At 36.8% G+C, this 115,343-nt stretch carries 109 protein-coding genes, 2 tRNA genes and 1 pseudogene (1 of these 112 running past the window's edge); 55 read left to right on the forward strand and 57 right to left on the reverse strand.

All coding sequences use genetic code 11. From position 1 onward, the window contains the following. The first annotated feature begins 304 nt into the window (after positions 1 to 304). From CLU97_RS05680 to CLU97_RS05715, 8 genes are all read left to right on the forward strand, one after another. Complete coding sequence (locus tag CLU97_RS05680) at positions 305 to 499, forward strand: hypothetical protein (protein ID WP_147436452.1); 195 nt, start codon at positions 305 to 307, stop codon at positions 497 to 499. A gap of 51 nt (positions 500 to 550) precedes the next feature. Further along, a complete protein-coding gene (locus CLU97_RS05685) occupies positions 551 to 1,231 on the forward strand; it encodes a hypothetical protein (protein WP_121487064.1) in 681 nt (226 codons plus the stop codon). Between the two features lie 8 nt (positions 1,232 to 1,239). After that, complete coding sequence (locus CLU97_RS05690; RefSeq protein ID WP_121487065.1) at positions 1,240 to 8,964, forward strand: PA14 domain-containing protein; 7,725 nt, start codon at positions 1,240 to 1,242, stop codon at positions 8,962 to 8,964. A gap of 143 nt (positions 8,965 to 9,107) precedes the next feature. Next, positions 9,108 to 9,317 carry a hypothetical protein gene (locus tag CLU97_RS05695; RefSeq protein ID WP_121487066.1) on the forward strand — a complete coding sequence of 70 codons (210 nt, stop codon included), beginning with the start codon at positions 9,108 to 9,110 and terminating at the stop codon, positions 9,315 to 9,317. An 11-nt stretch (positions 9,318 to 9,328) separates the two neighbouring features. Next, complete coding sequence (locus CLU97_RS05700; RefSeq protein WP_183084525.1) at positions 9,329 to 9,766, forward strand: transposase; 438 nt, start codon at positions 9,329 to 9,331, stop codon at positions 9,764 to 9,766. A gap of 12 nt (positions 9,767 to 9,778) precedes the next feature. After that, entirely contained in the window at positions 9,779 to 10,114 is a 336-nt protein-coding gene (locus CLU97_RS05705; protein WP_121487067.1) for a helix-turn-helix domain-containing protein, read from the forward strand. Positions 10,115 to 10,559: 445 nt separating this feature from the next. Next, positions 10,560 to 10,883 carry a hypothetical protein gene (locus CLU97_RS05710; protein ID WP_121487068.1) on the forward strand — a complete coding sequence of 108 codons (324 nt, stop codon included), beginning with the start codon at positions 10,560 to 10,562 and terminating at the stop codon, positions 10,881 to 10,883. Between the two features lie 74 nt (positions 10,884 to 10,957). Further along, the gene (locus CLU97_RS05715; RefSeq protein WP_121487069.1) at positions 10,958 to 11,467 is read left to right on the forward strand and encodes a hypothetical protein; all 510 of its coding nucleotides are present in this window, start codon (positions 10,958 to 10,960) and stop codon (positions 11,465 to 11,467) included. Positions 11,468 to 11,535: 68 nt separating this feature from the next. On the opposite strand, the gene CLU97_RS05720 is transcribed toward CLU97_RS05715, so the two are convergent. Together CLU97_RS05720 and CLU97_RS05725 are read right to left on the reverse strand one after the other, a co-directional pair. After that, positions 11,536 to 11,615 (reverse strand) — tRNA-Leu (locus tag CLU97_RS05720). 93 nt (positions 11,616 to 11,708) lie between these two features. Further along, positions 11,709 to 12,476, reverse strand: a complete 768-nt coding sequence (locus tag CLU97_RS05725; protein ID WP_121489664.1) for an MBL fold metallo-hydrolase — start codon at positions 12,474 to 12,476, stop codon at positions 11,709 to 11,711. Between the two features lie 54 nt (positions 12,477 to 12,530). Between CLU97_RS05725 and CLU97_RS05730 the strand changes: the two genes are divergently transcribed. Together CLU97_RS05730 and CLU97_RS05735 are read left to right on the forward strand one after the other, a co-directional pair. Beyond that, positions 12,531 to 13,958: a TonB-dependent receptor gene (locus CLU97_RS05730; protein WP_121487070.1), complete on the forward strand. Its 1,428-nt coding sequence runs from the start codon at positions 12,531 to 12,533 to the stop codon at positions 13,956 to 13,958. A gap of 13 nt (positions 13,959 to 13,971) precedes the next feature. Beyond that, a pseudogene (locus CLU97_RS05735) lies at positions 13,972 to 14,420 on the forward strand (GAF domain-containing protein). Positions 14,421 to 14,474: 54 nt separating this feature from the next. Here the strand turns inward: CLU97_RS05735 and CLU97_RS05740 are convergent. The 8 genes from CLU97_RS05740 to CLU97_RS05755 form a co-directional block, all read right to left on the reverse strand. Next, on the reverse strand, positions 14,475 to 14,942 hold the full coding sequence (locus CLU97_RS05740) for a cupin domain-containing protein (protein ID WP_121487071.1): 468 nt from the start codon (positions 14,940 to 14,942) through the stop codon (positions 14,475 to 14,477). A gap of 52 nt (positions 14,943 to 14,994) precedes the next feature. Further along, positions 14,995 to 15,735, reverse strand: coding sequence for an ABC transporter substrate-binding protein (locus tag CLU97_RS05745; protein ID WP_121487072.1), 741 nt, complete (start codon positions 15,733 to 15,735; stop codon positions 14,995 to 14,997). Between the two features lie 26 nt (positions 15,736 to 15,761). Beyond that, the gene (gene mgtE, locus CLU97_RS05750; RefSeq protein ID WP_105702908.1) at positions 15,762 to 17,084 is read right to left on the reverse strand and encodes a magnesium transporter; all 1,323 of its coding nucleotides are present in this window, start codon (positions 17,082 to 17,084) and stop codon (positions 15,762 to 15,764) included. Between the two features lie 164 nt (positions 17,085 to 17,248). Continuing rightward, positions 17,249 to 17,410: a hypothetical protein gene (locus CLU97_RS23570; protein WP_183084526.1), complete on the reverse strand. Its 162-nt coding sequence runs from the start codon at positions 17,408 to 17,410 to the stop codon at positions 17,249 to 17,251. Between the two features lie 17 nt (positions 17,411 to 17,427). Then, on the reverse strand, positions 17,428 to 17,577 hold the full coding sequence (locus CLU97_RS23575; RefSeq protein WP_157885751.1) for a bacteriocin-like protein: 150 nt from the start codon (positions 17,575 to 17,577) through the stop codon (positions 17,428 to 17,430). 139 nt (positions 17,578 to 17,716) lie between these two features. Beyond that, positions 17,717 to 17,863 (reverse strand): bacteriocin-like protein, encoded by a 147-nt coding sequence (locus tag CLU97_RS24345; RefSeq protein WP_156106370.1) that lies wholly within the window; start codon positions 17,861 to 17,863, stop codon positions 17,717 to 17,719. Between the two features lie 30 nt (positions 17,864 to 17,893). Continuing rightward, positions 17,894 to 18,034 (reverse strand): bacteriocin-like protein, encoded by a 141-nt coding sequence (locus CLU97_RS23580; RefSeq protein ID WP_165790523.1) that lies wholly within the window; start codon positions 18,032 to 18,034, stop codon positions 17,894 to 17,896. A gap of 323 nt (positions 18,035 to 18,357) precedes the next feature. Continuing rightward, on the reverse strand, positions 18,358 to 18,906 hold the full coding sequence (locus CLU97_RS05755; protein ID WP_121487073.1) for a pyruvate decarboxylase: 549 nt from the start codon (positions 18,904 to 18,906) through the stop codon (positions 18,358 to 18,360). 173 nt (positions 18,907 to 19,079) lie between these two features. Here CLU97_RS05755 and rpsO point away from each other — a divergent pair, with 173 nt between their 5' ends. Beyond that, positions 19,080 to 19,349, forward strand: a complete 270-nt coding sequence (gene rpsO / locus CLU97_RS05760; protein ID WP_034692246.1) for a 30S ribosomal protein S15 — start codon at positions 19,080 to 19,082, stop codon at positions 19,347 to 19,349. Positions 19,350 to 19,454: 105 nt separating this feature from the next. Here the strand turns inward: rpsO and CLU97_RS05765 are convergent, their stop codons facing one another. The 3 genes from CLU97_RS05765 to CLU97_RS23975 form a co-directional block, all read right to left on the reverse strand. Next, entirely contained in the window at positions 19,455 to 19,814 is a 360-nt protein-coding gene (locus CLU97_RS05765) for a DUF4260 domain-containing protein (RefSeq protein WP_121487074.1), read from the reverse strand. A gap of 120 nt (positions 19,815 to 19,934) precedes the next feature. Beyond that, positions 19,935 to 21,089 (reverse strand): MFS transporter, encoded by a 1,155-nt coding sequence (locus tag CLU97_RS05770; protein WP_228437842.1) that lies wholly within the window; start codon positions 21,087 to 21,089, stop codon positions 19,935 to 19,937. Continuing rightward, the gene (locus tag CLU97_RS23975; protein ID WP_228437542.1) at positions 20,987 to 21,355 is read right to left on the reverse strand and encodes a hypothetical protein; all 369 of its coding nucleotides are present in this window, start codon (positions 21,353 to 21,355) and stop codon (positions 20,987 to 20,989) included. The genes CLU97_RS05770 and CLU97_RS23975 overlap by 103 nt, the downstream gene beginning before the upstream one ends. 443 nt (positions 21,356 to 21,798) lie before the next feature. On the opposite strand from CLU97_RS23975, the gene CLU97_RS05775 reads away from it, so the two are divergent. After that, the gene (locus tag CLU97_RS05775) at positions 21,799 to 24,057 is read left to right on the forward strand and encodes a polyribonucleotide nucleotidyltransferase (RefSeq protein WP_121487075.1); all 2,259 of its coding nucleotides are present in this window, start codon (positions 21,799 to 21,801) and stop codon (positions 24,055 to 24,057) included. A 140-nt stretch (positions 24,058 to 24,197) separates the two neighbouring features. On the opposite strand, the gene CLU97_RS05780 is transcribed toward CLU97_RS05775, so the two are convergent. From CLU97_RS05780 to CLU97_RS05805, 6 genes are all read right to left on the reverse strand, one after another. After that, positions 24,198 to 26,615, reverse strand: a complete 2,418-nt coding sequence (locus CLU97_RS05780) for a TonB-dependent receptor (RefSeq protein WP_121487076.1) — start codon at positions 26,613 to 26,615, stop codon at positions 24,198 to 24,200. 6 nt (positions 26,616 to 26,621) lie between these two features. Then, on the reverse strand, positions 26,622 to 27,062 hold the full coding sequence (locus tag CLU97_RS05785; RefSeq protein ID WP_121487077.1) for a MarR family winged helix-turn-helix transcriptional regulator: 441 nt from the start codon (positions 27,060 to 27,062) through the stop codon (positions 26,622 to 26,624). A 120-nt stretch (positions 27,063 to 27,182) separates the two neighbouring features. After that, a complete protein-coding gene (locus CLU97_RS05790) occupies positions 27,183 to 30,401 on the reverse strand; it encodes an ABC transporter permease/M1 family aminopeptidase (protein WP_121487078.1) in 3,219 nt (1,072 codons plus the stop codon). A gap of 2 nt (positions 30,402 to 30,403) precedes the next feature. Beyond that, positions 30,404 to 31,276 (reverse strand): ABC transporter ATP-binding protein, encoded by an 873-nt coding sequence (locus CLU97_RS05795; RefSeq protein ID WP_121487079.1) that lies wholly within the window; start codon positions 31,274 to 31,276, stop codon positions 30,404 to 30,406. A 190-nt stretch (positions 31,277 to 31,466) separates the two neighbouring features. After that, positions 31,467 to 31,670, reverse strand: a complete 204-nt coding sequence (locus tag CLU97_RS05800; RefSeq protein WP_002980904.1) for a helix-turn-helix domain-containing protein — start codon at positions 31,668 to 31,670, stop codon at positions 31,467 to 31,469. 1 nt (position 31,671) lies between these two features. Beyond that, a complete protein-coding gene (locus tag CLU97_RS05805) occupies positions 31,672 to 32,187 on the reverse strand; it encodes a DUF2975 domain-containing protein (RefSeq protein ID WP_121487080.1) in 516 nt (171 codons plus the stop codon). Positions 32,188 to 32,528: 341 nt separating this feature from the next. Here CLU97_RS05805 and CLU97_RS05810 point away from each other — a divergent pair, with 341 nt between their 5' ends. Further along, positions 32,529 to 32,870, forward strand: a complete 342-nt coding sequence (locus tag CLU97_RS05810; protein ID WP_121487081.1) for a TfoX/Sxy family protein — start codon at positions 32,529 to 32,531, stop codon at positions 32,868 to 32,870. 125 nt (positions 32,871 to 32,995) lie between these two features. Here the strand turns inward: CLU97_RS05810 and CLU97_RS05815 are convergent, their stop codons facing one another. From CLU97_RS05815 to CLU97_RS05835, 5 genes are all read right to left on the reverse strand, one after another. Further along, the gene (locus tag CLU97_RS05815; RefSeq protein WP_121487082.1) at positions 32,996 to 34,069 is read right to left on the reverse strand and encodes a DNA polymerase beta superfamily protein; all 1,074 of its coding nucleotides are present in this window, start codon (positions 34,067 to 34,069) and stop codon (positions 32,996 to 32,998) included. Between the two features lie 65 nt (positions 34,070 to 34,134). Further along, positions 34,135 to 34,896, reverse strand: coding sequence for a tRNA(His) guanylyltransferase Thg1 family protein (locus tag CLU97_RS05820; protein WP_121487083.1), 762 nt, complete (start codon positions 34,894 to 34,896; stop codon positions 34,135 to 34,137). After that, on the reverse strand, positions 34,886 to 35,320 hold the full coding sequence (locus tag CLU97_RS05825) for an AAA family ATPase (protein WP_121487084.1): 435 nt from the start codon (positions 35,318 to 35,320) through the stop codon (positions 34,886 to 34,888). Before CLU97_RS05825 ends, CLU97_RS05820 begins: the two co-directional genes overlap by 11 nt. Before the next feature lie 4 nt (positions 35,321 to 35,324). Continuing rightward, a complete protein-coding gene (locus CLU97_RS05830) occupies positions 35,325 to 36,056 on the reverse strand; it encodes an ATP-grasp domain-containing protein (RefSeq protein ID WP_121487085.1) in 732 nt (243 codons plus the stop codon). A gap of 45 nt (positions 36,057 to 36,101) precedes the next feature. Continuing rightward, the gene (locus CLU97_RS05835) at positions 36,102 to 36,848 is read right to left on the reverse strand and encodes a DNA polymerase beta superfamily protein (protein ID WP_121487086.1); all 747 of its coding nucleotides are present in this window, start codon (positions 36,846 to 36,848) and stop codon (positions 36,102 to 36,104) included. Positions 36,849 to 37,165: 317 nt separating this feature from the next. On the opposite strand from CLU97_RS05835, the gene cobT reads away from it, so the two are divergent. Beyond that, the gene (gene cobT, locus CLU97_RS05840; protein WP_121487087.1) at positions 37,166 to 38,170 is read left to right on the forward strand and encodes a nicotinate-nucleotide--dimethylbenzimidazole phosphoribosyltransferase; all 1,005 of its coding nucleotides are present in this window, start codon (positions 37,166 to 37,168) and stop codon (positions 38,168 to 38,170) included. A 58-nt stretch (positions 38,171 to 38,228) separates the two neighbouring features. On the opposite strand, the gene CLU97_RS05845 is transcribed toward cobT, so the two are convergent. After that, entirely contained in the window at positions 38,229 to 39,245 is a 1,017-nt protein-coding gene (locus CLU97_RS05845) for a hypothetical protein (RefSeq protein WP_121487088.1), read from the reverse strand. Positions 39,246 to 39,424: 179 nt separating this feature from the next. Between CLU97_RS05845 and CLU97_RS05850 the strand changes: the two genes are divergently transcribed. Beyond that, the gene (locus tag CLU97_RS05850) at positions 39,425 to 40,207 is read left to right on the forward strand and encodes an adenosylcobinamide-GDP ribazoletransferase (RefSeq protein WP_121487089.1); all 783 of its coding nucleotides are present in this window, start codon (positions 39,425 to 39,427) and stop codon (positions 40,205 to 40,207) included. Next, entirely contained in the window at positions 40,192 to 40,746 is a 555-nt protein-coding gene (locus tag CLU97_RS05855; protein ID WP_121487090.1) for a histidine phosphatase family protein, read from the forward strand. Before CLU97_RS05850 ends, CLU97_RS05855 begins: the two co-directional genes overlap by 16 nt. 58 nt (positions 40,747 to 40,804) lie before the next feature. On the opposite strand, the gene CLU97_RS05860 is transcribed toward CLU97_RS05855, so the two are convergent. The 4 genes from CLU97_RS05860 to CLU97_RS24350 all read right to left on the reverse strand — a co-directional run bounded on the left by CLU97_RS05860 (position 40,805) and on the right by CLU97_RS24350 (position 45,200). Further along, positions 40,805 to 42,010 carry a hypothetical protein gene (locus tag CLU97_RS05860; protein ID WP_121487091.1) on the reverse strand — a complete coding sequence of 402 codons (1,206 nt, stop codon included), beginning with the start codon at positions 42,008 to 42,010 and terminating at the stop codon, positions 40,805 to 40,807. Positions 42,011 to 42,161: 151 nt separating this feature from the next. Beyond that, positions 42,162 to 43,916, reverse strand: a complete 1,755-nt coding sequence (locus tag CLU97_RS05865) for a hypothetical protein (protein WP_121487092.1) — start codon at positions 43,914 to 43,916, stop codon at positions 42,162 to 42,164. Positions 43,917 to 44,158: 242 nt separating this feature from the next. Next, positions 44,159 to 44,267, reverse strand: a tRNA-OTHER gene (locus tag CLU97_RS23585). A gap of 132 nt (positions 44,268 to 44,399) precedes the next feature. Further along, positions 44,400 to 45,200 (reverse strand): RtcB family protein, encoded by an 801-nt coding sequence (locus CLU97_RS24350; protein ID WP_410493418.1) that lies wholly within the window; start codon positions 45,198 to 45,200, stop codon positions 44,400 to 44,402. Between the two features lie 740 nt (positions 45,201 to 45,940). Here CLU97_RS24350 and CLU97_RS05875 point away from each other — a divergent pair. From CLU97_RS05875 to CLU97_RS23590, 3 genes are all read left to right on the forward strand, one after another. Further along, on the forward strand, positions 45,941 to 46,276 hold the full coding sequence (locus CLU97_RS05875) for a HopJ type III effector protein (protein WP_121487094.1): 336 nt from the start codon (positions 45,941 to 45,943) through the stop codon (positions 46,274 to 46,276). Positions 46,277 to 46,330: 54 nt separating this feature from the next. Then, complete coding sequence (locus tag CLU97_RS05880) at positions 46,331 to 47,350, forward strand: helix-turn-helix transcriptional regulator (RefSeq protein WP_121487095.1); 1,020 nt, start codon at positions 46,331 to 46,333, stop codon at positions 47,348 to 47,350. Between the two features lie 106 nt (positions 47,351 to 47,456). Continuing rightward, the gene (locus tag CLU97_RS23590) at positions 47,457 to 47,594 is read left to right on the forward strand and encodes a hypothetical protein (protein WP_164723343.1); all 138 of its coding nucleotides are present in this window, start codon (positions 47,457 to 47,459) and stop codon (positions 47,592 to 47,594) included. Between the two features lie 188 nt (positions 47,595 to 47,782). On the opposite strand, the gene CLU97_RS05885 is transcribed toward CLU97_RS23590, so the two are convergent. After that, entirely contained in the window at positions 47,783 to 48,967 is a 1,185-nt protein-coding gene (locus CLU97_RS05885) for a DUF1501 domain-containing protein (protein ID WP_121487096.1), read from the reverse strand. A 194-nt stretch (positions 48,968 to 49,161) separates the two neighbouring features. Beyond that, positions 49,162 to 50,544 (reverse strand): DUF1800 family protein, encoded by a 1,383-nt coding sequence (locus CLU97_RS05890; RefSeq protein ID WP_121487097.1) that lies wholly within the window; start codon positions 50,542 to 50,544, stop codon positions 49,162 to 49,164. A 365-nt stretch (positions 50,545 to 50,909) separates the two neighbouring features. Between CLU97_RS05890 and CLU97_RS05895 the strand changes: the two genes are divergently transcribed. The 6 genes from CLU97_RS05895 (at position 50,910) to CLU97_RS05920 (ending at position 56,270) form a co-directional block, all read left to right on the forward strand. Further along, positions 50,910 to 51,473 (forward strand): hypothetical protein, encoded by a 564-nt coding sequence (locus CLU97_RS05895; RefSeq protein ID WP_121487098.1) that lies wholly within the window; start codon positions 50,910 to 50,912, stop codon positions 51,471 to 51,473. A gap of 116 nt (positions 51,474 to 51,589) precedes the next feature. Further along, entirely contained in the window at positions 51,590 to 52,639 is a 1,050-nt protein-coding gene (locus CLU97_RS05900; RefSeq protein ID WP_121489665.1) for a glucokinase, read from the forward strand. Between the two features lie 143 nt (positions 52,640 to 52,782). Beyond that, positions 52,783 to 53,349 carry a YceI family protein gene (locus CLU97_RS05905; RefSeq protein WP_121487099.1) on the forward strand — a complete coding sequence of 189 codons (567 nt, stop codon included), beginning with the start codon at positions 52,783 to 52,785 and terminating at the stop codon, positions 53,347 to 53,349. Between the two features lie 78 nt (positions 53,350 to 53,427). Further along, complete coding sequence (locus tag CLU97_RS05910; protein ID WP_121487100.1) at positions 53,428 to 54,054, forward strand: YceI family protein; 627 nt, start codon at positions 53,428 to 53,430, stop codon at positions 54,052 to 54,054. Between the two features lie 122 nt (positions 54,055 to 54,176). Then, complete coding sequence (locus CLU97_RS05915; RefSeq protein ID WP_121487101.1) at positions 54,177 to 54,824, forward strand: alpha/beta hydrolase; 648 nt, start codon at positions 54,177 to 54,179, stop codon at positions 54,822 to 54,824. Between the two features lie 102 nt (positions 54,825 to 54,926). Continuing rightward, positions 54,927 to 56,270, forward strand: a complete 1,344-nt coding sequence (locus tag CLU97_RS05920) for an ammonium transporter (RefSeq protein ID WP_121487102.1) — start codon at positions 54,927 to 54,929, stop codon at positions 56,268 to 56,270. Positions 56,271 to 56,317: 47 nt separating this feature from the next. Here the strand turns inward: CLU97_RS05920 and CLU97_RS05925 are convergent, their stop codons facing one another. Continuing rightward, a complete protein-coding gene (locus CLU97_RS05925) occupies positions 56,318 to 56,941 on the reverse strand; it encodes an FMN-dependent NADH-azoreductase (protein WP_121487103.1) in 624 nt (207 codons plus the stop codon). Positions 56,942 to 57,000: 59 nt separating this feature from the next. Beyond that, entirely contained in the window at positions 57,001 to 57,579 is a 579-nt protein-coding gene (locus CLU97_RS05930) for a Crp/Fnr family transcriptional regulator (protein WP_121487104.1), read from the reverse strand. Positions 57,580 to 57,761: 182 nt separating this feature from the next. Here CLU97_RS05930 and CLU97_RS05935 point away from each other — a divergent pair, with 182 nt between their 5' ends. Then, positions 57,762 to 59,180, forward strand: a complete 1,419-nt coding sequence (locus CLU97_RS05935; RefSeq protein WP_121487105.1) for an L-serine ammonia-lyase — start codon at positions 57,762 to 57,764, stop codon at positions 59,178 to 59,180. Between the two features lie 109 nt (positions 59,181 to 59,289). Here the strand turns inward: CLU97_RS05935 and CLU97_RS05940 are convergent, their stop codons facing one another. The 4 genes from CLU97_RS05940 to dnaG all read right to left on the reverse strand — a co-directional run bounded on the left by CLU97_RS05940 (position 59,290) and on the right by dnaG (position 63,644). Beyond that, positions 59,290 to 60,132: a prephenate dehydrogenase gene (locus CLU97_RS05940; RefSeq protein ID WP_121487106.1), complete on the reverse strand. Its 843-nt coding sequence runs from the start codon at positions 60,130 to 60,132 to the stop codon at positions 59,290 to 59,292. Between the two features lie 263 nt (positions 60,133 to 60,395). Continuing rightward, positions 60,396 to 60,776, reverse strand: coding sequence for a YciI family protein (locus tag CLU97_RS05945; RefSeq protein WP_121487107.1), 381 nt, complete (start codon positions 60,774 to 60,776; stop codon positions 60,396 to 60,398). An 82-nt stretch (positions 60,777 to 60,858) separates the two neighbouring features. After that, positions 60,859 to 61,545 carry an ATP-dependent Clp endopeptidase proteolytic subunit ClpP gene (clpP, locus tag CLU97_RS05950; RefSeq protein WP_027373257.1) on the reverse strand — a complete coding sequence of 229 codons (687 nt, stop codon included), beginning with the start codon at positions 61,543 to 61,545 and terminating at the stop codon, positions 60,859 to 60,861. Between the two features lie 113 nt (positions 61,546 to 61,658). Then, positions 61,659 to 63,644, reverse strand: a complete 1,986-nt coding sequence (gene dnaG, locus CLU97_RS05955; protein WP_121487108.1) for a DNA primase — start codon at positions 63,642 to 63,644, stop codon at positions 61,659 to 61,661. Positions 63,645 to 63,756: 112 nt separating this feature from the next. Between dnaG and CLU97_RS05960 the strand changes: the two genes are divergently transcribed. From CLU97_RS05960 to CLU97_RS06005, 11 genes are all read left to right on the forward strand, one after another. Continuing rightward, positions 63,757 to 64,326, forward strand: a complete 570-nt coding sequence (locus CLU97_RS05960; protein WP_147436453.1) for a hypothetical protein — start codon at positions 63,757 to 63,759, stop codon at positions 64,324 to 64,326. A gap of 1 nt (position 64,327) precedes the next feature. Further along, entirely contained in the window at positions 64,328 to 64,735 is a 408-nt protein-coding gene (gene tsaE / locus CLU97_RS05965) for a tRNA (adenosine(37)-N6)-threonylcarbamoyltransferase complex ATPase subunit type 1 TsaE (protein WP_121487110.1), read from the forward strand. A gap of 68 nt (positions 64,736 to 64,803) precedes the next feature. Beyond that, positions 64,804 to 65,994, forward strand: a complete 1,191-nt coding sequence (locus CLU97_RS05970; RefSeq protein WP_105702451.1) for an alanine dehydrogenase — start codon at positions 64,804 to 64,806, stop codon at positions 65,992 to 65,994. Continuing rightward, positions 65,994 to 66,365 (forward strand): hypothetical protein, encoded by a 372-nt coding sequence (locus CLU97_RS05975; protein ID WP_121487111.1) that lies wholly within the window; start codon positions 65,994 to 65,996, stop codon positions 66,363 to 66,365. The genes CLU97_RS05970 and CLU97_RS05975 overlap by 1 nt, the downstream gene beginning before the upstream one ends. 16 nt (positions 66,366 to 66,381) lie before the next feature. After that, positions 66,382 to 67,155, forward strand: a complete 774-nt coding sequence (locus CLU97_RS05980; protein WP_121487112.1) for a histidine kinase — start codon at positions 66,382 to 66,384, stop codon at positions 67,153 to 67,155. Beyond that, positions 67,130 to 67,840 carry a LytR/AlgR family response regulator transcription factor gene (locus CLU97_RS05985; protein WP_121487113.1) on the forward strand — a complete coding sequence of 237 codons (711 nt, stop codon included), beginning with the start codon at positions 67,130 to 67,132 and terminating at the stop codon, positions 67,838 to 67,840. The genes CLU97_RS05980 and CLU97_RS05985 overlap by 26 nt, the downstream gene beginning before the upstream one ends. A 110-nt stretch (positions 67,841 to 67,950) precedes the next feature. Further along, a complete protein-coding gene (locus CLU97_RS05990) occupies positions 67,951 to 68,340 on the forward strand; it encodes a hypothetical protein (protein ID WP_121487114.1) in 390 nt (129 codons plus the stop codon). A 96-nt stretch (positions 68,341 to 68,436) separates the two neighbouring features. Beyond that, the gene (locus CLU97_RS05995) at positions 68,437 to 70,716 is read left to right on the forward strand and encodes a cation:proton antiporter (protein ID WP_228437544.1); all 2,280 of its coding nucleotides are present in this window, start codon (positions 68,437 to 68,439) and stop codon (positions 70,714 to 70,716) included. 116 nt (positions 70,717 to 70,832) lie between these two features. Next, on the forward strand, positions 70,833 to 70,976 hold the full coding sequence (locus tag CLU97_RS23595; protein ID WP_183084645.1) for a hypothetical protein: 144 nt from the start codon (positions 70,833 to 70,835) through the stop codon (positions 70,974 to 70,976). Positions 70,977 to 71,025: 49 nt separating this feature from the next. Next, complete coding sequence (locus CLU97_RS06000; RefSeq protein WP_317125975.1) at positions 71,026 to 71,550, forward strand: hypothetical protein; 525 nt, start codon at positions 71,026 to 71,028, stop codon at positions 71,548 to 71,550. A 179-nt stretch (positions 71,551 to 71,729) separates the two neighbouring features. Then, positions 71,730 to 72,998 carry an esterase-like activity of phytase family protein gene (locus tag CLU97_RS06005; RefSeq protein WP_121487116.1) on the forward strand — a complete coding sequence of 423 codons (1,269 nt, stop codon included), beginning with the start codon at positions 71,730 to 71,732 and terminating at the stop codon, positions 72,996 to 72,998. A gap of 72 nt (positions 72,999 to 73,070) precedes the next feature. Here CLU97_RS06005 and tpiA read toward each other — a convergent pair whose 3' ends face one another. The 4 genes from tpiA to CLU97_RS06025 form a co-directional block, all read right to left on the reverse strand. Further along, positions 73,071 to 73,829, reverse strand: a complete 759-nt coding sequence (tpiA, locus tag CLU97_RS06010) for a triose-phosphate isomerase (RefSeq protein WP_121487117.1) — start codon at positions 73,827 to 73,829, stop codon at positions 73,071 to 73,073. A 40-nt stretch (positions 73,830 to 73,869) separates the two neighbouring features. Further along, complete coding sequence (locus CLU97_RS06015) at positions 73,870 to 74,217, reverse strand: TerB family tellurite resistance protein (RefSeq protein ID WP_034692300.1); 348 nt, start codon at positions 74,215 to 74,217, stop codon at positions 73,870 to 73,872. A 119-nt stretch (positions 74,218 to 74,336) separates the two neighbouring features. Next, positions 74,337 to 75,446, reverse strand: coding sequence for a BT_3928 family protein (locus CLU97_RS06020; protein WP_121487118.1), 1,110 nt, complete (start codon positions 75,444 to 75,446; stop codon positions 74,337 to 74,339). Between the two features lies 1 nt (position 75,447). Next, on the reverse strand, positions 75,448 to 76,014 hold the full coding sequence (locus CLU97_RS06025) for a DUF1599 domain-containing protein (RefSeq protein WP_121487119.1): 567 nt from the start codon (positions 76,012 to 76,014) through the stop codon (positions 75,448 to 75,450). A gap of 397 nt (positions 76,015 to 76,411) precedes the next feature. Between CLU97_RS06025 and folP the strand changes: the two genes are divergently transcribed. From folP to ilvA, 7 genes are all read left to right on the forward strand, one after another. Further along, positions 76,412 to 77,182, forward strand: a complete 771-nt coding sequence (gene folP / locus CLU97_RS06030) for a dihydropteroate synthase (RefSeq protein WP_121487120.1) — start codon at positions 76,412 to 76,414, stop codon at positions 77,180 to 77,182. Between the two features lie 367 nt (positions 77,183 to 77,549). Then, on the forward strand, positions 77,550 to 78,422 hold the full coding sequence (gene ilvE / locus CLU97_RS06035; protein ID WP_121487121.1) for a branched-chain-amino-acid transaminase: 873 nt from the start codon (positions 77,550 to 77,552) through the stop codon (positions 78,420 to 78,422). Positions 78,423 to 78,602: 180 nt separating this feature from the next. Next, positions 78,603 to 80,285, forward strand: coding sequence for a dihydroxy-acid dehydratase (gene ilvD, locus CLU97_RS06040; RefSeq protein ID WP_121487122.1), 1,683 nt, complete (start codon positions 78,603 to 78,605; stop codon positions 80,283 to 80,285). Between the two features lie 5 nt (positions 80,286 to 80,290). Then, positions 80,291 to 82,015: a biosynthetic-type acetolactate synthase large subunit gene (ilvB, locus tag CLU97_RS06045; RefSeq protein WP_121487123.1), complete on the forward strand. Its 1,725-nt coding sequence runs from the start codon at positions 80,291 to 80,293 to the stop codon at positions 82,013 to 82,015. Positions 82,016 to 82,026: 11 nt separating this feature from the next. After that, on the forward strand, positions 82,027 to 82,308 hold the full coding sequence (locus CLU97_RS06050) for an ACT domain-containing protein (protein ID WP_121487124.1): 282 nt from the start codon (positions 82,027 to 82,029) through the stop codon (positions 82,306 to 82,308). Between the two features lie 53 nt (positions 82,309 to 82,361). After that, complete coding sequence (ilvC, locus tag CLU97_RS06055) at positions 82,362 to 83,408, forward strand: ketol-acid reductoisomerase (RefSeq protein WP_121487125.1); 1,047 nt, start codon at positions 82,362 to 82,364, stop codon at positions 83,406 to 83,408. Between the two features lie 11 nt (positions 83,409 to 83,419). Beyond that, positions 83,420 to 84,682 (forward strand): threonine ammonia-lyase, encoded by a 1,263-nt coding sequence (gene ilvA, locus CLU97_RS06060; RefSeq protein WP_121487126.1) that lies wholly within the window; start codon positions 83,420 to 83,422, stop codon positions 84,680 to 84,682. A gap of 682 nt (positions 84,683 to 85,364) precedes the next feature. Here the strand turns inward: ilvA and CLU97_RS06065 are convergent. The 6 genes from CLU97_RS06065 to alaS form a co-directional block, all read right to left on the reverse strand. Further along, entirely contained in the window at positions 85,365 to 86,834 is a 1,470-nt protein-coding gene (locus CLU97_RS06065; RefSeq protein WP_121487127.1) for a M20/M25/M40 family metallo-hydrolase, read from the reverse strand. Between the two features lie 8 nt (positions 86,835 to 86,842). Continuing rightward, positions 86,843 to 87,079: a hypothetical protein gene (locus tag CLU97_RS06070; protein WP_121487128.1), complete on the reverse strand. Its 237-nt coding sequence runs from the start codon at positions 87,077 to 87,079 to the stop codon at positions 86,843 to 86,845. 70 nt (positions 87,080 to 87,149) lie between these two features. After that, positions 87,150 to 89,477 (reverse strand): hypothetical protein, encoded by a 2,328-nt coding sequence (locus tag CLU97_RS06075; RefSeq protein ID WP_228437546.1) that lies wholly within the window; start codon positions 89,475 to 89,477, stop codon positions 87,150 to 87,152. A gap of 291 nt (positions 89,478 to 89,768) precedes the next feature. Then, positions 89,769 to 91,583 (reverse strand): cytochrome-c peroxidase, encoded by a 1,815-nt coding sequence (locus CLU97_RS06080; protein WP_121487130.1) that lies wholly within the window; start codon positions 91,581 to 91,583, stop codon positions 89,769 to 89,771. A gap of 64 nt (positions 91,584 to 91,647) precedes the next feature. After that, entirely contained in the window at positions 91,648 to 93,126 is a 1,479-nt protein-coding gene (locus CLU97_RS06085) for an alkaline phosphatase PhoX (protein WP_121487131.1), read from the reverse strand. A gap of 753 nt (positions 93,127 to 93,879) precedes the next feature. Continuing rightward, complete coding sequence (gene alaS / locus CLU97_RS06090) at positions 93,880 to 96,483, reverse strand: alanine--tRNA ligase (protein WP_121487132.1); 2,604 nt, start codon at positions 96,481 to 96,483, stop codon at positions 93,880 to 93,882. Between the two features lie 254 nt (positions 96,484 to 96,737). Here alaS and CLU97_RS06095 point away from each other — a divergent pair, with 254 nt between their 5' ends. From CLU97_RS06095 to msrB, 4 genes are all read left to right on the forward strand, one after another. Beyond that, on the forward strand, positions 96,738 to 97,292 hold the full coding sequence (locus CLU97_RS06095) for a sigma-70 family RNA polymerase sigma factor (protein ID WP_121487133.1): 555 nt from the start codon (positions 96,738 to 96,740) through the stop codon (positions 97,290 to 97,292). A 5-nt stretch (positions 97,293 to 97,297) separates the two neighbouring features. Further along, the gene (locus tag CLU97_RS06100) at positions 97,298 to 97,567 is read left to right on the forward strand and encodes a hypothetical protein (protein ID WP_121487134.1); all 270 of its coding nucleotides are present in this window, start codon (positions 97,298 to 97,300) and stop codon (positions 97,565 to 97,567) included. A gap of 80 nt (positions 97,568 to 97,647) precedes the next feature. Beyond that, complete coding sequence (locus tag CLU97_RS06105; protein ID WP_121487135.1) at positions 97,648 to 98,091, forward strand: DUF417 family protein; 444 nt, start codon at positions 97,648 to 97,650, stop codon at positions 98,089 to 98,091. 17 nt (positions 98,092 to 98,108) lie between these two features. Then, positions 98,109 to 99,206 (forward strand): peptide-methionine (R)-S-oxide reductase MsrB, encoded by a 1,098-nt coding sequence (gene msrB / locus CLU97_RS06110; RefSeq protein ID WP_121489667.1) that lies wholly within the window; start codon positions 98,109 to 98,111, stop codon positions 99,204 to 99,206. 72 nt (positions 99,207 to 99,278) lie between these two features. On the opposite strand, the gene CLU97_RS06115 is transcribed toward msrB, so the two are convergent. Then, positions 99,279 to 100,124: an ABC transporter permease gene (locus CLU97_RS06115; protein ID WP_121487136.1), complete on the reverse strand. Its 846-nt coding sequence runs from the start codon at positions 100,122 to 100,124 to the stop codon at positions 99,279 to 99,281. A gap of 2 nt (positions 100,125 to 100,126) precedes the next feature. Further along, the gene (locus CLU97_RS06120; RefSeq protein WP_121487137.1) at positions 100,127 to 101,029 is read right to left on the reverse strand and encodes an ABC transporter ATP-binding protein; all 903 of its coding nucleotides are present in this window, start codon (positions 101,027 to 101,029) and stop codon (positions 100,127 to 100,129) included. A 116-nt stretch (positions 101,030 to 101,145) separates the two neighbouring features. Between CLU97_RS06120 and CLU97_RS06125 the strand changes: the two genes are divergently transcribed. The 4 genes from CLU97_RS06125 to CLU97_RS06140 are packed head-to-tail and all read left to right on the forward strand — an operon-like array spanning position 101,146 to position 105,021. Next, the gene (locus CLU97_RS06125) at positions 101,146 to 102,498 is read left to right on the forward strand and encodes an ATP-binding protein (RefSeq protein WP_121487138.1); all 1,353 of its coding nucleotides are present in this window, start codon (positions 101,146 to 101,148) and stop codon (positions 102,496 to 102,498) included. A gap of 56 nt (positions 102,499 to 102,554) precedes the next feature. Further along, complete coding sequence (locus CLU97_RS06130; RefSeq protein ID WP_121487139.1) at positions 102,555 to 103,661, forward strand: NAD(P)/FAD-dependent oxidoreductase; 1,107 nt, start codon at positions 102,555 to 102,557, stop codon at positions 103,659 to 103,661. Between the two features lie 12 nt (positions 103,662 to 103,673). Continuing rightward, entirely contained in the window at positions 103,674 to 104,711 is a 1,038-nt protein-coding gene (locus CLU97_RS06135) for a tetratricopeptide repeat protein (RefSeq protein ID WP_147436454.1), read from the forward strand. Between the two features lie 7 nt (positions 104,712 to 104,718). After that, positions 104,719 to 105,021 carry a hypothetical protein gene (locus CLU97_RS06140; RefSeq protein ID WP_121487141.1) on the forward strand — a complete coding sequence of 101 codons (303 nt, stop codon included), beginning with the start codon at positions 104,719 to 104,721 and terminating at the stop codon, positions 105,019 to 105,021. On the opposite strand, the gene CLU97_RS06145 is transcribed toward CLU97_RS06140, so the two are convergent. Next, positions 105,018 to 105,290 carry a hypothetical protein gene (locus CLU97_RS06145; RefSeq protein WP_121487142.1) on the reverse strand — a complete coding sequence of 91 codons (273 nt, stop codon included), beginning with the start codon at positions 105,288 to 105,290 and terminating at the stop codon, positions 105,018 to 105,020. The genes CLU97_RS06140 and CLU97_RS06145 overlap by 4 nt on opposite strands. Before the next feature lie 159 nt (positions 105,291 to 105,449). On the opposite strand from CLU97_RS06145, the gene prfB reads away from it, so the two are divergent. Then, positions 105,450 to 106,562: a peptide chain release factor 2 gene (gene prfB, locus CLU97_RS06150; protein WP_121487143.1), complete on the forward strand. Its 1,113-nt coding sequence runs from the start codon at positions 105,450 to 105,452 to the stop codon at positions 106,560 to 106,562. 84 nt (positions 106,563 to 106,646) lie between these two features. Then, complete coding sequence (locus tag CLU97_RS06155) at positions 106,647 to 107,345, forward strand: DedA family protein (RefSeq protein ID WP_121487144.1); 699 nt, start codon at positions 106,647 to 106,649, stop codon at positions 107,343 to 107,345. A gap of 410 nt (positions 107,346 to 107,755) precedes the next feature. Here the strand turns inward: CLU97_RS06155 and CLU97_RS06160 are convergent, their stop codons facing one another. From CLU97_RS06160 to CLU97_RS06170, 3 genes are read right to left on the reverse strand one after another with little or no spacing between them, the layout of a single operon-like run. Continuing rightward, positions 107,756 to 108,625, reverse strand: a complete 870-nt coding sequence (locus CLU97_RS06160; RefSeq protein ID WP_121487145.1) for an alpha/beta hydrolase — start codon at positions 108,623 to 108,625, stop codon at positions 107,756 to 107,758. A gap of 52 nt (positions 108,626 to 108,677) precedes the next feature. Further along, positions 108,678 to 110,066: a serine hydrolase domain-containing protein gene (locus CLU97_RS06165; protein ID WP_121487146.1), complete on the reverse strand. Its 1,389-nt coding sequence runs from the start codon at positions 110,064 to 110,066 to the stop codon at positions 108,678 to 108,680. Positions 110,067 to 110,123: 57 nt separating this feature from the next. Continuing rightward, on the reverse strand, positions 110,124 to 110,606 hold the full coding sequence (locus tag CLU97_RS06170; protein ID WP_121487147.1) for a tetratricopeptide repeat protein: 483 nt from the start codon (positions 110,604 to 110,606) through the stop codon (positions 110,124 to 110,126). Between the two features lie 155 nt (positions 110,607 to 110,761). Between CLU97_RS06170 and CLU97_RS06175 the strand changes: the two genes are divergently transcribed. Next, a complete protein-coding gene (locus CLU97_RS06175; RefSeq protein WP_121487148.1) occupies positions 110,762 to 111,646 on the forward strand; it encodes a DUF808 family protein in 885 nt (294 codons plus the stop codon). Between the two features lie 160 nt (positions 111,647 to 111,806). Here CLU97_RS06175 and dnaJ read toward each other — a convergent pair whose 3' ends face one another. The 4 genes from dnaJ to CLU97_RS06195 all read right to left on the reverse strand — a co-directional run. Beyond that, the gene (dnaJ, locus tag CLU97_RS06180; RefSeq protein ID WP_121487149.1) at positions 111,807 to 112,925 is read right to left on the reverse strand and encodes a molecular chaperone DnaJ; all 1,119 of its coding nucleotides are present in this window, start codon (positions 112,923 to 112,925) and stop codon (positions 111,807 to 111,809) included. Between the two features lie 101 nt (positions 112,926 to 113,026). Then, complete coding sequence (locus CLU97_RS06185) at positions 113,027 to 113,566, reverse strand: nucleotide exchange factor GrpE (RefSeq protein ID WP_410493419.1); 540 nt, start codon at positions 113,564 to 113,566, stop codon at positions 113,027 to 113,029. Positions 113,567 to 113,843: 277 nt separating this feature from the next. Continuing rightward, on the reverse strand, positions 113,844 to 115,175 hold the full coding sequence (locus CLU97_RS06190; RefSeq protein WP_121487151.1) for an Nramp family divalent metal transporter: 1,332 nt from the start codon (positions 115,173 to 115,175) through the stop codon (positions 113,844 to 113,846). A gap of 113 nt (positions 115,176 to 115,288) precedes the next feature. Further along, positions 115,289 to 115,343, reverse strand: the 3' portion of a protein-coding gene (locus CLU97_RS06195; RefSeq protein WP_121487152.1) for an OmpA family protein. It continues 1,277 nt past the right edge of the window; only the last 55 of its 1,332 coding nucleotides appear in the window; its start codon lies off the right edge, out of view — the gene reads right to left on this strand; its stop codon occupies positions 115,289 to 115,291.

The following is a 115,343-nucleotide window of genomic DNA, read 5'->3' on the forward strand; positions in this document are numbered from 1 at the left end:
ACAAAATAGTTCCTTTAAATGTCATGCAACAGCTGTGAATAATTTTATCGGTATCAAATCATTTAGAAAAGGAGATATAATTTCCCAAAAGAAATGTACTATTTCTAAAAAAACGTGGAATAAGGCTCAAAAAATCAATGAACGATAATTTAGCTGAATAAAATTTATATCATTGATTTTCAAATGTTTAATCTATAATGGTACACAGATGGTATCCCCTTTTTTTGTAGTCTAAAAGTGATTTATTGTTCATTTGTGGTGTTTTCGAATCCTGAGTAAAGGTTTAGAAAATACAAGCACACTGATGAAAAAAACTGAAAGAAAAATAACTGTTAAGGGAGAAGCAGGTATACCGAAAAATGAAAATAAAGATATATCTGCTGTTTTTACAGATCCTTCTTTCTCTCCTTTTTTAAGGCAGAGGGCTCTTAACAGTAAAGCATACAGATTGATTTTTCTTATGCTTAAAAGTATATCTATTATACGGCCTCCACCCTGAGTTTTTTCTAACCTTACTTTAACACATATAACAATTTAAATTTAAAATACAATGAATAAAAAATTATACCTTCCACTCTTCACACTTGCATTTGGTGTGTCTGTATATGGACAAGTTGGTATCAATACTTCAAATCCTAAAGCAACTCTTGACGTAGTAGGAGATGCTGCCAATGTTTCAAAACTGGATGGAGTTATTGCACCAAGATTAACAGGAGATCAGCTCACTGCAAAAAACTATACCACAGCACAGACTGGGGCTATTGTATATATTACTGCCGCCTCTGCTTCACCTGCAGGACAAACCGTTAACGTTACCGCTCCCGGATATTATTATTTTGATGGAAGCCTATGGAAAGGCGTTGGTGGCGGAGCAAGCACATTGACTGCTGATAATATCACGACAAAGATTGACAGTAATACCATAAAAGGCCTCTTTTTTTATATGCCAAGTATTGCTTTAGATCTTACCCAGACTTCAGGGGTAGTCAATTTATATGCAAGATACACAGCTCAGTTCGGTTTGGCTGATACAACTACTTCAGCAAAAAATCCTGCAGCTCCTGCATCTATACCCGTTTTAGCCTCCAATCAGCTCAATTATTACATCACCTATTATGATAAAACGGTGCTGTCTAATGTTCAGGTTTCCGATACAGGACAGCTGACTTATGATGTGATAGGTTCGGCAACAGATGCTACCTATGTCAATATTGTATTTGTTCAGAAATAATAAAAGACATGAAATATAAATTAAAATATATATACAGTTTGTTCATCATTCTGATAGGAGTGACGGCAAACCTGTTTTATGCCCAGTATCCGGGAGGTGTTTCTTCCGGGACAACGCGGGGATACAAAGTAGATTATTATAATGGTACTTTTTCTGCAGAAACACAGTTTGGAGCAGGTACTGCTAATGCAGTTCCGGGAAATATGGGATATACCAACAAAATAAGCGGTACGGAATTCAATAATATAGATGCAGATTATTATGGAATGGAGTATACCGGAACCCTCGAAATTACAACATCCGGTAACTATACATTTCAAATAGCAGCTGATGACAGAGCTTGGTTATTCATTGATAATAGTTTGGTACTATCAGCTCAAAACGGTACTACTTCTGCCAATGTTGTCAATCTTACTGCAGGTGATCATACGATCAGGTTTAAGTATTATGAATTAGGAGGTGCTAATTCAGCCAGTTTGCAATTGACGGCTGTACCGGCAGGAGCAATAGGATTTACTTTGCCGGCAGATGTTGACGGCCGTTTTGTACGGACAGACAACAGTAAACTAACAGCTTGGTATAAAGCATCTGATCTTGCTGTTACCGCTAACTATGGTGGAGCTGGAGTGGATAAGATAAATGCCTGGCTTAATAAAGCACCTGATTATGCAGGCAATGGTGATATGACTTACATTTCGAGCAGCAATGGTAGCTCAAGTACGTCAGTGAATACCCAAATTAACTTTAACCCCGGTGTGCCTTTTGATGGCGATGATTTTTTTGGTGTTAGTGCCAGTCAAAAAGGTTTAAGTTACAGGGGGGCTACAAAAAGTATATTTACCGTAGCCAATTATACATCTGGGACAGGACAGACTGCCTGGTTATTTTTGCATACAAATACCACTACCACCGGACAAACCCCTATTGCTAATAGTTATTTTGGAACTTATAAGACTTCTAATGGTACACAGACAGCTATTCAAGGGTCTGGTGCAGCAACAACAAGTGCATGGACAGCTTATGAACCTAAATTATTGACAGGTTCATTAGGACAGGTTTTGGGTGCTGCGGCACCAAGCAATACCAACCCATTATTTGCAAGTGCCAACGGTATGAACGGTACCTCTGTGAACGCACTTTCAAACGTAGTTTCCAATGCTAGCTACAACCTAAGATTTGGAACAACGACTGATCCTGGTGCCGGTGCCATAAGTACTGCAAGAATTCCGGAAGCAATCTATTATCCGTTCAAGCTTTCTACAACACAAGAGCAACAGGTTAATAGCTATTTAGCCATTAAATATGGGATAACCCTGGCACACGACTATTTAAATACTTTGGGTACGCCTATATATAACGTTACTACAACTACACCCAGCAATAATGGGTTATATATAAACCGTGTATTTGGGATCGGTAGAGAGCTGGTAGCAGAAGGTCTGAACCAAAAACAAAGCCAGAGCCAGATGACCTCTACAACAGGCTATGATTTTTTAGTGGTATCAAAAGATACAAGTATTACCACCACCAATGTGCTGAACAATGGCGTACTTGCAGACGGTAATTATTTGTTGATGGGTGATAATAATGGTGCCTTAACTGTCAACGCTGCACCTGCAACAACGCCTACAGCTTTGGCAAGCTCTTGTGTAGTGAATGCGCTTAACCGGATGTGGAAAGTACAGAACACTGGAGCCGTTACTAATGTTACGCTCCAGGCAGGCAGTGCAACTTCGGGTTCTTTCTTGTTTCCTGCCAGTGCCGCCAATGTATCGATATGGATAGATGCCACTGGTACGGGCAACTTTACCAACGCAACTGTGGTGTCTGCATCATCGGTTACGACAGACGGAATAGCTACTTTTAAAGGTGTGAATCTTCCCAATGGCAGTGTATTTACTTTCGGATGGAGCCTGACAAGCCCCGGTGGTGTAAGCACAGGATTAACATTGTGGACCAAAGCAGATGATAGCAACCTGGCAGTTGGTAATGTGGGCATCTGGGCAGATTTTAGTCCGAACAAGAATAATCTGTCCCGTGCTGCAGGGAGTGGTATGACCAAGGTAGATAATAAGTTCAATTATAACCCTTCCGTTTATTTTGGCGGTGGCGATGATTACTATACCAGTTCCATCAACTCACTGGGGATGAATGGCATTAACAAATATGCCGAATTCTATGTATTGACCGGAAAAGGCGGATTTACTTCAGGAGCTCAGTATGATAATATCATTACTTTAGGCGGCAATACCCACCGCTGGGAAAATAGTGTTGTAGGTTTATCCGGTGGTTCGTACGGTGTTTATGGTACTGGTACAGCCAGCAGCGCTACAGGTTCAGGAGTGGTACCTACCATGAATAATCTGGGTTTATACACTCACTCGGCAGATGGTACCAATGCCATTTTAAGAACAAACGGTGTAATAAGAGGCACCACGGCAACCTCTGCCAATCTTTCCTTATCAGGTAATTTCAGAATCGGTACCGATGTGGATGGAGGTGACAGTAACTGGAACAACTTTTACGTCCCGGAACTGATCGTTTACAATACAAACTTATCGGCAACGCAAATTACACAGATCAATTCATATTTGGGAATCAAATATAGCATTCCGTTAGCAGATGGTACATCAACAGACTATCTCGCCAGCGATGGGATCACAAAACCATGGATAGCCGATGCGAACTATAAATATGGAGTATTCGGTATTGGCAGGGATGACTGCTCCGGTTTGAACCAGCGTCAATCCAAAGCGTATGTGGATGGTACGGATAATGTGGCTTTTGGCCTTACAACACTTGCCACGACCAATGCTGCCAACACGGGTAGCTTTGCAGCCAATAAGCAATTTATTATGATTGCCAATGACAATGGGGTGTTCTCAGCTACAACAGCAAATGTTCCACCCACTTACGCAAGCTGTAATGCAGCACGATATGTCCGCAGCTGGAAGGTAAAGAATACAGGGGCGGTAACCAATATGTTGCAAGTAACTGTTGGTGATACGACCAATAAGATCCCGGCCAACTGGAACAAAGTAGCCCTGGCTGTTGATACAGATGGTGACGGCAATTTTGCCACTGGTACCACTGCATTTTTCTATGCAACCAATATCTTGGGTGGTGTTGCCACGTTTGATAATGTGGTTCTTAATGATGGAGTGGTGTTCACAGTAGTATCTACCATAGGATATCCTGGTGGAGTGAGCAAGCCTACCGGAACCAGCATAGCTGCTACCATAGCAGGTGTAGATTACATGAACGGACTGGCTTACAAAATGTACAGAACCAATGGTACAAGCAACAGAAACCTCGGTACAATCCCATTTACCGACGGAGCCAACGGAGATATTTTAAGCAGTACGGGGTATCTTAATAACACAGCAAGCTTTAGTGCTTTTGCCGCTGCCAAGGGAGGAGCTAGTGATTTAACTAATTTTGGAGTTGAGCTTACCGGTAAGTTAAATATAACAAATACACTAAGCACTTATCGTTTCCAATTGACAGGGGATGACCAGGCTTATTTTGAAATAAAAAATAGCAGCGGGACGCTTATGTCTGTTCCTTTGACTATTACTGCAAATGCAACGACTGCAAGTGCTACTGATATTTCATTACCTGCAGGCTTGTACGATATCATTGTAAGAGGAGCTAATAATGGCGGTGCTGCCAACTTTGACCTGAAATGGAGTACCAACTCAGGCGGGGCATATACTGCGATTCCGGATAATATGTTTTTAATCCCGGCTGCTGCGGTAGGGCTTTCTGCCTGGTACCAATCAGATGACAATGCACTTGCTGTGAATGCAGATGGTGCTAATCTGAATACTCTTGCCTGGAACGATCTCAGCGGAAACGGAAATACAGTAATCGGAAATGGAGATCCTACTTATTATTATACAACCTCTAACAATACCGGTATAGGGGGTATCCGAAACTACAACCCGTCTATCTATTTTACAAAAGACTGGTTTTATCGCAGCGGTTATCTGAATGGATTTGCTTATGGCAGAACGGCGAAATCCATATTTGCAACAGGATCCAATAACAACAATACCACTAATGGAGAAACGATGTATTCAGCCTTTGGGCGGGATAACGGGACTGGTACGAATTTCGGAATAACAAGATTGAGTGGAGGTAATTTGCAGTTGTTTACAGCCAGTAATAACCTGAATGAAGGTACGGCTTTTTATAATTCGGCTAATTACACCACCGATATTATTTCGGGCCAGCTGAGCAGTGCAGGTCTAGGTAAAATTTATGCCAATGGAGCAAGCAGGCTCTCAGCTACACTGCCAACACCGGCATTTAACACGCAATTTAATGATAATGACCAACTGCAGGTAGGTAGCGGGCCGGACTATAGTGGTCGCAATTATGCAGGCAATCTTAATGAGATTGTGTATTATCCTTGGGAACTATCGGCCCTGGAGCGTCAAAAAGTCAACAGCTACCTGGCCATCAAATGGGGGATTACTTTAGATCAAACCACGCCAACCAATTATATCGCTAGTGACGGAAGTACCGTTTGGAATGCTTCACTCAACGCAGATTTCAATCTGGATATCACAGGTATTGGCAGAGATGATTGTGGCAACTTGAATCAGAAGCAGAGTACCAGTACAGATGGCGGAGATATTATCTCCATAGGAAGAGGCTCAATTGCTGCCAACAACCTGGTCAATACCAATACGTTTACCAACAATTTGAACTTTATGATGTTTGGTCATAATGCCAATGTTTTTACTACTAACACGAATACAATGCCTGCAACCCTTGCCGGATGTTATGTGAAAGTGGACAGAGAATGGTTGGTGCAAAGCACAGGTACACCGGGCTCAGTAAACGTAGAAGTAGGGAAGAACGGATTACTTAGTATCAATGCTGCCAATTATAAGCCGGTGTTACTGATTACTGATATTCAGGGGAACTATACCAATGCTGCAATAGTAAATGTAACCCGTGTATACCAAGGTAAAGCCTATTTCGATAATGTTACACAGCTGACCAATGGTAAATATTTTACTCTGGCTTACATCAATGCAGCGCCGGGAGGTGTTACGACCAATATGACAACTTGGTTTAATGTGGATTATGACTTATTCACAGATGCAGCACAAACACAATATGTGGCTGCAGACGGAGACCCTGTAGCAAGTATCAACAATATGAAGTTTGGGGCTGCATTCAGTTCGGTAAACCAGGTCAATGCAAGCTACAATCCATTATACAAACCAGGTACGTTTAATTACAATACAGGCGTATTGTTTGATGGTATCAATGACGTGCTGGCTTCTACTTCCAACATCAATAGTTCGGATTATCGCTCTACTACTGCAATGACGAGTGTGTTCAGCGGAAAGGTAGCATCATCTACCGGACAGGTATTCTGGTTCCACGATAATAATGGAGCCGGGACGGTTAAAACTTCTCTGGAACGTACCAAAGCTTACTGGTCTAACAGTACTGCGAATATACTCCCAAGAAATCCGGCACTTACAGTACCGGAGATCTATAGCTTTGCGAATTCTACATCAGGGTCGTGGAGATTGTACAGCAACTTAAATACAGTAGGTACAGGTACTTCGAATAATACAGATGTTCAGAATGTAAGTGGTCGTTTCAGAATAGGAAATGATAATTTAAGCGGAGCTGGAAGCCCGGCTAATTTCTACCTGGGTGAGTTTGTGATCTACAGCGATGACAAAGGCGCAGCTACCAGCCTGGATATGCGCAAGATCCATTCTTATATGGCCACCAAATATGGTTTTACATTAGATAAAACAGCAATGGGTACTCAGTATATTGCCAGCAATGGTACGCCAACTTACACGGATGGAAATTACTGGAACCGCATTACTGGTATCGGCCGGGACGATTGTAGTGCGCTGGAGCAAAAGCAATCCTTCAGCCAGGAAGCTGTAGGGGCAATGGTGAAGATCTCCAATGATGCGGTGAATGGTATGGCAGCAACCAATGCTACCAATACGGCTTCTTTTACAGCAGATAAAAGTTTCCTTCTGTTTGGTGATAATAACAAATCCCTTACCTGGAATGGTACCAACAGTATCGTATACTCCGGCACCAGTCTGATGAGGCTGAACAGGGTATGGCGCGTAAAAGAGACAGGTACGATAAGTACGGTTTATCTGCAGGTACCTGGAAACACCAGTACGGCAGCAGTTACGGATAAACTTCCTGTACCTAGGAACTCAGTGACCGATCCTATCTATATGGTAGTAGCCAATTCGGCATCCGGAGGATCTTTCAACAATCCTGTGGTTGTGCCTATGATTCCTAACGGTACAGACTGGACGGTGACCTATGATTTCACAGATGGTGATTATTACACATTTGCCACAGTGGCAACGTGTCTGGCACCCGGAGGTAATTCAGATGGATTAACCTCTTGGTATCGTGCAGATAATAAAAGCAATGGCACTATAGCTGTAACCAACGGTACCATGGTAGATGAAACGGGCAATTACCTGCTCACCCGTAATGGTACAGGTACAGCAACCGTGAATGCCGGTACACCTGCAAGCAACTATAATAAAACACTTGCATTGGCTTCAGGAGCTTTCCTGCAAACAGGCAGCACTTTAAGTGAAACAGCTATAACAGCCAACAATGCAGGTACACTTTATGGAGTGGCATTGGGTATCAATAGTACCGGGTTATTCGGGCTTTCCCGCTCAAACTATGACCTAGCAGGTGTTTTTGGTGTTGCAAGCTTTGGTAACTTAGGCGTTCCAAATACCGGAACCCCCGTTGCGAACGCTCCAAACTTCTGGAGCACTGTTCAGAACAATGGAATAACCTATGGAAGCGTTAATGGTACAACAGCTACCGGTACTGCCAATAATGTAACACTATTAGCTAATAGTACGAACAGTCTGCGTGTAGGCGCCTATTATGCTACCACGACACTGACACCGGGTAACAATACCTTCATGGAAGCATTCAGTTATAACCGTGCGTTATCAACTGCCGAGCAGCAGGTATTGAATAGCTATCTGGCAATTAAAAACGGCCAGACACTGCCACACAACTATTACAGTCCTGCTTACGATGGTACTAATGCATTAGCTACAACCATTTATGATATTACCGCACCTTACAGTAACAGGATATTCGGAGTAGGGAATGATATATCGGGCTGTCTTGCTCAAAATCAGTCCACTTCGTCCTTAACAGGCGGTATGCTGAAAATAAGCATAGAAGGGGCTATCGCAGCTGAGAACAGCGGGCTACAATCCAGTTGGCTGCAAGATAGAAGCTATATTGTGATGGGTGATGACAATGGACTATTGACCTGGTCAACAGCCAATAAGCCAAGTACCTTAGCAGGTAATACCTGTGTGAACAGGATAGCTAGACAATGGAAAGTAACAGCTACGGGTAATAATCCGGACGTGTTTATTACTGTTGCGGGAGATTATAATGGCAATACTAATCCTGGTGCGGCTACGTCAAAGCTCCCATCATTGTTTTCAGGTAACAGTGTATATATGATCATTAGTGACAAAGCTGACTTTACAGACCCAACTGCTGTACAGACAGAGGTTGTGATGACGTACAATACAACTTCCAAAGAATGGGAAGCAGCAGGAAATACTTTTGTTGCAGGTACTACAAGATACATCACATTTATCCAAAGACCTGCAGTGTGCGGTAAACAATATATTATTACCAATCGTGCAACAAGTACACAGCAACTCAAACACTAATATATTGTATAAGATTCTAATTTTAGTTTAAGAGAGTATCCTTTTTGGGGCTATCATGAAAAATAGCCCCGAAATGATACTTGTAATGTAAAAGACACTAAAAGAGGAATCGTATAAAAATTGACGGTTAAAAATATACTTCAATGATAGAACCTTGTAATCTGATAGGAAAGACAAGAGAAGAAATTTTAGACTTGCTGAAAAACAGAGAGTTTAATAATCGTTATTCAGACGAATGGATTGTGTGTCTTGGTAGAAATTATATGGGAAGAAAAAGACTTTTATATCTGTTTTTTGAAAATAATATAATTAAAGGATACTGTATCGTAACTAAAAACTTGTGGAACAAATAAAAAAGCAAAATATGATTGATTTTAAAGATATACATATAGGAAATCTCATTGAAATCAAATGGAAAGAAAAAGAAATTGCTATAGAAAGGACCTGTAATTTTTTCAAATGCTCAGAAGAGGAAGTAGGCAAGATGTTTCTTCATGCTTCTATGGATACTGAAGCATTATTAAAATGGAGTAAGCTTCTGGAATATGACTTTTTCAGAATATACAGTGGGCATCTTATTTTATATTCCCCAGCTACATCTTCAAACTGCAATACTCTTAAAGAAAAAAAGCCATCACTTATACCAGAATTCAGAAAAAATATTTATAACAAAGAAATAATAGATTTTATTCTGGAACTCATTGTACATGATAAAAAAACGAAACAGCAGGTCATTGATGAATATAATATTCCTAAAACAACTCTTTACAAATGGCTCAGTAAATATAAAAACAAACAATAATTCTAAAAAATTATGAAAAATACACCTAATTATTCCAAAATTTATAAAGATCTTATCTTGACCAAATATCCCGAAAAGTGGAATGCTTGTGAGAAATTCCTCACCAAAGATCCTCTTTCTGTATTGGATGTAATCAAAATTAACAATATTCTTTTCAGTAATAAATCCAATAAAGAAGTATTAGATTTTAACCAGAGGCATAAATCTTATACCCGGACTACCGTATTTGAGATCCTGGATTTTCAGAAAAAAAACAAACTTAATAATACTCAGCTGGCAGAACATTTTAAAATGAGCAGGAATACAATTACAAAATGGAGAAAAATATTCTTTGCAGAAGAATGTTAAATATTGATCAGTGATAATATTCTCAATTCTCATAGCGAATATCCGTATGTTTAAAAACAACATGCGGTTGATTTCCATAACCCATTGAGGCAAGCTAAAGAAAAAGGATATAGAGAGAGGAAAAGTTCAAGATTTCAAAATATCCTCAATTCTTTTGTTGAAAAAAACTGATTTAAATAAAAAAAATTAGCCACCCTTTTAACCATATCAAAAGTAAAAACCTACGAAAATAAATCTTTGTTCATATAAATTGATATTTTATGGTTAGCTGGCTTTTCGATCAAATATAATTAATTCTTTTTTGTCAAATATTTTTTCAGAAAATTTCCACATGTAAACACTAGCTTAATTTTTTATATTTAATAAATTCAAACAATAAATGAAAGTACATTATTTAACAAGTAATAGTGAAAATAAGCTTAACTAAATTTTGAAGAAAACAGAAATGAAAAAAATTATCAGTCTTAAAGATTATGGAAATACTGGCAAGGATGCATTGGATATACAAAATAAAATAAGAGAGAACCTAGGAAAGACAATTTTTAGTTTCCAAGAATTCCAAACTTTACAGTTTCAAGCTCTAAGGCAAATCTCTGATGTGAGAAGATCTGTTAAAAATCAGCCCGATTCCATTAATAGGGCTATTCATAAAGTAATGTTGCACTTTGACTTTCCAAAAACAGTTGTTAAAAAGCTTAATGTACAAAATCAATTTGAAGACATAAAGCCTAAAAGAGAGGAAACTAAAGAGAAATTAAAGATTATTTAGTTCCAATTGAAAAAATAGTTGGGACAACTCATGTGAGTTATATAGGAAAAAGATGGTTAGATCTACTATACAACATGAAACGTTTTAGTGATTATTATAATGTAAATAATTTTTTAAGTTTTACTGAAACAGAAAATTTTACTAGAAGTGGAATTTACTATATAAGATATGGAGATCTTTATTTTACTGGTGGAGGTAATCATAGAACTTGTCAAGCAAAATTCAGTAATTTAACATATATAAAAACAGATTTAATTGAATATATTTTTGATGTAAAGATGTTTGATATATTTAATTTCCTTATTGAAGAGAATTTAATGCCAATAATAAAAGAAGGTGGGCATGGTAGATACTATCGGTTTAGTTCTTGGAAAATTTATATGAATTCAAAAGAATATTATTTTCAATCTTTTGAGGCTATTGAGAAGTTTGTAAAATATTATAAAGATTATTCTCCAAGTTTTTTAAATAATATTGTAGCTAAATTGTCAAAACAAGAAATTCTTTTTTTGTACAATGAGCAAAAGGATTATGCTCATCTTAAAAGTACTATTATACTACATAAATTAAATAATAGAAAATAATAGTCCCCCTTTTGATCCCCTAAAAATCAAAAACCTCTGAAAATCAAAAAGATTTCAGAGGTTTTTTGTACCCAGGACCGGGATCGAACCGGTACTCCTAAGAACTGGTGTTTGAGACCAGCGCGTCTACCAATTCCGCCACCTGGGCTTGATGTTGAATCCAAACGTGATGTCTGTTTCAAATTGGTGTGCAAATATAGGAACTTTTTTCAATGTTCAAAAACTTTTTGAAGAAAAAATTTTAAAAATTAAGTTCCAAACCATCGTAGGCAAGGTGTATTCCGGCCGGAAGCTGCTTATCTTCAATATCATGCAATCCTAAATGATGACTGATGTGTGTTAGAAATAATTGCTTAGGTTTTAGCTCTTCAAACAGCTTAATAACATCCGGAAGAATAAAATGGGCAGGATGGGGATCAAATTTCCTGATACAGTTTAAGATCAGGACATCCAGATCTTTCAGTTTTTCCTTTTCCGTTTCAGAAATAAATCCGGCATCCGTAATGTAGGCCAGCTTTTTAAATTTATACCCGAAAACAGTAATTTTATAGTGAATCACTTCCACAGGAGTGATTTCGGTATCCAGTACTTGGAAAGGTTTATTTTCAATTTCGTGAAGTTCAAAAGCGGGTGCACCAGGATATCTTACATCTGCAAAGGCGTAAGGAAATCTGTTTTTTATTTCTTGAGCAACCCTTGAATAGCAGTACAACGGAACATCTTTTCCACTTTTAAAAATCAGTGGGCGCATATCATCCAGCCCGATCACATGGTCATTATGCTCATGGGTAATCAGCGCAATGTCTACGTTATGTTCTTGGTTGGTAAGCATTTGCTGCCTGAAATCCGGACCGCAGTCGATCAGTATTTTTTTATTTTCCTCCGTAGTTACCATCACGGAAGAGCGTAAACGTTTGTCTTTGGGGTTTTCGGAAGTACACACTTCACATGTACAGCCTATAACGGGTACACCTTGAGAAGTACCAGTTCCTAAAAATTTCAACTTCATTTTGTTTTGAGGTTGGTTTAATTTTGGTAAATTTACAAAAAATTTCATGTCCTAATGTATCAGAAACTAACTCCTAAACAAAAAGCATTAACAATTAATCTAGATCCTACTATTTATGGTACTTTCGCAGAAATTGGAGCAGGGCAGGAGACTGTTCGCCACTTTTTTAGAGCAGGGGGAGCTTCCGGTACGATTGCTAAGGCGATGTCTGCTTATGACAAAGATTTTAGTGATGCCATCTACGGAAAGGAAGTAAAAAACAGGTACGTTACCCAAAACAGGCTTCGCAAAATGCTTCGATATGAAGTAGCTTTGATTGAAGAGAGAATTTCAAGAGATAATAATCCTGATAGAAAATTCTTTTCTTATGCCAATACGGTAACTACCATCAATTTTGATAAGACTGTAAGAGGCCACGGTTGGGTAGGGATTCGTTTTCAAACTAAAGAAAATGAAGATTACAATGAGATTGTAATTCACGTAAAATTCAAAGAAAATGATGCTACTCTTCAGCAGGAAACCTTAGGAAATCTGGGAGTAAACCTTATTTTCGGAGCCTTCCATTATTTTGACAATCCAAGAACTTTAGTAGAATCTCTTTACGATGATATTGCAAAAGATAATCTGGAAATTGACATGATTGACTTTAGCGGACCAGCTTTTGCCTATGTTGATAACAGACTGATGTCTCTTCAATTGGTAAAAAACGGAATGACTGATGCCGTGATCTTCAATTCTGAAGGAAACAACATGCTTCCGGCTGATGTATTGTACAAGAAAAATATTTTCGCGGTAAGAGGAAGTTTCAGGCCGGTAACAAAAGTGAACATTGATATGCTTAAAAATGGTATGGATATGTTCTTCAAAGATGCTACCTGTACCCATGAAGAAACAGAGGTTCTTATCGAAATCACCATTTCCAATCTGAGAGCAGACGGAGATATTGATGAAAGAGATTTCCTTGATAGAGTAGACATTCTCGGAAAACTGGGATACACTGTTATTATTTCAAATTTCTCCGAATATTACAGACTGATAGATTATTTCGCGTCTTACACAAGTGGAGACATTGGTGTAGCGATGGGAGTAAATAATATGCTGATGGTATTTGATGAGAAATATTATCAAAACCTGTCAGGAGGAATTCTGGAAGCATTCGGGAAGTTTTTCAGAAACGGAATGAGAGTATATCTGTATCCTTATAAAGATCCTGAAACACATCAATTACTGGATTCTTCAAACCTGAAAGTAGAAGAAAATCTGAAAGAATTATACAAATATTTCAAACACAACAACCGTATTGTAGATATTACCAACTATAATCCGGAGTTCCTGGAAATCTACTCAAGAGAAATTTTGAGAAAAATTGCAGGGTGTACAAAAGGCTGGGAAACTCAGGTGCCTGAAGGCGTAGCAGAAATGATCAAAGAGCGTGGAATGTTCGGATATAAAGAAGAACTTTCCCTAAAACAATTCTCTTAAAAAATAAAATACAATGTCAGAATTAAAGAAAAGACTTTCCTCAATTCTTGAAAGTCCTAAACATAATACAGAAGAAAAACTTGAAAAAGTTTGCCACCTGCTGGATCAGGAAATTCCTTACTTCAACTGGACGGGTTTCTATTTCAAAAACGGAGACAAGGATGAGTTGATTTTAGGGCCTTACGTAGGAGCGCCGACAGATCATACCATTATTCCTTACGGAAAAGGAATCTGCGGTCAGGTAGCGGTTTCTAATGAAACATTTGTAGTTCCTGATGTACATGAAGAAAGCAACTATTTAAGCTGTTCTATCGATACAAAAGCAGAAATTGTAGTTCCGATTTTAAAGACGGAAAAAATATCGGTCAGATTGATATTGATTCTCATACCATTGATCCTTTCACAAAAGAAGACCGCGAATTATTAGAATGGCTTTGTAACGAAGTTTCTAAGGTTTTGTAATTGAAACTTAATACAATTAAAATATCAACTCCGGCTGAGACAGCCGGAGTCTTTTTATGGATTATTAGTGGTAATCACAAACATAATTAAAGGTTCATCACCTGTATTTTCAACAGAATGATATCCAATAGAACTTATAGCGGTAATATCTCCTTTTTGAATCGTTTTCTTACGTATGGGTCCATCTGTTCCGGTTCTTTCACGATATTCTCCCATTCCATGCACCACAACGTACAGTTCCTCTTCGTTTCTCAAATTATGCGTGTGAAACCCGGATTCATCCCCTTTATTCAGTAAAACCATATAGGCCGCCAGACGATTATTCGCCAGTTCTTCCTGATCAAACATCTGTATCATATATACCGTTCCGTTTCCACCATACATATGTTCACGTTTTTCCAGTCGTGCAATGGTTCTTTCCTCTTTTTCAAAAGCCATTACATACAGATTGATATGCATTGAAACTTCCTGTATAACGTGATCGAATTCTTCTCCTTCAGATAATATAACTGTACCAGACATGTGAATTGAATATTTAAAGTTTAATGTTTAGGGTTTAAAGTTTTGTTGAAAACTAGTTTTGCTGCATCGAATGAATTTCTGTAAGAAGTTCTTTAAAATAATGCTCACATTTCGCAATATGAGTTCCATACCAGGAAAATGCCTCTCCATCAACGATCATAATCTTTTTATCAGGATAGAAAGCCTGCAGTTCCTCAATATGCTTTTCTTTAAACGGAAACGGTTCAGAAGAAAGCATAATAACATCAGCATCCGCCAGATCTTCTTGGGTAATCTGAGGATATCGGGTTTTATCCTTAAAAATATTTTCGAAACCAATTTCAGATAAAATCCTGTGAATAAAGGTATCAGAACCAATAGTCATATAAGGATTATTCCAGATGAGATAAGCGGCTTTAACAGGAATATTCAACTTAGCCTGATTCAGAATGTCATAAATTTTAACATTGAATAGCTGAGCTCTGTCTTCCTTTCCCAAAAGTTTTCCGAGATTTTTAAGCAGATAATAATTATCTTCAATCGTGTCAATATTGGTTACCATTACTTTATAATCATCCATTAAGGCTTCTACCTGTTCTTTTACATTCTCTTCCTTATTGGCAAGAATAAGATCCGGCTGTAATGCTTTGATTTTCTCAATATTGATATTTTTGGTTCCTCCAATTACGAGCACATTTTTTATTTTATCCTGAGGGTGAATGCAAAATTTTGTTCTCCCTACAACTTCATTTTCAGTAAGTCCAAGGTCAAATAAAGCCTCAGTAATAGAGGGTACAAGTGAAACGATTTTCATATTGGCATGTTAGATGATGCCTAAAATTACAAAAGTTTTCCGGTTAAGAAAAGTCCGGCTACGGTAAAATAGATAATAAGTCCCGTTACATCTACCAAAGTTGCTACAAATGGAGCAGAAGAAGTAGCAGGATCAAGATTAAGTTTCTTTAAAACAAACGGAATCATAGAACCGGATAATGTTCCCCACAGTACAATGGCAATCAAAGAAACAGAAACACTCAGTCCTACGTAAACCCAATACTGGCCATAATCAAAAAGACCTATCTGCTGCCAAAGCATGATTCTGATAAACCCGATAACTCCCAAAATTGCCCCAAGACATAGTCCTGAGATAATTTCTTTTTTCATAACGTACCACCAGTCCTTCAGACTAATTTCCTGAAGTGCCATCGCACGGATAATCAAAGTGGCAGCCTGAGATCCGGAATTTCCTCCACTGGAAATAATTAGTGGAACAAATAAGGCAAGAACAACCGCTTTTTCAATTTCTTTATCAAAATATCCCATTGCGGAAGCCGTCAGCATTTCAGAAACAAATAAAATGATCAGCCAGGTCGCCCTTTTTTTGATCATTTCTGTCCATGAAGTCTGGATGTAGGGAAGGTCTAATGCTTCCAATCCCCCAAACTTTTGAATATCTTCCGTATTTTGTTGTTCTATCTGGTCAAGAATGTCATCTATCGTCACGATACCTACCAGGACACCCGCTTCCGTAATAATTGGAAGAGCGCCACGGTCATACTTCTCAAAATACGTCACCGCATCTTCTTTGGAAGTAGTGGTAGTAATAGCCACGAAATGATTGTCTGTAATATCAGAAACAAGTGTATCTTCCTCTTCTAAGAGTAAAGTTCCGATAGCAAGGTCATCAATCAGACGGTTTCTTTCATCCACTACATACAGGTAGTTCATGGTTTCCACTCTTTTTCCTACCTTTTTAATCTGCTGAAGACATCTTTTTACCGTCCATTCCTTACGGATCTGAATATAATAAGGAGTCATCAGACGGGCAATAGAGTCTGAATTGTATCCAAGAAGCTTTAAAGCAATTCTCCTTTCCTGTGGATTCAGGTGGTTGATGGAATACTTGATAAGCTCATCCGGAAAGTCTTCAAACAGAGCCGTTCTGTCATCTGGAGTCATGGCGTTCAGAATCTCAGAAACTTCATCGCTTCCGATACTTCTGATGGTATCCTCTTGAAAGTCAGGATCAAGATGTGAAAAAACTTCTGCTTTGTACTCTTTCGGAACCTTCAGGAATGCGAGAAGCCTCTCATCAGCATGAAGTTCGCTGAGAGTTTCGGCAATATCGGCAGGGTTGAAGATAAGTTCGTCTCTAGAATTCAAAACGTGAAATTTTTTGGATATGCAAAAATAATTCAAATTTTTAAGACTGGCCAATAAAGTGGCAAAATTAAGGATTAATTAAAGTTTAGTGCTTAAGTATAAGTACAAAAAAACACCCGCCGAAACGGATGTTCAAAAAATTAAATTTTAAATTCCAATATTCTTTACATTGGTTCGCATTCTGAGGTAGGAATGTAGGTACAAACAGCATTTGTACAGCAATAGTAAGGGCCGCAATCTGAATTGTCGCCACACTTTTTTATTCCGCTTCCTTTAATGTTTTTTTGCTCCAGCCTGTTGAGTTTCTTAAGATGTAAATTTTTCATGATCATCAATTTTAAGATTAAGGTTCTATCATACAATCGTGATCCAGGCATTCTCCGTTACAGCAATATCCTACGGAGCAAGGTCTTGTTATGCTGCATCTGAAAGGGCCGATGCCGCCATTGATTTGTTTGGCAGATTCTCTGCTGAGTTTTTTCAGGTTTTTCATATAGTTTTGGATTTAATGTTTGACTAAAATAATAAATATTTCTATGTTATTTATTTATTGGTAAAATTTTTTTTATTGAAAATCAATAATTTATTAAATAAAAACACCTACTGATGCAGGTGTCTGTAATGATCATATATTATTCCAGGGGACATGGATTAACAACACAGATGTTGTGGCAGCATGATCCGCCCGGACATTCGTAATGTTCTGTACATCTTTTGAAGGGCCCGCTGCCCTTGATTTCCTTTTGTACTTGTCTGCTCAATTTTTTTAGATTTTTCATGAGATTTGATTTTTGTAATTAGTTTTATTTTTATTCAATACAAATGAAAGGTGAACAGGTTCCAAAACAGCACCATCCAACGGAACATGGTCTTGTTTCACTGCATCTTTCAATAGATCCGCCATTGATCTGCTTTGCTTTTTCTCTGCTGAGTTTCTTTAAATTTTTCATGTGATTCAGGTTTTAATGTTGAACTAAAATAGTAAAAAATATTTAATAATTCCTTATTTGGTGAAAATATTTAATTGTAAATCAATTATTTATGGTGTTGTTTACGTAAAAAGCACCTATTTATAATGTAAACAGGTGCTTTTTATATCTTGAAAACTTTTATTAAGTTATGAATGATGAATGATGAATGATGAATGATGAATGATGAATTTATCAGATAGCGGCATGAAAAAAATTCACAATTGACTTGCGAAGCAAAATTGACCATTGACAATCAAAGGTCGTATATTCCAACCTTAAACCTTAAACCTTAAACCTTAAACTCACAGCTCTGCCTCTGTTGGCTTCAGCTTTCTCAGTTTTTTAATGATTCCCTTGATCGCTCCTTCTGTTCCTATTTTAACGGAATTGGTCGTAGAGCCCAGCAAACGCATATTTTTTCGGTAAGTGTCGTGGTCTGTTTCGGTGACAAGGTTTCCGTCAGCTCCAAAAAGTTTCATACTCACAACCACCTGATTGGAGAAAACGTATTTTCCGAATCCTACTTTGAAATATCTCACTTTGGAAACAATGGCAAAATCTGCATCATTGTTGAGGCAGTAATCTACAATAGTCTGTTTGTCTATACTGTCAAAGGGAACCTGAACTTCGGCACGGAGCATTTTATTTTTTCTGCCGCTGAAGTTGTCAGTAACGGCATCAAAGAAAGCGTTGTTGGTTGGGTCTTTTATTTCGTCAATATCAGGCTCTACCTCGGGATTGAAATAGAGAACTTTTTTTATTTTATCATCAGCATTCTTCTGGGCTTTTACCGAAGTAAGTCCGATGAATAAAAAAGTAGTAACCGCTGTAAAGAATATAATTTTTTTCATTTGTAATTCGTATGCAAAATTACTGCCTTTTCGTTGGATTGCATATAATTTATTAAGAAATTTTTAACATTTTTTTCTATCAAATTTGATATATGAAATCAATAATGTTTGCAGAATCAAAAAATAGTCGTAATTTTGCACCCGTTACATAATAATCATTAAACAATATTGGAATGTACTTAACAACAGACAAAAAGCAGGAAATTTTCGCAAAACACGGAAAATCTGCACAAGACACAGGGAGTGCTGAAGGACAAATCGCTCTTTTCACTTTCAGAATCAATCACTTATCTCAACACCTAAAGGCTAACCGTCACGATTTCAACACAGAGAGATCTCTAGTGAAATTGGTAGGTAAGAGAAAAAGTTTATTAGATTACCTTAAAAACAAAGATATCGCAAGATATAGAGCAATTATTGCTGAACTAGGTTTAAGAAAATAATCTATAGAGATTTTCAAAATAAAAAGCAACTTCGAAAGAGGTTGCTTTTTTATTTTATAACTGATAGATAATATACCAGGAATACAATATTTTCATTGCCATCCATTATTCTGCCTTCTTCCCAATCTTTCCCAAATGTGTATTCTGAAAACTATCCGGATACTTCAATCCATATCCCAGAACCCTGTCAAAAGCAGAATGGGAAAATAAAATAGCTCCAATCATCTGTAAATAAGGGAGAGATAAAGCGGTTCCCACAAAATAAACAATAATGGCTACTCCGAAATGATGGAAGAGATTGTAAAAGAATGCTCCTGCTTTACTATTCACAGTATAACCCAACATGGAGATGTCCGGTGCAAAGAAAAGTCCGGCAAACCACCACCAGGAATATCCCGTTTGTGCAAAAGCATATGCTCCTAACAATAAAAATGCTGCATATTCAAGCTTTAACTGTATTTTCATTATAACGATGTTTATTAATAAGTTCTCTTTTTCAAAGAAAAGTTACATTGTAAGATCCTAAAAAGAAAGCGGAATACCTTTGAGATATTCCGCCTTATACATTTTGATTCGATTTTGATTTTAATGTCCTGACTTAGCTTCTGTAGTTTCTACATGACCCAGATATTTGGTGCAGTAAGCTCCAAAGATCAGAATAACCAGATAACAGAATACAGGAATAATAAACGAATGCTGTACTCCGAACTGATCCGCAAGATATCCCTGGAAAATAGGAACAATAGCTCCTCCCAGAATAGCCATTACCACTAAAGAAGATCCCTGGCTGGTATATTTTCCAAGTCCTGAAATAGCCAGTGTATAAATATTGGAGAACATAATAGAGTTGAAAATTCCGATTCCTAAAATGCTGTACATCGCCATTTCTCCATGATTCACCATAGCAGAAATTAATAATACAACATTGATTGCTGCAAAGATGGATAATGTTCTTGCCGGAGCCGCTTTACCAACGAAAAACGCAATGAAGTTAAGTATGATAAACACAATAAAAAAGCTGATCTGACTGAAAGTAAGATTGACAATGCTGAAAATCACAAGGAAAACTGCTGCAGCTGCTCCCAGCATATAAAGTGCTTTTTTACTCTGGCTTAAAGACTGGTTTAGAGAGATAGCACCAAGAAAGCGGCCAATCATTGCACCTCCCCAATACAGGGAAAGGTAATTTTTACTGATGATCTCATTAAAGCCCATAATCTGTGGCTGCTCAAGGAAACTGATGATAAAGCTTCCTACGGCAACTTCTCCACCTACATAGCAAAACATAGCAAATACCCCAAATTTCAGGTGGCTGAATTCAAGTGCTCCCCATCCTTTTATCACTTCTTCTTCACTCATCTGGAATGAAGGAAGCTTCACTCTGGAAATTAATAAAGCAACCAATAAAAGGATACCCGCAAAAATAAGGTAAGGAATTCTTGTTGCTACCGCACTGAATGATCCGTCCGGAGAAGAGAAAAATTCAAAAATAAGGTGCCCCCCAAGTACCGGAGCAATTGTTGTTCCGAATGCATTGAATGCCTGGGTCATATTCAGTCGGCTGGATGCAGAATCTTCACTTCCCAACAATGAAACATAGGCGTTAGCTGTAATCTGTAATACCGTAAATCCCAGTCCTAAAATAAATAAAGCGCCCAGAAACAGAGGGTAATATGAAAACGTAGCTGCCGGATAAAACAGAACGCAGCCAAAAGCTGCCAGAAAGATTCCGAACAGAATTCCTTTTTATAGCCTAATTTATTAATGGGATCTCCTTTCGTGATAGAGATCAGAAAATAAATAAGTGATCCGATGAAGTAAGCCCCGAAGAAACAGAACTGTACCAGCATGGATTCGAAAAAGGTAAGATTGAAAAGTTGTTTCAGATAGGGAATCAGGATGTCATTCATACAGGTGATGAATCCCCACATAAAAAACAGCAGGGTAATGGTAATCAACGGTACCGTATAATTCCTGCTTTGAGGTTGTACTTCTTTATTAATCATAAACATTTATTTATCTGTATAAGGATCATTCCTTAACTTTTTTCAGCCTACAGCATTGTAATTGGTGAAGTAGGGCAAATATAGGGATCAGCCTATTGGTTTGCAATTTTTTTACTAATTTTTAGCATGAAACAGATACTTATTTTCAGTTTAAAGTATTATTTTCATTTTTTGAGACAATAATACAAAAACAACAGGATTTTACAATACATTATCCTCAAAAAAAGACTTTTTTATTTTCATAAATGATGAAGAAGTTCAGATTTAAGGATATAAATTTTCAATCCTTCACCGATTGATAGCCAATTTTTTGTATTTTGATAACCTATTTAAGCAATCGAAAAATTTAATATTTCATTATTATATAGTACCTTTGCAAACGAAAATTTAAAGAGTTTAAATATTAATTCATACTCAATACGGAGTATTAAGAAGACAAATTTATGAGTATACCTCAAGCGTTTACAGAAATGATTACTCTTGCAGATGGCAGAGAAATCACTATTGAAACAGGGAAGTTGGCTAAGCAGGCTGACGGATCTGTGGTAGTAAAAATGGGCGGAACAATGCTTTTAGCAACTGTTGTAGCCAATAAAGAAGCAAATCCTGGTGTAGATTTTTTACCATTAACAGTTGATTATAGAGAAAAATTCTATGCAGGTGGAAGAATTCCTGGAAACTTCTTCCGTAGAGAAGCAAGACCTTCTGATCAGGAAATTCTAACGATGCGTTTGGTGGACAGAGTTTTACGTCCGCTTTTCCCAGAAGATTTCCATGCTGAAGTTCAGGTGATGATTTCATTAATTTCTTATGACGGAAAAACAATTCCTGATGATTTAGCTGGTTTGGCAGCTTCTGCAGCCATTGCTATTACTGATATCCCTTTCAACGGACCAATGTCTGAAGTAAGAGTTGTAAGATTTGACGGAGTACTTTCTATCAACCCAAGCTACGAAGAATTGAAAAATTCTGAGTTAGACATCATGGTGGGAGCTACTAAAGACTCCATCGTAATGGTAGAAGGAGAAATGAAAGAAATTTCTGAGCAGGAAATGTTAGAAGCTATTAATTTTGGTCATGCTGAAATTAAAAAGCAAATTGAAGCTCAAGAAAGATTAGCAGAAAAAGTAGGAAAAGCTTTTCCTAAGAGAGAATATTCTCACGAAACTCATGACGAAGAAATTCGTGAAAAAGTTTGGAAAGAAACTTACGATAAAGTATATGAAGTAGCAAGAACTCCATCTGGAAAAGAGGAGAGAGGTGAGAAATTCAAAGCGGTTCGTGAAGAATTTTTAGCTCAATATGCTGAAAACGAAGAAGAACTGGAAAGAGTAACTCCTTTCGTAAAAGTATATTATCATGATGTAGAGAAAGAAGCAATGCGTCAGATGATCCTTGAAGACAATATCCGTCTTGATGGCCGTGATCCTCAAACGATCCGTCCAATCTGGTCAGAAATTGATTACCTTCCGGGAGCTCACGGTTCTGCAGTCTTTACAAGAGGTGAAACTCAGTCTTTAACAGCCGTAACTTTAGGTTCTGTAAAGGATGCCAACATGGTAGACAGCGTAATCACGCAGCATGATGAGAAATTCTTCTTACATTATAACTTCCCTCCATTCTCTACAGGTGAAGCAAGACCTTTAAGAGGAACTTCAAGAAGAGAAGTAGGACACGGTAACCTTGCTCAGAGAGCATTACAGGCCGTTATTCCTGAAGAAAATCCATATACCATCAGAATTGTTTCTGACATCCTTGAATCAAACGGATCGTCTTCAATGGCAACAGTTTGTGCAGGAACACTGGCATTAATGGATGCTGGAGTACAGATTACAAAACCTGTTTCCGGTATTGCAATGGGATTGATTACAGATGCAAAATCAGGTAAATTTACCGTACTTTCTGATATCTTAGGAGATGAAGATCACCTTGGGGATATGGACTTTAAAGTAACAGGTACTGCAGATGGTATTACAGCTTGTCAGATGGATATTAAAATCCAGGGACTTTCTATGGATATCATGGAGAAAGCTTTGATGCAGGCTAGAGACGGAAGATTACACATCTTAAATAAAATCACTGAAACAATCTCTGAACCAAGAGCAGATGTGAAGCCTCACGCTCCGAAAATGGTGGTTATGGAGATTCCAAAAGACTTCATTGGTGCTGTAATCGGGCCTGGAGGAAAAATTATCCAGCAGATGCAGAAAGATACGGATACCGTTATTGCTATTGAAGAATTAGGTGAGATCGGACGTATTGAGATTGCAGGAACAGACAGAGAGAAAATCAATGCTGCTGTTGCAAGAATTAACGAAATTACTTTCGTACCGGTGATTGGTGAAGTATACAAAGGTAAAGTAGTGAAAGTAATGGACTTTGGTGCATTCGTAGCGATTGCTAAAGGAACAGAAGGACTTCTTCATATTTCTGAAATTGAATGGGCTCGTCTAGACAAAGTTCCTTATGCAGAAGGTGATGAAGTAGAAGTGAAGTTCATGGGTTACGATGACCGTAAGAAAATGAAACTTTCCCGTAAAGTTCTTTTACCAAGACCTCCAAGACCAGAAGGACAAGGTAGACCAGAAGGTCAGAGAAGACCGGAAGGACAAGGAAGACCTGAGGGACAAAGAAGACCTGAAGGACAAAAACCACAAGGTGAAAGACCAGTGGAAAACGAAACTCCTTCTAACGAAGCTTAATAAGATTCATTCTTAAACATAAAAAATCCCTCAATTTCGAGGGATTTTTGCTTTTATGTCATTGCGAAATGTTTCGCTTTGAAGCAATCTCACTTTTGGAAATTATAAGATTGTTTCACCTTCGGCTCGTAATGACGTTATTACGTTCCAATCCTCTGTTTCAGATCTTCAGCACCTCCCGTTTTTCTGGGCTGCCCATTTTTGGAAGAACCAAAATTGTAAGTATAAGAAACCGTAGCGACACGCGTATCTCTTTTCACCGCAAAGTTTTCTATATAATCATTATAGACCGTCTGTCCTTTGATATTACTGGTAAAAAATACATCGGTGAATGCCAGTTTTAAAACACTGTTATTTTTAAACTTCTTCTGTGCCCCGATATTCAGATACCAGTTCGGGCTCATATTCAGATAAGCATACACTTCTCTGGCTTTGTAATTTCCGGTAAGTTCAGCAGTGAAACCATTTCCTAACTTAAAGGAATTGATGCTGTTAATACTGAATGTAAAATTCCCTTTATTATTGATCTGTGTTCCTGAAACATTTCCAGTGTAAGAACCATAGTAGAAATTGGCACTGTTGTTCATATCCCACCATTTCGTCACTTTTATCGGAGCAATCAGGTTTAATCCGAAATAAGAAGCAGAACTTAGGTTTTCTATGGTTTGTACCGTTACTACCTGTCCGTTTTCTGTAACAGGCTTTAAGATGTCTGTAATGTTGTCAGAGGTCTTGCTGTAGCTTAACGTGGCGAAATACTTATTGCTGAGACTGTAGGTCAGTTCATAATTCATTGTGATTTGTGGATTCAGGTCAGGGTTTCCGGCCCTGAATGTTGTAGGATCAAGATAGAATTTAAAAGGATTCAGCTGGTTATAACTTGGCCTTGTGATCCTTCTGCTGAAATTGATTTCAAGATTACTTTTATCTGTCAGATCATAACTCAAAACAGCGCTTGGGAACAGCTGGGTATAATTTCTTTTGTTGATCTGATTGGTGGTGATCTGGGTTCCTTTTACATTGGTGTTTTCAAGTCTTAAACCACCTGTAGCTTTGAATTTTTCCCATTTTTTAGAGACATTTCCATACACCGCATTGATGTTTTCTTCATAAATGAAATGATTGGTTTTACTAAGATCCGGAATAAGAATCCCAGAACTTGCATTGAAGAATTTCAGATCATTGTCAGTTTTTACAAAACTTGTTTTCACTCCGCTTTCCAGTTTCCAGTCGTTGCTGAAGTTTTTCGTCAGATCAGATTTTAAAGAATAAATATTCAGCTTTCCGTCCATATCTCCTTTAATAATGTCCAGATTGTCTGTACCGGTGGCAATTTCATGCGTTCTTGTATCAAAGCTCTGCAAAGATGTGTTGGCGTAATTGATGTAGTCAAAATCCGTAGAAATATCAGAGCCCAGAGAATCAATTGTGTATTTATGATTCAGGTTGAATGAAAGATTCGTCCATCGGTCATTCGATCTGTTGACTGTCGTAAATGAGCTTTCAGGAAGATAGCTGCTGCCGAGCGTTACATTGGAATTATCTCCGTTCACATTGAATTTGTTGGAAACCAGTCCTACAGAAAAGCCAAGCACATTCTTGTCGTTCAGATAATAATCCATTCCTGCTTTGGCCACATGGCTGTTAAATTTAAATCTCAGATAATTGTCCTGTACATATGCTTTTTTGAAATTATTGTCTTCATAAAAGTTTCTGTCCAGTACCAGACCATTGTAAGCTTCCCTGTACGCAAAGCTGTAATTTCCGAAGATATTGATCTTTTTATTTCTATGATTGATGCTGAAACTGTTGTTGTTTTTTACATACTTACCTGTACCTAAAGATGTAGAAATGCTTCCGTTAGTTCCTTTTCTCTGATCTTTTTTTAGCTTAATATTAATAATTGCAGATCCTGCTGCATCATATTTAGAAGAAGGATTGGTGATGAATTCTATCTTATCAATAGTAGAAGAGGGGATTCCTTTCAGGTAATTGGCAAGATCACTTCCGGTCATGGGTGTGTTTTTACCATCGATCTGGATCAGAAGATTTCCTTTTCCGCGAAGGCTGATATTATCGTTGTTGTCAATATTCACTCCCGGAGCTTTTTCCAGAACTTCAAAAGCAGAATTTCCGGTGCTGGCAATACTGTTCTCAACATTCATAATCATTTTTCCATCCTGCCTTTCAATCAGAGGTTTGGTTTTCGTAATGGTAACTCCTTCAATAGATTTTACATTGAGATCAATGGGATTAAGGACCTTATTTTCGGTTAATGAAATATTGTCCGAATGATACACTTCAGTACCATTTTTATTAATCTTTAGCTGATAAGTTCCTTCTTTTAAATCATTAAAATTAAACTTACCATTACTATCAGCAATTTCTGTTTTGATCAATTTCTGTTCAGCATTAAAGAGGTTGATCTCCATCTGCTCTGCTTTGCCGGATTGTATATTTCCCGACAAAGACAAACTTTGTACAGTCTGCTGAGCCGAAAATCTACTGTTAAACAGGATCAGCACCCAGACGAATAAGAGTAAAAATATTCTGGTCATAGCGTTTTACTTTTTAGGATTAAGACAGTTTTCTGAAATTTTCAGTAAAGCTGAATACATTATTTTCATTTCTTCATCACTGATTCCCTTTAAAGCTATTTTACGGTTCTTTTCTACTATATTCTGAACCTCTTTAATCACTTTTACCCCCGAATCTGTCACTTCCAGATGGGTTTTTCTTCGGTCTTCAGGATGAACATGTCTTGTGATATATTCGGATTTTACCATTAAATCAATAATTCTGGTCACAGAAGCATTGTCTTTAAAAACAAGATCACCAATCTCATTCTGGGTAATTCCCGGGTTTTCCAAAATCGCTTTGATGATGAGCCACTGATCAATGGTGATCGTAAAACCATGGGCTTTCAGCTGGCGCTGGGCATAGTTTCTGTAGGCTCGGATTGCTTTATCTATGTTGTAGAATATAATTGAATTTAATTTTTCCATATTTTCAGATTTAAAGTGATGTATCAATTATTGATATATCAATTAATTGGTAAGTCATCATTTTGTTTTGTTACAGTTCCTGAAAAATATTTTCAAAAAAAAGTAAAAGAGGCCTGCGAATTATTTCTGTTTTGTCTTTGCAGAGTCGTTTTTTGACCCTGAAGTAAAAGTTATATTATTTGTGGTTTTAAATAATCTGTCGATTTGTTTTCTGGAATCCGGAGCAACATTATAAAACTCATTGATCAGATCTAATGAACCAGGTTTCTTCGGATACTGATTGTGAGTAAGGAGATTTTTCAATGCTTTGTTTACTCTGTCTTCACCTATCAGGTTACTCAATTTTACCATTGCTGCAGCCCCTTTAGAATAAGAAATATGGGGAACATCTCCCGTAGCTTTATAGATGGGTACATTTTCAGATAATCCTTTTTCATTGTCGTAAATCTGTTGATGCACTTGTACTCTTTCCATCATTTTATCCTTGCCGTGCATTTTTTTGTAAAGCATCATTTCGGTGTACATTGCCAGTGTTTCGGTAAGCATTACAAAACCTTCTCTGTCATCAGGATTAATCTGACTGTTGCCCCACCAAAGATGGGAAAGCTCGTGACCTGCAAGTTCATTGATGACATCCTGTTTTTTATCTGCCTGAATATTGGCATGAAAAACCATGTCTTCCGGCATAAATATAGCAGACGGATAGGCTGTAGCCGCAAAACCTTTTGTAAAGGAAGAAATCTCCGCAAAGTTGATGGTTTTAAAAGGATATTTTCCAAAATTCTGCTGACAGTAATCTAAAGCAAGTTTGGCATTTTCAAGAAGATGATTGACATTTTCAAAGTGCTTTTGTTGATAAAAGATATTGACGATAATTCCTTTATAATTCACAGTTTCTAACTCATATTGTGCTGATGAAACGGCAAACCTGAAAGGAATTTGATCTGCTTTATACTCGAAATAATTGCGGCCGGATGTGGTCCATTTTTTTATTAAATCTCCGGTTCCGATAGCTGTCTGGTTCTTTTCAGTGGAAATAATCATACTCAAATTGATAAAATCTTTTTTTGAAACTTCAGGAGCTTCAGGTTTCTTCAGCTCAGTGAGTTTTCCAAGTTTGAATTGATTACGCTGTTTTTCATCCTGAATTTCATCATCCTTTTGATAGCCAATCGTAGGATAATATCTGCTGATTCTCATAAAAGAACCGTTGTCTATAACAGTATTGAAAGACTGATGACCGTTTACCGCAAACCATTGATAGGATAGCGTAAAATCAAGGGAAGCTGTTTTTCCCGGCAGAAGAGGCTTTTGTAATGAAACTACCGTGACTTTTTCATGAATTTTTGAGGTTTCAGTACCAGATGTTATCACAGCAGATTCCAGTTTTAAATCCTCATTAAAATTGATCAGAATCTTACTAATTGGCTGATCGGTTTGATTTTTAAGCTTATATTTTCCAACAATCTGATACGCATTTTCCGAAGGATAGAGCTTAATTTCTGTGGTAATATCAGAGATATCAGGCTGTGTAAGAGTTTTATACTTACAGTAGTTTTTTTCATATGCTGCGGAACCTAGAATGGCTTGATCTTTATCTTTAGGAATATAACCTTTCATGAACGATACTCCGGCAAATATTCCTGAAATAAGTAGAAGAATACTAAAGCCACTCGCAATGACAGGCACTTTTTTAATTTTTATAATGCTGTTGAAAATCCATAGGATACTGATAATACCCGCTCCAAACAGGAGTCTTTGAGCAAAAGCCTTTTCATAGATTCCGTAACCGCTGAAATCACTGTAAGTCCCTTTAAAATCAGAAAATATTCTGAAAAGAGGATAGGAGATCAATTTTCCGGAAACCGGGCCAGACAATATAAAAACGGCAAGAATGGAAATCCCAAGAGCAATGAATTTATTGGGAATTCTGTCATTAATCAAAAGGATAAATCCGGAAAAGAGAATCATTGGGAAAGTATTGAAAAGGAAAACACCCAGATATGCCTTCCAGTCAATATGAAAATACTGATAAGCAGCCTGAAAAATAATCCCCTGAATAATTAAAATTCCGGTAAAGAAAAGCAGAAGGAAACTGATGGAAATAAAATGTCCGGTTAATCTGTTTTTTGAAAGATAAGTGCTGTTTTCAATCAGAGAAAAGTCGGAAGTTTGGCTTCTCCAGTATACATCATTCAGAAAATAGGCAGAGATTAGAAGTCCCAGTAAGTGAAAGTTTTCTGATATGGTTGTAGCCATAAGTCCTGAACTGGCATATTTTTGTGGAAGGCGGATTCCTTTTTCAATTTCGGCATACATTTCCATCCCTACACAAAATAATAACAGAATAGACACAGCGGGAACAGCAATGCTTTTAAGCAGATAGGTAAGATCAGTTTTGGCAAAAGAGAGTACAGACCGGAAAGAGCTCCATCCATTAAAGCTGGGAGTAACTGTGGTGTATTCTGAGACATTTACTTCAGAAAATGTAAGGATGTTTTCTGCTGTTTTTATTTTCTGTCCGGAGGTTTTGGAGAAAGAAAATAATCTGAACGAAAGAAATAGAATTCCAATTGATATGAAACAAAATAAAATCCTGTTGAACAAAAAATATTCTGTAAAAGGAACCATTTGAATATTTTTCTGCTGAACGGTAAGATCACGGGCTTCCATGAAATAAGCAGATAATCCAAAAGGATCAATTAAAGCCGAAAATTGCTGTGTTTCCAATGATTGAGGAAGGCTTCCCGCCATGAATGGTGAGTTGGAAAACAATAGGATAATCATATAGAAAACATACAGTAGCAATCCACCCACTACAACAAGGAGTTTTCTCTTTATAGTAAATGTAATGAGAAACAGAAAGCTACAGACAAGCAGACTATTGATAAAACCAAAGATGAATAAAGGATAAAGGTAATGTAAGATAGTAAAACCTTCCTGCATTTCACTTCCTGTACGCATAACCTGACCGATGATAAACCCTGTCATTAAGAAAGAAAAGCTTAAAAAAGTCTGTAAAAAATAAGTGATAAATTTCCCTTTCAGATAGGTGGACTCCGAAAATGGAAATGAAAACAGAATGCTGTCAAATTTTGAATCCTGATCTTTAAAAAGCAGCTGTAATGCATAAACAGTGGCAAAAAAAATGACAGCAAGGCTCAGCATTCCGGTCATAAAACCAATGGTGTAAGGAGAGTTCAAATAAATTCCTTCTCCTACTGAAAGATTGAACTGGCTGCCGCAAAAGATGCCCATTCCTATTAAAAGTAAGGTCACAAGATAGGTGAGCCAGTGCTTGGAAGAGCGTCTGGCTTCGAATAAAAATATCGTATTCATGATTAAGGTTTTTGGGTGAGTGTGTGGAAGTAAACGTGCTCCAGCAAAGGCGTTACAGGGCTGAAGTCTTTTGGAGATTCTTCAGAAAATACAGTGATATGAAGTTCTCTTTCCAGCAATTGCCTGCTGATGATTTCATAGCTGGAATGATAATTTTCCAGTTCGTTTTTGTGAATAGGTTTTGACCAGATTTTGTTTTCCAGTTCTGCAATCAGTTTCCCCGGATTTCCTTTTCTGAGAATCTGCCCATGATTCATCACTGCCATTTCCGAACAGAGGTTTCTTACATCTTCAACGAGATGCGTGGAAAGGATAACAATAACATCCTGACTGATAGCGTTGAGCAGCATATTGAAACGGTTCCGTTCTTCCGGATCCAATCCTGCGGTAGGTTCATCTACAATAATGATTTTCGGATCTCCCAATAAGGCCTGGGCAACACCGAAACGCTGTTTCATCCCGCCTGAAAAGGTGTGAACTTCTTTTTTAGCAAAATCAGAAAGGTTAACTTTTTCCAACAGACCCAAAATTTGATTTTTACGCTTGTTTTTATCGTTGATACCTTTCAAAATGGCTATATGCTCCAATAAATCATATGCTGAAACTTTAGGATATACTCCGAAATCCTGTGGCAGAAATCCGAGATTCTTTTTGATATAATCAGGATTTTTCACGATATCTACTTCATTGAAAGTCAAAGTTCCGGAGGTTGGTTTCTGAAGCCCGACGATGGTTTTCATCAAAGACGATTTTCCGGCTCCGTTGGGACCAAGCAGTCCGAACATTCCGTTTTTAATGTCCAGTGAAATGTTTTTAATAGCCTGGAAACCATTTTTGTAGGTAAGGCTGAGGTTGTTGATGGTTAATGTGTTCATAACGTTGTGTTTGGGGAATAGAAGGACAGGCGGCCTTTCGGCTGCTAGTTTAGAAGTTAGTGGCTGGAAGCTGGAAGCATGAGGCTGGAAGTTAAAAATTAGAAGTTAGAAGTGGAAGTTTCACACACCACTCACCAACGCTCTCACTCTCAAACTCTCCAACACTCTCACCCCGAATCCCGCAACTCGTCTACTCTTTAAATTCAAGAATATCTCCCGGCTGGCATTCCAGGATTTTACAGATGGCTTCAAGGGTATCGAAGCGGACTCCTTTGGCTTTGCCGGTTTTCAGGATAGAGAGGTTTACGGGCGTGATACCCAGTTTTTCTGCCAATTCTTTACTCTGCATTTTTCGTTTGGCAAGCATCACATCTAAGTTGACTATAATTGGCATTTTAAATAAATAGGTCTTGTTCGTTTTGCAAATGTAGTCCTTGCTTAAAGATATTCGCAAGAAACAGACAGAAAATTCCAAGCATAAAGTGAATAAACACCAGTCCCCATATCATACTTTCTACTTCCACAAAGAAACCCGCGATAATAACCAGTGGAAGTGGGATGAAAATATTGTACAGGTAAAATTTCTTAAGCTGAATGATATTTTCCTGAGTGAACAGCTTCTGCTGAAAAAATACTTTGAAAACTCTGGCAGATAACCAGAAAAAGATTCCATAAGTAATAAGAACCAGCATAAAAGAAAATATCATATAAGGGTAATTGTTTTCTATATTCAGAAACGGCTGTTCTGTAAACGGATAATTGATGTGAAGGAACTTTCCTTCTTTATAAGGGGTAACCGAAAATCCTGTGATCAGACAGAATAAGGCATACACAAAAGTGATTAGATATCCGGCCGAAAGTAAGGAACAGATATAAAATAAAATTCTTGAAATAATTTTAGTCTGGTTCATGGTACGAACTTTAATTGATATTGTAAATGTATAATTAATTATCGTAAAACAATAATTAATTTAAATAAAATTTTATTTTTTTGAAATGGGAATCCATCAATAAATTGAAAGAAATAGTGTGATAATCAACGTTTTTGATTAATTTTAGTAATAAAAAAGTTAACCAACTTATCCCTTTAATTAATACCCGAGCTTAAAGATTAACAAAGGTTTTCTTATTGATAGCCCTTCGACAGGCTCAGGGTGACCATTCGAATACCAACCGAAATTTTTAAGCATTGTCAGGCTGAATCTGTCGAAGCTATTATTACTAAAAGGAATAGGTCAAAAAAAATGAAATCATGGCTTACAATACTGAACTTGCCGACCGGGTACGCGAACGGCTTTCCATAGAAAATAATATAGAAATTGAAGAGAAGAAAATGTTCAGTGGACTGTCTTTTCTGGTGAACGGAAAGATGTGCATCAACATCAGCCATGATAATCTGATGTGCCGTTATGATCCTGAACTGGAAGATGAGGTTTCTGAGAAAATCGGATTTCTTCCAATGGTCATGAAAGGAAAACAGTTAAACGGATATTGCTATGTAGAACCCATCGGTTTTAAAAAAGCAGATGATTTTGAATACTGGATCAAAATCTGTTTGGATTATAACCCGGTGGCGAAGGCATCAAAGAAGTGAGTTTTGGTCTGTAGGGTTTGAGAATGGGAGAGTTTGAGAGTTTGAGAGTTTGAGAGTGAGAGGGTTTGAGGGTGAGAGAGTGGGGGTGTTGGAGTTTAACAATCCCACATTCATATTTTAATCATTTATAATTCATCATTATCTCCGTACAGTTTTTTCCTTATTCCAATCAGGATTTTTGTTGTTTTTTCCAGATCCGGATACTCAGGAAGATTGGATGTAGAATAATGTTTTTCTATTGATTCTATAAGGCTTTCTGCCTTTTGCATTACGCTTTCATAAGATTGATTTCCTGCTTTGATGTCTAAGAGTTCATCACGGTTTTCTACACGGATCGTCAGTGAATTGGTTTTAAAAATCTGTTCGCAGGACTGCAGCAGCCGGATGGTGTGCATCATATTCTTGCTGTCGTAATTCTGTCCGTGAGTCTGATTGACATTGTAACGGTCTTCATTGCGCTCAGCTACCCATTTCCAATATCCCCTGTAGTCTTTACAATAAACAGAGTAGGCATCAAGGTTGCAAAACAGGTAAGCAACCGGTTTCTCATCTTTAGGAATGGATGATAAGGAAATCTGGTTCGCTTCTTCATTCTGAATGATTCCTTTATAGCCCAACGTTCCAGATTCATCATAAAATAACGAATACATTCCTTTTGTATGATCAATGTTTATTAATCCGCATTTCTCTTGAATGTTTTCATTTTCCAGAAGCCATTTTTTCAATGGTACAGAACCTTGTCCTTCAAGGATAAAACAGAAGTCCAGGATCGATTTTCTTTCTTTATCAATAGGATTTAAAATCTTTTTATTGAGTCCTTTTGCTTTTTTAATCTGTGAAACAGCATATCCTGCAAAGGTGTTTTTGCATAGTTTTGACAGGAAATCCTCCGTTTTCAATAGATCCATCAGTGGATGTTTATATTGAATACAATTTTCCGGACTTGCCATAATTTCCAGAATATTGGGATTATTTTTCTGCAACAATTCTACAAACCTCCCGATTTCATAATACGTAATGTCATTCGTCTCGTTGGAAATCTGCGGGATATAATTCAAGCCAAAGAAATCTTCCTGCGGTAGATAATACACTCCACGGATGTCTGTGTCAGAATTCTCCGTTGCCAGCCCAAAAGCCCGGCTTCCGGAGATGGCTTCGAAGAGGAGGAGGTTTTTATTTTTTAGGTCTTGGATGGTCATGATTTTTTAAGTTTTATTATATAGTCTTTTGTGTTAATTGCTGTCTTCAAATAAGTTTCAAAAAATTAAATCTTTTCAAAAATTTCTTTTAAAAATGTTCTATAACTTTCCCGCGTTGGTAATTCATTTTCAACAAGCAATTCATTTCTCAAATAAGCAACTGGTTCTTTAGTAATAGGATTTAAACCTTCTTTTTTCATTTCCTTATTTATAATTCCAACCCCTCGTTTTTGCCACAATGGAAGACTATTGTAATTAATTCCATACTGAAATAAAAGTTCGTTTTTATCAGATTGTGACAATTTTTCAACTTTTTCAGTGGTTTGTTTAGCATTAAATCCATTTTTTCTCAATGTCCAGTAACAATGAGCGGAAAGTGAATTTCTGTGAGAGTCTTCCTGTCTCCAACAAAAATAATCCAGAAGCATTTCCTGATTAGGAATAGCAATAGTTCTACAATCGAAAACACAGATTTCCTGAAATTTCAGACTGAAAAAAGCACTTGCTTCTCCTGCTAAAACAGAGTTGATCTTTCTTATTTTTCTATTGAACGTGTTATCTTCTTTGTGAATCAATAATGAAATTTCATCGCTTTGAGTATAGCCATATATTACTTTAAAACCAACATTAAAAAGATATTTTGTAGTATCAATCATTATCTGACTGAACTTTTGGTCAAATGGTTTTTCAAGCGAAAGTTTTTCTTTGGTGAGTTTAGTAAATCCTTTTCCGTCTAATCTTACAATAATAAAATTTTCTGGCAGAATATACTGTTCCGAAAGGCTTTCATTTCTTCGCATTAAAGCTTCAATTTCTTCAAATTTCATAATCGTTGATTTCAAATTTTTGTCCTACAATTTTCACATTGAATATTTTGGAAAAACCCTCTTCAATTAGAGGTTTTTCCAACTCTTTATATTTAGCTTTTATTCCAATTTCGTTAATGAAATCTTTTCGGCTCTTATTCCGTTCCATACAATCCTGAATGTTGCTGTCAAAATAATATCCAATAATTTCATATTTATTTTGAAGTGCTAATTCAATATATTTTTTTCGGCCTTCTTTAGTTACATTTGTATTATCAACTACCATTTTTGATTGAGTTTCGAAACAATATTGGAGTAATTTTCCTTCTTTGTTTCGCGTATTCAGGAGGTCCATGCTGATTCTTATATGTGAATTGAAAAAAAGCTCCTTGTAAAAGGAACTTTTTCCACTTGCCGGAATCCCGATGAAGATAATCATTTCCATAATCTTAATTTTTAATACAGCTGTTCACAATCACCTCCAAAGCCTTCTCTGCATCGCATGCATACAATCCGGAACACCATGCAGGATTTGCTTCGATCAAAGCCCAGCCTTTTCCTTTTATAATTCCAAAATCCAGTACAATGCCAATAGGAAGAGTAGAAGAATATTTTTGAATAAAAGATGTAAAGAATTCAAACAAATCTTTTTTTTCTTTTTCTGAAAGTTCATTGGTGTCGAAATTATTGTTTCGCCAATAAGAAGAATATGTTTTAATTTCATTATTTAAAACAAAACATCTTACCTCAAGTTCCCATTCTACAACTTCAGAGGTGAAAACCATGCTTTCCGGATCCAGTGTTTCAAAACCTTTGATATTCGTTACTTTATCGAAAACACCTGCTTTAAAGTTTTTAAAGTCTGAACATTTAATGAATATATTTTCTTCATGTACGAAATCTTTCAGCTTTCCGTAAACAATTTTACGCTTTGTAAATTCTTCTGAAATTTTTGAAAGCCAGTTATCATTAGGTTTTGTTAATGTTAGATTACATTGTTCCGCGACAATTTCAGCATAAATATCTTCACCATATACCGCAATCACGTCCTTACGAAATTCTTCAGGAACGTTCCATTTTGCATTGAAACGGTTTAGCTCATAGGAAGTATTGAGTGATGCTTTCTTCAGGTTATTACTGTCCTCCGTATACATGGGAGAGAGTGCGATTATATTTTTCATCTGTATTTTTTAATTTTTATGCAAAATAAGTCTTTATATCATTTTCTATTTCAATATTTCCCTAAAAACCCTCTCCATCTCCCCTTTATCCGCCTTTCCTCCTGATAAAGTCTTTGATTTTTCTTCATTTTCCGCGATTGTTTTCTCCAGAAATTCAAACAGTTCCCAATCGTTCGGGTGATAATAGGATTCTTCTTTGGTGGCTTTTAAGGTTACAAGATCTTCTATTTTTCGTCTGGTTTCCAGATCGGTTAAAACAAGCAGTTCACTGAACAATACAGGCGGAACTGTTCCTTTCTCTATGATCCATTTTCCTGTTAATGTGGTTCGTAAGCAATAAAAGTAACTTTTTAATTTTACTTCATCATTTCTGCAGGCTTCCAGATATTTTTTGCTCATGCTCAGATAATGATAAGAAACTGCCACAGGTGAAAAGCAAGCGTCAGCCAAAGGCTTGAATAGCTCTACAAACTTTTCATCCGCTTTATAAACGATAGGAGAGTAGAACCAGCTCAGCAAAGCCGCATTCGATTTCAGCAACAGGTGAAAAGTCTTTCGCAGATCCCAACCGGAGCCATCCAGATCATCTTCTGTCATAAATTCTATTGTTTCACCCTTATCCCATGGAGAAAGATACCAGTCTTTGTCGTGACGGTATATAAAACGTATATCATAATCACTGTCAGGAGACGCAAAACCCCAGGCTCTGCTTCCTGATTCTACTGCCAGAAGAACTTTTACCCCTTTTGCAGCTTCAACTTCTTTTATTTTTTCAAGTATTTTTGGTGTCATTATTTTTTATTTATAATGCAAAGTAAGTGGTGATGTACGTAATGTACTTGCGCAGCTATTTTAAATTTCGAGATCCAGGTTTCTTGGGGACGAGTTTTAGGGTTTGAGTGTGGGAGAGTTTGAGAGTTGAGTGGTGTGGGATTCGAGGTGTGAAGGTAAGAGAATAATAGTGTTGTAGAGATGAGGAAGTTTGCGAGGGGACGATTTTAGCCTCCAGCATCTAGCCTCCTGCCCATAAAACTACAAACAAACGCTACAAAATATCCACCGTTTTACTAATATTGCATTTTTCCATTTAACATAACTATAAACTATCCATGTTATCATCAGAATTACAGCATAAAATTGATTTTAAAACAAAGCCTTTAGGCGCATTAGGACATCTAGAACATATTGCCCACAAAATCGGAATGGTTCAGAAAACTACTTCACCTAAATTATTGAATCCTCATATGGTGGTTTTTGCGGCCGATCATGGGATTGCCACAGCAGGGGTAAGTGCCTATCCACAGGAAGTAACCTATCAGATGGTGATGAATTTCCTTGGCGGGGGAGCAGCTATCAATGTTTTTTGCAGACAGAATGATATCAAAATTAAAATTGTGGATGCCGGAGTTAATTTTGATTTTCCTGAAGGGGTGGATCTGGTAAATAAAAAAGTCAGAAAATCCAGCCGTAATATTCTGGAAGAACCTGCTATGACTCCTGAAGAATATCGGCAGGCACTTAAAAACGGAAAAGCTGTGGTTGCTGAGATTGCAGGAAAAGGATGTAATATTATTGGTTTCGGTGAAATGGGAATCGGGAATACTTCTGCTTCTTCTCTGATAATGAGCAAACTCTTTGATATTCCCATTACCAACTGTGTCGGACGCGGAACAGGATTGAATGATCATCAGTTGGATAATAAGATCAGTATTTTAAAAGAAGCTATTGAAAAATATCCGGTTGAAATGACCGAGGATGAAATTGCACAAACCTTTGGCGGATTAGAAATAGCCCAAATGATCGGCGCAATAGAAGAAGCTTATCATCATAACATGCTGATCATGGTAGATGGATTTATTGCCACTGTAGCAGTAGCCACCGTCTGGAAAAAGAATCCTGAAGTCCTGAACAACTGTATTTTCTGTCATGTAAGCAATGAAAATGCCCATCCTCAATTGCTGGGATTAATGAGAGAGCAAGCTATTTTAAATCTCAATCTGCGCCTTGGAGAAGGAACAGGTTGTGCATTGGCCTATCCGCTTATTCAAAGTGCGGTTAATTTCCTGAATGAAATGTCCAGCTTTGAAGATGCTCATATTTCTAATAAATCTTAGTTTTAGAAAATAATAAAGGGGCAATAAAGCCCCTTTTACTGTATAGAAATGAAACTTACTAGTAAGTTTTAGCAATATCTTTCCCTGTAAACATCATACGTATAGGTTTACGCTGAATAGCATCTTCATTAAAATTGTAAAGTTTAAATATCAGATCTGTAGGAATATATCGGTATAAACCATCGTCAACCAGGTATATTTTGCCGTCGTTGGTGTTTTGTACCAATTGATTTGCTGAAGTAATATCAGGTCCTCTTTCTCCGGTATAGTCATTGATATTGTTAACTTTTAAAAGTTTCCATTCTTTAGATTTTCCGGTTCTTGGATCTGGTTTAAAATCAAATAATCCATTTACAACAGACCAGGAATCTATACGTCTTAAAGTACTTTCAAAGACAATATAAACTGCTCCTGTGCTGGTATCCTGGAAAAATTCTCCGTCACGGATTCTGAACGCTTTCGGTTCTGATTCTTTCAGATAGAATGAAATTCCTTCATAAACAAATCCATCTTTTCCGTCTCCCAGTTCGTTCTTATCTCTTGTGTAGAAGTGAGTTTTTTTATCAGCATTAAAATACCTGTAAATTGGAAAACTTCCAGGCTCGTCACCGTTGTAACTGGTTCCCAGATCTCTTTTCTCCCAGTAACTTTGTCCTGCAAACTCATTAGGATTGGTGGTTAATACCAGGTCATTGCTTCCTGTGTGAAACCAGCTTGAAATGACAGGGCCGGGTCCATCAGCAGATCCTAATAATCTTTCCTGAAAATAGTAGCTTAATCCGGGATAGGATTTAGGAAGTTCAGATGCTAAAGGGGAATTACTGTACAGGTGTTTTTTGGTAAGATCACTGTAAAAACCGTAAATAGGTTTCGTTAAGTAAAAGGATTTGGACCAGATTCCTGCAGGTGGAGGAGTGGGGGTATCCGGATTATCTCTGAAGCCTCCTTTGGCCAATTTGTTAGGAGCAGATCCGTTAAGAATTTGTGATTCATTTAAACTTTCCAGTTCATCACCCGGAGCTGAACAGCTAGCCAGGGATATAGCGCATAATGCAATGAAATAAGACTTTTTCATTTGATTTTTTTCGTGGTTATTACGGTGCAAAAGTATAAATACTGCCGAATTTAAAGGATAAATCTAAGGTGATAAGATTCATGTTTCTTATTTTTTTAATCAATCTCTTTATCATTGTTAAAAGCTTTCCTAATTTTACGGGAATTGATTAATCCAGTTTTTATATTTAAAACAAGCAGATGAAAGTCCTCAAGAATGAACTGATTTACTTAGCCACCGCACTCATGTTTTTCACAAGAATTCCGGTTCCGTTCACCATTCCATACTCCAGTGAGATTATGAATAAATCTCAGAAATATTTTGCCTGGGTAGGATTGATAATAGGATTTATTAATGCATTGGTTCTCTATCTTTCCACACTGCTTTTTAATCTTGAAATCGGAATTGTTCTCATGATGATCTCGAATGTTTTGCTGACCGGAGCTTTTCATGAAGATGGTTTTACAGATATGTGTGACAGTTTCGGAGGCGGATATGGGAAGGAGAAAATCCTGACCATCATGAAAGACAGCAGAGTAGGAGCATACGGAACAATAGGTATTATCCTTCTTTTTGCTTTAAAATTCTACAGTATTCATGCTTTGGGAATGAGCGATCCAATAGGCGTTTTACTGATTGTTATTTTAGCTCATACCACAAGCAGGTTTATTTCGGGAACGATGATTTATACCCATCAATATGTGACTGATATTGATGTCAGCAAGTCGAAACCTTTGGCCAATAAACCATTGGATAAAACGGCTTTAATAGTTGGTTTCATCAGTGTTTTAATTGCTTTTTACCTCATTCCGGACTGGCATTTGATCTTTGCATTTGCTCTGGCATATGTTGGGAAATTGTATCTAGGTTGGTATTTTAAAAAACATATCGGCGGCTACACAGGTGACTGTCTGGGGGCAGTACAACAGGTTTGCGAAGTTTTATTTTACTTAGGAACAATCATCGTATGGAAATTCACTTAATCCGGCATACTGCTGTAGAAAATGCTGAAAACCTATGTTATGGTTTTGCCGAAATGCCTTTAAGGAAAGGTTATATTGATGATTTTAAAACATTGGACATAGATAAGGATTATGATGAAATTATTTCAAGCCCTTCTGAGCGCTGTTGTTTTTTAGCTGATTATTTTAAATTTGATTATCAGACAGATGAAAGACTTCGCGAAATTAACTTCGGAAACTGGGAATTGAAAAAATGGACGGATATTCCGGAAGAAGAAATCAATCCGTGGTACAATGATTTTATTCGTGTGAATGCTTCTGAAGGGGAAAATCTTCTTGAAATGCAAACCCGCGTTCTCACTTTCTGGCAGGAATTAATTCAGAAAAAAGATATCAAAAAAGCTTTAATTGTTACCCATGCCGGAGTTATTCGTCTGATTATTCAGTCTGTGCTTCAGTTTCCGCTGGAAAATATGTTCAGTATTCAGATTGATTGCGGCAGAAAAGTCGTTATTAATTGGAATGACGGACTATTTTCTGTTAAAAAAGTGAATGTTTAAAATCATTCTATATTCTCATTACAATAAAAAAAACCGCTAAGAGTAGCGGTTTTATATTTTAGAATCTTCTGAAAGGTCTTACCCTTACCATGTTGTAATCTTTATTATATTCCCACATATAACCAGCATATCCGTCCAGAATTCTTGCTGAGTTACCACCCGGTATTTCGGTAGAACTCCAATAATACTTTTGAGATACATCATTCCATGGGTTGGATGCAATATTGTAAACATTCTTGGCACTTTTATAAAATGCCATCAGTTCTTCTTCAGATGGTAAAAACCAGTTACCAATACCATTCACAGTGTAATTAGCACATAATCTGGCCGCGCAGTTGGCATCCGAACATTGGGAAATAATTCTTGTGGTATTAGCAGGTCCTGATCCCATTACAGCCTGGGTCTGGTTGATGATATTAAATGTACATCCCCATTTGATCTTATCAGAACCATTATAAGTAAGGTTGGCAGGTGCAGCTTCCAGATATCTCCAGCCGTCCGTAAACTCTCCCTTATCATAAAAAACATATCCCCCTGAAGCACCTATGGCACCAGCAGTTTTAAATGTCTTTTCGTCTGAATAATATACCTGTGCGCCTTCTTTTACATAAGATCTTACATAATAAGTAGTGTTGGGAAGTAATGCCGTAGCTTCCAGTTCGTACGCTGAGTAATTATTAGGATTCGATATTTTGATGATTTGGCCGTTTGATATATTAACTCCGGCACTCGTTCTGTAGCAGAATCCTTTCTCATCAGGATAGAATGCCTCAAGATAATTTACCGAAATGTCATCCGTACTTAATGTGGCTGAAGTGGTATAGATGGCTTTAGCCATTTTGAAAGTAATATCCATCTTTGCTGGTGTAACGAAGGTTACGTTATCTCCATAAATAATATCCCCGTTATTAGCCGCTACATAGGCTCTCACATAATAAGTCGTTGATTTTTCAAAATCAGTACTGTAAGTTGCCATAAGCTGATAATCTCCTGTAGTGTTAGTATACTCTTCAATCATTTTGGAATTGCTGATGGTAGGATTAATATTCTTTGCCCAGCAGAATCCACGTCTTGAATATCCCGATCCGGAAGAGGTTACTGTTCCTGCAAATTTGAACTGTGCATTGCTGAAAGTAGGTTTACCGGTTACCACTTTTGGAGAAGCATTGACATTGTTGGTTGTACCGTTTTCATCATCTCTGCCGCCGTCTGAACCACATGATGCCAAAGTAAGGGATAAGAATAGAAATAATAATTTCTTCATGATTATGTTATTAGTTTTTAATTAGGTCGGCAAATATATAGAAAAAGATGATTACTTTTAAAAAAAAATAATTTGCCTGTCGTTGAGACTGTTGCAATAGATATAATCCAAAAACGCCACCCAATATAATAATCAGATGGCGTAATGGAATTTATTTAAAAATTCTGATAAAACTATCTTTTTCCAGGCTTTCCAGCGAGAAATCAAAATCAGCTTCCGCCTTTTCTGTTGTGATCTCTGCTCCAAGCTCTTTTACAAGCTCATTGAAAGACATTGCTTCGTACCACTGCTGGTACAAGGCACTGGTTGCCATTACAGAAACTTCATTATTTCCTGAAACATGAGAATGTCCGGCTCCGAAATTCAATAGTACGAAACATTGTTTTTCGTTCTTTGTCGTCAGCATTCCCAGAATCATTTGCTTTTGTACAGAATTACATCTGGCTTCAACAAAAAGATGGTTAGGATTCATCATATAATCGTAAGAAATATTATCTCCTTTTCCGATTACGATTTTATAACCACAATTGGCATCTCCACTGAAAACGTTATTCATAACAAGCGTTGGCGCACAATGTCCTTTATTGGCGTAAAGATATTCAACAGCGCCGTTGGGAGCAGAAGTCATATCTCCGGAATACATCAATTGTCCGTCATTATGATTATAAGCTGCATTCCAACCTATTTTTCCGGCGATATTCAATCCCGAAAGGTCAAGGTCATTCGCTCCCCATTTGTCTTCCCAATAAATACCTACAGCCAGTCTGTCACCATAAAAACGCGTTCCGGTAGGAATATTTCCAACAAACATTTTTTCAGAAGTTGGCAATGCAAATTCTACATTCTCTGGGAAGTAGAATTTCTTTCCGGAAAGGTTTTCATATTTCAGTTTCAAAAAGTCCAGAATGAAATCATAATTGAACTGATTTACGTAAGTTTCCTTACCTTTTTTAGTCCATGATTTTCCGTTTCGAACTCTGTAAACAAAAGTATCCTGACCATACATTCTTGAGTAACATGCTGACATTGCTTTAAATAATGCAAACGGTGTCGCATTTTCCAGCCAATGCCAATCACTGTTTTCCAGTAATGTATTCGTAGCATCATTCAAAGGGTTTGATATCAATGGTTTATGATGCACTTTAGACAGCTTTGATATTTTATTGATTACTTTTGGCGCTCTGTTTTTATATGCAAGGAATAACGGCTTAAATCTGTTGAAAATTTCCGCCATTTTTTCCAGTCCAAAGCTTTCGAACAGATAGGTTGGGTTGAAGTTACTTTGCTTGATCAAATTAATCAAATCATCATTTTTAATCAAAAGCGTTGTAGTGGTTGTCTTATAAATAACATAACGGAAAAACTCAACAGGATTTTCTGGATAAACTTCATAAAGGTCAGCTATTTTTATAACCGCTTCTTTATTCCTGATATTTTCTTTTCCGGTAAAATCATATTCCAGTTCCGTATGTAAAATAGAAAGCAGATCATCAATGGTTTCTTCTTTTAAAGCAATACCTGATCTTAGCAAAGAAAGACATTTTTCCTGCATTTCTTCTACAGAATAGGCTTTAATGACTTTAAAAACCATCTTCATATCAGGAACATTCAAGAGTTCATCAGGAATATACATTTCACTTTGGAAATCGCTTCCATACGTTGAAATATAATGGCTGATCTGTTCAAAAAATAAATCAATTCTGGAAGTATTCTTTATTTTCTCCCAGGATTTATGAAAGGTTTTATTCAAATCATTTCCATTCAGTTTTTCCTTTGCATAATAAGAGATGATCTCATTTTTTGCCCACAAAGCATCCGGTTCAATGATGAAGCCATCATTAGAAATAAATGGCTTTTCATCAGATTTTCTGGCCAATACTGCATTAAATAATTGTAGTGTTTTCATTGTTTTAAGTTTAAAAAATAAGTGAGGAGTAGATTCATTAAAAGTGAAGGGTATAGGAACTCCTTTTACCTATAGTTTATAAAAAGCGGGGAGTATTTTTCCAAAAAATATAGGAACTCCCTTTGCCTTATAATTTGTAAAAAGGCGGAAAGTAATTCTGAATTATAGGAACTTTCTTTGCCTTTAATTTTTTTAATAATGAAAATGTCTGATATATGAATATACACATTTTCTTCATTTTGAGGAGCAGACAGGACTCGAACCTGTGACACACAATTGGGATTCATAGGAACTTTAATTGCCTGCAGCGAAAAGTAATTTTGTTGCTCTAACCATCTGAGCTACTGCCCCTGCCGTTATATAATTTGGTTTTCATGAACCTTACAAGCTTTTATACCCGTAAGGCTGGTTAGTAGTTTTTATAAACCTTATAGGTTTCAAAAACCTATAAGGTTTAAATATTAGTTCATATCAGATATGCAATTATGCTTTTCTGAATTTCTTCTTTTTCTTCCATGGAGCATTCTTCTGAACGTCTCCGGCCATGATACATCCGTATGGCATCACTTCATCCAGAACTTCACAAAGTCCATATTCTTCAATCTGTGCTCTTACATTCTTCGCACTTTTATAAGCGCTTGGAAGTTCAGAAATATCAACCTCATTGGAGTAGAAACGGATATCTAATCCTGCTGTTTCCTCATTGAAGATTTCCTCTGTCGTTTTATGAGCTAAAGATCTCTTATGCTGGCTTCTGCTGAAATTTCTTCCTGCTCCATGCGGCGCAAAACCTAAGTTTCTTTCATTCGTTTTTCCCTGAACAATCAATACCGGTTCTGCCATATTCAACGGTATCAGTCTTGGTCCCGTAATATCCGGCATGAATTTATCATCCAGTGGAGTAGCTCCTTTTGCATGATAGAAGAGATCTCCATCTTTAAAAACGAAGTTATGTTCGTTCCAATATCTGTTTTCTTTCTCCATTTCCAGCTTGTTCAGCACGGCATCATGAAGAGAAGTATGGTTTTCCTTTGTCCATTGTCTTATCAACTGCAGTGCTTCCCAATAAGATTTACCTTCTTCGGTATCATAAGGAATCCAGGCATTTTCCCTCAGGGTTTCGGGAGAAATTTCCTGTCTGAAACGGTTAGCGATTTTCATTCCTTTATCGTATAAAGCAGCTCCCGGAGCTCTTGATCCGTGATGGGTTACCATCATGGTATTTCCCGTATTTTTGGAAATTCCTACAAAAAGGAAGTGGTTTCCGTCTCCCTGAGTTCCCATATGAGAACGGGCAATGCTGATCAGTTTTTCATCATTTAAGAATTCATTTTCTCTGAAAGCATCCATCAGTTCCTGAGACATTGGCATCTGTTCCCCTCTTGGTCTTCCACCATATCCGAAATGAGTAATCGCATGTGCAGCATCCAAAACCTCTTTAGGATTGGTTTTTCCAAAATCTGTCAGCATTACAGAACAACAGATATCAGCGCTATGGAATCCCGGATGAATGGCATTTTGGGCAACCACCACACCTCCCACAGGAATCTGACCTTCTGGACCTGTAGGGCAGGCATCCGGCATTAAAGCACCTCCAATAAGAGTAGGGGTTTTCATCAAAACTTTCATTGTTTTGATTACTTTTTCCACATTATCATTCTCACTTTCGTGTTCCGCACGGATGTTGATCATAAAATCTTTAGCCGTTTCGTGGAGCGGAATAATATCCGGCTGTTTGAACTGTACCAGATATTCTGCAATCTGGTGTTCATCCAGATTATTCTCGTTGATATAGCTAATGGCATCTTTAAACCATTTTGCGGGTCTATATCCTAATTCGATTAAATGATTTCCATTAAATTCCATTGTTGTTTCATTTTGATGATGCAAAGTAATAACCTTATTGCGCAATAGTTTTGCGTAGGTAAAGAAATTTTAATTATTTTTACAAAAAGTTTGTGAAAAAGACGGAAAAGTCTGTTTGCAGCTTGTAAAATAGTGTAAAATATAAAAAAACAAGGTCCATGGTATTATTAGAACAATTAAAACATTTCCCGGAAACGATCCAGTTTAATGATGTGATCGCTTATATTGATGAACATTATGAATTTACCCCTACCGCTTTTCAAAATGGTGATACTACCAACCAGGCTGGACAGAATAATGGTTCGTGTAAGCTTTTCAGCTTTGCAAGCATCCATGATCTGACCCAAGAAGAAACACTTTGGCTTTTTGGTGAGTTCTACAGAGATGATGTTTTGAAAAACCCGGAAGGGACTGATCACCAGAATATCCGAAACTTCATGAAATTCGGTTGGGAGGGGATTACTTTTGACGAAAATGCTTTGAAAGAGAAATAATCTAAAAAGCACATTTTGCTTATTAAAAAACACCCAATCATTAAACACTAAGGAATGTCATCCAATAAAAATGCGCTCATCCGGTATAAAACACTAGATAAGTGCCTTAAAAATAAATACAGGAAATATACGCTGGAAGATCTCATTGATGAATGTTCGGAAGCATTATTTGAATTTGAGGGAAAGGAATCTTTTGTAAGTAAAAGGACCGTTCAGCTAGATCTTCAGAATATGCGGAGTGAAAAATTCGGATATGAGGCTCCTATTGAAGTCTACGAAAGAAAATATTACCGTTACAGCGACCCGGAATACAGCATTCATAATATCTCTGTGAATGAAAGTGATCTTAAGGCGATGAATAATGCAGTTCAGATTTTAAAACAGTTCAAGGACTTTTCCATGTTCAAAGAGATGAATGGGGTAATTCAAAAGCTGGAAGACTCTATCCACTCAACCAGTCAGAAATCGATTATTCATCTGGATAAAAATGAACAGCTTAAAGGGTTGGAACATATTGATATCCTCTACGAAAGTATCGCGAATAAAAGAGTATTGAAGATTCTTTACAAAAGCTTTACAGCAAGGGAATCCAATATTTTTACGGTACATCCGCAACTGTTGAAGGAATTCAACAACCGTTGGTTTCTGATCTGCCTTTACAAACAGAAAATGTATAATCTGGCTCTTGACAGAATGGAAAGTATTGAGGCTGATGAAAAGCTTCAGTATATTGATAAAGATCTGGATGGTGATGAATACTTTAAAGATATCGTAGGGGTAACCGTTTCAGAATCAATGGATCCTAGGAATGTGATTTTCTGGGTAGATGCCGGCAATGCTCCTTATGTAAAAACTAAGCCGCTGCATAAAAGCCAGGAGATTATAAAAGAAGATGGTGACGGAACTCTTTTTAAAATATGTGTTCAAATCAACTTCGAACTGGAACGATTGCTGCTTGGGTTTGGTGACAGTTTAATTGTTCATAAACCCAGAAAATTAAGAGTGAAAATGGAAGAAAAATTTAAACTGGGAAGTAAAAATTATCAGCATCTGATTATACCTGATGAAAAGTAATCTGTTCTGAATGTACCATTAATAAAGGATTATGACAGATAATTTATTTTTAGGTTCCATCTTGGCTTGGAAATTGTACTAATAATTCAATAATACCAAGTTAATTATGAAATCAAGAATATTTAAAGCATTAATTGCGATCCTGGCACCCATAGCGATAGAATATATTGTTAAAAAAATATCTGAGAAACTTGATAAAAAAGAAGATCAGAAAGAAAAAGAACCAAAGCAGATTACGGCTTAAACGTAAAAGTAGTTAAAATTTAAAATTATTAAAAAGAGACTGTCATAAGTATGCACAGTCTCTTTTTATTTGATGGATGATGAAAATAGTATGTGTTTGACCACCCTTCCGGAGGAGGGGGAATTCTAGCGTCTTCGGTTCAATATAAATTTAAAATATTTATACAGTTTGTCATTCGGTAGGAATGCTTATACAAAATCATAAATCCCGTCTTTCCATCCCAATACTTTAGAAGAATCTGCTTTAAGCCAGTTTTTTAAAATAGTAGCATATACTTTTCTAAAATCTTCTTTGTAGATAAGGTCGCCTTCATTCAGGTTCTGTAGATCGGGCAATGCATTCAATAATCCTTTTTTCTTAAGATTTCCACCGATAAAGAACATCTGGTTGGCAGTTCCGTGATCTGTTCCATTACTGGCATTTTGTGCTACGCGACGGCCAAATTCAGAAAATGTCATCAGCAGTATATTTTTGAAAAGTCCATTGCTTTTCATATCCGCCACAAAAGATTTTACTGATTCATTAATATCGTCAAATAATTTTTTCTGCCTGTCATTCTGGTTGACATGCGTATCAAAACTTCCTACAGAAAGATAATAAACCTGGGTATTGATATCAGATTTTATCAGAGAAGCTACTGTTTTAAAGTCTTTTCCTAATTGTGAATTGGGATAAGTCTGTTCTGTCTTTTTGGCTTTGCTTTTTTCAAAAATATAATCAGCATTATTAATGGTAGAGCCTAAAGTCTGATAAAGATAAGAGACTGTCTCATCATCGTGGTGATGGTCGTACAGAGATTTAAAATACTTCTCCTGGCTGGTTTGATAAAGTCTTTTAGGATCTTTGAAGGCAAAAGCTTTATTATTTTCACCTTTTAAGGCAAGGCTTAGCATATCATCTACTTCCAACGCCTGAGTTGGATGGTCGCAGCGATAGCATTCTTCATCCAGAAAACGTCCCAGCCAGCCGGTTTCCAGAAACTGATCACTTCTACTTGCCGATTGCCAGATATCCATACTTCGGAAATGAGATTTGTCCGGATTCGGATAGCCTACATTGTTCATTACAGACAGTTCGCCGTTATCATAAAGCTCTTTAAAATAAGAGAGGGACGGGTTAATTCCTGCCTCATCAGTTAATGGTATAGAGTCCTGAATGGCCAATGTTTTCCTTTCCCTGAAATAAATATCATTTTTTGCCGGAATAATGGTATTCAACCCATCATTTCCGCCTGTAAACTGAAGAACTATCAGAATATTCTGATTAGGATTCAGCGCTTCGTCCAGCGTCATAGCTTTCAGGAAATTGGGCATCAGCATAGAAGCGGTGGCCAGTGAGCTTATTTTGAGGAATTCTCTTCTTTTGATTAACATAATCTTGCTTTTAGGGTAAAGGTTTTTAGGTAGCGGGTAACAGATGATAGGTAGCAGGTTATAGGTAACAGGTTGTAGGGCTGGGCGGCATTTTTACTGGCATTTATTTTTTATACTGGTAAAAGATAAATAAATGGCAATTAAGCTATATTTTGACAGCTATTACCTGCAACCTGCAACCCAAAGACTGCAACCTACATCAACTGGTATTCCGGAGTAGACATCAGGTTGATGACATTCATTTTTATGCTCCTGTCTGAAAAATTTTTTACAGAGCTCATATCAAGGCTTTGCGTATTCTGAAGAAGATAATCTTCACAGTTTTTATTGGCGAAAAGCTTTTCAATACGACCCCAGTCGATGGTAATATTCGGGTTTTTAAAGTTTTTATTTAAAGCTGTTTCACGGGATTTCATGCCCATATCTATGTCATCATCCTGTCGGGGACTATATTCTAAAGGCCGAAGCCCGGACCAGATCTGCGGAACCTGAAGTCTCAACATCAGAGTAGAGCTGTCGATCCATGATTTTCCATTAGGCCAGCCAGCTACATTGGGTGGATAAAGCAGCATTTGCCCTAATAATTTCTGATACACAATGAGGTTTTCAGGATTCTGGATTTGCATAGGAAGAATCCTCATGATTCCTGCCATAAGTTCTACAGGAGATTTTATACGGTTTCCTATATTTTTTTGATCATAAAACCATGAACTTGAGAATATCTCAGTCATCAGTTTCTTGATGTCATATCCTGAACTGTAGAAATTGGCACTGAGTTGATTAACAATCTCCTGATCAGTTTTTTCATTGACGAAGAATTTGTAAATTTTTGTCGTAATAAATTGTGCCGTAGCTTTTTGATCCAGAATAATATTGAGAACATCATTGCCGTCAAAGTTCCCGGTTTTTCCTAAAAAGGTTTTGCTGCCTTCATCATGGAGATTTTTCCTTTCTTTAAAATTTCCTTCCTTATCATAACTCCATCCGGTAAAGGCTCTGGCTCCTTCTCGTACATCTTTTTCCGTGTAATTTCCTCTTCCCATGGTAAATAATTCCATCACTTCCCGGGCGAAATTTTCATTAGGATGATCCTTTTTATTCTGTTGATTATTCAAAAAATTAAGCATCGCCGGCGACTGGCTTACCTCAAAAAGCAGATCTTTGAAATTTCCCAGTGCATTTTTCCTGATCGTATTTAAAAGCTGTTTGTTAAACCTTGGATTTTGTACTCTTGATGCAAAATGCCCATGCCAGAAAAACGCCATTTTTTCTCTCATCTGTTCCTTGCTGTTCACAATAGAGTTCAGGAAATTCAGGTTCAGCTCATTATTTTGTTCCCTGTTAATCCGCTGCATTTCTTTCTTCTTTTCCGCGGGAGCAGTACTGTTCATATAATCTGCTGCCAAAACGGGATCCGGAGTATCATAAGTGATCTCGCTGAAGCTGTCTTCTTTAAATAATTCATTCATCAGCGTTTTTATGTTCTTATTTTTCAAATCGTCAATTTGATTAACTCCAACACCGAAACCTGCCCGCCAAAGAAGATGCTTGTTTTGTAATAATGAATCAGCCATCATGAAAGAATTTATTTTTTTGATGTATTTCGAAGGTAAAGGTTAAACTAATAACGGGTTAAGGTTTGTTAATATTGTTGAAGGGGGCTGGAGGCAGGAAGCAGAAAAACTTTGCATTATAGAAATAGAATTGGTTTTATAGAAGTATATTTCTTCCAGCATCCGGCTTCCAACTTCCATTTCCTCTTAATTCACTTTTTATCATCTTTTTTAGATAAATTTTGTTAAACAAACATTTAAATTTTGTTAAAAATAATTCATTGATATTCATTGGTTTACGAATTGATTGAGTGTTAAAATCAAAGAAATAGCCTTGCTTGGCATGATTTTTACATCCTCTTGCTTAGTAAAATTTAAAAATTAGAGTTATGAAAATGTTTAAACAAGCAATAGTACTGGCTGGTATTTTAACAGCAGGTATAGCAAGCGCTCAAAGTTCTCAGATGAATAATATGATCAAAGTAGGCGCAAATGTTGGTTTAGCAGTTCCCTCAGATAATCTTTCTGCAGCAGTAGGAGTGGATGTAGCTTACCAGAACCTGATTACACCAGGATTTGGTTTAGGTATCGCATCAGGATATACACACTATTTTGGAAAAGAGAACAACGGGTATAAAAATAATGATGTAGGAGTAGTGCCTGTGGCAGCTTTAATCAGAATTTACCCAAAACAAACCGGTTTCTATTTCGGAACTGATTTAGGATACGGATTCCTTGTTGGAGACAAAACAGTAGCATCCAATACCAATGTTGAAAGAGCTAGCGGAGGTTTCTACATCAAGCCGGAGATCGGATACCACAACAGAGACTGGAATTTCTTCGTACAATACCAAAAGGTTTTTGTAGGAACGAAAGGAGATTTGCCAGGTCAGGACTATAATGTGGGGAATATCGGTGTAGGATTCGGTTACAATATTCCATTAGGAAAGTAGTTAGATTTAATATATAAACAATTATTAACCAAAACCTTTTCACGAAAGTGGAAAGGTTTTTTCGTTCTGTGCAGGATTTACAAAAACAATTATTATATTTGGTAAAATTTGAGGTTATGATTCTGAATCCAAAATTTCCACTTTATTTACCAGGAGTAGAGAACAGTAATAATGATAATGTTTCTATCATTGGAGCAAGCCTCCGTGAAGATATAACAATCTTAGGCTATTTCGTTTCCGGGAACGGAGGTCTTGAGATACAAGTACAAAATACATATGCAACCAAAGAATATGCTTCTTTTTCAGATATATTGAAGAAGTTTATTCAGGATAATCAGCTGCAAAATGTAAAACGTCTGGGAATGGCAGTACCAGGTCCTGTATTGGATGGAAGAAGCAACCCTGCAAGGCTGGGATGGCATTTAGATGTTGCTGAATATGCCCGCGATTTCGGGTTTGAAAAAGTAGACATGCTGAATGACCTTGAAGCTTCTGCCTACGGAATGGCTCTTCTTGAAGACAACGATCTGGAAGCTATTTATACCAGCGGACATCTTGAAAAAGGAAATGTTGCGGTTCTTGCCCCGGGAAATGGGTTAGGAGAAGCCGGATATTTCTTTGATGGAAAATACCTGAGACCTTTCGCAACAGAAGGAGGACACTCTGAGTTTTCACCGAGAACCAACGTGGAAGTTGAGTTTTACCAGTTTTTAAATAATATCTATGGTATTGTAAGCTGGGAAAATGTACTTTCCAAGTCAGGATTATTCAATATCTACAGATTCTTAAGAGATGTGAAAAGACATCCTGAGCCGGAATGGCTGGGAGAGCGCCTTGCACAGGGAAATTTCGTAGAGGAATTATACAAAGCTGCTGTAGAAGAAAATGTTCTGATCTGCAGAATTGCTTTAGATACTTTCCTGGAGTTTCTGGCAAGAGAGGCTAATAACCTTACATTAAAGCTTAAAGCTACCGGAGGGTTACTGATTGCCGGAGATATTCCACAGATTGTAAGAGAATACATAGACAAGGCGAAATTCTATGAGAAGTTTAAGATCAGTGATAAAATGGAGGAAATGCTTAGAAGCACTCCAATCTATCTGGTCAAGCAAAATCATACTGCATTAAATGGTATAGCGCTTTATACAGCTTACTACCAAGTATAAGATACAACTCCGGATTTTCCCGGAGTTTTTTTATGGGATGATATTATTCATGAAAATAATAATTTTTATTGATATACATCAATGAAATCTATTGAATAAGATACCTACCTTTGTATCGTTAAATAAGTAAACAATTCTATTCAATGAAAAAAATATTTTTATTAGCAGTATTAGCTGGTGGATTAGCTTTCGGACAGTCAAAAAAAGTAGTAGCGTCTGACGTACACTGGTGGGGATATAAAGTAGCAAAATCTGAGGCTAGTTCTCATGACGGTACTGTGAAAGTGAAGTCTGGAGATATGGTAATGAAAGGAAACCAATTGGTAGGCGGAAGCTTCGTGTTGGATATGACTTCTATTACTTCTACTGACCTTACAGGAGAATATCAGCAAAAACTAAACGGGCACCTTAAGAATGGTGACTTCTTTGAAGTTGAAAAATTTCCTACAGCAAGCTTCAAAATTACAGGAGTAAAGAAAAATAACGATAAAGTTTATAGCTCTCTTGTAACAGGTAACCTTACTGTAAAAGGAAAAACAAGCCCAATCTCTTTCCCTGCTAAGATTTCTTATAGTAAAGGAGTGGTAAGTTTAGTATCAAACAAATTCTCTTTCGACAGACAAAAATTTGATGTAGCTTATAAGTCTACCATGCAGGATGTTTTTGTGAAAGATGATATTGATATGCTTGTAAAGGTAACTGCTCAATAAATTAATCAAAAAAAGATTATTAAAAGTGTAGAAGTTCTACACTTTTTTTTATTTTTGTTGAATTGTAAATAAAAAAGAATGAAAAGATTACTATTGTTTGCTATGGTGTGCGCAAGTATATCATTTGTTTCTGCCCAAAAGAAATTTGATAAGGTTGCAAAAGTGACTTCATCAGAGATCAGATGGTGGGGATATAAAGTGGTGAAAACCGAAGCTTCTTCCCACTCTGGAACGGTAAAGTTAAAAAGCGGAAAATTCAACTTTGACCACACGGTTCTGGTAGATGGAGAGTTTGTAATAGATATGAGAAGTATGATGGCAGGTGATGTTTCTGACGAAGATCAGATCAAACTTACCAACGATTTGAAAAGTACAAACTTCTTTGAAGTAAAAAAATTCCCTGTTGCAAAATTCCATTTGACTAAAATTATTCCTTTGGCAAACAGTGAATACAATTCTACAGTATACGGTGACCTTACTCTTAAAGGTGTGAGAAAAACAATTTCTTTCCCTGCGAATGTATACGTTACCCAGTTTACAACCTCTATTGAATCTGCAAAGTTCTCTCTGAACAGAAGAGACTTTAAAGTATTCTATCAGTCTTCATTAAAAGATTATTTTATTAAGAACGAAATGGACATTCAGTTCAAAGTTTCTACGGAAATGCTGGACAACGAAAACAGAGCTCCGAAAAAGAAAAAATAAGATCATTTATTTGATTACTATCAATGAGCCGTTCATCAGAATGGCTCTTTTTTATGACTTTATTCAATAAAGATTTGTGGAAGCCATTCCCTGTTTCTCTGTATTTTTTATAAATTAGTGGTATGAAAATTTATATCGTAAGCGGTCTGGGAGCAGACTTTACAGTCCTTGAAAGAATATCGTTTCCCAAACACTGTGAATTGATTTTTATAGATTGGCTGATCCCCGAAAAAGACGAACCTTTTGATGCCTATGTTAAAAGAATGGCAGAAAAAGTAGATGATTCTGAACCATTCTGTCTATTAGGCTATTCTTTTGGAGGAATCATAGTGCAGGAGATTAACAAATTAAAGCCTGCGGAAAAAGTGGTGATTTTGGGAAGCATAAAATCTGATAAAGAGAAATCCAACTTTATAAAAACCGGAGGGCTTACTAAAATCCCAAGGCTGCTTCCTGTGAGACTTTTTAATGATAAAGCAGCCAATGTGTATGCCGGTATCAGAAAACTTTTTGATCCTAAAAACCCAAAAGTACTGCAATACTTCAGAGTGAGAGATCCTTACTATCTGAAATGGTCTGTAGAAAAGGTTTCCGAATGGAAATTTGAAGAAACCCCTAAAATAATTCAGATTTTAGGAGATAAAGACATTGTCTTTCCAATCAGAAATTCAAAACCGGATTACGTGATCAAAGGTGGAACCCACTTATTTCCGGTAACAAAATACAAAGAAGTTTCTAAAATTTTGAATGAAGTGTTTTGTGAAAAATAAAAATATTATCAAATTGATGATGTTTTTTTAGGGGTGTTTTGTTTTAAAATATAATTTTTATGAAATTTATGTTTAAATTTGATAGGGTTAAATATAAATTTTATGAAAGTAGGATTAAAATGGATCGTTTCATTTTCTGTCATCACACTTGTAGCCATAGGAGGTTTATTCTGGAGTCCGGCTGCAGTTATTCCTGAGACGGGAGAATTTTTAAGCGAAGATAAAATTGTAGGCGCTGATGTGGCCTGGATTTTGGCCGCGGCTGGACTTGTCCTGCTCATGACACCAGGACTTTCTTTTTTTTATGGAGGAATGGTCGGCAGGAAAAATGTAATTTCTACCATGCTGCAGAGCTTTATTGCTTTAGGAGTCATCTCTATGGTTTGGGTCGTAGTAGGCTTTTCTTTGTCATTCGGTGAATCTCTGGGCATTACCATTGCCGGAAAACATTACGGTATTATCGGTAACCCATTAAGTTATCCATTTTTTAACGGGGTAGGAAATCTGCCTCATAAACTGATGGCACCTACGATTCCGTTTATTCTGTTTGCCCTGTTTCAGATGAAATTTGCAGTTATTACTCCGGCTATTATTACCGGATCTTTTGCAGAAAGAGTTCGTTTTATTTCTTATTTACTATTTATAGTTCTTTTCAGCATCTTTATTTATACCCCGCTTTGTCATATGGTATGGCATCCTGATGGCCTTTTAAACAAATATTTTGGAGTCAAAGACTTTGCGGGCGGAACCGTGGTGCATATGAGTGCCGGTTTTGCTGCACTTGCCGGAGCCATGGTGGTAGGAAACAGAAAAAATCCGCATCATGAGCCATCCAATATTCCGTATGTACTTCTGGGAACAGGAATGTTGTGGTTCGGATGGTTTGGTTTCAATGCGGGATCTGCATTGAGTGCTTCTGCATCTGCTGCTACCGCTTTTGGAACAACTACCATTGCTTCTGCTTCAGCAATGATGACCTGGATCTTTTTCGACAGAATTAATGGAAGAAGTGTTTCTGCTTTGGGTGCCTGCATCGGAGCCGTCGTGGGATTAGTGGCCATTACTCCCGGATGTGGTTTTGTAAGCATTCAGGAAAGCCTTTTTATAGGGTTCATTACAGCGATTGTTTCCAATGTAATAGTCAATTGGAAAGGTTTAAAGAAAATAGATGATACGCTGGATGTTTTTGCCTGTCATGGAGTAGGGGGAATTATGGGAATGATTCTTACCGCCATCTTTGCTCATGGTGAAAGAGCAAGCTTACTGCATGGAGGACTAGATGTTTTTCTTCATCATATGGCCGCTTTGGTTTTGGTTTCTGTTTTTACATTCTTCGGTTCGTTGCTTTTATATAAAATTACGAATGCTATTATTACCCTCAGGGTTTCTGAAGAATCTGAAAATAAAGGGCTTGATCTGTCTCAGCATGAGGAAAGTTTCAGCTGATAAAAAGGGCAAAAGTTTTACCTGATGCCCTCAGTGGTACTTATAATTTATTGAATGGATTCAATCGCTTCAAAGATTTTATTTTTAGAATTTTCAAAGACTTCACCTCCAAATTCTTCGTTATCTAAAGAATGAATGGTAACATCATTTACACCCATAATTCCGAAAATATGCTTCAGATACGTTGTTTGAAAATTGATATGGGCGTTCTTTTCATTTTCTCCGTATCCGGTATCACCGCGGGTTGAGAGAATAAAAAGCTTTTTATTTTCAAGAAGTCCTACATAATCACCATCCGGAACTCCGGATCTGAATTTCCAGGTTTCATTAATCCGCATCACCTGATCAATATAAGCTTTCAATCCGGAAGGAATAGACCAGTTGTACATGGGTGTTCCAATTACATACACATCATGTTCCTTGAGTTCTTTGACGAGTTCATTACTGAGTTGTAAAGGCTTTTGGTTTTCTTCGGTTTTGTCTGCCGGTTTTTTGAAAGCGCCTGCAATCCAGGATTCATCAATATTGGGAATAACATCAGTTCCGGCTTCTCTGTAAGTGAAAGAGTCAAGAGGATATTTGGCCTTCCAGTTTTCAACGAAAAGCTGGGTCAGTTTTCTGCTGTAAGATCTTTCATTTCTTACACTGGCATTAATAATCAGTATTTTCATTTATTAAAAATTTATACTACAAAATTCCTGATTATTTAATCCTGAAAAATTGATCTGGTTCAAGAGGACTTATTTTTTTTCCTGATCCGGCTGATAAATTCTGCTGAAACTCCCAGGTAAGAAGCAATGAGATATTGAGGAACTCTGGAGGAAATATCGGGGTACGTTTCCAGGAAGTCGTAATACTTTTGTTCTGCTTTGTACATATGATTGAATACGACTCTTTTTTCAAGAGTTCCAAGATAACCTTCCAGAATAATTCTGAAATATTTTTCTAAGGCTGGAATTTCCTTCAACATTTTTTGAAAGGAGTGATGACTGATCTGTAGAAGCTTTGTTTTTTCTACCGCCTGAATATTATAAATGGAAGGCTTTTGCTTTGAAAAACTGGCAATATCTGTGGCCCACCAATGATCAATAGCTAAAAAGAGAATTTCTTCATTTCCGTTTTCCTCATTAATGCAGAAAGCTTTTAAAACTCCCGAAATAATATAACTGTCATGACGGCATATTTTTCCATTTCTCAACAGAAAATCACCTTTTTCCAATGTCTTTTCTGTCCAGAAACTTTTACAGGCTGCTATTTCTTCCGGACTTAATTGGACATGTTGCAGAATGCTTTTAATTAATGTTTCCATTTAAAAAAAAATGATTAAAAAGAACAGTGTAATGATATATTTGATTGAAATTCATACGATCAGTTCAATTACAAAAATACTTATTTTATGGACTGTCAAAACCAAATAAATCTGGGATTTTGCTATGCATATATTAGGATTTATCATGTATCTTTGTTTTTGAGGAAAATGACGAATCATTTATGGAATCAATATCGGTTTTTGAGATTATTAAAGTAGGGATAGGTCCGTCCAGTTCGCATACGATGGGACCTTGGAATGCAGCAGCTGCATTTATCAGGATTATAAAAAGAGAAAGATCAATAGAAGAAGTTAAAGAGGTTTTTCTTGAATTCTTTGGCTCGCTCGCCAAAACGGGGATTGGGCACGGAACTGATATTGCAGGAATGCTAGGCTTAAATGGAGAAGATTTTAAGACCATCAATACTTCAAAAATTGATGAGAAAATAGATTATATCAAAAATACTCAAACCATTAATCTGGGAGGAGAGAAAATTATTCCATTTGTTTACGGACATCATTTGATTTTAAATATGAAAAAGAGCCTTGATTTTCATCCTAACGGAATGATCTTCAGAGCTGTTTTCGAAGACGGAACAGAGCTTGTGCAGGATTTCTACTCTGTAGGAGGTGGTTTTATTGCCAGCCAGGAAAAAAACTCTATTCAAAAGCAGTGTGTTCGTACATTATACCCTTGTCATAAGGCTTCGGATATTGCAAAATATTGTGAAAAGCTAGGATTTGATAAAATGTCAGATTTGATTTTTATGAATGAAGAAAGCTGGAGAACTCAGGAAGAAACAAGACAGGAAGCACTTTATATATGGCAGCAAATCAAAGAATGCATTTATAAAGGTGTTAATAAAGAAGGAATTCTTCCGGGTGGACTGAATGTTACCCGAAGAGCAGCAGGAATCAATAGAAAACTGTTGGGAGATAAGATTTATAAAAATAAAGATGAATGGTTCCAGCAGGTGGTAGATGCTGAAGAGAACTTTACCAATATTAACAAATGGATTGCCTGTTTTGCACTGGCAGTGAACGAAGAGAATGCAAGTTTCGGAAGAATTATTACCGCACCTACCAATGGAGCGAGTGGAGTAATTCCGGCAGTATTGATGTATTCTCAGGCATTTACACCATTTATCAGTGAAGATGATATTGTAAGATTCTTGCTTGTGGCAGGAGAAATCGGGACATTATTCAAGAAAAATGCGACTATTTCAGCAGCGATGGGAGGATGTCAGGCAGAAATCGGAGTGTCTTCTGCAATGGCAGCAGCCGGACTTACAGAGATTCTGGGTGGAAGCGTAGGACAGGTATTGATGGCAGCAGAAATTGCAATGGAACATCACCTTGGATTAACGTGTGACCCAATTAAAGGATTGGTACAGATTCCATGTATCGAAAGAAATACAATGGGTGCCATGAAAGCAATTACGGCAGCCAATATCGCACTGGAAAGTGATCCTACCAAGGCAAAGGTAACATTGGATGAGGTGATTCTTACCATGTGGGAAACTGCTCAGTCTATGAGTGACCGTTTTAAAGAAACTTCCGAAGGCGGACTGGCTATCGCAGTTAACGTTCCGGAGTGTTAATAGAAATAACATTGTAATACAACATAAAACCCTTAGGCATTTCTGACTAAGGGTTTCTTAATAAAATAAAAGTAAAAACCGTTGGGCTTTTAGTATTGTGTGGAATTGATTACCTTAAAATTCCTCTGATTCTGTTGGCATTGGTGATCAGTTCTTCAAGGTATTCATAATTCTCTTTTTCAAGGGCAGATTTGAATTTTCTGAGCTGTGAGATATGTTCATTCAGAACATCCAGCACATTTTCTTTGTTTTGTTTAAAGATGGGAACCCACATTTCAGGATGCGATTTGGCAAGACGTACCGTACTTGAAAAACCGGAACTGGCAAGCTGAAAAATAGTTTCTTCCTCACGTTCTTTTTCCAGTACCGTATTGGCAAGTGCATAAGAAGTGATGTGGGAGATATGGGAAATATAAGCGGTATGGACGTCGTGATCTTGTGCATTCATGTAGATCATGTGCATATCAAGGGCATTGACTACCTTTTCAACAATATTCAGGGCATCTTCTGCGGATTCTTCTTTGTTGCAGATTACCCCGGCTTTTCCGGAGAAACTTTCTGCAATAGCGGATTTCGGACCGTTATTTTCTGTTCCCCACATCGGGTGGAAAGCTACAAATCTTGAACGTTTCGGATGGTCTTTTACAGCATTTACAATTCCAGCTTTTGTAGAACCTGCATCCATTACCGTCTGCTGATCAGTTATTAAGTCAAGAACAGAAGGTAATAGTTTTCTGGCAGCATCTACAGGAATAGCCAGGATAATCAAATCCGAATTTTTAATTCCATGCTCAAGATCTACTCCGGCATCAATAATTTTAAGATCTAATGCGTCACTGATATGCTGTGTATTGTTATCGATTCCGTAGATGAAGCTGGCGATGTTTTTCTCTCTTAATTTCAAAGCCATCGACCCTCCGATTAATCCTACTCCAATAATACTTATTTTCATCTTTATCTATTTTTTTAAATAAAAAAACCTCGTCCCTAGGACGAGGTTTTAAATTATATTCATAAGAATCCCTATCCCAGAGCTGAGGTAAAAATTCTATAATAATATGTTCCGTTGTTAAAATTCACATCGCAAAGGTAAAAATATTTTTTAAATGAAACGAAATTTCTTTTCTAAATTATATATAGATGGGATGAATTGTTTTTTTTGAGGATGGGTTTTTATATATTTCTATTGATCTTAAAAAAAATAATCATCGCCTGTTAATTTGACGGATAAATAAAATCGGTTTCCTCTTCTTTCATTTTAATGGGTCGGATTTCAATGGTTGCTGACGGAACGTATTCAAACTCCGGGTTCTCTTTCGCTATTTCAATGGCCTCATCCATAGTGTTGGCACGAATATGATAATATCCTACGTGAACTTCCTTATTAGGATCTACAGGGGTCTTAACCCAAGCTTCATTGTCTTTGGAAAGTATAAAACCTTCACGAATGATTGGCTGTGCCGCTATAAGCATGTTTTCATTTTTGAGCCGTGTAATATAGACTTCACATTTTTTTATAAATGCCAGATGTTCATTAGCAGAAAGAGCCATCTTTGCATCTCCGGCATTACGGATATAAAACATAAATTCTTTCATATTGTGTTTTTTTAATCCTCAAAAATAAAAAAAAGAACACATCTTATGATATGTTCTTTTTTTTAAATATTCTTAAAATAGATTATTTTTTCTCTGTAGATCTTTGTAAAACCTCATCTACCATTCCGTAGCCTTTAGCTTCTTCAGAAGTCATCCAGTAATCTCTGTCAGAAGATTTCTCTACCCATTCATACGTTTGACCTGAGTGATGACCGATGATTTCATAAAGCTCCTGCTTTAATTTCAGCATCTCTCTTAAGTTGATCTCCATATCAGAAGCAACCCCCTGAGCACCTCCTGAAGGCTGGTGAATCATAACTCTTGAGTGCTTAAGTGCAGAACGTTTTCCTTTTTCTCCTGCAACTAATAATACAGCTCCCATTGAAGCAGCCATACCTGTACAGATAGTTGCTACATCAGGCTTAATGATCTGCATCGTATCATAAATACCTAGACCTGCATATACACTACCACCAGGAGAGTTGATATAGATCTGAATATCTTTTGACGGATCCGCACTTTCTAAGAATAAAAGCTGAGCCGTAACGATGTTTGCTACCTGATCATCAATACCTGTTCCCAGGAAGATAATTCTGTCCATCATCAGACGGGAGAAAACGTCCATCTGAGCAACGTTCAATCTTCTTTCTTCCATGATGTACGGAGTAAGATTGGTTGGGCCATACATTCCCATATACTGATCGGTAACCAAACCGTTGTTTCCTAAATGCTTTACAGAGAAATCTCTGAATTCTTTTTTAATGTCCATATTTCTATTATGTATTATTTTTTAAATATTCTCAAGGTTTAAATTACAATATTTATTCCTAAAATTTTATAGGACTTTTTGTCACAGAATACCCGAAGAAATCTGACTTCAAGTTATCTTTTTCTACCATAGATTCCTTTGATAGGTGAATATTCAATGATATTACTCAATCGCATGGAAGCCTGTTTCAATAACGTAATTTTCTTGATAAGCTCATAGTACTTTCCTTCATCAGTATCCCTGTATATATCTAGCTCTTTATCTGTTTCTGTGATTAAATAATCAATATATCTGTATTTGTGCAGCAAAACATCACCCTGAATCTGATCTGCCACTTTATCACCATAATTAGGAGGATAAATATTTCTGGAAGCCCAGTTTTCAAGCTCATCCAAAGGAATCAAAGCATCTACAACCTTTGTGGTAATCTCTTCATCCATAAAAGATACAAAAAAGTTTCCACTTCTAAGCTCATCTTTCTGAATACCTTCCCTTACCTGAGTGATAATAATCTCATTTCCTTTGACTAAAAATGCATATTGTTCTTCTTCAAAATGATGAAGAATTTCCTCAATTACTGTAATCTGATATTCTTCCCCCTGTTCATTTCTACGTTTCAGAATAATATCTCCAAATGCCAGCATGTGTTCAACAAGTTTATTCTCCATGAACAATACATCATACAAAAATGGATCTTCTTTTTCCTGATCCAAAGGAACAACCTCCATCTTCGGAGCTGCTGTTTTTTCCTTCTGTTGCTGCTGAACATGATGCGTCTGATTCTGTGTGATCTGCTTCTGAACATCCAGTTCATTGAAAAGGCTCTGCTCAGAAAGTCCGAATTTATTAGAAACCTCTTTAAGATAAACCTCTCTTTTCAGTGCATTTTGTACAAAGGAAACAGATTTCACAATATCCCTAATGGCTTCTGCCTTTTTAATTGGATCGTTACCGATATCTTTTAACAGGATTTCCGCTTTAAAGTCGATGAAATCCATTGCTTCATTTTCGATGTACTTTTCCACATATTCCTGCGGATGTTTTCTCGCGAAAGAATCGGGGTCATCTCCATCCGGGAAAAGAAGAACACGGATGTTCATTCCTTCCGTCAACAGCATATCAATACTTCGGAAACTGGCTTTGATACCGGCATTATCACCATCAAAAAGAATCGTTACGTTTTCCGTAAGCCTTTTAATCAGTTTAATCTGCTCTGTAGTTAAAGAAGTTCCGGAACTTGCAACAACATTTTCAATTCCGGACATATGAAGCGAAATCACATCCATATATCCCTCTACCAAAAGACAGCCGTTCTTTCTGGAAATAGCCTGTTTACTTTGGTTTAATCCATAAAGAACGTTAGATTTATGGTAGATCTCTGTTTCCGGTGAATTGAGGTATTTTGCTGTTTTGACATTATTCTTAAGAATCCTTGCTCCAAAACCTAAAACCCTGCCGGAAAAACTGTGAATAGGGAAAATTACCCTTTCTCTGAATCGGTCTACTCCCGCAGGGGTATTCTCGGGGAAAATAGAAAGTCCTGACCTTTCAAGAATTTCTTTCGTATATCCTTTCTCCAGAGCATAAGTTGTAAAAGCATTCTTTTTCTCAGGAGAATACCCAAGCTGAAACTTTTTGATAATATCATCTTTCAACTCTCTTTCTTTGAAATAAGAAAGCCCTATGCTTCTGCCTTCATGATCATCCCAAAGGATCTCCTGAAAATAAGTATTGGCCACCTCATGGATCTTATATAAAAGATCTTTTTCCGTCTGGGCATTTTTCGCTTCTTCAGAAATTTCACGGAGATCTTCTTCAATTTCAATTCCATATTTTTTTGCCGCGTGGCGAAGTGCCTCAGGATAAGTAAAGTTCTCAATTTCCATAAGGAAAGAGATCGCCGTTCCTCCTTTTCCTGTTGAGAAATCCTTCCAGATCTGTTTGCTTGGTGAAACAACAAAACTTGGAGACTTTTCCTCATGAAACGGACTGAGTCCTTTATAGTTAGACCCTGCTCTTTTCAACTGCACGTATTCACCCACAATCTCTTCAACGCGGATCGTGGAGAATATCTTATCAATGGTCTGTTTGGAAATCATGCTGTAAAATTAAGAAATTACTTTTTCAATGCTAAACTTAAATTTTCAAAATGGACATAGTTTTCTGCCAAAACCTTATTTTTGAAGTTTATATTTTAATTTTATACTTTCAATGGCTAACGATCATAAAACATTCAACATTTATAATCCTTCTAAAAATTTTGTCTGGACAAGATCAAGGATTATTTGGGTATTAATGATCTTTTCTTTGGTTTCCATTTTTTTTGTATTGAACATTTTAAAAATTCCTGAAAAGCAGATTCCGCAATGGCTAGGATGTAGTATTTTTACTCCAATGATACTTGGTTTTCTAGTATATATGATTAATATTTGGTTTCCAGAAGAGCTAAAAGGTAAGATTGATGGTAAACTTATTTTTGAAATAGATAAAATTACCATAAACAATGAAATTTTATTTACAAAGGATATTAAAAGAATTCAAATATCAATAAGTGATTACAAGAAAAAATTTATTCGCTACAATCAGTTTGACGGTGCTTTTTCACAAGGGTGCAAAAATGAATTAATTATCATTCTTTTAAATAATCAAAAAAAATCTTGTTTCTTTCAAATACAACAACCTAAAGAAACATTACAAATGGTCAATCAACTAGATCATTATACAAAAATGGGCTTATTGACAAAGGAAGAAGAAAATAACATATTAAATTATAATTGGTAAAATGCAATTTAAAATAAAACAAATCGAAGACTGGCAGGAAGTTGTTGACAGCATCATTCCCCAACTAAAACATAATATTCTTTTATTAAAGGGAAACCTGGGAGCAGGAAAAACGACATTTACTCAGTTTTTGCTTAAAAATATGGGTAGTAAAGATGAAGTAAACTCACCCACTTATTCTATTGTGAATGAATACAATACTGAAAAAGGAAAAGTTTATCATTTTGATCTTTACCGCTTAAAAAACATTGAAGAAGTGTATGATATTGGAATTGAAGAATACCTTGACAATTCTTTTTTATGCATTATCGAATGGCCGGAAGTGTATGAAGAGGAGCTTTACGGGCTTAACTACCACACAATGAGTATTGTGAACACGGGTGAAAACAGAGAAATTTCATTCGATTAAATATTATGTATCTTTGCTTCTTAATTGAGTGTAAAAAAACAATCTGTAAGACATAATTTAATTTAAGGATGAGTACAAATATTTTTACTCCTTTCACAGAAGAAGAATTAATGCCGAAAGAGGAAAAATTGGAGGTTATAAAGAAAGGAAAACAGTTCAGTATTGGAATTCCTAAAGAAACCTGTCTCAACGAGAGGAGAACCTGCATTACTCCTGACGCCGTACAGGTATTGGTAGAGCATGGCCATGAGATCATTATTGAAGCAGGAGCCGGAGAAGGTTCATTCTTTACAGATTTACAATATTCCGAATCTGGAGCAAAGATCACCAATGATCCTAAAGAAGCTTTCGGGCAGGATCTTATCCTAAAAGTCAATCCTCCTACAGAAGATGAGATTGAGTACATGAAACCTAATACTTATCTGGTTTCGGCACTTCAGATCAATCTTAGAGATAAGGAATATTTCTTAAAGCTTGCAGAGAAAAAAATTAATGCCATTGCTTTTGAATTTATTGTTGATGAGTACAAACAATTGGCTTTGGTAAGATTAATCGGGGAAATTGCAGGAACTGTTTCTATTTTATATGCTTCGGAATTGTTAGCCTTATCAAATGGATTAATGCTTGGAGGTATTACAGGAGTAAGACCTGCTGAAGTAGTTGTTCTGGGTGCTGGTATTGTAGGAGAATTTGCTACGAAAGCCGCAATAGGCCTGGGAGCCAGTGTAAAGGTTTTCGACAACTCTTTATCCAAACTGAGAAGACTTCATACGATTGTAGACAGCCGTGTACCGACTTCTATTATTGATCCTAAAGAACTCAGCAAAAGCTTAAGACGTGCTGATGTAGTGATTGGGGCACTTCCAAGATTGAATATGACGCCTATCGTTACAGAAGATATGGTCATGAAAATGAAAAAGGGCAGTGTAATCATTGATATTACCATAGACAACGGTAAAGTGATTGAAACCTCAGAACTCACTACCATGGAAGATCCTTATGTCATCAAACACGGTGTCATTCACTGCGGACTTCCGAACCTTACTTCAAGAATGCCAAGAACTACCACTAAGGCCATCTCGAATTTTTTCCTTTCCTACATTTTAAATTATGACGAAGAAGGCGGCTTTGAAAACATGCTGATCCGCAAAAACGAAATGAAGCAGAGCTTATATATGTACAAAGGAAGACATACCAAAAAGATCATCTGCGACCGTTTCGGACTTACGTACCACGATATCAATCTTTTAATTTTCTAATGAAGAAACTGAAATTTTATGCAATAGGCTTCGTTCCGGGGCTTTTGATCGTATTTTTTATTTTAAACAAAAAAGGAGCAAGCTGCAGCGGGTATTTACCCAACAGCCGCGTAATTGCTGAAAGCCTTTCCAAAGAATTCAAATATTCTGAAGAAGCTAAAAATGCAATGACTGCCTATAAGGTTGATGAAAAATTTATAAAAGACAGCATCATTACCAACGGAAAAGTAGATTTTGACCGCAGCCATGCACAGAAGAAACCATGTCCGGATTATCTGATCACCTATCCTGAAAAAAATCCGTCTTACGAGATCTCTTTTGAAAAATGTGAGGAGACTGTAACGGTAAAAGACCTTAAGAAACTTAAATAGTTTTCAAAAATAAACCATGGAAGGCAATTACTACATGATTCATGATTATCTGATATTCATCGGAGTTTTTGCCATTTTCCTGTTTCTGACCGTTAGCATTTATCTTTTCAGCCAGAATCAGAAGCTGAAACAGAGAAATACCAAGTTATCAGAAACGAACAAACTTATTGAGCAACGCCTTAATGAAGTTCGTCTGGAGCATATCGGGACAAAGCTGAATCCGCATTTGTTTAAAAATATTCTTAATTCGGTGCAGTCTCATGCTTATCAGACGTATATGTCACTGGATAAGCTCGCGAATGTACTGGATTATATTTTGTATGAAAGCAACAATAAATATGTAAGCCCGAAAGAAGAGCTTAATTTCGCGTTAAGTCTTATTGAGATCAATAAAATTAAGATCAATCCACTTTTTGACTTCAGAATCAAATCAAGGATTAATAAATCTGATGCGCTGTATGAAGAAAAGGTATTTGCTCCACTAATCTCTGTAGATCTTATAGAAAATGCCTTCAAACATACGGATTTTCTGGCTCAGGATTCTTTTATTTCCATTTATATGGAGCTTGAAAACGGTATTTTCACCATGAAAGTCAGCAATAAAGCTTCTCTGAAAAATATTCTGGAAAAAGAGAAAAGCGGTTTTGGAAGCCAGTCTTTTGATCAGAGGCTTAAAATGATTTACAGTACCTATTATCAGCTGGAAAGGAGTTCAAAAAACGGAATCTTTACGGCAGAATTAAAAATCAATTTAGGGGAATTCTATGATAAAATGCGTTATTCTGGATGATGAATTACTGGCTATCAGTTATTTGAAACTTCTATGTGAGCAGATTGACAATGTAGAAGTGGTAAAAGCCTTCAATGATCCTAAAATTTTTCTGAACGAAATAGATAGTCTCGACTGCAATCTGTGTATTCTGGATATTGAAATGCCCGGAATGACAGGGCTTCAGGTGGCTGAAATTATTTCAGGTTCCAAAAAGATCATCTTTACCACCGCTTATAAAGAATATGCCGCAGAAGCTTTTGACTTAAATGTGGTAGATTATGTAAGGAAGCCCATTAAAAAAGAAAGATTAATCCAAGCCTTCGAAAAAGCTAAAGAACTGGTAGAAGATCCTCCTAAAAAGACCTTTATTGAATGGAATACCAATATTGGGAAAACGGTTATTTTCACAGAACAGATTTCTTATATTAAAACCTCTGAGATTGACAGCAGAGATAAAGATATTATCCTCAGCGATGGTACTACCATAGTATTAAAAAACCTGAATTTTAAAAACCTTCTGGAAATGCTTCCTGCAAAAGATTTTGCTCAGGTCAACAAAAAAGAGATCATTGCACTTTCATTCATTAAAGTATTTTCAACCAACGAAATTATCACTACTATTCCTACGGAAGACCACACTTTTTTAAAGCTTCAGATTGGAGATGCTTATAAAAATTCACTAATGGAGCTATTCGGGAAATAGGTCTTTTTCAAAACTTTCCGGTTTCGTTACAGAATATAAGCCCTTTGTTACAACTCCTGTTTTTCGGTATTTAATCCGTTTAATTTTGCATGGAATTAATTGATTTTATAATGAAAAATTGTTTCTATGCTGCAGGACTTCTCATATCCGGCTTATGTTTCTCTCAGGAAAATTCTTCAAAATTGAAAGTCTCTTTTTTTGACGGAATAGTAGTAGCCGGATATGTAGACCATGGTGCTTACCTCAACTTTACAGGTCCTAATGTAAATCTTACCTGCAAAAACATAAAATTTATTGTAGGAATGCTTCCTTCCCTGAGAATTAAAGAAGACCACTCTTCAGGAACCAAAAACAGTCCCATTATGCCCACACTGGGAGCAGGATTAACGGTGGTTTATAAAAAGATTGCCTTTCAAATCCCTGCCTATTACAATGCTAAAACGGCAGATCAGAATGGGAACTGGAGAATAGGCTTTGGACTCGGCTATTCATTCAAATAACTTTTATTACATTTTTTAGAACCTTCATTACATTTTAAAAAAAAGAGTATTTAACATAACTATATTCTTATCAACTTTGCATAAAATATTGGAATCATGAATTTGGGGAAATACAAAAATTTAATTTTCTACATTACTACCATCGCAGTCTTCTCTTGTCTGATGTATTATTTCATCATCGAAGGGCAGACGTTGGAAGTAAAAGAAAATATCGTTGCTAATACCAGCAGCGGCTCTACCTGGGAAAATTTCCAGGAATCATTCAAAACCAATCTTCACCATCCGCTTGCTTTATTATTAGCACAAATTGTCACTATCATTATGACTGCAAGACTTTTCGGGTGGATTTGTATGAAAATAAAACAGCCTACTGTAATCGGGGAAATGATTGCGGGTATTGTGCTGGGACCATCACTTGTGGGAATGTATTTTCCAGAGTTTTCGGCGTTTCTTTTCCCCAAAGAGTCATTAGGTAATCTACAGTTTCTGAGTCAGATAGGTCTTATTCTTTTTATGTACATCGTAGGAATGGAGCTGGATCTGAGTGTATTAAGAAAAAAAGCTCACGATGCAGTGGTGATCAGCCATGCCAGTATTATTATTCCTTTTGCATTAGGAATTGGGCTTTCTTATTTCGTTTATCAGGAATTTGCACCGGACGGTATCCAGTTTACTTCTTTTGCCTTATTCATCGCTATTTCGATGAGTATTACAGCATTCCCGGTACTGGCGAGAATTGTGCAGGAAAGAAACCTTCAGAAAACTAAGCTCGGAACCATTGTTATTACCTGTGCTGCAGCCGATGATATTACGGCATGGTGTATTCTTGCTGCTGTAATTGCTATTGTAAAAGCAGGCTCTTTCACAAGCTCTATCTATGTGATCATTATGGCTATTGCCTATGTATTTTTAATGATAAAAATTGTCAGACCATTCCTGAAAAGAATCGGAGACCTACAGGCAGGAAAAAATAGCATCAGCAAGCCAATGGTCGCTATTTTCTTTCTGACTCTGATCTTATCTGCATATGCTACTGAAGTAATCGGTATTCACGCTTTATTCGGAGCTTTTATGGCAGGTGCTATTATGCCGGAGAACACAAAATTCCGTACACTCTTTATTGATAAAGTAGAAGATGTGGCTTTGGTACTTTTGCTTCCGTTGTTCTTTGTGTTTACGGGACTTCGTACCCAGATCGGACTTCTAAATGACAGTCATCTGTGGATGACAGCCGGATTTATTATTCTGACTGCTGTTCTCGGAAAATTTGCAGGAAGTTCACTCACAGCCAGATTTGTAGGCATTAACTGGAAAGAAAGCCTAACAATCGGAGCTTTGATGAATACAAGAGGTCTTATGGAGCTTATTGTCCTGAACATTGGATATGATCTCGGCGTTTTAAGCCCTGAAATTTTTGCAATGCTTGTGATTATGGCACTTTTCACCACTTTCATGACAGGCCCTGCGTTAGACTTCATTAATTTTATTTTTAAATCTAAAAAAAATCAGGACGAGCCACTTCACGAAAACGATTCTAAATACAGAGTTCTTCTCTCTTTTGATAAGCCGGAATCCGGAAGCACCTTGTTGAAGCTTGCACATAATTTCACTCATAAAATGAACGGCAATAAAAGCATCACTGCTATGAATATTGCTCCGGTAGATGAGATGCATGCGTATGATATCAATGAGTATGAAGATTCTCAGTTTCAGAACGTGATTGAAACGTCTCATGATCTTAATCTGGAGGTGACTACCTTATTCAAAGCCTCTACCGATATTGAAAGTGATCTTACCAGTATTACCAATAAAGGACATTATGACCTTCTACTGATTATGCTTGGAAAATCAATGTATGAAGGAAGTTTATTAGGACGATTACTTGGCTTTACAACGAAGATCATTAATCCTGAAAAGCTTCTGAATACGGTAAAAGGGAAAGGAAATATATTCAACAATTCTCCTTTTGACGATTTTACCCTTCAAATTCTGGACAAAACCAATATTCCGGTGGGAATTTTAGTAGAAAAAGATTTTAAAGCGGCAGACAAAGTATTTGTTCCGATCTTTAATCTGAGTGATTTTTATCTTCTTGAATATGCTAAAAGGCTGATCAATAACAATAATTCTCAGATTATTATTCTGGATGCCGCAGGACAGATCCGCAATAATATTGAAGTAAAAGAACTGATAAGAAGTATAGAGCAGGTAGCTCCCAATCACATCACCCTGTACAACGAGAAAAAGATTGAGAAAGATTTCCTGAATGCTCAGGATCTGATGCTGATCAGCAGCAAAAGCTGGAAAAATCTGATCGATACCAAAAGTCTCTGGCTTTCTGATATCCCATCTACATTAATAATTTCAAACCCATAGCCCAAAATAACACACCGATATTTCTATTTCTACTGGAAGCTGTAAATATTATTCGTTGTCTGTAAAGAAAAAACGGGTATATTTATAGCTTCAATTTTTTGGGTCATGCTGATTAAATGCCACCCATTAAAAAAAGAAAACACCTTACCCAAGCTGTACATTCACATTCCCTTGGGGGAAATGTAAGGTCGGTATACGATCCTGAAAGTGCCGGCAGCCTGATGGGAATCAACTTTAATGAAGAGGAGAAAAACAAATAAAAAATAACTTTTAACCAAAGATTAAGATTTTAATATGTGCCGATACTCCATGATGGTTTACAAAGGTCATTATGCCTGTTTCAACTGCCAGAAAACATTCAAACGCCGCCACCTGAAAGATGTGGATAGAGATGCTCAGGTTTCCGTGGAAGCCAAGTGTCCGGAATGTGGAAGTCTGATGGCCAATATGGGACTTGACTTTAAATCTCCGGCAAAAAATGATGACAAACAGTGGAACCACATCAAAGATTTGTATACTGTTGGAATCACATTTCATTCATGTGGATGTTCTGGCCCCGGATATATTCCCCAGGATCGTAGAGCAATTATTGCGTATCTGGAAAAAATCCGCTCCGAATATATGCATGCCCTGGTATTTTGGAGATACCGCATAGAACCCGAAAATAAAAAGGAACGCGAACTGGATTATCAAAAAAACAGTGGCCGTCTATGGGCTGTAAATCGCAATGCTTTTAAAGAAACTGTAACCAATCAGGAAGGCATTAATTATTGGCTTAAAAGGATTACTGAAGTAGAAGAAAGACTGAATATTATTAAAGCTGATAAAAAATAGTTCCCATATTAATCAGCCTTAGAAGTTTTTTTATCCAAAAGCTCTGCCCAATACATACATTGTACGCCTTCGGATTTTCAGACTCCAATGATATTTTTATTTATTGTTAAAAAACAATTATCATTACATTCAATATCAGTTTACAATCAATTGATACATTCGCTGCCATAAAATAGCATATGAAAAAACTACTATGGTCTGTCGGAGTACTGGCAGTACTGGCTTCATGTAAAAGTGATGATGATATAACAATGATTAATCAGGATATTAATTATTCTAAACTGCCTCAGGAATTTCCGTTTACAAAGCTGGCTACTATAAATGGGGTAGATGTAATTAACGGCGGATTTGGTTCCGGTGCGGCCGCTCACCCAACAAGAAAAGGCGAGTTCTACGTCATTACAGACAGAGGACCTAATACTGATTTCCAAAATGGAAAGAAGTTTCTTGCTCCGAATTTTACCCCAACCATTATGCATTTTAAAATCAATGCTGATGGGAATGTAGAGGTAATCAAATATATTAAACTTAAAAATCCATTCGGGCAACTTATTACCGGGCTTCCAAATCCTGTGGGAATGGGAAGTACGGGTGAGGTAGCTTATGATGCTTCCGGAAATGTTCTGGGGACTGATAACTATGGTCTTGACAGCGAAAGTATTGTTGCAGCTGCTGACGGGACATTCTGGGTTTCTGATGAATATGGTCCGCACATTGTGCATTACAGCGCAGATGGTATGGAAATGGAAAGAATAAGCCCTATTGGTGTGAATACAGGCCCAAGAAAATTACCTGCTGTTTTGGCTAAAAGAAGAGCCAACAGGGGAATGGAAGGGCTTTGTATGACTCCTGACGGACGAACATTGGTTGGAACAATACAATCCATGATGCTGGTACCCAATAAAACACTGGCTACTAATACTACTTTAACGAGAATTGTCACATTTGATATTATTACAGGGCAGACCAAACAGTTCTTATATAAACAGGATGGAGGAGCTTCTGATTCTGTGTGTGATATTACGGCTTTGAGTAACAATGAATTCCTGGTCATAGAAAGAGATGGGAATTTTGGGTCTCAGGGTGGTATCAAAAAAGTATACAGAATCAATCTCGGTAATGCGACTGATGTAAATGGTGCTGATATTGCTGCTGTGGATGGTATGAAAGTGAATGGAAAAGCTTTGGAACAGTGTTCGTGGGATGAAATTACAAATGCCGGGATAAAAGCGGTTACCAAAACATTAGCAGTAGATCTTGTAGCAAAACTGGGCTACGAGCATGATAAATTTGAAGGAATTGTTTATCTGGGAAATAATAAGCTGGCTGTTTTCAATGATGATGATTTTGGAGTAGTAGATGACGGAAACGGAAATCTAAAAGCAAAAATTTTACCTAAAACAGGTAAGGTAGACAAAGGAACAATGTATGTAGTCGATATTCAATAATTAGTTTTAATAAAAAACGGTGACATTGAAGATCTGTCACCGTTTTTATTATATGGAATTGAATTTCAGATACTAATTAAAAGCTTCGATAATCTTAGAGAAATCCTCTAATTTCAAAGCAGCTCCTCCAATAAGACCACCGTCAATATCCGGTTGAGAGAAAATCTCTTTAGCATTGTCTGGCTTTACAGAACCTCCGTAAAGGATAGACACCTCGTCAGCAACTTCCTGCCCGTATTTTGCAGCAATGATGCTTCTGATGTGAGCGTGAATTTCCTGAGCCTGCTCCGGACTTGCCGTTTCTCCTGTTCCGATAGCCCAAACCGGCTCGTAAGCAATCACTACTTTTTTGATCTCTTCAGCAGAAAGCGTGAACAGAGCTACTTCAGTCTGATTTTTAACAACCTCAAAATGTTGTCCTGCTTTTCTCTGTTCAAGAGTTTCTCCGTTACAATAAACAGGGATAAGACCTTTGTCAAGAGCTAATTTGATTTTTCTGTTACAGTGAGAATCAGTTTCTCCATGGTATTGTCTTCTTTCAGAGTGCCCGATTAATGATCCTGTTGCATCAATAGATTCCAGCATATCTGCTGAAATTTCACCAGTATATGCACCGCTTTCATGCTCGCTCATATCCTGAGAAAATACTCCGATTTCATCCTTTTCAAAGATATCTTTTGCCATCATTAAATATAATGCAGGCGGAGCAATCCAAATCTCACAATTGGTAGCACTGTTGTTTTTATAGCTTAGTAACTGAATCATCAATTGTTGTGCATCAATTACATTTTTGTTCATTTTCCAGTTTCCTGCAACTATTTTTCTTCTCATAAGATTTAAATATAGATTTAATTTTGTTTTTTCGAGTTGTTTATAATCCCCAAAGGTTTTTCAGCAGAACATAAAACGTATGCTCTTCTTCAGTTACTTTATTATCAGCTTTGATCAGTGATTTTGCAAACTGAACAAATTTCACACGCTCATCCTCTGTAGAATCTTCGTGAAAACATCTTGCATGGAATTCAAAATGATCTTTCCATTCTTCAGGCTGTAAAAGAGCCAATGTTTCAAGCTCATTGTCGAGATTCATTCTGAAAGGAAATTCATCCGCCATGTATTGCTGTACCAGCATTCCTTCCTCAGGAGCAAACTCTCCGTCTACAGAAGAAAGGATCATTAATAAATGATAACCGGCGATTGATTTATTTGATTTTTGCATGAGTTGTTGTATGTTTAAGTTTAGTGTTTAAATTTTATAGTTGATAGTTGATAGTTGATAGTTGGATACAAATATCTGTTGTAACATATCATTTATAATTCATCATTCATCATTTATAATTAATTAACGTAATCCTTCGCAGGCTGCTTGTCTATAATTTTTCCGTTTTCAAGAATCAGTACAAAAGGATTGCTTCTCGCAATGGTTTTGATGGCAGTTGCATCCATCATCGCATTTTTAATCGTTTTAAAAGTATTTGGATAGGTAGAAATTCCGTAGATAAGAGCTCCTTTCTGAGTATTTACCTTAGCTTCCACTTTCTGAAGCAGATCAGCGGGAACATCTTTTGGGTGGTAAGAGAACACCAAAACAGCTTTTGGAGCATTGATGATCTCATTGGTAATTTCCATTCCGGTAGGATCTTCAATCTTAAATTTCACAATTTCAGATTTATAACCTTCTTTTACAAGTACAGATTCATTTTTTCCATCTTCAATCTTCCATGGAGAACCTTCTGCCCAGTATTCTGTTTTTTTGATATAATCATCCTGATTCAGTTTTATTACAGCTCCGGTTTTCTGATTTTTAAGAGAATAGAAAGTCTTATATTCAGAAGGATTTTTCTCAATTTTTCCTTTTTCAGCCTTGATGTCTGTTCCTATTTTATAATCACGGAAATCAATGATGGGTTCATGCATAATTCCCTGAGCCATCACGTAGATCATCCCCAAAGAGAATACAGCTAAAAGGATATATTTAAATGTGTTGGAAGGCTCTTTCTGAGTAATTCCATACGCATCTTTTTTACGGAAATCTTTTCTGTATAAAATGAACAGAATAATCAATCCTATCAAAAGCACCACATCCTTAAGGAAGCTCTGCCAAGGCGTAAATTTGATAGCATCTCCAAAACATCCGCAATCTGTTACCACATTGAAATAAGCAGAATAGAACGTAAGGAATCCAAAGAAAACACAAAGCGCAATTAATACGGATAAGGTAAATTTAAGCTTTAATTTAAGCAGCAGCATAAATCCTAAGAAAAGTTCCAATACCACTACGATAATTGAAAAAAGCAGGGCAAACTTTTCTAAAAATGGCATATTGAAAACCGGAGGCGCAAAATATTCTTCCATTTTGAAAGAAAAACCTACCAGATCCACGGCTTTCACAAAGCCTGAAAGGATAAAAATAACAGCAATAATAAAGCGTAATAAACCTTTGAGCATATTAAATATTTTTGGGTTCGAATTGATTTTCTTTTTCCGAGAACTTGATTAAACAGAAGACAGCATAATTCAGCATATCGAAATAGTTGGCATCAAGCCCTTCCGAAACAATAGTTTGTCCCTGGTTATCCTCAATCTGTTTAGTTCTCAATACTTTTTGATAAATAAGATCCGTAATGGAAGAAATTCTCATATCTCTCCATGCTTCACCATAATCATGATTTTTTCTTTCCATCAAAGCCTTTGCTTCATTGGCATATTGGTCATACAGACCTAAAATTTCTTCCTTATTTTCATTGAAATCATTGGAAAGGCCTTTCTCCAGCTGAATAAGCCCAATGATAGAGTAGTTCACAATGGCAATAAATTCATCTTCTTCACTCTCATCCACCATTTTTTTATCAGTCATCTGCAGCGTACGGATTCTGTTCACTTTAATATAAATCTGATCCGTAATGGAGCTCGGTCTTAAAACCCTCCATGCTGCACCATAATCCTGCAGTTTTTTACCGAAAAGATCACGGCACTGACTGATAATTTTCTCGAACTGTACTGATGTTTTTAACATAAAATTTCTTAATCTTCCAAATATACGAATTCGGTTTTAGATTTTTGAATTTGAAGAGCTGAGTTTGTGAGTAAGAGGGTGGGAGAGTGGGAGAGTGAGAGTTTTAGGGTTTTAGGATTAGAGAGTGTCTGAGGTAAGAATTTCAAAATTCGATTGACCTAGTTTTAGGATTTGAAAGTGAACATTTAGCTTCCAGCTTATAATTTATAATTTTCAGATTCTAAATTCTCATTAAAAACTCACAAATCACTAATTTTGCAAGATAGCAAAAATCAATTATCATTCATCAATTATAAACTCCATGCTCTCCAACTCCCAAACCTTCCAACCCTCAGACCCTCCCACCCATTCAATCAACTGTAATGGCCGCTTAGTACAGCTGGACACTCCAAAGATTATGGGAATCCTTAATATGACCCCGGATTCTTTCTCTGATGGCGGGAAATTTAATAATGAAAAATCAGCGTTGAAACATGCTGAAAAACTATTGAAAGATGGAGCTGAAATACTGGATATCGGTCCTCAGTCGACACGTCCCAATGCTGAGTTTTTGAGTGCTGGCGAGGAAATAAAACGAATCGGAAGTCTTATTTCTCAGATTAAAAAAGAATTTCCGGAAGCCCTCATTTCCCTTGATACTTTTTATGCAGAAACCGTACAATTTGGATTTAATGAAGGAATTGATCTGATTAATGATATCTCAGGCGGCCACTATGATGCCAAAATGTTTGATACAGCTTCTGAAACGAAGCTTCCTTACATTCTTATGCATGTAAATCCCTCCTACGAAACCATGCACGATAAAATAAAATTCGAAGATATTACACTGGAAGTGAACCAATATTTTTCCAAAAAAACAAAAGAACTTTTAGAAAAAGGAGTGAATGATATTATTCTTGACCCCGGTTTTGGTTTTGGGAAAACAGTAGAAGATCAGATGAAAATGATCCATGAAGCTGAATACCTCGGATTTGGAAAATTTCCTCTTTTGATAGGCATTTCAAGAAAGTCATTTATCTATAAACCTCTCGGGAAATCACCTCTGGATATCAATGAAGAAACACAGAAACTTCATAGGCTGGTTCTGGAGCAGGGAGCAAAAATTGTAAGAGTTCATGATGTGGCTTCAGCAAAGGAAACGTTGACTCATTTTTTACGAAAAAAATAAAAAGTGTGAAAAAAACTTGTGAGTAATTAAAAAGTTTATACATTTGCAGTATGAATTTTACGAATCAGAAAAATATCATTGTCATTTCTATTATTGCTGTTGTCATTAGCAACAGTAAGGAAACGGCATTTTAGATAGATTTATATTTAAATTATATATAGAACCGTTTCAAATTATGAAACGGTTTTTTTTGTTTTAATTTTTTATAGTACAAACATGTATCAGTTATTATCAGTAATTATTATCGTCATTATTATTCCCTTGCGTCTGTGAGAAGGAAGATATATGACTGTACATATATTGAGCCCTCTCACAGCGTGAGAGGGCTTTTTTTATTCCCATTTTAATTTTTTTTAAACCCTATAACATGTATTACAACGACGACACGACCATCTACTTTGACGGAAAATTTATGAAAGCGAAAGATGCCGGAACCGATCTTTATGGACAATCTCTTCACTATGGTTACTCTGTTTTTGAAGGAATTAAATCTTACAGCACGGATCAGGGTACCAAAGTCTTCAAAGCAAAAGAACATTATGAAAGACTAAAAAGATCAGCAGAACTGATGCATATTCCCTTCGATTATTCTGTAGATCAGCTTACAGAGCTTACTTACGAGCTTTTGGAGCGTAACGGTTTCACAGATGCTTATATCCGTCCGCTGGTCACATGTTCACCCAATATGTCCCTTTCAAAAGGGCAAAAATCCTACCTGTCACTTCTTGCCTGGGAATGGAATAACGGTTATCTGGCAGATAAAATGAAAATCATGACTTCCCCTTTTCAACGTCCTAATCCTAAAGCTTTCAAGGTTGAAGCCAAAGTGGGGGGACATTATGTAAACTCGATATTAGCATGTCAGGATGCCAAAGACAAAGGGTATGATGAAGCGCTGGTTCTGGATGAAAATGGAAATGTTGCCGAAAGTTCAGGTGCCAATGTTTTCTACGAAAAAGATGGAGTTTTATACACTCCTGGCAAAGGAAGCATCCTTCCGGGAATTACAAGACAAACCGTTTTTGAAATCTGCGAAAAGCTTGATATCCCAGTAAAAGAAACCTTCTTTAAGCCAGAAGAAATGCGAGGTGCAGATGCAGGCTTTTTCTGTGGTACAGCTGCAGAAATTGTGGCTCTTGATTCACTTGACGATGTTCCCTTTACGAGGAACTGGGAAGAAACGGCAAGCGGAAGAGTACAGCAGGCATATTTAAAATTGGTAAGAGTTCTGTCATTGTAAATTTTAAAGGATTAAATATTTGATTATCAGTTAAATAATTCTATTTCCTTAATCGTTGAATATTGTAGATTTTAGGAAAACTGAAAATGAAAAGAATATTACAAAATGTAGTTTTGGATCGAAATTTAGTAAAGAACTCCATTTTAAGAAGAGGAAAAGAATAGAAAATGTAGGAAAAATATGTTAAATAAATATTCAAAAACATTCACGCAAAACAGTGAACAACCCGCAGCCAAAGCAATGTTGTACGGGATAGGATTTACAGAAGAAGATATGCAGAAGGCTCAGGTCGGAATTGCCAGTATGGGCTATGACGGGAACACCTGTAATATGCATTTGAATGATCTGGCTCAGGTAGTAAAAAAAGGAACATGGAGTCATGGATTAGCCGGATTGATCTTTAACACTATTGGAGTAAGTGACGGAATGAGTAACGGAACAGATGGCATGCGTTATTCTCTGGTAAGCCGTGATGTAATTGCAGACAGCATCGAAGCTATCTGTGGAGCTCAATATTATGACGGATTGATCGCATTGCCAGGCTGCGATAAAAATATGCCGGGAACCATCATTGCAATGGGAAGATTAAACAGACCATCTATCATGGTATACGGAGGAACCATTGCTCCCGGCCGCTACAAAGGAGAACAGCTTAACATTGTTTCTGCTTTCGAAGCATTGGGGAAAAAGATTGCGGGAGAAATTACAGAAGAAGACTTTGATGGAGTTGTAAAGAATTCATGCCCGGGAGCAGGCGCATGCGGTGGAATGTATACTGCCAATACAATGGCTTCTGCTATCGAAGCACTAGGAATGAGTCTTCCATATTCTTCTTCCAATCCGGCTTTAAGCAAAGAAAAACAGGAAGAATGCCTTGAAGCAGGAAAATATCTGAAAGTATTACTGGAAAAAGATATTAAACCTTCGGATATCATGACCCGTAAAGCTTTTGAAAATGCGCTTCGCATGATTGTTATTCTCGGAGGAAGTACCAATGCTGTTCTACATTTTATAGCCATGGCAAAAAGTGTGGGAGTACCGCTTACTCAGGATGATTTCCAGATGATGAGTGATAAAACGCCGGTACTGGCAGACCTGAAACCAAGCGGAAAATACCTGATGCAGGATCTGTATGAACACGGAGGAATACCATCAGTCATGAAATACCTTTTAAACCAAGGATTATTACACGGTGATTGTTTAACGGTAACCGGAAAAACACTGGCAGAGAATTTAGAAAATGTTCCCGATCTGGATTTTAATACACAAAAAATCATAAAACCCCTTTCAGAACCTGTAAAAGAAACAGGCCACCTGAGAATATTATACGGAAACCTTGCTGAAAAGGGAAGTGTAGCCAAGATCACAGGAAAAGAAGGAGAACGTTTTGTAGGAAAAGCCCGTGTATTTGATGGCGAAAAAAATCTGATCAGAGGAATTCAGGATGGAACCGTACAGCATGGAGACGTTATTGTTATCCGTCATGAAGGCCCGAAAGGAGCTCCCGGAATGCCGGAAATGCTGAAACCTACCAGTGCGTTGATAGGAGCAGGCTTGGGAAGCAGTGTTGCTTTAATTACAGACGGAAGATTTAGTGGAGGAACCCATGGTTTTGTCGTAGGTCATATCACTCCGGAAGCCCATGAAGGAGGTTTGATAGCTTTTGTAAACAATGATGACCTGATTGAAATTGATGCTGTAAACAACACCATACAGCTCAAAGTTTCAGAAGAAGAAATAGAAAGAAGAAAGAAAGGATGGCAAAAACCGCCTCTTAAAGTACAGAAAGGACTGCTTTATAAATATGCATTAACAGTATCATCAGCGGCAGAAGGCTGTGTAACAGACGAAATCACTCAATAAAAAATATGGAAAACCTGAATATATCAACAGAAATACAACTGAGCGGAAGCCGGATCATTCTTGAAGCTTTTCTTCAGGAAGGGGTGAAAACCGTTTTCGGATATCCGGGAGGTGCCATTATTCCTATTTATGATGCCCTTTATGATTATAAGGAAAACCTGAAACATATCCTTGTCCGCCACGAGCAGGCGGCAGTACATGCAGCACAGGGCTTAGCAAGAGTCTCTGGAGAAGTCGGGGTTGTATTGGCAACCAGTGGTCCCGGAGCTACCAATCTTGTAACCGGTTTGGCAGATGCACTATTGGATAATACTCCTTTGGTATGTATTACAGGGCAGGTTTTTGAACATCTTTTAGGAACTGATGCCTTTCAGGAAATAGATGTAATGAACGTCACAAGCCCGGTTACCAAATGGAATTATCAGGTAACTGATGCCAATGAGCTACCTGAAGTGTTAGCAAAAGCATTTTACATTGCAAAATCTGGCCGCCCGGGTCCTGTACTGATTGATGTGACCAAAAATGCCCAGTTACAGTCTGTTGCCTATAAAGGATATTCACAATGTAATTCATTGAGGAGTTATAAGCCGGATCCTGATCCGTGTTTGGAAAATATTGCTCAAGCTGCAAAGCTGATCAACAATGCGGAAAAACCATTTATCATCGCAGGGCAGGGGATTATGCTGGGGAAAGCTGAAAAAGAGTTTTTACAGTTTGCAGAAAAATCAGGAATTCCTGTAGCATGGACTGTTCTTGGAATGAGCGCTATTGCCACAAACCATCCTCAAGCTGTAGGAATGGTAGGAATGCATGGAAACTATGGTCCGAATATATTAACCAACGAATGCGATGTTCTTATTGCTGTCGGAATGAGGTTCGATGACCGTGTGACCGGAAGACTGGATCAATATGCAAAACAGGCCAGAATTATTCACCTGGATATTGATAACGCTGAGATCAATAAAAATGTAAAAGTAGACGTTCCGGTTCTTGGGAACTGCAAACATACCCTTCCTCTTCTTACGGAAAGGATTGCAAAAAGAGAACATCATGAATGGCATGAAAGATTCAAAAAATGTCATGAAGTTGAAACTATCAAGCTGATCAATACAGAGCTTTATCCTGAAGAAGGTGAGATTACCATGGGAGAAGTTATTCGTTACCTGAATGAAATGACAAAAGGTGAGGCGGTAATTGTAACAGATGTGGGACAACACCAGATGGCAACATGCCGTTACTCTCATTTCAAACATTCCCGGACCAATGTTACAAGTGGAGGGCTCGGAACAATGGGATTCTGTCTTCCCGCAGCGATAGGGGCATCTTATGCACAGACCCAAAGACCTGTTATTGCCGTAATGGGAGATGGTGGTGCTCAGATGAATATCCAGGAGCTGGGAACCATTATGCAGTACCATCCGGAAGTGAAGATTCTGATTCTTAATAATTGCTATCTGGGAATGGTAAGGCAATGGCAGGAATTGTTTCATGAAGAAAGATATTCCTCGGTAGATATCCAAAGCCCCGATTTTGTTCAGGTTGCAAAAGGATATAATATCTCCGGAAAGAAAGTTTCTGACAGAGAAGACCTGAAATGGGCACTCCGTGAAATGCTGGATCACAAAGGGTCTTTCCTCCTTGAAGTAATGACAGGAAAAGAACATAATATATTTCCGATGATCCCGCAGGGAAAAAGTGTTTCGGAGATTGTATTAAATAATAAAGCTTAAAAATAAAAAAGATGAAAACAGATCATAAAGAATACACCATTACGGCGTACACAGAAGATTATTTAGGATTGATCAGCCGCATCAATGCTATATTTTCAAGAAGAAGAATTTCTCTGGTAACCTTCAATGTAGGTCCTTCGGAAATAGAAAAAGTAAAAAAGTTTGTTATTGTCATCAGAGAAACAGAAGATTCTGTTCAAAAGATCAGCAGACAAATGGAAAAACAGGTAGATGTTCTGGAAGTACATTATCACAGAACTCCATACCTGACCGCAATAGAATATGCGAGTTAAGAATAAGAATAAAAATTAAACATCACAATCAATAATAAATAAAATCAAAAAAAATGGCAAAATTGAATTTTGGAGGAGTAGAGGAAAACGTAGTAACAAGAGAAGAATTTCCGTTGGATAAAGCTCAGGAAGTATTAAAAGATGAAGTAGTAGCAGTAATCGGATATGGAGTGCAGGGACCCGGACAGGCTTTAAACCAGAAAGATAACGGAATTAACGTAATTGTAGGACAGAGAAAAAACTCCAAATCATGGGATAAGGCAGTAGCAGACGGATTTGTGCCGGGAGAAACCTTATTCGAAATCGAGGAAGCATTAGAAAAAGGAACCATTATCTGCTATCTTCTGAGTGATGCCGCACAGATTGAATACTGGCCGAAAGTAAAACAGCATCTTACCCCAGGAAAAGCACTATACTTCTCTCATGGTTTCGGAATTACGTTCAGTGAGCGTACAGGAATTGTTCCTCCAGCCGATGTAGACGTATTTCTGGTAGCACCAAAAGGTTCAGGAACATCATTAAGAAGAATGTTCTTACAGGACAGAGGTTTGAACAGCAGTTTTGCTGTATATCAGGATGCTACGGGAAAAGCCAGAGAAAGAGTAACCGCATTAGGAATCGCAATAGGAAGCGGATATCTTTTTGAAACCGACTTTAAAAAAGAAGTATACAGTGATCTTGCCGGAGAACGTGGAACACTGATGGGAGCTGTACAGGGAATATTTGCCGCTCAGTATGATGTATTGAGAAAAAATGGCCACAGCCCTTCCGAAGCTTTTAATGAAACTGTAGAAGAACTCACTCAGTCATTAATGCCGTTGGTCGCAGAAAACGGAATGGACTGGATGTACGCCAATTGTAGTACAACCGCTCAGAGAGGAGCTTTAGATTGGTGGAAGCGTTTCAGAGATGCTACTTCGCCTTTGTTTGAAGAATTGTATGACAACGTAGCCAAAGGAAACGAAGCACAACGTTCTATCGACAGCAATAGCAAACCGGATTATCGTGAAAAATTAGAAGCTGAACTTACAGAGCTAAGAGAAAGCGAAATGTGGAAAGCTGGTAAGACGGTGCGAAGCCTGAGACCCGAAAACAATTAATTACCAAACAGATGATGAAAGAGGGAATAAGTTCCTCCGTTTTAGAGCATGTCTATAAAGCGGAGGAACGATTAAAAGATGTAGTGGTAAAAACACCTTTGGCTGTCAATAATAATCTGTCAGCGATTTATGATGCGAATATTTATTTTAAAAGAGAAGACCTTCAAAGGGTAAGATCCTATAAAATACGAGGAGCCTATAATAAGATGGCCTCTATGTCTGAGGAAGAGCTTTCAAAAGGTGTTGTTTGTGCCAGTGCCGGAAATCATGCGCAGGGCGTTGCTTTTGCATGTCAGACCATGAAGGTCAAAGGAACGATTTTCATGCCTTTGCCTACACCCGGACAAAAACTTGAACAGGTGAAAATGTTCGGAGGAGAATACATAGAGGTTATTCTTTTCGGAGATACTTTTGACGCCGCAAAAGATGCCGCGATGAGGTTTTGCAAAGACAATAACAGTGTATTTATTCATCCTTTTGATGATCCGGCCATTATTGAAGGGCAGGCTACAACAGCACTCGAGATTCTTGAACAGGCAGAAGGTATGGTTGATTATCTTTTTGTTCCGATAGGCGGCGGTGGACTGGCAGCAGGAGTTTGTACTGTATTTCAGCATTTGTCTCCACAAACCAAAATTATTGGTGTAGAACCTTCCGCAGCAGCAAGCATGAAAAAAGCCCTTGAAAAAGGACAACCTGTTCTTCTCGAAAAAATAAGCCGTTTTGTAGACGGAGCAGCAGTACAGAAAGTAGGAGACCTCACTTTTGAACGCTGTAAAAATATCCTTTACGATATAGCTACAGTAGATGAAGGACTTGTCTGTGAAACCATATTATCACTGTATAATAAAGATGCTATTGTGGTAGAACCGGCGGGAGCACTTTCTGTAGCCGCTTTGGAAAAATATAGAGAAGAAATAAAAGGGAAAAATGTAGTGTGTATTATCAGCGGAAGCAATAACGATATTACCCGTATGGAAGAAATCAAGGAAAAGGCGTTGCTTCATGCAGGGTTAAAACATTATTTCCTGGTCAGATTTCCACAACGTCCCGGAGCATTGAAGGCTTTTGTAATGGATGTTCTTGGCCCTGATGATGATATTACCTACTTTGAGTACACTCAAAAAAACTCAAAAGAAAAGGGAATTGCAGTAGTAGGAATTGCTCTGAAACAAAACAAAGATTTCACACCACTGATCGATAAGATGAAACAATACGATTTTTTTGTCAACTATCTGAACAATGATCCTTCTCTGATGAACCTTCTTATTTAAAAGAATTTAAATTGAAAAAAAGAAATGTTTCTTTTTTTGACAATATCAAATGACATAAGAAACTGAAGCGTTAAGAAAATGGATTCTGTGAACGTTAAAAAAACTCTATTGTTTGAGTGCGGGGCAACATGTGATTCTAAACATAGACTGTTTCCGCACGAGTTTAGAGTTTTTAGAGAACAGATTTCATTTTTAGTGGAAGTTTCTAGGTCTTGAATTTTTGTTTCTTTTGCTTCAAGGCAAAAGAAATATGATTAAATAAAAATATTTTTTAAACCATTAGGGATGATTAAGTTTTTAAGAATAGTGAAGGAGAATATCTTTCTATATTGATTAAGCAGAATGCTTCATTCAAATTAATTTGAACCTTAATCTTCCTTAAATCCTGAATTTATTTTAATGTTTCCAAATCATATAATCATATTCAATATTAAATTATTTCGTTTTAAAAACAGATTCTAAAAACACAATGACGAAAAAAGCTTCACAATCTGTGAAGCTTTTTATTTTTTGCAGAATGAAAATTATTTTAAACCATTAAGATTGATTAAGTTTTTAAGAAAGGTTAAGGATAATATCTTTCGATATTGATTAAGCCGAATGCTTCATTCAAATTCGTTTGAATCTTAATTTTCCTTACAACCTAAACTCTTCTTAATGGTTCAATTTTTTTTAGTATTGTTTATCTTTCAAGCGAAAAATTCGAAATTACTTTCGGACGTTCTGCTTCATTAGCTACTTTCCAGGATGTTCTGTACATCCATTCGGTCATTTTATACAGCTTTTTGTAATTGATATTTTCAGATTCATCCTGTGGGGTATGGTACTGATCATGCAATACACTCGTGAAGAATATCGCTGGAATTCCGATTTTAGCATAGGGAAGATGATCGCTTCTGAAATAGAAATATTCTGCATGGCTTGGAGAATCCCAATCTTTCAGGTATTTGAATTTTGTACTTTCGTTATTGGCATCTTCAGCCATTTTTACAAGCTCTTCAGAATTTTTGTGTGGAGCATTTCCTCCTAATAAAGCAGCTTCATTATTATCATTTCTCCCAATCATATCGCCGTTCAGAACAGCTGCAATTTTTTCTTTCGGAACAACAGGATGGGCTGCATGCCATCTTGAACCTAACAATCCTCTTTCTTCAGCACCATGGAAAACAAACAGAATACTTCTTTTTCCCGGCTGTTTTTTATATGCTCTGGCCATAGCCAACATGGCAACACAGGTACTTGCATTATCATCAGCACCGTTGTAGATGGTGTCGTTTTTTACCGGATGTCTGATCCCATCATGATCCTGATGTCCGCTCAGCAAAACATATTCGTTTTTAAGCACAGGATCTGTACCTTCTATTTTTCCGATTATATTCACTGATGGATATTTGTAGGTTTCAGTGATCAGGTTCAGAGAAGCTTTGGGATTGTTTTTTACCCAGGCTGCATTTTCTCTTTTAATCCATAAAACAGGAATATTATTCGTGATTTTTTCTCTTAATCCTTCCACGCCGTAGCTTCCTCTTGTCATTTGGGGCAGTACTTCTATCCAGCTTTTTTCCGAAGTATCATCGGTGATGAAAATAATAGCTTTTGCTCCCAGCTGAAAAGCTTTATCGTAATATTTATTTCTTACGAATCCAGGATATCTTCTTACAAAAAGAGTCATATCCTTAGAAATATTTTTGTCAGAAGCGTTTACCGCAAGAACTTTTCCTTTGATGTTTAATTTAGCCAGATCTTCAGGTTCTGCATTTCCGGCATACACTATTTCAGCATCTACAGAAGCATTTACGGGTTCAGCAACAAGAAAATCCTTCCATAATTTCAGATTTGTATCTCCAATTTTCAGGCTGCTTTGCGGAATAATCTGATGTCTGTATATATCAAAAAACTGGAAAAAAGTTCCGTTATCCCCGGCAGGTTTCATTCCTGCTTCTTTGGCTTTGTCGGCCAGCCACATAGAAACCTTCAATTCATCCAGTGTTCCGGCTTCACGTCCCCAGAACTGGTCTGCAGCAAGCTGATACATATCGGTACGAAGATCTGCTTCTTTGATGGCAGAAACCAAAGGCTTCTTATAGTTCTGAGCGCTTGCAAAGGCAAATAAGAAGAGCCCGAGCAAAGAAAAAACATAATTTTTATTCATAAGAACTCTTAATTGAAGTTAGCCAATTTCTCTGAGAACTGTTTTGAAAACTCTTTTCTGTCTTCTTCCAGTTTTTCCTGTGCAGAAGGTAAAATATAAGTAAAAAGGATCTTGTCTTCATTGTCTAAAAAGATGATTTCCTTTTCATTTCCATCAATCATCTGTGAGAAAATCTCCCACATCGGAGTATCTTTTAATTTTAATAATTCAAAAAACTGTTCTGCTTTGATTTCGATTTTCTGCATGTTCTATATATTATCGGTAAAAATTTCTGAATTGTGATTCAAAAATAAAGATTTTGTTTTTTCCTGACGACTAAAACTCAAGAAACTTAAGCTTAAACTGGATGGCAAAGTTTTCTCTGAAATGAGGTGTTGCATAATAACCCACTCTGTAGAAGAGTCCCAGATTAAAATAGCTGGAAAGAAAATTGTTCCATTCCAAACCTACTTCCTGATACAGGTGATCCAGTTTTCTGAACTTAAACTGATGGTATTCCGGATACCTCATATCTCCAATGGTTCCTCGGAAGACAAAATCAAAGCTGGAAATATTATGTCCGAAACTTTTTAAATACCATGGAAGTTTATGCGTAAAGTAATACGCTACAAATCTGTCATTATAGTATTTTCCACCTTCCAGCGTTGCAAAACCAAGATAAGAAGTAAGGTTAAAATTAAAATCTTTACCGGGAGAAGCCAGTCCATTCATCGTAAAGTTTTTCCAGATAGGCGCTCCACCCAGAACCAGACCTCCGTACAGACGGAAACCTGTAGTCCCGATTGGTGTTTTGAAATTGTGAACAAACAGCGCATCAAAACGGGAATAACTAAAGTCTCCCTGCAATATTTTATAACTCTGCTCATAATTAAAATAGAGCTCAGGGTATTTCTGATCAATCAGAGATTTCCCCTGTGGAGTCATGATATTGGTAGAATTCGGAGAATATTTTAAAGTGAAAAGCGTGTTGAAATTTCGGTAAGAAGTTCCTCTGTCTCTGAACTGGTAATCGAATTCTGCTTCTTCTGTATTTCTTCTTACGGCAAGGGCAACAGTAAGTCCGTTAGTAACATCGTTCAGATAAGATAATGACATTCCTCTGAAGTGAAAGTAACGGTCATTGTTTAGATTATTCCCGAAATTCATCATTCTCATCTTGAAATTCCAAAGCTTTCTGTTGAATTCCCCCGAAGCTGTTACATCATCATACACCTCAAATCTGAAAAATGAGTTTTTCTCCAGGGTGGTTTTCATATCAAGCCCCATTCCGTACTTCCATTTTCTGTCTTTCACACCGTATGCAAAATAATAGTCCGGTGAAAAATAGGGGTTGAAATTTTCATTCAGCTTGGCTTTTAACCCTAACCTAAAACCTTCATAGGAGTTATAATTCACAATTTCATCTACTGCAAAGTCTACAGATCCTACTCTGATCTGTCCGTTCAGTAATCCTGATAAAATTTGCGCTTTGGTGTCAATTTTATATTTTTTACCTAAACTGTCTATCGTTTTATAGGTGTTTTGCTCCCGGTCGGTAAGAGGATCTGTCCTGTACTGATCCAGAGAATGGCCGTCAATATTTTTTACAGAAAAAGTATAGCCTTTGAAGTCTTTGGGATCCTCTTCAATAGGGGTTTCGAAATCAAAATATTTAGAGGTAAGGAAAGCGTAAGTACCAAAGCTTTTTTTGTCCTTTTTATCATCGGAATGTATTTTGTCATCCATAGCCATTTTACCCATTTTAAGCTTGGCTTTTTCGTGGGCAAGGAACCATTTGTTATTGTAAAACACCCAGGTACTGGTGATAATTCCGTCGTTTTTATTTTTACTGAAATTTTCAATTTTTTTGAGTCCGTAGGTTTCGGTATCAATATAAATGGCACCGTTATACTTTCGTTTTCTGTCAGGTTTTTTATAATTCACTTCTCGGAAACGGATCACAAAGTTTTTTCTCCCGTCCAGAGTAACGGTATCTGAAAGGAAAAACCTGTACAAACCTCTGTTTTCAGGCTTTATCTGTTCCGGAACAACATCCCTGTTACTTTGCTGAAGAGCGATCATTTCGTAGATAGGCTGTTTCAGTCCGGAAATTCTGTTGTCCAGGATATTGATCTTTTCCCCATATTTTTTGGAGTATAAAAACTCCTGCGCTCTTTCCCAAAGGAAGAGTTTGCTTTTTGAAAATATCTTCCTGGCGTTGATGTTATTCAGAGAGTCTTTTTCTCTTTTTTTCTTGAAAATATTGAGATCATTGAAATACTGATTAAACTGGGAAAGGCTGTCTTCATCAATATCCAGAGAGATTTTTTCATAGGATTTATAAGAATAGGATCCTAAGCTTTTGGGTGAGTTTTCGTGAAATAGTTTATTGACTTTTCTCAGAATTTCCAAGGCTCTGGGATCACTTTTATTTTCAATCACTACGGTCTCAATATCTGTAGTTTTCGATGCTTTTTTGAGCAGGGAAACTTCCATGCTGCTTTCTACGTTAATGTTTTCTTTCTGGTAAGAACCTGCATCAATATCAATGCTTCTGCACCCTGTTTTGAATTCCAGAATGCCCTGTTGATCAGTATATCCAATGACGGTATTGTCACAGGATATTTTAGCATTATAAACAGGTTTTTGAGTGGCGTCATCCACAACCTTAATTTTTGATTGTGAATACCCCAAAAAGCTGAGTAGAAAAAATAATAACAGTAATTCCCTTTTCATGTAAAAAAACTAGGTCAAAATTAATAATATTTATTCTTGTAAAAAAGTTTTTAACAGAGTATAACATTGATTTAATCTAATGTTTTTATGGATTTTTCTCTGATAAAACTGTATAGAAAATTTACTCAGATAGTCTTCCTGTTTTTACTTTAAATTCCAAATAAAAAAACTCCTGAAGAGATGGTTTTCAGGAGTTTCAATTGTTTGTTAAAGAATGACTTAATGATCGTTCAGCGCTTTCATAAACTCAATAATATCGTCTATTTCCTTATCGGTAAGCTGTAATGGGGCATCAGAAAGTGTTTGATTCTCTACTTTAAATCCAAAAGCTTTTCCACCGCCTTTGTTGTAGAAATTCATAACTTCTTTTAACGTTTTGTACCCTCCGTTGTGCATATATGGTGCGGTTTTATGAATATTTCTAAGGGTTGGCGTTTTGAAGGAATGCTGTAACGAAGGAACTGTTTCATGGAATTTTCCTCTTCCCGGATCATTATCAAATATTTTGTTTTCTCCATTCAAAGCCACTCCAAGTATTTCCTGTTCTGTTTTCTTGAAGTTTGGAGGAACGGTACCGTTGAATAAAGGAACAAAATGGCAAATTGCACATTGGGCTTTTCCTATAAAAAGATTAAAACCACGCTGTTGATTTTCCGTCATCGCCGATTTGTTTCCTCTCATATATTCATCAAAATCTGAATTGAATTTTGCGAGAGAACGGATATAGGTTGCCAGTACATTCTGCAGCTGCCAAACCTCAGTTTTTGGAGAATGGTAGATTTTTTTGAATGCCGTCTGGTATTTTTTATCCTCATTGATTTTGGCAAGAATGACATTCAGATCACCGTGCATTTCTTCTTTATTGGAAATCACATCAGAACTTTGCCCTTCCAGATCATCCTTTCTCATATCCCAAAACTGGCCATGCTGATAACCTGCATAGTTGAGTGAAGGCGTATTTCTTGGCAGTTCAGAATTTTCGAGAGACATGGCCTTAGCGAGTCCGTCTGTAAAGGCTTTTTCAGGAATATGGCATGTGGCACAGCTTCGGTTGTTGCTGTTCGATAAAATTTTATCATTAAAAAGCTGATGCCCAAGAGCAGCCTTTTCTTCAGAATATGCATATTCTTTCCCGGGAGTGAAGGCGTTAGGATTAAAAGCATTTTTAGAGAAAAAAGTAGCTGCATTTTTGTTTAAAGCTGTCGTGACTTCTACATCCGGAATGTTCTCCTGATTTTTAAAATCAAGCATCAGAGCAGTGATTTTATTCAAGTAGTCAGGGATAAAATTGACATAATCAAACGTATTTTTGTCTGTGTTTTTCTTCAGGATTTTAATGGCTGAGTTGATTTCTGCAACAATACTTTTTAAAGCCTTATCTTTTGACTTGTCTGTTGAAATTTGTTCCAGTATTTCTTGAATTCCTTCCAGAGAAGAAGGTATTTCCTGTAAAAATGTTCCCGAAACAGGTGTGTCAAAACCTGCAATTCCTAAGCTGGAAATTCTGAAAGTTTCCTGTCTTAAAGCATCAAAAACCTGATCTTTACTAACGGTAATAACCTGAAAGTTGGTTGCTATTGTATTGCTTTTATTGATGAGCTTATTAAGCATTCTGATCACTTCCTCTTTATTTCGTTTCTCATAAGGATACAACATCTCTTCCAAAACCTGTAATCCTTCCGGTTCTATTTCGGTGTGTTCATCCATTTCTATTTCAGGAAGGGCTGGCCCATTGATAAACCTCGCTGAGTGGGGCAGAAAATATTCTACAGCCCATTCCATCTTTTTATAGGTTTTTCGGATATCTTCAAATTTTTCCTGTAGGAGTTTTTCATCAGAATCTTTAGAGACCAGAGTTTTCAGTTCATTGATTTGCTTTTCGAAATCAGTATTGGTTTTGATAATCCTGTCTTTTACAGAACCAAGATCTTCATACACAGGCTGCTGCTTATCATTTTTACAATAATAAAGGGTGAAAAGTGCTGCTGCACAGTATAACAAAAGGAGTATCGGGTATTTTGAAAGCTTACTCATAGGTATGAAAAAGTATCAACAGAGATTTCTATTGATACCTTAATTTGATATGAAGGAATTAAAACTATTTTTCTACGTTTCTGATGATTACAATCTGTCCGCCTTCTTTATTGGTGTTGATTCCGGAACCGTCAGGATTTTTGAATTTATCCAGCTGCCATGTATGAGAATGGATATTCACAGAGAATGTATTCGGAACTCCGATGATGTCAGAGATATCAACCATAGCACCAAATTCCCATGAACCGAATTTCTGAAGATCTCCGGACTGGTTATAAGCAGTCTGCCATGCAGAATCGTTTCTGTTGTGCTTCATGTTCAGCCATGGCTTGTATTGTTTTGTCGCGATATTCAGCTGCCAGATATAAGAATCGTGGTTGGCATTTTTGTAATAAGAATCTCCGTCTTCCTGGATGTATACAAAGTTTTCAGTTACACACAAGTTATCTGGATTGATAAGATTATTTCCCGGATTAGAATCTCCTTCAGCAACAACTTCTAATTTTCCTGTCATCATATTGTTGGCGTTCAGAACAAGTTTGTAGACTCTTCCCCACATCGTTAATCCTGCTTTTGGATTCACACCGTCAGAAGATTCTCCGGTAGCGGTAAAGTAAATTTCTCTTCCTTTTCCTGCTCCTTTTCTGTAATCTACATCTTCTACTCTTGAAAAACGGATGGCATTATTATCAATATTTTTCTGATTGATCTGAGCTCCTGTAAGGTTTTTGGCGTTCGGAATTTCCACGAATTCTACATCGTAGCTGCTTCCTTTCGTCATATCCGTTTCAGTATAGTTGTTGTTTGTTCTTTTTAAAGAATATAATTTACCGTTATCCAGATCTCCCTGTGTATCGGCTACATACATGATCAGCTGTCCTGCAGACTGATGAGAAGAAGAGTAAGACTGGTCTTCACCAATGATAATATAAGATTTTCCGTTAGAAACATCTTTAGGAAGCGGAACTGCATTTTCCATAGAAGCCTTTCCTAAAGCGGGTTTTACTCTTGTTTTATCGGATGCCTGAGATGCCGGTGCCAACGGATTCAAAGCGTGAACCATACTTTCTTCACCAGATTCCCCGGCAGTAAGAAATGCACTGAAACCATGAGTTTCAGGTGTTGCCAATGTAGCAGAACATAATCTTGTCATTCCTCCGGTTCCGTTTAAGATATATTCTCCTTTTACAGGCTTAAATGTTTTGTCTAAATATACTCTGGATACCGATTGTTTGATCTCATGGTTGGTGATCATCAGATACCCGTCAGAGTTGGGATCTTTCATCATTCCCATTCCGTCCGGCTGACCTCCGAAAACGAAATCCGGAGAACCAGGAAGAACATCAGAACTTGAGATAAGTGTTGTTATATTTAAATTTTCAAAACCAGGCATTCCAAAAACGAAAGCGGGCTCTTTAGAAAAATTTTCAATCTTGATTTTGTCATTGGTAGGGGTGTTGGAATCCCCGTTATTGTCATCATTACAGCCTTGAAAAACAATCGCTGCAAGGAATAGAGCTCCAATAGTTTTGTTAATTTTCATAATTATATTTTCTTGAATTTCGATTATGGCAAAACTAACGGTCTGTTGTTAACTGAGTTTTAAGAAGACAAAACAAATAGTTTAAGATTAAGTAATGGTTTGTTAAGATAAGGTCAATAATTAGAACGGATATAAATAATGAGATGATTTTATATTTAATAATTTATGTTTTGTTCATTTTTCTTTAAACGCAAAGACTTAATTATTTATGATTCTTTTATTTAGGTTGCTAAGGAAGCGACAATGTCGATGATGAAGCTATATGAATATTTTATAGTTTTCTAAAATTATTTTAATCATCTCACGGATGACACAGATGTTTTTGGGAAAGTTGCCTTATCTGATGAAAGCATGATTATTGCACAAGCTTGGTCAGAATCAACGAAGTTGATTTCATTCTTCGCCCTCTTAAAATAATTTATTCTAAAAATAATCTTTGCGGTTAAAATAGCCTTTCTACCTAATTCATTTAACAGCAATTGAATACTTTACAAGGGATTGAACGCAAAGATAAATAACTCAACCGCTCTGTTTATAGAAAGCAAAGAGAAGTGACTTTGTCACTGATGAAGCTCATGCATATACATAAGCTTGGTCAGAATCAATGAAGTTGATTTCATTCTTTGCTTATTTCATTATGAAATATTATAAGGAAGACTTTGCGTTAAAAAACTATGACATACAGCAAAAATAAGCCCCGGCTGTCTCGATTCCGAGACAGCCGGGGTTAAATTTATAATAGATCTTTCTATTTTAGAGAGTCAAAGCTTTTTGGTAAGCGTTTTCTAAACCTTCAAGGTTTTTACCACCTGCCGTTGCAAAACCTGGGTTTCCACCACCACCGCCTTGGATTTCTTTTGCAAGATCCTTCACAATAGCTCCAGCCTGGTAATCTGCAGCAAGATCATCAGAAACTCCAACAGTAATCATTGGTTTTCCGTCTGCGTCAGAAAGAATGATCGTTACTGAAGCAGGAATTTCTCTCTTCAATTGGAATACAATATCCTTTACAGAACCTGCATCCAGAGACGTTTTCTTTACAAGAAGCTGCTTGTTGCCTTTCTGTTCGTAAGCATTCTTCCATTCTCCGATTTCTCCTTTTGCTTTTTCCTTTTTAAGAGCATCTACTTCAGCCTTCAATGAAGTGTTTTCTTCGATCAGTTTTTCGATAGATCTTACCACATCTTTAGACTTTAATAATTGAGAAAGTTCAATGATCTGTTTTTCAAGATTGTTGAAATATTCTTCAGATTTGTCTCCTGAAATAGCCTCAATCCTTCTGATTCCCGCAGCAGCAGAACCTTCAGAAGTGATTTTGAAATGACCGATTTCGCTGGTGTTTTTTACGTGAGTTCCACCACAAAGTTCTTTTGAACTTCCGAACTGGATCATTCTCACACTGTCACCATATTTTTCACCAAACAAAGCCATCGCTCCTTTTTCCAGAGCTTCCTGAATCGGAATATTTCTGAATTCCTGTAAAGCAATACTTTCTTTGATCTTTTTATTTACTTTTTCTTCAATTAATGCTAATTCTTCCTCAGTCATTTTGTTGAAGTGAGAGAAGTCAAAACGAAGATAATCCGGACCTACATAAGAACCTTTCTGTTCTACGTGAGTTCCTAAAACATCTCTTAAAGCCTCATGCAGAAGGTGAGTTACAGAGTGGTTAGCCTGAGAATTTTTTCTCTCAGAAGCATTTACTTTAGCATAGAAAACAGCACCTGCATCTTTTGGAAGACCGCTGATTAATGAAATAATCAATCCGTTTTCTTTTTTAGTTTCCAGAACTTCGAAGCTCTCAACTGCATTTTCAAGAACTCCTTTATCTCCAACCTGTCCACCTCCTTCAGGATAGAAAGGAGAACTGCTTAGAACTACCTGGTAAAATTCTCCGTCTTTGTTTTCTACTTTTCTGTATCTCGTAATGTATGTTTCAGACTCCATCTGGTCGTATCCTACAAACGTTTCAGGTTTTGATTCAAGATTTACCCAGTCGTAAACTTTCTGAGCTGAATCTGCCTTTGAACGTTGTTTTTGTTTTGCTAATTCAGCCTCAAAACCTTTTTCATCGATCGTTAAACCTTTTTCTTCAGCGATAATTCTCGTTAAGTCATCAGGGAAACCATAAGTATCATACAATTCGAAAACTTCTTCCGTTGGCAATACTTTTTTACCTTCCGAAATTGTCTGCTGAATTAATTTATCAACTCGGATTAATCCGGTTTCAATTGTTCTTAGGAAAGATTCTTCTTCACTTTTAATAACTTCCGTTACCAAAGTTCCCTGTTTTTCCAGCTCAGGGAAGAAAGCTCCCATTTGTTCCTGTAAAACAGCAACCAATTTGTAAAGGAAAGGCTCTTTCATGTCTAAGAATCTGTAAGAATAGGAAATTCCTCTTCTCAAAATTCTTCTGATTACATACCCAGCTCCTCCGTTTGAAGGTAGTTGTCCGTCTGCAATAGCAAAGGAAACTGCTCTGATGTGGTCTACCACAACACGGATGGCAATATCTTTTTCGTCTTCTAAAATTCCTGTATATTTTTTACCTGAAAGTTCTTCAACTTTAGCAATTAAAGGGGTGAAAACGTCTGTATCATAGTTGGAAGATTTCCCTTGAAGTGCCATACAAAGACGTTCGAAGCCCATTCCTGTATCTACATGCTGCGCAGGAAGTTTTTCCAGAGAACCGTCAGCTTTTCTGTTGAATTCCATGAAAACCAGGTTCCATACTTCCACTACCTGTGGATCATCCTGATTAACGCGGGTAATTCCCGGAACTGCAGCTTTTTCTTCAGGAGTTCTCAAGTCAATATGGATTTCAGAACAAGGTCCGCAAGGTCCGCTTGCCCCCATTTCCCAGAAGTTATCTTTTTTATTTCCATTGATGATTCTATCTTCTGAAATATAAGATTTCCAGAAATTATAAGCGTCCTGATCTCTGTCAAGATTCTCAGAAGCATCACCTTCAAAAATCGTTACGTATAAATCTTCTTTTGGAATTCCGTATACTTCAGTCAGTAATTCCCAGGCAAAAGCAATAGCCTCTTTTTTGAAGTAATCCCCGAAAGACCAGTTTCCTAACATTTCAAACATGGTATGGTGGTAAGTATCTCTACCTACATCATCCAGATCATTGTGCTTCCCTGAAACTCTCAGACACTTTTGGGTATCGGCAATTCTAGGGGCGGTAGGAGTTTTGTAGCCAAGGAAAAAATCCTTGAACTGCGTCATTCCGGAGTTGGAAAACATAAGGGTAGGGTCGTCTTTCAGCACAATAGGAGCTGAAGGAACGATTAAGTGCTCCTTACTTTTAAAATAATCTAAAAATTTTTGACGTATCTCTTGTGATGTCATAGTATTGCTTTTGCTTTTTAAGTATCAAATTTTGATAAGATGCAAATTTACTATTTTTAAGCGATTTGTAATAATTTTATGCTATGTTTTGAATGGGGATGAGTTTGGCTAATGGTTGTTTGGTAAACCTTATAGGTTTTGAAAACCTATAAGGTTTGAGATGGCTGTAATTAATAATAATCTATCTGGTTTTGCAATTTTCCGTTTAACTTACTACCTTCGCTGTGATCTGAAATAAGACAAAAAATCTTCCAATGACAAAAGATGAAGAACTGAAAAGCTGGATAGAACAATATTCGGGACCGCTTTTGAAGCGGGCACTGTACGTACTTTCGAATAAAGAAGACGCGCAGGATGTTGTTCAGGAAGTTTTTCTTGCAGCCTATTCAGCCCATGATTCTTTTGAAGGAAAAAGTAATCCTCTGACCTGGCTGATGGCTATTCTGAACAGAAAAGTTGCCGATTTTTACAGGAAAAAATATAAATCTGAACCTAATATCAGACTCGATCATTTTTTTGACGAAACAGGATCATGGAAAAATAATGATGTTTTAAATGACTGGAATGTATCAGGCGAAGGAGATGAACTTTTAGACAGCGCAGAGTTTAATAAAACATTGGAAGAATGTATTGAAGAATTGCCCTCGAGATGGAAGATTCTGCTTAAAATGTATTATATAGAAGAAAAAAAAGCACCGGAAGTCAGTCAGGAATTGAATGTTTCTACGACTAATCTTTGGAAGATTTTGCAAAGAAGCCGCATGCAGCTCAGAGAATGTCTGGAGTTTAACTGGTTTTCAAAATCATAAGAAAAATGATAAGAAGAATACTACATATATTATTTTTACCATGCAGTGAAGCTACTTTACTGATGGAAAAAAGGAATGCCCAATCCATTTCTTCCAAAGAGAACAGGATGCTGAGCATGCACCTGATGATCTGCAAATGGTGCAGAATGTACAATGAAAAGCTGGCACTTCTGGATAAAGCCTTTAAAAAGACATTTTCTGAACAAAAAACTGAAATTAATGAGTCTGAAATTCAGGACTTTAAAAATAAAATGATCGATAAATTAAATTTCTAAGAAAATTCCTGTCAGGATTTTAAAATGACTCCGACTATACTTTTGAAAAACAATAAAGTATTAATTAAAATCTTAAAAACATGATCGGAACAGTACAGGAATCTAAAAATCAATTACCCCGAATTGGGTATTACATTTCCCTTTTCGGAGCAGCGCTTATTTTGCTGTGGATTGGTATCTTCAAGTTTACCCCTACAGAAGCTGCCGCAATAAAACCTTTGGTGGAAAACCATTTCTTAACTTTTTTCGTATATAAAATCATAAGCGTCCAGGCAGTGTCAAATTTTATCGGAGCGATAGAAATTATCATTGCATTACTCCTGATATTTAGTGCGAAATTTGCTGTATTGAAAAAGTATGCAGGTATCGGAATGATAGTAACTTTTCTGGTGACATTAAGCTATTTATTTACAACACCGGGAGTATGGAAAATAGTGGACGGAGTGCCCGTGACGGATTTCTTTATTTTAAAAGACCTTATGCTTTTAGGATTTGGATTCATGATCGTTCAAAATAATAAGTAATGAATAAAAAGGTAAAAATGAAAAATATATTAATTGTACTCGGAATCATTCTGGGTATAGCAGTATTTGCTGCGGGATCCGGGCTTTTCAAAAAAAACAAGCCTAATGTAGTGGAAATAAAAAAAGAAAATGAGAAAATTATGGATAGCAAAAACGTTAGAGAGATTTATTTTGCAGGTGGATGTTTCTGGGGAACAGAACATTTTTTTCAACAAATTCGAGGAGTTGTAGGAACTGAAGTGGGCTATGCCAACGGGAATACCCAAAATCCTACTTATGAAGAGGTGGTAAGCCATACAACAGGTTTTGCAGAAACCGTAAAAGTAAAGTATGATCCTGAACAGGTAGATTTGAAACTGTTGATTGATCTTTACTTTAAAACCATTGATCCTACAAGCAAAGATCAGCAAGGAAATGACAGAGGAAACCAGTACAGAACCGGAATCTATTTTACCAATAAAACAGATGAAGCTTTGGTAAAAGATGAAGTTCAGAAGCTGGCGAAAAATTATAGTAAGCCATTATTGGTAGAAACTATTCCATTGAAAAACTTCTACAAAGCAGAAGATTATCATCAGGATTATCTGGATAAAAATCCGGGCGGATATTGCCACATTGAACCGGGACTTTTTGAAATGGCTAAAAAAGCCAATCCGCTTCCAAAACCTACCTATCAGAAGCAGGATAAAAAAGTTTTAAAAGAAAAACTGACCGCAGAACAATACAACGTTACGCAGGAAAACGGAACAGAAAGACCTTTCCAGAATGAATACTGGAACGAAACCCGTGAAGGAATTTACGTAGATATTACAACAGGAGAACCATTGTTTATTTCTACAGATAAATTTGAATCAGGCTGTGGATGGCCAAGTTTCTCAAAACCCATTACAAAGGCTTTGATTGATGAAAAAATGGACCGTACCCACGGAATGACCAGAGTGGAAGTAAGAAGTAAAACCGGTGATGCCCATTTAGGACACGTCTTTACAGACGGACCGGAAGATAAAGGAGGACTTCGTTACTGTATCAACAGTGCTTCTCTGAAATTTATTCCAAAAGCAGAAATGGAAAGCAAAGGATACGGAAAATATCTTCCGTTGTTAGATAAAAAGTAATGTGAAAGGAAGGCTGCCAGATGGCAGCCTTTTATTTTGAGTTAATGATGTAGTTGAAATCTCATTTCAATTTTACCAATCCCTTTTTCTCAGAATCCAGTACGATCCGAATATAAAAATAGCGCACCAAACCAGACAAGCAATAAGGCTTTCTGTAGGGTAGTGGAATTCATATTTTATGCCTATACTTTTAGCCATATTTAATCTCATCATCGGATTAGGAATAAGATTAGACATACTTTCCAGCGGTAAAAGATGGGTAATGAAAAAGTCATTCTGAAGGATTTCGTTTCTTTGTGCTCCCTGCATTCCTTTTACTTTTGAGAATACTTCTATAGTGGTTAAAATTGCCTCACCAATCCATAAAACAAAAAGGGCAAGAAATACAAATACCGATTTTCTCAATAAAATAGAAAGGAACATTAAGAAACAGAAGAACGTGAATAGTTCTACAAAATAGTTTCCAATGAAGAAAATCTCAGCAAAAACCTTTGTAGATTCCGTTGTATTGGAATATTGATATCCCAGAAATATAGTAAGCCCCAATACAATTGCTGTTGAAACAATGGTAAAAATACTTATGGTCAGCAATTTTGAAGTGATAAATTCCTTTCTGCTTAATCCATCAATGGTATTCTGCTTAAACATCCGGTTGCTGAATTCCTGTGAAATGGAGAAAACAATGATCAGTCCCAGGAAAATTTTCAACAAGGCAACAATCCATGTGGTAAAATTCCAGATTTCCGGGAAATTATAAATACCCTGTTCTTTTAAATTAATCGTTCCTCCAAAAATATCAAAATCAACCAATCCGATGAAAAGCAACGCAATAAGAATGGCAAAATAAAGTATCGTGAAAACCTTGAATGGTTTGTAATTCAGGTTTTTGTAGTATTCCAGTTTTAATAATTTTATCATGACTAATGGGTGTTTTTTACAAGTTCAAGGAATTGAGATTCAAGAGATAATTTTTTCTTGGTCAAATGGGAAAGGTAAATTCCTTTCTCTGCCAGTTTCTGATTCATCGCCGAAGCTGAAATAGAAGCATCATCACGGATCTGAGCTTTGATAAGATCTCCTTCCTGATTGATGGAAGTAAACCATTGAAGCTCATTCAAAGCATTCATAAGTAAGGTATTGTTGTCTGCTTTTAATTCAAAATATCCATTGTTGGAAGTCATTTCATCCACTCTTCCGCAATAAATGGAATTTCCTTCTTTCAGAACAATCACATGGCTGCAGATTTTTTCAATTTCATCCAAAAGATGGCTTGCAATAATAATCGTAATTCCCTGCTTGGCAATATCGCTGATGATCTCTCTGATCTGGATAATTCCTTCAGGATCCAATCCGTTCGTAGGTTCATCTAAAATCATCACTTCAGGATTATTAAGCATCGCTGAAGCAATCGCCAGACGCTGTTTCATTCCCAAAGAAAATGTTTTGAAAGTATCTTTTCTTCTTTCGTACAGATTTACGGTTTTCAGAACTTCATCAATCCTTGAATACGGCGTTTTTTTAATTTCTGCAACAATCTTAAGGTTGGTTTCCGCACTTAAATAAGGATAAAAGTTAGGCTGTTCAATAATAGCTCCGATTTTTTTTAACGTTTCAGGATCAGTTCCTTTTTTTCCAAACCAAAACCAGTCTCCGCTGGTAGGATTAATGGTTGAAAGCAGCATCCCGAAAGTCGTGGATTTTCCACTTCCGTTCGGACCCAAAAGCCCATAAACATTTCCTTTTTCTACATCAAAAGAAATATTGTTGACTACAACTCTTTTGAATTTCTTTGTCAAATTTTTTACTGATAAAATCTTTTCCATGTAATTTGTTTTACATAGTAGTAGTCTATATAAATTAGATAATGTTACAGAATTATCATAAATCAATGACAATTTATTGGTAAATACATTAAATTTGATAGAATTAATCAACACTTATGAAGCTAATTGAACTGGCAGAAGAACTCAATGTTTCTGCAGAAGCCATCAAACAGTTTATACAGGATTTTGATCTTGAATTGGTAGACTGTATCAGTACAAATTTTGAGGTAAAAGATGATTTTGAAAAATTTGCCCGCGAAAATGTAGACTTTTTAAGGTTATATGAGAAAGATCTGGACAAAAATAAAACATTGGAGCAGATTGCCAAAGTCATCAATCAGCCTAAAGACAAAGTAGAAAAGGTAATTAAAGATAATGACCTCAATATTTTTGATAATGGCTTTTTCAAATCCTCTATATCAAGTTACGGAATTGATAATAAATTAGGAGGAAACTATAAGTTTGTCTATGATTATTTCGGGAGCAAAACCAGCCTCCAACAAAGAGATTTTATAGGATACAGAGACCTTTTCTTTTATACATCCACCGTTCTGGAACCTTTCCTGAATCCACAGCAGATCAAAGATTGGGGAATCAATAAGCCTGCGGGAATTATTCTTTATGGCCCTCCGGGAAGCGGTAAGATATTCTGGGCGAATAAGATTGCTGAAATCATTGGCTATCAGTTTAAAGAAGTTAAAAAACATTATCTGGGAACTTCACTGGTTGACGGAAATGAAATTACTTTCAGTGATTTTCTGGTTAATATGATGAAGGAAAATAAAATACTGCTTTTCATGGATGATTTTGATGAAATTATGATGCAGAGAAAAGCAGAAACAGATGTTGCTTCCTGTAATCTTGAGGTTCAGGAGCTTATTCTTCACTACATCGGAAAATTTGAAAAAGAAGGCGTTCTGATGGTAGGCTCTGCCAATTCTGTTGCCGAAATTGACGAAGAAATTCTTGCTCCGGGAAGGTTTGACGTGATGATTCCGATCTTTCCGCCCAATGCTTCAGAGCGGTCAGAAATTATTCTGTATGCCATGACGAGAGGACTGGAAGAAGATTCTTTACTTTACAAAATACTGAAAAACAATAAAGCAGATAAAGTTCCTTTCTGGCATGAAATCTCTTCAAAAATGAAAGCATTCAGCAATACCATGTTGATTGATTTTACCCAAAGTTTAAAGAAAAGAATTAAGAATCTTTACCAGAGAACCCGAAACGAAAAACTGAAGATTGATCAGAATCTTTTGAGTGGGGCTTTAAGGGATGCCGGTTCCAAGCTTACGGAAGAATACCTTGATCAGGTAGCGAGATTCCTTGCAGATGCTATTATCAATAATTTTGATGATTTTAAGTTCAGAATTCAAGCATTGAAGAGCGAACTGGAAACCTACAGAGTTGTTGAAGAACCTCAAAGAGCTATAGGATTTCAGCATAATGATGAAGGGGATAAAGGGTAAATCGCTCAAAGTTTAAGGTTTTTCAATAATTACTTATCACTCATTACTAATTACTCATGAACAGCATTTGGGAGCTTGATACTTTCTACAGAAAAAGAGATATTATCATTGTTGGTGCCGGATTTTCCGGGCTCTGGACAGCAATATCTATTAAAGAGAAATATCCTGAAAAATCTGTTCTGGTCATTGAACGGAATGCTGTTCCATTAGGCGCTTCAACGAGAAATGCCGGTTTTGCCTGTTTTGGAAGCCTTACGGAAGTGATTGCCGATTCACAGAAAATGGGCTGGGAGAAAACACTGGAGCTCGTTACAATGCGATTTGAAGGACTTCAGAAAATCCAAAACTATTTTAAAAATGATGACATTGATTTTGAATTGAGTGGAGGCTATGAAATTATAAATAACGAAAGACCTTTATCCCAAATTGACACGGTCAATAAAAAACTGAAGGCAATAACCGGATTGGATCAAACTTACACTTTGAGACAAGAAAAAATACAGGAATTCGGGTTAGGAAAATCTAAATTCCTGATTGAAAATCCCTGTGAAGGAAGCCTGCATTCCGGAAAGCTGTTGCAAAAATTGCTGGAAAAATGTCATGAGCTCAAGATTGAATTTTTATTCGGAACGGAGGTTGAAAGAATTGATGAAACAGAAGAATGTGTTGAAGTTTATATTTCAGCGGATCTTTCTATAAAAGCAGATCAACTCATCTATTGCACCAATGCATTCACTTCAAGGTTTCTGGAAAAAGAAAATATTATTCCCGCCCGCGGGCAGGTTCTTCTCACTGAGCCCATAGAGGATTTGAAGCTGAAAGGAACATTCCATTATGATGAAGGTTACTATTATTTCAGGAATATAGGAAACAGAATATTGCTGGGAGGCGGAAGGAATCAGGATTTTAAAACTGAAGAAACAACTACTTTTGAAACAACGGAATTTCTGCAGAACCATTTGGAAAATTTTTTGAAAGAAGTCATTATGCCTCATCAAAATATTAAAATTGCCCTCTGCTGGTCAGGAATTATGGCTATGGGAGAAGAAAAATCACCTATTGTAAAGAAGATTTCGGAGCGACAGTTTTGCGCGGTAAGACTCTCAGGAATGGGAGTTGCCCTGGCTCCGAAGATTGGGGAAATTATGACACAAATGATTTAATATAGAAACACAATGAAGAAAATACTGTTTATTTTGGGGCTGACTTGCTCGGTTCTTTGCTATTCGCAGAAAAAAGAAATGGCTGCCGCATTTAAAACAAAGAATTATACGGAAGCCATTTCTTTAGGACATGATGTACTTGAAAATGCTCCAGACGATTTTGATGTGAATCTTCTTATGGCTGCATCTTATAACAGTCTGGGAGATTTTCATAAGAGTATTTTCTATGCAAAAAAACTTGAAACACTGGCAGACAATAATGAAAGAAAAAGTTGGGCTCTCATGCAGTTAATGACTGTTAATTATGGACTGGGGAATAAAGAAGCTTCAAAAAAGTACTATGATAAGGTTAAAAGTATTAAGCTATCGGAAAAAACGATGGCAGAATTGAATACTTTACAAAGCTGGTTGGGTTTGGATGACTTTTATAAGCAATGGAATACTGTGGAAACAGAAGATTTAATATTTCATTTTGAAAATTCTGTCAATGAAAAAACCAGAAATAGGATTTCTGAGAGCCGGCAAAAAGCCTTTACCAAAATCAATGAATTTTTTGGAGCGAAACTGCCCAAGAAAATTGATTTTTTTGTCTGGGGTTCCAATAATGTCTATAATGAATATTTGAAACATAATTTAGGATTTACCCTTGCTAATTATTGTGTGTCCCATAACAGATTGAATCAAACTGCAGGACATGAAATTGCCCATAATATTAGTTTTTGGCAGGGAAATAAAGGAAAAATAACCACAATGCTTATTAATGAAGGAATAGGGGTGTGCTTCGACATGAATGAGAATGATAAGCTTGAAGCAGCTCAACAGGCTTATAAAAAATCCCCTATAGATATTAAGAAGATATGGACTGAAAACCAGAAAATAGACAGTGAAATTTTGTATTCTGTTTCAGGAGCATTTGTGCAGTTTTTAATCCAATATGATAAAAATAAATTTATTGAGCTAAATAATAACCAAACCTATGAAAATGCCAAAAAAATTTATGGAAATGAAATAGATACTCTGATTCAAGATTTTACCAATAAACTTCATTAAAAACAGAATGAACCGTTATAAATATACAACATGGTTTTCTATATTAACACTTCCTCTTGCTTTTTTTGCAATCCTTGCAGGAGGCGGAGGCCATGGGACTTATTTTCCTTTGTTGGTGCTCTTTCCGTTTAGCTTGCTGGGAACTTTTTTCAATGAAGAAATACCTCTGTTTATTGGAATCATTCAATTACCCATATATGGTTTTTTAATGGACAAACTGGGAATAAAAAAAGCCCTTCCAGTTATTGTTGCGATACATATTATAGGAATGTGTACTGTTTTTATGCTGAGAAGAGACTTTTTTAGTTAATTATTTACCCACCACTTAAAAATTTCAGATGCCAATTCTTCTGAGTTCAACTCAGATCGGTAAAGACCATAAGAAACACATAATTCAGTTTCTATGATTCTTTCCAGCTTTTCCTGGTCTGCTCCTTTTTCCAGCTGTTGAAGAAGTTTTTCAGTTAAATAATCAAAACTGCTTTTGGAAAGTCCCGGAATTAAATTCATTGAAACAATAAGTTTCTTTAACTGAGCAAAATTTCCATTACGTTCATTAATCCAATCATTGGTATACATCTAAATCTGTTTTAAAAATAAATATAAAGAAATAATATTTTCTCTTCTTTAAATTCCAAAAAATCAAATGCCCGATCCCCGGAACGTGAATCCCCAAACTTTAACGTCAAACCTTTCCACTCTAAAAGAATTCCTTATTTTTGCAAAAAAGAAACAATCGTGATTAACAGCGACCATATAAAAGAAGTTCAATCCAGAATTGAAGATTTATACAGATACCTTCAGATTGAAAAAAAGAAGATTGAAATAGCCAATGATGATGAAAAAACTGCGGCACCCGAATTTTGGGATAACCCAAAAACGGCTGAAGCCTTCCTAAAGCAGCTTCGTTCCAAGAAAAAATGGGTGGAAAGCTATGATGAAATCCAGACACAGTTTGAAGATTTACAGGTATTGGCTGATTTTGCTAAAGAAGATCCGGATTCTGAAAAGGAGCTGGACGAGACATTTCCTCAATTGGTAGAAAAAATTGAAGACCTGGAATTCAAAAATATGCTTTCCAATGAAGGTGATGAGCTTTCTGCAGTCCTTCAGATCACCGCAGGAGCAGGGGGCACAGAAAGCTGCGACTGGGCATCCATGCTCATGAGAATGTACACCATGTGGGCAGAAAAGCAAGGCTATAAAATCCGTGAACTGAACTTCCAGGAAGGGGATGTAGCGGGAGTAAAGACTGTTACCCTTGAAATTGAAGGAGAATTTGCTTTTGGATATTTAAGAGGTGAGAATGGTGTACACAGATTGGTAAGAATTTCTCCTTTTGACAGTAATGCAAAACGACATACAAGTTTTGTTTCAGTATACGTTTATCCTTTAGTAGATGATACTATTGAGATCAATATCAATCCTGCGGATATCAGTTTTGAAACTATGAGATCTTCCGGCGCAGGAGGGCAGAACGTAAACAAGGTTGAAACAGCCGTACGTCTTCGCCACGCACCAACAGGGATTATTATTGAAAACTCAGAATCCCGTTCCCAGCTTCAGAACAAAGAAAAAGCAATGCAGCTCCTTCGTTCAAGACTATACGAAATGGAACTGGAAGAGCGTATGAAGGCAAGAAACGAGATCGAAGCCAACAAAATGAAAATCGAGTGGGGAAGCCAGATCAGAAACTACGTAATGCACCCATACAAATTGGTAAAAGATGTACGTTCCGGTCATGAAACTTCGGATGTAGATGCTGTGATGAACGGTAATATCACCCCTTTCTTAAAAGCCTTCTTAATGGCCGATGGGACGGCTGTTTCCGATGATGATCTTGAATTGTAGAAATATGTTGATTTTTAGTTAAAATCTTATAATTAATTTTTGTTTCAGACATTTTAAACTTACTTTTGTTGTTCATCGATATTTATGGAAGATTTCAATAGCTGGAAGGATTTATTAAACCCGGAGTTTTATATTAAAATGGGAGGGTTTTGGCTGATTTTGTTTATTGTTTTTGCTGAAACAGGTCTTTTTGTAGGATTTTTCCTGCCTGGAGATTCTCTATTATTCGTTTCGGGAATTTATGCTGTTGAAATCATCAAAGAGACTTTTGGCTCTACAGGAAGCGATTTCCTAGATACTACGCTCTTAGCCTCAGGAGTAGCTCTTGCTGCTGTTATAGGAAATGAAGTAGGCTACTATTTTGGAAGAAAGGCGGGGCCTGCTTTATACAAAAGACCAGATTCAATGCTTTTTAAGAAGAAGTACCTGTACCAGGCTCACGATTTCTTCGAAAAACATGGAGCATTAGCTGTTATTATGGCAAGATTCTTACCCGTTGTGAGAACTTTTACACCCATTGTAGCAGGTATTGTAAAAATGGATAAAAAAGAGTTTTTAAGAGATAATGTTATTGGTGCTGTTTTATGGTCATTCATTTTGATCTTTGCAGGACATTACCTGGACAAGCTTTTTATGGAGCAGTTTGGAATCAACTTAAAACAAAAACTGGAATACATCATTATTGTAATCGTATTGGTAACTACACTTCCGGTCATCTTCAAGTTTGTTTTTGGAAAAAAAGAAGATCTTTCTAAAAAATATGAAGATCAGGACTTTGAATAAATAAGAAATTCAATCAAGAATATAGAGCCGTCTTAATAGTGAGATGGCTTTTTTATTATTTGTAAATAAGTTTTTTTAACGCAAAGATTAATTTTTATAGAGTATTATTGTAAGAAGGCAAAGAACGGAATCAATGAAATTGATTCTTTCTAAGCGGATGTATATATTCATTAAGCTTCATTAGAGACTGTCTCAAAAGTCAAACAATCTGACTTTTGTCATTCTGACGAAGGAAGAATCTCATTGATAACCAAACACATGAGATTCTTCGCTGCATTTCAGAACTTTGTTCGCAGACTTTCAGTCTGTGTTCAGAATGACACTTTTGAGACAGCCTCTTCTCTTTGCCACTTAAAAATAAAACAGTGGATTATTTATCCTTTGCGTTTAATAGAAGAAGTTATAAACTTCTATTTTCTGACCCACTCCAGAATATTCGGATAGATAATACTGTCTCTTTTTCTTTTACTGAAAAATCTTGGCGCATGCCCGGCACCTTTCATAAAAATGAATTTATGTGGAACTTTCATCTGGGTAAGCGCTGAGTCCATAGCAATTCCCTGATGCTGGTTAACCAGAAAATCATTATTTCCTTGAAATAGGAGAGTAGGAACATTTGTAATATTGGCAATAGGACTTGCTTCTTTAAAGTTTTCAGATATGTTTTTCCGGTCAAATTTAGTCCCAACTACCTTTTGAAAAGTAGGAGAAGTGTATTTGGAATAAAAGGATTTTAGATACTCTGAACTGTAAAAATCTGTAGGACCGCTTAAAGAAATAATTTTTTTAATCTGCTCAGGATGCTGATACCCGTAAAGAAGAGATAAATGACCACCGGCACTTTCCCCCAGAAGAATATAATTGTTGGGCAGAAGCTCAGCTTTTTCTGCTAAAGAATTGAATTTTTCAATAGCAAGACCAATATCTTCAAGCTGTTGTTTATAAGTGACTTTTTCTTTGGTTGAAACAAACCTGTAATTCATATTGATACTCGGAATGTTGTTTTGGAAAAGCATTTTCTGAACCTGGATCATATGTTCTTTTTTACCTAAAGTCCAGGCTCCACCGTGAACGAGAAGAACTACAGGAGCATCTTTAGCATAGTCTTTAGGCAGAAAAATATCCATTTTCTGTCTTTTATGCTCGCCGTATTTCAGGTTATAAATTTTCTGCTGGCCTCCGGGCCCCACCCATACTCTGAATTTTGTATTACAGGACTGCAGGAGAAAACCAATGCATCCCATGACGAAAAAGTGATATCTGAGTACGAATTTTTTCATTACTTAAATTTACAAAAAAATCTATTGATTATGGAGCTGTAAGTGCGTATCATTAGAGTTTTTCAGCTGTTTTGGAAGAAAGGCCTTTTTTAATCATAATAACCCCCTTTTCTCCATCTTTGAAAATGAAAGAAATCTCGGAGTCATCATTCTGCAGGAAGAAGACGTCTTCTTTTTCAGCATGCATTCTTATTTTGGGATTCTTATTGTTCTGAATAAAAAGCTGACCGTTTTCATCCAAAATATGAATAATACTGTCATCTGAGAGCTGGTAATCACCCACATATTTTTTAAGGACATCAGGACTCAATATTACTTCTTTCTTAGGTTGAGGAAGAGTGTAAGGCTGATTTAAAAGAGCTGCTAAAATAGTATTTCCCGCTTTCTCCAGCTTTTTACTGGTGATATTGTTCAAAAGGATAATGCAGAGGTCATCATCAGGAAGCATCGCAAAATAGCTCGTGGAACCTTCTATATTTCCACCATGGTTGATGAGCTTTTTACCGTAAAGATCATCAATAAACCAACCATAGCCATAACCGCTGAGAAAAGGAGTAGTAGCCTTTTTAAATGCTTCTTTGGAAATAATTTTATAATCTCTCAATCCTAAATAATAGTTGTAAAGATCTTCAACAGTACTGTAGATTTGACCCGCAGGTCCGGTTAATGTAGAATTCCAGACGTCTGTTCTTTCCTGTTTTGTTTTTGAAATATAGGAATAAGGAACCGTTTTGTACGGACTTTTCAGAGCCAGATAATTAAAGCCTGTATGTGACATCTTCAGAGGATCTAAAATGATTTTTCTTACTGCATTTTCATAAGAAAGTCCGGTTATCTTTTCAATGATGAGCCCCAGTATAATATAGCCTGAATTGGTATAGGAAAATTGAGTACCGGGTTCAAAATCCAGTGGTTCATTTTTAAAAAAGGAAAGTTCCTGATCTTTGGTTATAGATTTTCCCGTGAGAAGCAAGCTGAAAAATTCCTTATTGCGCAGTATTTCATAAATTCCGGACGTGTGGGTAAGGAGATGTTCAATGGTAATTTCATTTCCTCTGGGATAATCGGGAATAAACTTTGAGACAGGATCTTTAAAAGAAAGTTTCCCTTCTTCATTTAGCTTTACAATAACCAGGGCAGTGAATGATTTGGTTAAAGAAGCAATCTGATATACGCTTTTGTTCTGATTGGAGGTTTTCTTTTCGGCATCTTGCCAGCCGTATGATTTTTCGAAAATGTTTTTATTTTGATAATGAACGAAAGCAGTTCCGTTAAACTTATTAATTCCTGCAAATTCTTTTATAATGGCGTCTATTTCTTCTTTCTTCTTTTCCTGATTAAGGCTGCTTAGACTTGTCTGATTTTGAGCTTTTAAAGAAAAGAATGGACTGAACAGACAAAATAAACATCCCAAAGTAAAAATATGAAATTGAGGTCGCATAGTATCAGGTTTTAAAACGGTTAAAAATAAGCATATTTTTGCTCATTTTTTTAAGAACTAAAGGTTTTCAGCATATCGTCTCAAAGAATTATTGTATCTGGGCAAATGTTTTGATAGTGCTTTTAATGCTAAGGATAAAGCTTCTTTGTGTTCTCCGGCTGAAGAAAGGGACAGTGCTAAAAAAGAATCCACTGCATCATCCAGTTCATCAGAATAATTTGCTTTTTCTTCCCTTAAAATCCGGATGCTTTCTTCTGTTTTTCCATTATTTCTTAACGTGCTTGCCAGCTGAATTCTCGCTCTTCTTCTTCGCAAACCTGTTAATCCCTTTTCCAATGCAGATCTGTACAAAGGTTCGGCTTCCTTTTCATGTCCGGTAGAATCAAAAGCACAAGCTTTTTCAAAATCAGCAATGGCTTGTGAATCTTCAGTCGTAAGCAAATCTACATGCTCTTTGATCTGCTGAATAAACGCTTCACTGCTTATTGTTCCCAGTTTAAGCCAGATATTTTGCAATTGAGTTTCCCAGTTTTGATCCATTAATTAGATTTTGAACAAAGATATAAAATATTGAAAGTGAAGCATTGCTTTACTATTCTTATAATTTTCAAAATTATTGTCAGATTATGAATCCAAAAACGGAATTAAATATTTATTTTTGCTGGACTTAACAAAGATTAAAAAAATATTAAAATATGGCATCAGGCTTTTTTGCAATTTTGGATGATATTGCAGCATTGATGGATGATGTAGCGGTTACCAGTAAGGTTGCTACCCAAAAGACTGCAGGAATTTTAGGAGACGACCTGGCTGTAAATGCAGAAAAAGCCACAGGCTTTCTTTCTTCAAGGGAAATTCCGGTTTTATGGGCAATTACAAAAGGTTCTTTTATCAATAAACTGATTATTCTGCCTATCGTCTTTTTACTTAATTGGCTGTATGCTCCGGCTATTAATTATGTATTGATCCTTGGAGGATTTTATCTGGCTTTTGAAGGCGTTGAAAAAGTAATAGAGTTTCTTTTTCACCGTGACAAAAAGGGCCATGAAGTGATAGAGGAAATTGAAGAAGACGAAAAAAGTTCTGAAGAAATTGAAAAAGAGAAAGTAAAATCGGCAATTACAACTGATTTTATTTTATCAATAGAGATCGTTATTATTGCTTTAGGAACAGTATTGGAAGAAAGTCATCCTTTCATTACACAGATTTTAGTAACGAGCCTGGTTGCATTTATTGCTACTGTTGGAGTGTATGGAATTGTAGCTTTGATTGTAAGAATGGATGATGCGGGGTTTAAATTAATAAAGAAAAGTAACGATAAAGGTTTTTTCGGGAGGCTTGGACATCTGTTAGTGAAGGCTTTACCTATTGTTATTAAAATATTAGGAGTTGTAGGAACAATTGCTTTAATAATGGTTGCCGGCGGAATTTTTCTGCATAGGATTGAATTTTTCCATGGTATACTTCCAACTTGGCCAGATGTTTTGAAAGAGCTTACGCTGGGTATTGTTGGCGGATTGGTAGCGGTTGCTGTATTTACGTTAGGAAAAGGAGTTTATTCTTTAGCGACAAAAAAATAAAACAGAATTAGAATTAAATAACCAAAAAAATCCTGTGCTCCAGAGAGTGCAGGATTTTTTATGATCAGGCTCAAATATAATTTTGAAATATTAAACTTTGAATCTTGAGCCTTGAACTTTAAACAAAAAAAAGAGACTTTTTACAAGTCTCTTTTCTATATTAATTGAATAAATCTTTTACTTTATCAAAAAAAGTTTTTTCTTTTCCGGATGGTTCTGCAACCATTTCTCCGCTGGACATCTGCTTTTCAAAGAAGTCTTTCTGGTCTTTGGTAAGCTTCTGCGGAGTCCAAACATTGATGTGGATGAACATATCTCCTTTACCATAACTGTCAATGCTTGGAAGTCCTTTTCCGGCTAATCTTAAGATTTTTCCAGACTGTGTTCCCGGATCAACAGTAATTTTTACTTTTCCACCTACTGTAGGAATTTCTTTTTTAGTTCCTAAAGCAGCTTCTGCAAATGAAACATACAGTTCCTGGTGAAGATTGTCACCTTCTCTCTTGATCACTTGATCTACTTCCTCTTCAATAATAACCAACAGGTCTCCCGGAACGCCTCCAAACGGAGCATCATTTCCTTTTCCTCTTACATTAAGCTGGATACCGTCTCTTGCTCCTGCCGGAATATTGATCGTGATTTCCTCTTCATCCTTGATAAGACCCTGCGCGTTGGCTCCTGCAGGAATTTTGTCAGCAACTTTTCCAATTCCCTGACAAGTACCACAGGTTGTCTGAGTCTGCATTTGACCAAACATGGTATTCATTACTTTTAACTGAACACCGGAACCGTTACAGGTAGGGCATGTTTTTGAAGTGGCACCTTCTGCCATCTTCATTTTTTTAACTTTGATGGTTTTCTGAGTACCGTTTACCATTTCCTCAAGGTTCAGCTTGATTCTGATTCTTAAATTAGAACCTTTCACCTGCTGACGGCCTCCGCCACCACCACCGAATCCTCCGAAACCACCACCGAAAATATCTCCAAACTGGCTGAAAATATCTTCCATGTTCATTCCGCCTCCGAAGCCTCCGCCTCCGAAACCACCGTTTCCGCCTACTCCGGCATGACCGAACTGGTCGTATCTAGCACGTTTCTGATCATCGCTTAAAACTTCGTAAGCTTCAGCAGCTTCTTTGAATTTTTCTTCGGCCTCTTTATCCCCTGGATTTTTATCCGGGTGGAATTTGATGGCCATTTTACGGTATGCTTTTTTTATTTCGTCGGCGGATGCAGATTTGCTGATCTCAAGAACCTCGTAATAATCTCTTTTTGACATGACAATTTTATAATTGATTATTGATAAATGATAAAAGATATTGTAAAGTTAATAAGTGAAATATTCATCTGTTATCACTCATCATTTATCATTTATGAATTTTAATTTCCTGTTACTACTTTTGCAAAACGGATTACTTTATCACCTAAAATATATCCTGTTTCAATAACGTCTACGATTTTTCCTTTCAAATCTTCCGATGGAGCAGGGATCTGAGTAATCGCTTCATGGAAATCAACATCAAAGCTGTCACCAGCTTTTACTTCCATTGTTTTTAAGCCTTTTTCGGTAAGTTTATTTTTGAATTTCTGATAGATCAGTTCTACACCTTGTAGGTCGGCCGGATTTCCGTTTTTAGCGATCTCTTTTAATGCTCTTTCAAAATCATCTAAAACCCCTAACATTGAAACCATCATCTCCTGGTTAGCGTATTGGAAGAATTCCATCTTCTCTTTGCTCGTTCTTTTTTTATAGTTTTCGAATTCAGCATACAATCTGATGTAACGGTCTTTTTCTTCTGCCAAAAGTTCTTCTGGAGAAGGAGCAGCTGTCACATTGTCCTGAGACGTTGCGTCATTCTGAACATTGTTTTCTTCCTGATTATTGATGCTTTCTTCGTTAATATCCTGGTTTTCCATAATTCAATATTTATTTAATGATTGTTTGACAAAGAGCCTGCCAAATCTAAAATCAGGACATTAAGGCAGAAAAAGGAGTAATGGTGAATTGTGAATACGTCAATGCGCTTCGCTTGTGAATTTTGAGTAGCATAAGTTTAAAACTTGACTTGCGAAGCAAAAATTGACCATTGACTAATATTTAAGTTGGATGTGTCAATCAGTTGCGCTTGTGAATTTATCCTGGTGTAGGATTAAAAATTCACTTTGCGAAGCAAAAGTTCACTATTGACTATTCACTTTACGAAGTAAACGTCTGATAGAGTAGATACAGGTTTAAAACAATGATAATAATGGAAATAATCCAAACACAGACTTTAAGAAATGGTTTGTTGACAAATTCGCCCATTTTAGCTTTATCATTGGTAAACATCACCAATGGAACTACTGCAAAACTAAGCTGCATAGATAGAATTACCTGGCTTAAAACCAATAATTCGGTTGTTCCCTGCTCGCCATAAAGAATAGCAACTATCAGTGCCGGAATTACGGCAATAAGTCTTGTGATCAGTCTTCTCAACCATGGTTTTAATCTGATATTCAAAAAACCTTCCATTACAATTTGTCCTGCAAGTGTTCCTGTCAATGTAGAATTTTGTCCTGAGGCCAGCAAAGCAATTGCAAATGCAATACTCGCCATGGAAGCACCTAAAATTGGGGTCAACATTTTATACGCATCATGAATATCCGCGACATGCTCGTTCCCTGTAGTATGGAATGTAGCGGCAGCCAGAATAAGGATTGCCGCATTAATGAAGAAAGCCAGCATCAGGGAAACAGTACTGTCTAGGGTTGCAAATTTTATGGCTTCCTTTTTTCCCTCCTTATCACGGGTATAATCTCTGGTCTGTACAATGCTGCTGTGCAGATACAGGTTGTGGGGCATTACCGTGGCTCCTAAAATCCCGATAGCAATATAAAGCATGGCAGGATTCTGAATGATTTCCTTCTGTGGAACCAAACCTCCCAGAATTTCATTAAAAGCAGGCTGTGAAATAATAATTTCGTATACGAAACATGCCAGAATAATGAAGATAAGTCCTCCTACAATACTTTCAATCCATCGGAAACCTTTGGACTGAAGTAAAAGGATAATTAAAACATCTACTGTGGTAATAACAATTCCCCAGGTTAAAGGAATATGGAATAATAAGTTTAATGCAATAGCAGAACCAATGACCTCGGCGAGATCACAGGCAGCAATAGCTATTTCGCAGAATATCCAAAGTATAAAATTGGTAGTGGGACTGAAATGGTCTCTACATGCCTGTGCCAAATCCCTTTCTGCAACTACGCCCAATTTTACAGATAAATGTTGCAAAACCATCGCGAAAATATTAGAAATAAGGATCACAGAAAGCAGGGTATACCCGAACTGAGCTCCTCCTGCTATATCTGTTGCCCAGTTTCCGGGGTCCATATATCCTACGGCAATCATCAGGCCGGGACCTGCGAATGCCAGATATTTCCTCCAGAAAGTTGCATTTTTTGGAACTTTTATAGAAGAATAAACCTCTGATAGAGAATGATTTGTTTTATCTTTTCGCCAGGCGCTTTTTATATTGAAACTCATAAATGTTAGAAATGACTAACAAATTTAATTAAATAAATGTAAACAGAAGAATTAAGGCATAAAAAAATCCCGGAAATTACTTCCCGGGATCTAATTTTTATTAAGTCTAAAGATTATTTCGCAAATCTGATAGACATTTTTCTGTCAGCGGCTCTTTCAGCATCTGAA

The organism is Chryseobacterium sp. 7 (assembly GCF_003663845.1).
In the GTDB taxonomy this organism is placed as follows: Bacteria; Bacteroidota; Bacteroidia; order Flavobacteriales; family Weeksellaceae; genus Chryseobacterium.

Excerpts from the sequence above, each read along its gene's own strand:
- CLU97_RS05680 (WP_147436452.1), top strand. The coding sequence starts at position 305 with ATGAAAAAAACTGAAAGAAAAATAACTGTTAAGGGAGAAGCAGGTATA.
- CLU97_RS05685 (WP_121487064.1), top strand. The coding sequence starts at position 551 with ATGAATAAAAAATTATACCTTCCACTCTTCACACTTGCATTTGGTGTG.
- CLU97_RS05690 (WP_121487065.1), top strand. The coding sequence starts at position 1,240 with ATGAAATATAAATTAAAATATATATACAGTTTGTTCATCATTCTGATA.
- CLU97_RS05695 (WP_121487066.1), top strand. The coding sequence starts at position 9,108 with ATGATAGAACCTTGTAATCTGATAGGAAAGACAAGAGAAGAAATTTTA.
- CLU97_RS05700 (WP_183084525.1), top strand. The coding sequence starts at position 9,329 with ATGATTGATTTTAAAGATATACATATAGGAAATCTCATTGAAATCAAA.
- CLU97_RS05705 (WP_121487067.1), top strand. The coding sequence starts at position 9,779 with ATGAAAAATACACCTAATTATTCCAAAATTTATAAAGATCTTATCTTG.
- CLU97_RS05710 (WP_121487068.1), top strand. The coding sequence starts at position 10,560 with ATGAAAAAAATTATCAGTCTTAAAGATTATGGAAATACTGGCAAGGAT.
- CLU97_RS05715 (WP_121487069.1), top strand. The coding sequence starts at position 10,958 with ATGAAACGTTTTAGTGATTATTATAATGTAAATAATTTTTTAAGTTTT.
- CLU97_RS05725 (WP_121489664.1), bottom strand. The coding sequence starts at position 12,476 with ATGAAGTTGAAATTTTTAGGAACTGGTACTTCTCAAGGTGTACCCGTT.
- CLU97_RS05730 (WP_121487070.1), top strand. The coding sequence starts at position 12,531 with ATGTATCAGAAACTAACTCCTAAACAAAAAGCATTAACAATTAATCTA.
- CLU97_RS05740 (WP_121487071.1), bottom strand. The coding sequence starts at position 14,942 with ATGTCTGGTACAGTTATATTATCTGAAGGAGAAGAATTCGATCACGTT.
- CLU97_RS05745 (WP_121487072.1), bottom strand. The coding sequence starts at position 15,735 with ATGAAAATCGTTTCACTTGTACCCTCTATTACTGAGGCTTTATTTGAC.
- CLU97_RS23570 (WP_183084526.1), bottom strand. The coding sequence starts at position 17,410 with ATGAAAAATTTACATCTTAAGAAACTCAACAGGCTGGAGCAAAAAAAC.
- CLU97_RS23575 (WP_157885751.1), bottom strand. The coding sequence starts at position 17,577 with ATGAAAAACCTGAAAAAACTCAGCAGAGAATCTGCCAAACAAATCAAT.
- CLU97_RS24345 (WP_156106370.1), bottom strand. The coding sequence starts at position 17,863 with ATGAAAAATCTAAAAAAATTGAGCAGACAAGTACAAAAGGAAATCAAG.
- CLU97_RS23580 (WP_165790523.1), bottom strand. The coding sequence starts at position 18,034 with ATGAAAAATTTAAAGAAACTCAGCAGAGAAAAAGCAAAGCAGATCAAT.
- CLU97_RS05755 (WP_121487073.1), bottom strand. The coding sequence starts at position 18,906 with ATGAAAAAAATTATATTCTTTACAGCGGTTACTACTTTTTTATTCATC.
- rpsO (WP_034692246.1), top strand. The coding sequence starts at position 19,080 with ATGTACTTAACAACAGACAAAAAGCAGGAAATTTTCGCAAAACACGGA.
- CLU97_RS05765 (WP_121487074.1), bottom strand. The coding sequence starts at position 19,814 with ATGAAAATACAGTTAAAGCTTGAATATGCAGCATTTTTATTGTTAGGA.
- CLU97_RS23975 (WP_228437542.1), bottom strand. The coding sequence starts at position 21,355 with ATGATTAATAAAGAAGTACAACCTCAAAGCAGGAATTATACGGTACCG.
- CLU97_RS05775 (WP_121487075.1), top strand. The coding sequence starts at position 21,799 with ATGAGTATACCTCAAGCGTTTACAGAAATGATTACTCTTGCAGATGGC.
- CLU97_RS05780 (WP_121487076.1), bottom strand. The coding sequence starts at position 26,615 with ATGACCAGAATATTTTTACTCTTATTCGTCTGGGTGCTGATCCTGTTT.
- CLU97_RS05785 (WP_121487077.1), bottom strand. The coding sequence starts at position 27,062 with ATGGAAAAATTAAATTCAATTATATTCTACAACATAGATAAAGCAATC.
- CLU97_RS05790 (WP_121487078.1), bottom strand. The coding sequence starts at position 30,401 with ATGAATACGATATTTTTATTCGAAGCCAGACGCTCTTCCAAGCACTGG.
- CLU97_RS05795 (WP_121487079.1), bottom strand. The coding sequence starts at position 31,276 with ATGAACACATTAACCATCAACAACCTCAGCCTTACCTACAAAAATGGT.
- CLU97_RS05800 (WP_002980904.1), bottom strand. The coding sequence starts at position 31,670 with ATGCCAATTATAGTCAACTTAGATGTGATGCTTGCCAAACGAAAAATG.
- CLU97_RS05805 (WP_121487080.1), bottom strand. The coding sequence starts at position 32,187 with ATGAACCAGACTAAAATTATTTCAAGAATTTTATTTTATATCTGTTCC.
- CLU97_RS05810 (WP_121487081.1), top strand. The coding sequence starts at position 32,529 with ATGGCTTACAATACTGAACTTGCCGACCGGGTACGCGAACGGCTTTCC.
- CLU97_RS05815 (WP_121487082.1), bottom strand. The coding sequence starts at position 34,069 with ATGACCATCCAAGACCTAAAAAATAAAAACCTCCTCCTCTTCGAAGCC.
- CLU97_RS05820 (WP_121487083.1), bottom strand. The coding sequence starts at position 34,896 with ATGAAATTTGAAGAAATTGAAGCTTTAATGCGAAGAAATGAAAGCCTT.
- CLU97_RS05825 (WP_121487084.1), bottom strand. The coding sequence starts at position 35,320 with ATGGAAATGATTATCTTCATCGGGATTCCGGCAAGTGGAAAAAGTTCC.
- CLU97_RS05830 (WP_121487085.1), bottom strand. The coding sequence starts at position 36,056 with ATGAAAAATATAATCGCACTCTCTCCCATGTATACGGAGGACAGTAAT.
- CLU97_RS05835 (WP_121487086.1), bottom strand. The coding sequence starts at position 36,848 with ATGACACCAAAAATACTTGAAAAAATAAAAGAAGTTGAAGCTGCAAAA.
- cobT (WP_121487087.1), top strand. The coding sequence starts at position 37,166 with ATGTTATCATCAGAATTACAGCATAAAATTGATTTTAAAACAAAGCCT.
- CLU97_RS05845 (WP_121487088.1), bottom strand. The coding sequence starts at position 39,245 with ATGAAAAAGTCTTATTTCATTGCATTATGCGCTATATCCCTGGCTAGC.
- CLU97_RS05850 (WP_121487089.1), top strand. The coding sequence starts at position 39,425 with ATGAAAGTCCTCAAGAATGAACTGATTTACTTAGCCACCGCACTCATG.
- CLU97_RS05855 (WP_121487090.1), top strand. The coding sequence starts at position 40,192 with ATGGAAATTCACTTAATCCGGCATACTGCTGTAGAAAATGCTGAAAAC.
- CLU97_RS05860 (WP_121487091.1), bottom strand. The coding sequence starts at position 42,010 with ATGAAGAAATTATTATTTCTATTCTTATCCCTTACTTTGGCATCATGT.
- CLU97_RS05865 (WP_121487092.1), bottom strand. The coding sequence starts at position 43,916 with ATGAAAACACTACAATTATTTAATGCAGTATTGGCCAGAAAATCTGAT.
- CLU97_RS24350 (WP_410493418.1), bottom strand. The coding sequence starts at position 45,200 with ATGGGAACTCAGGGAGACGGAAACCACTTCCTTTTTGTAGGAATTTCC.
- CLU97_RS05875 (WP_121487094.1), top strand. The coding sequence starts at position 45,941 with ATGGTATTATTAGAACAATTAAAACATTTCCCGGAAACGATCCAGTTT.
- CLU97_RS05880 (WP_121487095.1), top strand. The coding sequence starts at position 46,331 with ATGTCATCCAATAAAAATGCGCTCATCCGGTATAAAACACTAGATAAG.
- CLU97_RS23590 (WP_164723343.1), top strand. The coding sequence starts at position 47,457 with ATGAAATCAAGAATATTTAAAGCATTAATTGCGATCCTGGCACCCATA.
- CLU97_RS05885 (WP_121487096.1), bottom strand. The coding sequence starts at position 48,967 with ATGTTAATCAAAAGAAGAGAATTCCTCAAAATAAGCTCACTGGCCACC.
- CLU97_RS05890 (WP_121487097.1), bottom strand. The coding sequence starts at position 50,544 with ATGATGGCTGATTCATTATTACAAAACAAGCATCTTCTTTGGCGGGCA.
- CLU97_RS05895 (WP_121487098.1), top strand. The coding sequence starts at position 50,910 with ATGAAAATGTTTAAACAAGCAATAGTACTGGCTGGTATTTTAACAGCA.
- CLU97_RS05900 (WP_121489665.1), top strand. The coding sequence starts at position 51,590 with ATGATTCTGAATCCAAAATTTCCACTTTATTTACCAGGAGTAGAGAAC.
- CLU97_RS05905 (WP_121487099.1), top strand. The coding sequence starts at position 52,783 with ATGAAAAAAATATTTTTATTAGCAGTATTAGCTGGTGGATTAGCTTTC.
- CLU97_RS05910 (WP_121487100.1), top strand. The coding sequence starts at position 53,428 with ATGAAAAGATTACTATTGTTTGCTATGGTGTGCGCAAGTATATCATTT.
- CLU97_RS05915 (WP_121487101.1), top strand. The coding sequence starts at position 54,177 with ATGAAAATTTATATCGTAAGCGGTCTGGGAGCAGACTTTACAGTCCTT.
- CLU97_RS05920 (WP_121487102.1), top strand. The coding sequence starts at position 54,927 with ATGAAAGTAGGATTAAAATGGATCGTTTCATTTTCTGTCATCACACTT.
- CLU97_RS05925 (WP_121487103.1), bottom strand. The coding sequence starts at position 56,941 with ATGAAAATACTGATTATTAATGCCAGTGTAAGAAATGAAAGATCTTAC.
- CLU97_RS05930 (WP_121487104.1), bottom strand. The coding sequence starts at position 57,579 with ATGGAAACATTAATTAAAAGCATTCTGCAACATGTCCAATTAAGTCCG.
- CLU97_RS05935 (WP_121487105.1), top strand. The coding sequence starts at position 57,762 with ATGGAATCAATATCGGTTTTTGAGATTATTAAAGTAGGGATAGGTCCG.
- CLU97_RS05940 (WP_121487106.1), bottom strand. The coding sequence starts at position 60,132 with ATGAAAATAAGTATTATTGGAGTAGGATTAATCGGAGGGTCGATGGCT.
- CLU97_RS05945 (WP_121487107.1), bottom strand. The coding sequence starts at position 60,776 with ATGAAAGAATTTATGTTTTATATCCGTAATGCCGGAGATGCAAAGATG.
- clpP (WP_027373257.1), bottom strand. The coding sequence starts at position 61,545 with ATGGACATTAAAAAAGAATTCAGAGATTTCTCTGTAAAGCATTTAGGA.
- dnaG (WP_121487108.1), bottom strand. The coding sequence starts at position 63,644 with ATGATTTCCAAACAGACCATTGATAAGATATTCTCCACGATCCGCGTT.
- CLU97_RS05960 (WP_147436453.1), top strand. The coding sequence starts at position 63,757 with ATGGCTAACGATCATAAAACATTCAACATTTATAATCCTTCTAAAAAT.
- tsaE (WP_121487110.1), top strand. The coding sequence starts at position 64,328 with ATGCAATTTAAAATAAAACAAATCGAAGACTGGCAGGAAGTTGTTGAC.
- CLU97_RS05970 (WP_105702451.1), top strand. The coding sequence starts at position 64,804 with ATGAGTACAAATATTTTTACTCCTTTCACAGAAGAAGAATTAATGCCG.
- CLU97_RS05975 (WP_121487111.1), top strand. The coding sequence starts at position 65,994 with ATGAAGAAACTGAAATTTTATGCAATAGGCTTCGTTCCGGGGCTTTTG.
- CLU97_RS05980 (WP_121487112.1), top strand. The coding sequence starts at position 66,382 with ATGGAAGGCAATTACTACATGATTCATGATTATCTGATATTCATCGGA.
- CLU97_RS05985 (WP_121487113.1), top strand. The coding sequence starts at position 67,130 with ATGATAAAATGCGTTATTCTGGATGATGAATTACTGGCTATCAGTTAT.
- CLU97_RS05990 (WP_121487114.1), top strand. The coding sequence starts at position 67,951 with ATGAAAAATTGTTTCTATGCTGCAGGACTTCTCATATCCGGCTTATGT.
- CLU97_RS05995 (WP_228437544.1), top strand. The coding sequence starts at position 68,437 with ATGAATTTGGGGAAATACAAAAATTTAATTTTCTACATTACTACCATC.
- CLU97_RS23595 (WP_183084645.1), top strand. The coding sequence starts at position 70,833 with ATGCCACCCATTAAAAAAAGAAAACACCTTACCCAAGCTGTACATTCA.
- CLU97_RS06000 (WP_317125975.1), top strand. The coding sequence starts at position 71,026 with ATGATGGTTTACAAAGGTCATTATGCCTGTTTCAACTGCCAGAAAACA.
- CLU97_RS06005 (WP_121487116.1), top strand. The coding sequence starts at position 71,730 with ATGAAAAAACTACTATGGTCTGTCGGAGTACTGGCAGTACTGGCTTCA.
- tpiA (WP_121487117.1), bottom strand. The coding sequence starts at position 73,829 with ATGAGAAGAAAAATAGTTGCAGGAAACTGGAAAATGAACAAAAATGTA.
- CLU97_RS06015 (WP_034692300.1), bottom strand. The coding sequence starts at position 74,217 with ATGCAAAAATCAAATAAATCAATCGCCGGTTATCATTTATTAATGATC.
- CLU97_RS06020 (WP_121487118.1), bottom strand. The coding sequence starts at position 75,446 with ATGCTCAAAGGTTTATTACGCTTTATTATTGCTGTTATTTTTATCCTT.
- CLU97_RS06025 (WP_121487119.1), bottom strand. The coding sequence starts at position 76,014 with ATGTTAAAAACATCAGTACAGTTCGAGAAAATTATCAGTCAGTGCCGT.
- folP (WP_121487120.1), top strand. The coding sequence starts at position 76,412 with ATGGGAATCCTTAATATGACCCCGGATTCTTTCTCTGATGGCGGGAAA.
- ilvE (WP_121487121.1), top strand. The coding sequence starts at position 77,550 with ATGTATTACAACGACGACACGACCATCTACTTTGACGGAAAATTTATG.
- ilvD (WP_121487122.1), top strand. The coding sequence starts at position 78,603 with ATGTTAAATAAATATTCAAAAACATTCACGCAAAACAGTGAACAACCC.
- ilvB (WP_121487123.1), top strand. The coding sequence starts at position 80,291 with ATGGAAAACCTGAATATATCAACAGAAATACAACTGAGCGGAAGCCGG.
- CLU97_RS06050 (WP_121487124.1), top strand. The coding sequence starts at position 82,027 with ATGAAAACAGATCATAAAGAATACACCATTACGGCGTACACAGAAGAT.
- ilvC (WP_121487125.1), top strand. The coding sequence starts at position 82,362 with ATGGCAAAATTGAATTTTGGAGGAGTAGAGGAAAACGTAGTAACAAGA.
- ilvA (WP_121487126.1), top strand. The coding sequence starts at position 83,420 with ATGATGAAAGAGGGAATAAGTTCCTCCGTTTTAGAGCATGTCTATAAA.
- CLU97_RS06065 (WP_121487127.1), bottom strand. The coding sequence starts at position 86,834 with ATGAATAAAAATTATGTTTTTTCTTTGCTCGGGCTCTTCTTATTTGCC.
- CLU97_RS06070 (WP_121487128.1), bottom strand. The coding sequence starts at position 87,079 with ATGCAGAAAATCGAAATCAAAGCAGAACAGTTTTTTGAATTATTAAAA.
- CLU97_RS06080 (WP_121487130.1), bottom strand. The coding sequence starts at position 91,583 with ATGAGTAAGCTTTCAAAATACCCGATACTCCTTTTGTTATACTGTGCA.
- CLU97_RS06085 (WP_121487131.1), bottom strand. The coding sequence starts at position 93,126 with ATGAAAATTAACAAAACTATTGGAGCTCTATTCCTTGCAGCGATTGTT.
- alaS (WP_121487132.1), bottom strand. The coding sequence starts at position 96,483 with ATGACATCACAAGAGATACGTCAAAAATTTTTAGATTATTTTAAAAGT.
- CLU97_RS06095 (WP_121487133.1), top strand. The coding sequence starts at position 96,738 with ATGACAAAAGATGAAGAACTGAAAAGCTGGATAGAACAATATTCGGGA.
- CLU97_RS06100 (WP_121487134.1), top strand. The coding sequence starts at position 97,298 with ATGATAAGAAGAATACTACATATATTATTTTTACCATGCAGTGAAGCT.
- CLU97_RS06105 (WP_121487135.1), top strand. The coding sequence starts at position 97,648 with ATGATCGGAACAGTACAGGAATCTAAAAATCAATTACCCCGAATTGGG.
- msrB (WP_121489667.1), top strand. The coding sequence starts at position 98,109 with ATGAAAAATATATTAATTGTACTCGGAATCATTCTGGGTATAGCAGTA.
- CLU97_RS06115 (WP_121487136.1), bottom strand. The coding sequence starts at position 100,124 with ATGATAAAATTATTAAAACTGGAATACTACAAAAACCTGAATTACAAA.
- CLU97_RS06120 (WP_121487137.1), bottom strand. The coding sequence starts at position 101,029 with ATGGAAAAGATTTTATCAGTAAAAAATTTGACAAAGAAATTCAAAAGA.
- CLU97_RS06125 (WP_121487138.1), top strand. The coding sequence starts at position 101,146 with ATGAAGCTAATTGAACTGGCAGAAGAACTCAATGTTTCTGCAGAAGCC.
- CLU97_RS06130 (WP_121487139.1), top strand. The coding sequence starts at position 102,555 with ATGAACAGCATTTGGGAGCTTGATACTTTCTACAGAAAAAGAGATATT.
- CLU97_RS06135 (WP_147436454.1), top strand. The coding sequence starts at position 103,674 with ATGAAGAAAATACTGTTTATTTTGGGGCTGACTTGCTCGGTTCTTTGC.
- CLU97_RS06140 (WP_121487141.1), top strand. The coding sequence starts at position 104,719 with ATGAACCGTTATAAATATACAACATGGTTTTCTATATTAACACTTCCT.
- CLU97_RS06145 (WP_121487142.1), bottom strand. The coding sequence starts at position 105,290 with ATGTATACCAATGATTGGATTAATGAACGTAATGGAAATTTTGCTCAG.
- CLU97_RS06155 (WP_121487144.1), top strand. The coding sequence starts at position 106,647 with ATGGAAGATTTCAATAGCTGGAAGGATTTATTAAACCCGGAGTTTTAT.
- CLU97_RS06160 (WP_121487145.1), bottom strand. The coding sequence starts at position 108,625 with ATGAAAAAATTCGTACTCAGATATCACTTTTTCGTCATGGGATGCATT.
- CLU97_RS06165 (WP_121487146.1), bottom strand. The coding sequence starts at position 110,066 with ATGCGACCTCAATTTCATATTTTTACTTTGGGATGTTTATTTTGTCTG.
- CLU97_RS06170 (WP_121487147.1), bottom strand. The coding sequence starts at position 110,606 with ATGGATCAAAACTGGGAAACTCAATTGCAAAATATCTGGCTTAAACTG.
- CLU97_RS06175 (WP_121487148.1), top strand. The coding sequence starts at position 110,762 with ATGGCATCAGGCTTTTTTGCAATTTTGGATGATATTGCAGCATTGATG.
- dnaJ (WP_121487149.1), bottom strand. The coding sequence starts at position 112,925 with ATGTCAAAAAGAGATTATTACGAGGTTCTTGAGATCAGCAAATCTGCA.
- CLU97_RS06190 (WP_121487151.1), bottom strand. The coding sequence starts at position 115,175 with ATGAGTTTCAATATAAAAAGCGCCTGGCGAAAAGATAAAACAAATCAT.